We start from the raw sequence: 94269 nt of genomic DNA, 5'->3' as shown, positions 1-94269 counted from the left end.
TACAAACGAGATCGCAATGCGTCTCTAGGGTGGGACGGCCTCCCCGGAACCTTACTGATTATCGTCAACAGCGTGTTTGAGCCTACTGTTTAACGATGACCTCAACATACAAGGGTGGGTTAGCGGCGCGGACGGTGGTTGCTTGCATCACCGCGCAAGCCGGGCACCGCGTAACCCACCATGCGGTTTGCCGGTCGAGCGCCATGGTGGGTTACGGCGCGGTCGGGTTTTGCGTTGTTGGCAGGCCGTGGTTCGCGCAATCCCCATGGATGGGGTGAATGCCGCAAGCCCGCCGGCGACCCCATGGATGGGGGAGGTAGGAAAAACGCCGGGAGCGTTTTCGAGAGCGGGCGCGGCCTAACCCACCCTACGAATTACCGCGCACCAGGTATCGCCTAACCGACCCGCACGCTTCAACACATAACGGGTACATAGCCATAAAAAAGGGATGACCGTGGTCATCCCTTTTTTGTGCGGCCGATTTGCTTAGCTGCGTGGCAACCGCAGGCTGCGCCACAGCGCGCCGAGCAGCAGCAGGCTGACGGCGGCCCAGCCGATGGCTTGCCAGTTGCCGAGGGTTTCTTCATACAGCTGCGGCACTATACCGGCGCCGATCAGTGCCGCTAGCAGGGCGATCTCGCGACGTGGCCCGGCGACCGGGCGGCACAGGTAAAACAGTGTCGGCAGCAGCAGTGCCGCGCTGGGAAAGCTGCGATAGCGGGCATCAAATACCAGCGCCAACATCATCACCGCGCCGGCAAAACCAGTTGCTACCAGCCACCAGCCGGCCCGCGCCTGCAGCCAGGCGTACAGCTGAGCGCGTCGACCGGTGCGGGCCGACAGGCTCAGCGCGGCGTGGGCCAGCACCAGCAGATTCAAACCGATCAGCGCCGCTGCCCACAGCCATTCGGCCAGGTAACGACTGGTTATCAGTGCCAATTCGGCCCACAAGCCTATGCAGCCGGCGCCCAGGGCGGCCACTGCCGGCAGTAACAAGGCGGCGCGGGTCGAGGCCGGGCGGCCAGCCAGCACTAGCGTCAGGGCCAACAAAGTGCCGCTCAGCGCCAGCCACAGCGGCCAGTGCGGCAGGTTGGACACGGGGCCGGCGAGTACGCCTTTTTCTTGCCGGTCGGCGTCAAACAAACCCCAGTAACCGCCGACTGCGCCTTCGCTGCTGCGCTTCCAGGGTTGATCGAAGGCTTCGATCAGGTTGTAGCGCCAGCCGTTTTGCTCGGCCATCTGCACGAAGCCGCGTATGAATTTGGCTTCGTTGACGCGGCTTGGCAGGGCGGTTTCACGCTGGCGGCCTTCGCTCGGCCAGCCGGTTTCGCCGATCAGAATGTCTTTCGGGGCGAAGCGGTTGCCAAAGCTCTGGCGGATTTCGCCAACGTGGGCCAGGGCCTGATCAATCCCGGCAGGGTCATCTTCCCAGTAGGGCAGCAGGTGAATGGTCAAAAAGTCCACTGCCGGGGCTACTTGCGGGTGTTGCAGCCAAAACTCCCAGACATCGGCATAGGTCACCGGCTGTTTGACCTGGGCTTTAACCTGGGCGATCAGTTTAACCAGTTGGTCGCCGGTGACTTCTTTGCGCAGCAGCGCCTCGTTGCCGACTATCACGGCATCGACCACGTCGGGGTTGGCATTGGCGGCTTGGATTAACGCCTTGATTTCGATCTCGGTATCCAGCGGGCTGCTACTCACCCAGGCGCCGAGCATCAGTTTTAGGCCGTGCTTGCGGGCCAACTCTGGCATCGCCTCTAGGCCGGTCATCGAGTAGGTGCGCACACACTTAAAACGGGTGGCCAGCAGGGCTAGATCGCTGTCCATCTGTTCGCTGCGCAGCACAAAGGGCTGGTCAAACGGGGACTGGTCTTTACCGAAGGGGCTGTAGGAGACGCACTGCAATTTATGCGTAGGCGTCGCCGCATCGGCGAGAATCACGGGTTGTCCGATGGCGTACCAAAGGCCGCCGAGGGCAAACAACGCCAGCAGGCTGGCAAACAGATAGGGCAGGGCGAAACGGGAGGATACCGGCATGGTCGGGCGCGCGTCTGAGAGCAAAGGCGCGCATCTTAGCGGATTCGCCGCACCGATAGGAGGCTTGCGCCATGCAATGTGGCCCAGCCAAGAAAAACCACGCCCGGCAACTGTGAGCGCCGCTTCGCGGGCGGCGCAACCCAGACTTGGGCAACTGAGATGAGATTTTACGTCGCTGCTGTCGTTTCTGATTGTTTCAAGGGTCGCTCTCAGAGCGCTTGCCGGGCCGGCGGCAGCCGAGTATCGAGCGGTCAGCCCTGCTGACGTGCGGCCAGCGTCTACTGCGGGACGTGACGGCGGCGTATCCAAACCAACAACAGCAGTGCAGTTGCGCGGCCAGAGTCGGGCAACCCTTTCGGAGTGGTGAAAATGAAAGTAGCAAGGTTATTAGGTGTTGGCGTCGGCGTGCTGTTGACGTTGGGAGCAGGTTTGGCCGGTGCGGCGGACAAGCCCTCGGTGAAAATTGGCTATGTCGATGGTTGGGCCGACAGCGTGGCGACCACCCATGTGGCCGCCGAGGTGATCAAGCAACGGCTCGGTTATGAGGTTGAACTCTTGCCGGTGGCCACCGGCATCATGTGGCAGGGCGTGGCCAAGGGGCAGCTGGACGCCATGTTGTCGGCCTGGTTGCCGGAAACCCACGGCGCCTACTACGACAAGCTGAAAGATCAGGTGGAAAACCTCGGCGCCAACTTTAAGGATGCGAAAATTGGCTTGATCGTGCCGCAGTACGTCACGGCGAAAAGCATTGCCGATCTGCAAACCGAGAAAGACGCCTTTGCCGGAAGGATTGTCGGTATTGATGCCGGTTCTGGCGTGATGCGCAAGACCGACGAGGCGATCAAAACCTACGGCCTGGACTACAAGTTGCTCGCCAGTTCGGGCAGTGCCATGACTGCCGAGCTGGCCCGGGCCATCAAGGCCAATAAGCCGGTGGTGGTGACGGGGTGGATTCCACACTGGATGTTCGCCAAGTGGCAGTTGCGCTTTCTTGAAGACCCGAAAAACGTCTATGGCGCCGCCGAGCATGTCGACAATATCGCTAACCCAGGCTTGGCGGCCAAAGCGCCACCGGTTTATGCATTCCTGAAAAAGTTCTCTTGGACCCCAAGCGAAATCGGTGAGGTCATGTTGGCCATCGAAGAAGGCGCCAAACCGGCTGCCGCCGCGCAGAAATGGGTGCAAGCGCACCCGCAACGGGTGCAGGAATGGCTGCAATAAGCTTGGCTTAACTGCAGCTCGTGACATTTATTGAATAACCGCCCGGCCTTTGGCTTGGCGGTTTTTTTATGGACTAAAGCCCAAACGCTTTGCTGCGGGCCCCTGCGACCTTAGTCGCAGGGGCCCGGTTTCTACGACTAAGGTCGTCTGTTGCGCAGGTACCGTCGTTTTAGAGTGGACTCACCAGCAACCCGTGCTGCGGAGGACAACAAAAATGAACGACAGCGTCTACGAGCGGATTCTAGAAAATCCGCGATTCCATGAACTGGTGGCCAAGCGCTCGCGGTTTGCATGGCTTCTTTCCGCCGCCATGCTCGGCCTCTATCTGGTGTTTATCCTGCTGATTGCCTTTGCCCCGCACTTGCTTGGGATGCGCATCAGCCCTGACTCGGTGATCACCTGGGGCATTCCGCTGGGGGTTGGCTTGATCCTGTCGGCCTTCGTCCTCACCGGTATCTATGTGTATCGGGCCAACGGTGAATTCGATCGCTTGAATAAAGCCATTCTTGATGAGGTGCAGCCATGATCCTGCGTCTATTGGTGAGCTTGGCGTTGTCGGCCTTTGCCCCGCTGCTCTGGGCCGGTGAAGCGTTAACCGGCGAGGTGCAGCGCCAACCGATGAACGTCTCGGCCATCGTGATGTTTGTGGTGTTTGTCGGTGCAACCCTGTGCATTACCTACTGGGCGTCGAAAAAGAACAACTCGGCGTCTGACTACTACGCCGCCGGCGGCAAGATCACCGGTTTTCAAAACGGCCTGGCGATTGCCGGTGACTACATGTCGGCGGCCTCGTTTCTGGGGATTTCCGCACTGGTCTACACCTCCGGCTACGATGGCTTGATCTACTCGATCGGCTTTCTGGTGGGCTGGCCGGTGATTCTGTTTTTGATGGCCGAGCGCCTGCGTAACCTGGGCAAATACACCTTTGCCGACGTGGCCTCTTATCGCCTTAAACAAATGCCCATTCGCACCGTGGCGGCCAGCGGTTCGCTGGTGGTGGTGGCATTTTATTTGATCGCGCAAATGGTCGGTGCCGGTAAGTTGATCCAGCTGCTGTTTGGTCTGGATTACTACGTCGCCGTGGTGCTGGTTGGCGTACTGATGATGCTCTATGTGTTGTTCGGCGGCATGCTGGCCACTACCTGGGTGCAAATCATCAAGGCCGTGATGCTCCTGTCGGGTGCCAGCTTTATGGCCTTGATGGTGATGAAACACGTCAACTTTGACTTCGCCGCATTGTTTTCCGAAGCGATCAAAGTGCATCCAAAAGGCGAGGCCATCATGAGCCCCGGCGGCCTGGTCAAAGACCCGGTGTCGGCGATCTCGCTTGGCTTGGCATTGATGTTTGGTACTGCCGGCTTGCCGCATATTCTGATGCGCTTCTTCACCGTCAGCGATGCCAAAGAAGCGCGTAAAAGCGTGTTCTACGCCACCGGCTTTATCGGCTACTTCTACATCCTGACCTTCATTATCGGCTTCGGTGCGATAGTGCTAGTAAGCACCAATCCAGCGTTCAAAGATGCGGCGGGCGCACTGCTCGGCGGCAACAACATGGCGGCAATTCACCTGGCTAACGCCGTGGGCGGCAGCTTGTTCCTGGGCTTTATCTCGGCGGTAGCCTTTGCCACCATCCTGGCGGTGGTTGCTGGCTTGACGCTGGCCGGCGCTACGGCGGTGTCCCATGACCTGTATGCCAGCGTATACAAGAAGGGCAAGACCAACGATCGCGATGAGATCCGCGTATCGAAAATCACCACCATTGCCCTCGGCGTGTTGGCGGTTGCCTTAGGCATCCTGTTTGAGAAGCAAAACATCGCCTTTATGGTTGGCTTGGCCTTCTCGATTGCGGCCAGCTGCAACTTCCCGGTGCTGTTCCTGAGCATGTTCTGGAAGAACCTCACCACCCGCGGTGCCATGCTTGGCGGCTGGTTGGGCTTGGTGACTGCGGTGACCCTGATGATTCTCGGGCCAACCGTTTGGGTGCAGGTGTTGGGCCACGCGCAAGCCATCTTCCCTTACGAGTACCCGGCGTTATTCTCGATGGCGATTGCCTTTGCCGGTATCTGGTTCTTCTCCATCACCGACAAATCGGCTTCTGCCGCCGAGGAACGGGCGCGCTTTCTGCCGCAGTTTGTACGTTCACAAACCGGCCTTGGCTCCAGTGGTGCAGTTGCCCACTAAAACAGTTCTCTGCGTGTGACTTTGGCGGCCTTTGGGCCGCTTTTTTTATGTTTGCAGGAGTGTAATAGCGTTCTAATAGCGCTGTTTATCGGTGTGGCGCAACAAACGCTTGCTGCTGCCCACGGCTTTGGCTAGCGTTCGCCGCTTTTAACGCGATATAACCGCGCGTAATAGTTTTTTTCGGGGCTTTAAGCGGTGATTTAGCCGCGATTTAGGGCCTCTGCTGCCGAGATGGAACTTAACGAATGAATGCACTGCAATCACCAATTTCGAGCGTGCAAGATGATCCCGTGGACCATCGCATGCAGGCCCGCCGACTGAATCAGATCGCTAATGTGCTGAGCGCGGTGCTGGTGATTATTGGCGTGCAAACGCTGGTGGCGCACAGCTGGTTGAATGCGTTCTTGGTCTTGACGGCGATAACGGTGGTCTTGATCGGCGCCCGGCTGAATCGGCGTGGTGCGACGGATCGCGCGATTTTGCTGATACTGAGTTCAATGGTGGCGCTGGTGACCACCTCCATGTGGTTTAACCAGGGGCTGTATAGCGGCGCGCTGCTGTGTTATCCGGTGATTTTGATTGTGGCCGGGATGGTTTCGCGGCTGAAGCTGTTCGTCGGCCTGCTGCTGGTGATGCTCGCTGCAATCGCCGGCATTACCTACGCATCGATAACCGGCTGGCAGGTGTTTGTACCCTTGCCGCTGGGCATTGGCCGGATGGTCAATATCAGTTGTGTACTGCTGGTGTGTGCCTGTGCGGTGTGGATCTTGGCCAATGATTTGCGCGAGACCATGCAGCGCTTGCAACAGGAGATCCTGCGGGTCAAACACTCCGAGGCCAACTTTACCCACCTGGCCCAGCATGATGCCCTGACCAACTTGCCCAATCGCTTATTGGTGCGTGATCGCATGGATCAAGCCATTGGCCAGGCCCGGCGCTACAAGAAAAAGGCCGCCTTGCTGTTTCTCGATCTGGATAACTTCAAAACCATCAACGATTCCCTGGGCCATAGCGCCGGTGACGAGTTGCTCAAGGAGGTTGCCAATCGCCTGCGCGGTGCGGTGCGGGAGATGGACACCGTTAGCCGGCAGGGCGGCGATGAGTTTCTGATTGTCTTGACCGATGTGTCTGACCTGGCGGCGATTTCCGCCGTGGCCGCCCATGTGCTGGAGCAACTGGCGCAGCCCTTCGCGTTGAAAGGCATGCAGATAGTCACCTCCATTTCCATCGGCATTGCCCTGTACCCCCAGGATGGCGATGAGTTTGACCTGTTGTTGAAGCATGCCGATATCGCCATGTACCAGGCCAAGGCCGCCGGGCGTAACGCCTATCGGTTTTTCGATCAGCAAATGAACGTCGATATTATCGAGCATTTGAACCTCGAAGCAGGCCTGCGCCAAGCCTTGAGCCAGCAGCAGTTCGTGCTGCATTTTCAGCCGATTGTGGATCTTCACAGCGGCCAGTTGCTGGCCGCCGAAGCCTTGATTCGTTGGCAGCATCCCGAGCACGGCTTGATGGCGCCCGACACCTTCATCGCGGTCGCCGAGCGCTCGGGCCTGATTGTCGAGATCGGTGAGTGGGTGCTGAACGAAGCCTGCCGGCAGCTGATGGTCTGGCAGGCCGCAGGTTTGCCGCGCCTGGTGTTGTCGGTGAATATTTCTTCGGTGCAGTTTCGCCGTGGCAATCTGGAAGCCTTGGTTGCCAGCGCCTTGCAGCGCTTCGGGCTGGATGCGGCCTGCCTGGAGTTGGAACTGACTGAGTCGATGTTGCTGCACGACTCCGAGGCCTTTATGGGCATGCTGCAGCACCTGAAAACGCTGGGGGTCAAGTTGTCGATTGATGACTTCGGCACCGGCTACTCGAACCTGTCTTACCTGCAGCGTTTTCAGGTGGATAAGTTGAAAATCGATCAGTCCTTTGTGCGCAAGCTGCAGGGTAATGTGCAGGATCAGGCGATAGTCACGGCGATTATTCAAATGGCCAAGAGCCTGCAGTTAATCACCACCGCCGAAGGCATCGAGGATGAGCCGACCCGGCAATTACTGGCCAGCCTGGGTTGCGATCAAGGCCAGGGTTATTGGTTCTCGCGACCGTTACCAGCCGCCGAATTTGCCGCCTTCGCCCAGCGCCCAAGGCTGGCCGAATAAGGCGCTGCAGCGCTCAAGCCCGCCGCAGCGGCATCTGGATTGGCCGCGCATCTTGGGGGTCTGGGGCGAAGTATTCAGCCGCTTTATAACGCTCCAGGCGGCGCCAGGCCCTGGTTACACTGCTGACTACTCTCTACTCCCCCCAGCAAATAGGCCTAAAGATGCAAAAGCGCATGATGATTACCGGTGCAGGTTCAGGTCTTGGCCGCGAAATTGCCTTGCGTTGGGCCCGTGAGGGCTGGCAGCTGGCGCTCTCGGATGTCAATGATGCCGGCTTGGCCGAGACGCTGCAGTTGGTGCGCGCCGCCGGTGGCGATGGCTTTACCCAGCGCTGCGATGTGCGCGATTACAGCCAGCTCACCGCCTTGGCCCAGGCGTGCGAAGAGAAGCTCGGCGGCATCGACGTGATCGTCAATAACGCCGGGGTGGCCTCGGGTGGCTTTTTCGATGAGCTGTCACTGGAAGATTGGGACTGGCAGATTTCCATCAACCTGATGGGCGTAGTTAAAGGCTGCAAGGCCTTCTTGCCATTGCTGACCAGCAGTCACGGCAAGATCGTCAATATTGCCTCCATGGCCGCGCTGATGCAGGGCCCGGCCATGAGCAACTACAACGTCGCCAAAGCCGGTGTGGTGGCGCTCTCGGAAAGTTTGCTGATTGAACTGAAAGAGCAAGAAGTCGGCGTGCATGTGGTCTGTCCGTCGTTCTTCCAGACCAATCTGATGGACTCCTTCCGCGGCCCGACGCCGGCGATGAAGCAGCAGGTCGGCAAGTTACTGGAAAGCTCGCCGATCAGCGCGGCCGAAATTGCCGACTACATCTACCAGGCCATCGAGCGTGGCGAGTTTATGATTTTGCCCCACGAGCAGGGCCGTATGGCCTGGGCCTTGAAGCAGAAGACCCCGCAATTGTTGTACAACGAGATGGTCAGCATGGCCGGCAAGATGCGCAAAAAGGCCGCCGCGGTCTGATCCCTCTGCGCCTGTAAACTTGGATTGTTTTCTGTCTGCTCGGACAGAAAATGTCCGGCTGGGGTTGCTGGCGGGCGCGGGGCAGGGGTAGGGTGGCGCTCCTGTCCTGACGCCAAACACTGAGAGTCCCGTGAAAGTTGCTCCCCGAGCCCTGTATCTGCTGGCTCTGGTGCTGGCGGCGATTAATCTTCGCCCCGGCATCACCTCCTTTGCCCCCCTGATTGAACGTATCGCCACTGACCTGTCGCTGAGCCGTGGCTTGGTCAGCCTGGTCACTGCCTTGCCGGTGCTGTGCATGGGTTTGCTGGCGCCTTTTGCGCCGCGTGTGGCGCTGCGTTTTGGCCTGGAACGGACCATTAGCGTTTGCCTTGGGCTGATTCTGTTGGCCTTGTTGGTGCGCTTTGAAGGCCAGCGCAGCGTGGTGCTGATCAGTAGCGCCGCCCTGCTCGGCGCCGGTATCGCGATTGCCGGGCCCTTGTTGTCGGGCTTTATTCGCCAGCATTTCCATGGCCATATTGGCCGGGTGGTGGCCTGGTATTCGCTGAGCATGACCATCGGTGGCGCCTCGGGCGTGGTGCTGACGGCGCCGGCGGAAACCTGGTTGGCCCACGGCTGGACCTGGGGATTGGCGGTGTGGAGCGTGCCGGCGTTGTTGGCGCTGTTGTTGTGGGCGTGCTTGCCGAATCAGTCGGTGGCGCCAATCGGTGAGTCACAGGCAACTGGGCTGCCGTGGCGTGAGCCGCGAGCCTGGCTGATTACCGCGTTCTTTGCGATTCAGGCCGGGTTGTTCTACACCTTGGCCACTTGGCTGGTGGCGCGCTATCACCAGGCGGGCTTGAGCTTGCTGGACAGCAACAACCTGTTCAGTTTGTTGATGCTGGTGGGTTTGCCGAGTTCTTTTCTACTGCCCTGGATCGCCCAGCGCCGCGATAATCGCTACGAGCTGCTACTCGGCTGTGGCCTGATCAGCCTGCTGTGTTTGGCTATGATTACCTTCCAGCCGTTGCTGTTGCCGCAGCTTTGGGCGGTGTTGTTGGGCATGAGCCTGAGCGGCTCGTTCGCCTTGTCGATGGTGCTGCCGCTGTACGAGGTGGACTCACCCTTGGCGGTCAGTCGCTGGACCTCGATGATGCTCTGCGCCGGCTACAGCCTGGCCAGCCTGACGCCGGTATTGACCGGGTGGGGCCGTGATTTAAGCGGCAATTACCAGTGGCCCTTTGTGGCGCTGACGGTCATGGCGGGGCTGCTGTGTGTGTTTGCCTGGCGCTTGCGGGCGGGCAAACCGGGCAAGGGTCAAAATTTTGTCGGTTAGTTCCTTTCCTCCCGCTCTGCAGCGTGTTAGAAGGCTGCACGGATTTTCTGGAGCGACAGTGTGGAGTCTGAGTCAATCGTCTACGGCTGCATCCGCGACTGGCCGTCTGAGCATTTAGAGCAGCGCTGTTTGCGCCGCGAGACTAATCGCCAAGTGCTGGCCAGCTTGCCCAGCGGCGAGGCCTGGCCGTTTCTGGGCCGCGAGATGTTTTCCAATTGCGCGACTGAGGGCGAAGGCCTGTATCAAACCCAGGTCATCCACTTTGGCGCGAGCTATAGGGCGCTGGAGTACGAATGGCGGCTGTGGATCGAGCAGTTCGAGGCGCTGTTGAAGAACCTCTACTGGGCTAGCGCCGTGGTGCACCTGGAGACCGAGCTGAACGGTTGCCATACCTTTCGCTGGGACTCGGAACGCGGCTTTCATAGCCCGCAAGAAAGCGACATGCGGGTGCGTTGCGTGTGGGAGCGCGAGGGGCTGCGCGGTTAACTTGGGTTATCTCCCTGGTATGTGTTGCACACCGCATGGTGGGTTACGCGGCGCCCGGCTCGCGCGGTGATGCAAATAACCACCGCCCGCGCCGCTAACCCACCCTACGAATTACTGCGTGCCGGCTTACGCGAGCCATTCGCGCGGTACATCGTGCTTTAGCAGCAGCATGCATTGCTGGCTGTCGGGGTCGAAAGCAATTACCGCGCTGCCCTTGTTGAGGGCCAAGCGAACCCGTGTAACGCGGGTCTCGAGCGGGGTTTCATCACCATTGTCGGTGCCCTCGCGGGTGACGAAGTCTTCAATCAGACGGGTCAGGGTGTCGGCTTCAAGCAACTCTTGGGCGATTAACATGGTTGGCGCCTCCTCAGCGCCGGGCGATGTTAGCAGCTGTCGAGTGTCTGGCCAGGTTTGTCGTGACTATGGGCTCAGCTATCGAGCGCCGCCTTGTTATGCAAAAAATGCTCGATGCGCTCGAACAGCAGCTGGCTGTCCAGGGGTTTGCCGATGAAGTCGTCCATGCCGGCCGCCACGCCCAACTGCTGATATTGCTCAAACACATGGGCGGTCAAGGCGATGATCGGCACTGCAGGTAGGTGTTGTTGCTGCTCAAACAAGCGGATTTGCCGGGTGGCTTCGAAGCCATCCATCTCCGGCATTTCGCAATCCATCAAGATCAGCTCAATGCTGCTCGGTGAGCGGCGGTACTCGGCCACGGCGGCGGCGCCGTTGTTGACTACCCGTGGGTTATAGCCACGTTTTTTCAGCAAGCCTTGGGCCACCAACTGGTTGACCGGATTGTCTTCGGCGACCAAAACGCAGGGACTGGCGCGGGTTTTAGCCACCAGCGCAGCCACCACTGCGGGCGCTGCGACAGGTGTTGGCTGGTACAACTCCAGCAAACTTTGCCGCAACTCGGTGATGGTCAGCGGTTGTGGCAGGCTTTGCAGGCGCAGCTGGGGAATATTTGGCAACTGTGCGGTTTGGGCTGGCGGGCAGAGCAGCAAAATTGGCTGGTCGGGTTGCAGGTGCCCACGCAGCGGCTCCAGCCAGCTGGTGACGCTGCCGGGCCACGGCGACATCAAGACCAAGAGTGGCGGTGCGCTGTATTCAGCCAGGCAACTGAGCAGCCGCTCTGGCGTCTGGCAGCGTTCGGTGCGCATGCCCCAACGGTTGAGCAGCAGGCCGAGGGCGTCCAGGCCTTGACCGTCTAGCGAGGTGAGCAGGGCAGTGCGACCGTTGAGTAAGGTGGCCAGGGCATCCTGCTGCTGTGGGTTATGTTGCAGCGGCAGGTTAAAGGTAAACAAGGTGCCTTCGCTTGGGCTGCTGTGCACTGCGATCTGACCGCCCATCATGGTGACCAGTTCTTTGCTGATGGCCAAGCCCAAGCCGCTGCCGCCATAACGGCGGGTGGTGGTGGAGTCGCCTTGGGCGAAGGAGTCGAACAGTTGCGCTTGGCCTTCGGCGCTGATGCCGATACCGCTGTCCTGGATGCTAAACAGCAACTGCGTTTGCTCTGGGGCATTGTTGCGCCGGCAGATGTTGATCGTCACATGGCCTTCGGCGGTGAACTTCAAGGCGTTGCTGAGCAGGTTCATCAGCACCTGCTTGAGCCGGGTCGGGTCACCGACTATGTACTGCGGCACGCCATCTTCGAGGCTGACATACAGGCGCAGACGCTTCTCCAGTGCTTGGGCGGTGAACAGGCTGATGGTTTCGGACAGCAACTGTTCGAGATCAAACTCAATCTGTTCCAGGCTCAACTTGCCGGATTCGATGCGGGCATAGTCGAGAATGTCGTTAATCACCGCCAACAGCGACTTACCCGAGCTGGCGATGGTGTCGACATAAAAACGCTGGCTGCGATCCAGCGGGGTTTCTTTTAGCAGTTGCAGCATGCCTAGTACGCCGTTCATGGGCGTGCGGATTTCGTGGCTCATGGTCGCCAGGAAGCGGCCCTTGGCCTGGTTGGCCAGGGTGGCTTGCAGGGCTTCCTGGCGTGAGTTGAAACCTTCATCTTTAAGCACGTTAATTCGGTCGGCGAGGCCGATGGACAGCGTGATCAGCTCAATGGTGACGCCGATTTTGACCACCGTGGAGCCAAACAGGCCAAACAGTTCAAAGCCCAGCGAGGCCGCAGTGACTATCACGAAGGCGGTCAGCAGCACGCTCCAGGCCAGGGTGTAGTAAGAGCCGTAACGCACGCCCTTGCGCCAGGCGTAGATGCCCACCAGAAACAGCCCCAGGGAAGTGCTGAGCAGCGTCACGCTGGCCAGGATGTTCCAAGTTTGCAGGTCTAGCAGCAGGCCGGAAACCAACAAGGCGAAAATCACCAGGATCAACAGGCGCAGGCCAGTGTCCAAGCGCGGGAAAAAGTGTTTGGTATGCAAAAAATGTCGACTGAACTGTGCGGCGGCCAAACATTGCACGTACATCAGGATGTAGATGCTCACCGACTGCAAGGCCACATGTTCGGGCAGCAGTTTAAACAGCATGCCATCGAAGCAGGCCGCCAGCAGTCCGACGTTGACGCCGTAAGCCAGGTACCAGAAGTACGCCGGCTCGCGCAGGGAGGCAAACAGAAACAGGTTGTAGAAAATCATCGCGAACAGCACGCCATAGAAGGCGCCGCTCCAGCCCATCAGGTTTTCTTGGGCGGCGGCGCTGGCGGCATAGGTGCTGAAGAACACCGGCACGAACACGGTGCTGGTGGTTTCAATGCGCAGGGTTAATTGGCTGGTGCCACGGGCTAAATCCAGTGGAAACCAGAAGTTGCGTACCTGCACCGGGCGGCTGGCGAAGGCAAAGATGTCGCCGCTTGCTTGGCTTTGCAGACTGCCGTCGGGGCCTTGCAGGTACACCTTAAGGTCGTCGAGGAGCGGGTAATTAACCTCGAGAAAACCCGGCAAGGTGTGTGGGCGGTGGTTGGTAAGGTCGACCCGAAACCACCACACCGAGGCGTTTTTGCCCAGGTTGGCATGGTCGCCGTTGACCGCCTGAAAGCGCTCATTGGGCAGCGCTTGCACTTGTTGCAGGCTGAGTGTGCCGTTGGGGTCTTCCAAATAGCCCATGTTCGGGCCGAGCGACAGGCGCAGGTCATCGGAGTCCAGGTTGACGGGTGACAGCGCCCAGGCGGCATTGCTTAACAACAGCCATAACAGCAACAGACTAATGCGAGGCATTAAAGGACCTCTTTTTGTAATATGTCCGCAGCGCACTGTGCCGACATGTTGGCTGTTGTTCAAGTGGCGTTTTATGCGCCTGGCTGAGGGATTTCGCCGACATTAACCGCGCAGTCGCGGTTGATCTCGGCGCGCTTGTGTCGCGCTCGGGCAGCAGCTCTTAGAGCATAGCGTTTGTGCGCTGGCGCGTTGGCTGGCTGGGCTATTTGCCGCGGATCAAATTGCGCAGGGCAAAGCGATTGGGGTGACAGGCCTCCGCGACCGCGCGCGGCAGCGGCAATGGCTCGTTATTTAGCCAGGCGGCCAGCAGTTCGCCGGACAAGGGCGCGCTGATCAAACCCCGCGAGCCGTGACCGCTGTTGACATACAAGCCGTCCAGCCAGGGGCAGGGCAGGTCGGTGCGCCAGTTAGCATTCTTGCCCAGCTTGGCGTATTGCCGGAGAAAGGCAGAAGCATCCGCCAGTGGGCCAACAATCGGCAGGTAGTCCGGGCTGGTGCAGCGAAACGCGGCGCGCCCCTGCAGCTGGCTCGGATCGAGTTGCGCGGCCTGTAAGCGTGCACTCAAGTCGCTGGAGATTTCTTCCAGCAAGCGCAAATTACTGCGGTGCTCGGCAGCGGTGGTTGCCAGCTCTTGGCTGTGCATATCAAAGCTGGCGCCCAGGCAGTGCTCGCCGGCATGGGCCGGGGCGATATAGCCTTCGGCGCAGACCACGGTGCGCAACGCCGCACTGGCCGCAGTTTGTGGCAGGCGGGTAATTTGCCCGCGAATGCGCTTGAGCGGCAACCCAGCCGCCTGGGCAAAGTTGCGAATATCGGTGGCGCCCGCCAGCACCACCACCGGCGCGCTGGCCAATAACTGCCCCTGGCTGCAGGCCTGCCAGCCGTCGGGATGACGCTCAAGTTCGAGTACATCACTATGGGTCAGCAGGCGAATCTGCGGGTGTTTGGCCAGCAACTGGCACAGCGCCGGCGGATGCACCCAGCCGCCGTCGGGATAAAACAGCCCGCCTGCTGGCAGGGCGATGCCGGCGCGGCTTTCGGCTTGCGGCTGGCTCAGGGGCTGCAATAAATCGGCGGGGAAGGCCGCTGCCAACTGGGTCTGGTGGGCCAGTTCCTTCTCGTTCAAGGCCAGTTGCAGCACGCCGCAGGCGGCCCAGTCGTTGTTGTGCAGTTGCTCCAGCAAACGCCGGGTGTAACCGAAACCACTGAGGATCAGCCGCGACAAGGCGGTGCCGTGGGCGGACAGTTTGAGGTAGAGCACCCCCTGGGGATTGCCCGAGGCTTCTTGCGCCAGTGCGCCGTGGCGCTCCAGTAAAGTGACTTGCCAGCCGCGGGCGGCCAGGCTGGCGGCGCTGGAGCAACCGGCCAGCCCCGCACCTATCACCAAAGCCTGGCGCGCGGCCGGATTAAAGCTCGGGCGGGCGAACCAGGGTTTTACCGCGGGCGTGGTCTGGCCAATAAATTGACCTTTGAGCACTTCCCACTTACGGCCGCTGCCGGGCACCCGTTGCATCTTGAAACCGGCGGCATTCAAGGCCCGGCGCACGTCACCGGCGCTGCAAAAGGTACTCAAGGTGGTGCCCGGATGGGACAAGCGGGCCAGCTCAGCAAACAACTCTGGGCACCACATTTGTGGGTTGCGCTGGGGGGCAAAGCCGTCGAGAAACCAGGCGTCGATGGGTGCGTCCAGCTGGGGCAATTGCTCCAGGACATCGCCGATCAACAGCGTCAGGCTGACCCGCCCGCTGCTTAAGGTGAAACGCTGAAAACCCGGATGCACGGCCAGGTATTGCGCCAGCAACTGTTCGCTATAGCGGGCCAGCTCCGGCCAGAGGGCCAAAGCGCGCTGCAGATCGCTGCGGGTCAGCGGGTATTTCTCGGCGCTGACAAAGTGCAGGCGGCAATCGCCGGGAGCGGTTTGCTCGAACAGTTGCCAGGCACAGAGAAAATTCAATCCGGTGCCAAAGCCGGTTTCCCCTATCACCAACTGGCCGCCGGCGGGCAGCTCGGCAAAACGCTGGGCCAGCGCGTTCTGCTCTAAAAACACATGGCGGGTCTCGGCCAGGCCGCCGTCGGTGGCAAAGTACACATCGGCAAATAGCTGCGAGCGTGGCTGGCCCTGGGCATCCCAGTCGAGTTGCGCATAGGGGGATGAAGCGGACGTGGGGTGATCGCTCATGGGCGGAACCTTAAAAACCAGGCGGGCATTCTAGCAGGCCGTGAAAAACTACTGCGCTCGGCTATGCGGCGTTGAAATCAGCCTCAAAATGCTCATGTACTACTCGTACACTGCGCTTTTTCGGCTGATTTCGCCTTGCCTAGCCGTCGCTCGCTACATTTTTCAACGGCCTGCTAGCCGATCTGCGCCAGCCAATTTGATCTGCGGCAATGCTTGCGTGGCCGGCCAGACAACTGTGGCCATGATCCGCTAGGCTGGGCCTATTCAGCTTTGGAGATGCTTATGTTTGAATCCGCCGAAATTGGTCACGCCATTGATAAAGACGCCTATGACGCCGCCGTGCCGGCCCTGCGCGAGGCGCTGTTGGAGGCGCAGTTTGAACTCAAGCAGCAGTCGCGCTTCCCGGTGATTGTGTTGATTAATGGCGTTGAAGGCGCCGGCAAAGGCGAAACCGTCAAGCTACTGAATGAGTGGATGGACCCGCGGCTGATTCAGGTCAGCACCTTTGACCAACAAACCGACGAGGAGTTGGCCCGCCCGCCGGCGTGGCGCTATTGGCGGCAACTGCCACCGAAAGGGCAGATGGGCATTTTCTTCGGCAACTGGTACAGCCAAATGCTGCAGGGTCGCGTCGATGGCCGGATCAAGACGGCGGTGCTCGATCAGGCCATCGATGGCGCCCAGCGGCTGGAACAGATGCTCTGCGATGAAGGCGCGTTGATCTTTAAGTTCTGGTTTCATCTGTCAAAAAAACAAATGAAGGCCCGTCTCAATACCCTCAAAGATGATCCACTGCACTGCTGGCGGATCAGCCCGCTGGACTGGCAGCAGTCGAAAACCTACGACAAGTTTGTCCGCTTTGGTGAGCGCATCTTGCGCCGTAGCAGCCGCGACTATGCGCCTTGGTATGTGGTCGAAGGGGCGAATCAGTACTACCGCAGCCTGACGGTTGGGCGGATTTTGCTCGAGGGATTGCAAGTCGCCCTGCAAAATCAACAGTCGCCGCAGCGCAGCCCCCATGCCGCGCCGCTAATCGCCAGCTTGGATAACCTCGGTTTGCTTGACAGCTTGGACATGAGCCAGCGGCTGGAGAAAAGTGACTACGAAGAGCAACTGGCGGCCGAGCAGGCGCGGCTGTCGGGGTTGATGCGCGACAAACGCTTTCGCAAGCATGCGCTGGTGGCGGTGTTTGAAGGCAATGATGCAGCCGGCAAGGGCGGCGCTATTCGCCGGGTGGCCGCAGCACTGGACCCGCGCCAGTACCGCATAGTGCCGATTGCCGCACCGACCGAGGAGGAATGCGCGCAACCCTATCTGTGGCGTTTTTGGCGACATATTCCGGGACGCGGCAAGTTCACCGTGTTTGATCGCTCCTGGTATGGGCGGGTGTTGGTTGAGAGGATCGAAGGCTTTTGCAGCCCGGCCGACTGGCTGCGCGCCTACGGCGAGATCAATGACTTCGAAGAGCAGCTCACCCGCGCCGGCGTGGTGCTGGTGAAATTCTGGCTGTCGATCGACCAAAACACCCAGCTGCAACGCTTTGAGGAGCGCGAGCAGATTCCCTTCAAGCGCTTCAAGATCACCGAAGACGACTGGCGTAATCGCGATAAATGGCCGCAATACAGCGATGCCGTGGGTGATATGGTCGACCGTACCAGCAGCGAAATTGCCCCCTGGACGCTGGTGGAAGCCAATGACAAACGCTTTGCCCGGGTCAAGGTGCTGCGCACCATCAACGATGCCCTGGCGGCGGCCTATGCCCGTGATTGAGTCTGGCCTGGATGGCGCTGCATACGGGTAATGAATAATTCTCGTCGCCAGCGCCGCTGTGCTTTTATTCTACTGTTAGCGACCACCCGAACCGGAGAAACGTCATGCGTGAAGTAGTAATAGTCGACAGTGTGCGTACAGGCTTGGCCAAGTCCTTTCGTGGCAAGTTCAATCAAACCCGCCCGGATGACATGGCAGCCCATTGCGTGAATGCCTTGCTGGCGCGCAGCGGCCTGGACCCGGCGTTGGTCGACGATTGCATCGTCGGCGCCGGCTCCAACGAAGGCGCCCAGGGCATGAATATCGGCCGTAACGTCGCGGTGTTGTCCAAGTTGGGCAAGGATGTCGCCGGCATGACGCTCAACCGTTATTGCTCCTCAGGGTTGCAGGCCATTGCGATTGCCGCCAACCAGATCGCTTCGGGGTGCAGCGATGTGATCGTGGCCGGTGGGGTCGAGTCGATCACCATGACCATGAAGAACATGAACACCAACCAGCTGTTTAATCCGCTGATCCAGCAGAGTCTGCCGGGCATTTACTTCCCCATGGGGCAGACCGCCGAGATAGTCGCGCGGCGTTATGGCGTGACCCGCGAGCAGCAGGACCTGTACGCCCTGCAAAGCCAGCAGCGCACCGCGCGGGCCCAGGCCGAAGGTCTGTTCGACGACGAAATAGTGCCGATGGCAGTGAAATACCAGGTTGAAGACAAGGCCACGGGTGAGAAGAGCCTGGTCGAGGGCATCGTTGATCGCGATGACTGCAACCGTGCCGACACCACCCTGGCCAGCCTGGCGTCGCTCAAGCCGGTATTCGCCGAGGACGGTTCGGTGACCGCCGGCAATGCTTCGCAGCTGTCCGATGGCGCCTCCATGACCCTGGTCATGAGCTTGGACAAGGCCCTTGAATTGGGCCTCAAGCCGCGGGCGTTCTTTCGTGGTTTTGTCGCGGCCGGTTGTGAGCCCGATGAAATGGGCATAGGCCCGGTGTATTCGGTGCCCAAGCTGCTCAAAGCCCGTGGCCTGCAGATTGCCGACATCGACCTGTGGGAGCTGAATGAAGCCTTCGCCTCCCAGTGCCTGTATGCCCGTGATTTTCTCGGTATCGACAACGAGAAATACAACGTCAATGGCGGCGCTATCGCTATCGGCCACCCTTTTGGTATGACCGGTTCACGCCAGGTCGGTCATCTGGTGCGCGAGCTGCAACGACGTAACCTGCGTTATGGCATCGTCACCATGTGCGTAGGTGGTGGCATGGGCGCTACCGGGTTGTTCGAAGCGGTGCGTTGAGCAAAAAACGGCCAATAAAAAACCGCGCTCTGTCAGGCGCGGTTTTTTATTGGCTCTGTACGCCCTAAGGTTTAAAACGCTCGACTTTCGATGATGTCCTTGGCTTGGATCATGCGGCGGATGTAGCAATAAATCTCGCGCTCAGCATCAACACGGGTGAAGTACGGCCCTTCCAAACTGCCCTCGCGGGTGGAAAAGAAGTACTGACCGTTGACGGCACTGACCCGTTCGCAACGGTAGTGCGTGCCGGGGGTTGGATCGATTCTACGTTGACCAAACATGCTTATTACTCCACTACGAGTCGTTCCCCTTCAGTCTAACCAGCAAAATTTGCCTGATGGCCATTGGCGACTAATGGTCAGAAAAGCAGCGAAAACAGGTTTTTTTGACTGTTTTTCATTTGTTTGACGTCATTTTAGTGACTATTTCGCGGCTTTTTCTTCGTTTGGCCCGCTGCCGAGCATCAGCTCCGGGCGCACCCACTGATCAAATTGTTCGGCTGTGACAAAGCCCAAAGCCAAGGCGGCGCTGCGCAAGGTGCTGCCTTCTTGATAGGCCTGTTTGGCGATCTGTGCGGATTGGTCGTAGCCGATATGAGGGTTGAGTGCGGTCACCAGCATCAGGCTGTTTTGCAAGTGTTCGGCCATTTTCGCGGCATCCGCTTCGAGGCCGGCGATGCAGTGTTGCTGGAAGTTGTGGCAGCCAGCGCTGAGCAGTTCAATCGACTGCAGCAGGTTGTAGATGATCACCGGTTTGAAGACATTCAGCTGCAATTGCCCCTGACTGGCGGCGAAGCCGATGGTCACATCGTTGCCCAGCACCTGGCAGGCAATCATCGACAAGGCTTCGCACTGAGTCGGGTTGACCTTGCCGGGCATGATCGAACTGCCGGGTTCATTCGCCGGCAGCCGCACTTCGGCAAACCCGGTGCGTGGCCCGGAGCCGAGCAGGCGTAAATCGTTGGCCAGCTTCATCAGGCATACCGCCAGGGTTTTCAGTGCGCCACTGAGGCTGACCAAGGCTTCGTGGCCGGCCAGGGCGGCAAACTTGTTGGGCGCCGAGAGCAGTGGCAAACCGCTGAGGCTGGCCAGCTCTGCGGCTATGGCCGCGCCGAAATCGGCCGGCGCATTCAGGCCGGTGCCCACTGCCGTGCCGCCCTGGGCCAGTTGGCAAACGGCCGGCAGGCTGGCGTTGATGGCGTCTTCGGCATAGCCGAGTTGGGCGACAAAGGCCGAGAGTTCCTGGCCAAAGCTGATGGGCGTGGCATCCATCAGATGGGTGCGACCGCTTTTCAGTAAATCGCCATGCTGTTCGGCGTGCACGGCGATACCGGCCGACAGTTCGTGGAGCGCCGGCAACAGTTGCTCGCGCACTGCCAAGAGGGCGGCGATATGCATGGCGGTGGGGAAGCAGTCGTTGGAGCTTTGCGAGCAATTGACGTGATCGTTGGGGTGCACCGGCAACTTGCCGCCGCGCGGCTGGCCGGCCAGTTCATTGGCGCGCCCGGCAATCACCTCGTTGACGTTCATATTGCTCTGGGTGCCGCTGCCGGTCTGCCAGACCCGCAAGGGAAACTCGGCATCATGCTGGCCGGCCAGTACCTCGTCGGCCGCTTGTTCGATCAGTTGCTGCAACTCTGCCGGTAGGGCGCCGTTGCGCAGATTGACCCGCGCCGCGGCTTTTTTGATCAGCGCCAAGGCATGCACCACGGCCAGCGGCATCGACTCCTGGCCAATCGAGAAGTAAGTCAGTGAGCGTTGGGTCTGGGCGCCCCAGTAGGCCTCGGTGGGAACTTCAATAGGGCCAAGGCTGTCAGTTTCAATGCGACTCATGGGGCTAACTCCTAAATGGCTGTCATTAGAGTTTAGGCTCTGGAGCTGTTCCTTTCGGGCTGGGATGCGAAAGTTGTTGGGAGGATTTGCCACTTGATGTGTGCATCGACCCAACCTTTAAGCTGCTTGAGCCTTCAACGCGCTTTGGCGCAGAATGGCCGCCGCCGGATAATTTTTATCAAACAAGGACTCAAAATGACTCGTTTTCGCGCTATCTGTACCGCTGTGCTGTTTGTCTGTGCCAGCGGCCAAGTACTGGCTGATGCCAAAAGCCAAGCGGCTGATGCCGAGAAATTCCTGCTGTTAGCCCATGCGGACAAACTCGCCACTCCGGTCTTTGCGCAAGTGCAGCAAATGTTCGCCCAGCGTTTTGCCCAAGCCAATGGCGCTGACTCGAAGAAAGCCCTGCTGGAAAGCTACCAAGCCAAAGCCAATGCCGTGCTGGAAAAAGCCGTCGGTTGGAAACAGATCAAACCGGAAATGATTACGCTCTACACCAGCAACTTCACTGAAAGCGAACTGAAAGAACTGATCGAGTTCTACCAGTCGCCATTGGGTAAGAAGCTGATGGAAAAAATGCCAGCCCTCAGTGGCCAGTCGGCGCAGCTCACCCAGAAGCGTCTTGAAACCGCAGTGCCAGAAGTGAATAAATTGTTGGCCGAGATGATGAGCCAGCTAGAGCCTGCAGCAGCTAAGCCTGCGGCGAAAAAGCCTTAAGGAATAGCGGCCATGAGCATGCGTGAGCAGTTGCAAACAACCTTGCAGGCTTTGCAACCCGAGCACCTCGAGGTGCTGGATGAGAGCCATATGCACAGCCGTGGCCTAGAGACGCACTACAAGGTGGTGCTGGTTACGCCGCTGTTTGCCGGGCTGGGCGCGGTCAAGCGTCATCAGCGGGTGTATGCCTGCTTGGGCGAGTTGATGGGCCAAGTGCATGCCCTGGCGCTGCATACCTACACGCCCGATGAATGGCTTGCGCAGGGCGCGGCACCGGCTTCGCCAACCTGCAGCGGGGCAAGCAAGAGGGGTTGAGCGGATAGCGGTGCGGCTGATTTGCCGCCAAGCTATCTGTTACCATTGCGCTTGATTTTAACAACGCCGGCTTAGCCGGCGTTGTTGTTTCAATCGACCCGGTCCGTCCTTTACGCGGATGACCACCTGGAGCAATTACCGATGAACAACACCCCAACCCCGCCCATCGTCGTGGCGGCGCTGTACAAATTCGTCAGCCTGCCGGACTACGTGGCACTGCGCGAACCCTTGCAGCAAAGCCTGCTGGATAACGGCATCAAAGGCACCTTGCTGATCGCCGCCGAAGGCATTAACGGCACGGTCGCCGGCTCCCGCGCCGGCATCGACGGCCTGCTAACCTGGCTTAAGCGCGACCCGCGCTTTGTCGACATCGACCACAAAGAATCCTATTGCGATGAGCAGCCGTTCTATCGCAGCAAGGTCAAGCTGAAGACCGAAATCGTCACCCTCGGCGTGCCGGGCGTCGACCCTAATCAGCAGGTCGGCACCTATGTCGAGGCCCAGGATTGGAACGCATTGATCGCCGATCCCGAGGTGCTGGTGATCGATACGCGCAACGATTACGAAGTGTCGATCGGCACTTTCGAGCGCGCCATCGACCCGCAAACCAAGAGCTTTCGCGAATTTCCCGACTACGTGCAAGCCAATTTCGACCCGGCCAAGCACAAGAAGGTCGCGATGTTCTGCACCGGCGGCATCCGCTGCGAGAAAGCCTCCAGCTATATGCTCGGTCAGGGCTATGCCGAGGTGTTTCACCTCAAGGGCGGCATCCTTAAATACCTCGAAGAAGTGCCGCAGGAGCAAAGCCTGTGGAAGGGCGACTGCTTCGTGTTTGATAACCGCGTGACCGTGCGCCACGATTTGTCCGAGGGCGAGTACGACCAGTGCCATGCGTGCCGCACGCCGATCTCGGTCGAAGATTGCCAGTCGCAACACTATGTGGCCGGCGTCAGTTGCCCGCATTGCTGGGACAGCCTCAGCGAGAAAACCCGCGCCGGCGCCCGTGAGCGGCAAAAGCAAATCGAGCTGGCCAAGGCCCGCAACCAACCGCATCCGCTGGGCTTCAATCCACGGCTGAAAAAAGAGGCCTAAACCATGCACGCACGCCTGCTCTATGTGATGGACCCAATGTGTTCCTGGTGCTGGGGCTTTGCCCCGGTGTTGGCGGCATTGGCGGAGCAGGCAGCGGCTGCCGGGGTGCCGATGCAGTTGGTGGTGGGCGGTTTGCGCAAGGAGCAAGCGGCCCTGGAGCCCGCCGGACGGGTGCGGATTCTGGCCCACTGGCAGGCGGTAAATGCCAGCACCGGGCAAATGTTCAATTTCAATGAAGGCTTGCCGGAAGGCTTGGTGTACCACACAGAACCGGCCTGCCGCGCCCTGGTGACGGCTCGGCAGCTGGACGCGATGCGGGTCTGGCCGTTGCTGGAGCTGATCCAGCAAGCCTTCTACTGCGAAGGTCGCGATGTCACTCAGGCTGGCGTGCTGCGTGAGCTGGCTGCAGCCGCGGGCTTGCCCCGCAGTGAGTTTGCCGAAGCCTTCGATAGCCCGCAGATGCAGGCGGCCACCCAGGCCGATTTCAGCTGGGTGCAGGACTTAGGCATCGCCGGTTTTCCGACCCTGCTGGCCGAGCGTGACGGCCAGCTGGCGCTGCTCACCAATGGTTATCAACCGCTCGAACAGCTGCAGCCGCTATTGGCCCGCTGGCTGGAGCGGGCTGCCCATGCTTGAGCCGTCGCGCTTCGACCAACTGAGCTGGGCCGAGATCCGCCGGCTGGCGTTGCAGCACAAGAAGGCCTTGCTGATCGCCAATCTGGTGGCGGTGTTGACCACCCTGTGCAGCGTGCCGATTCCGCTGTTGCTGCCGCTGTTGGTCGACGAAGTGTTGCTGGGCAATGGCGACGCGGCGTTGCAAGTGATGAACCGCTTTTTGCCAGTCGGCGCCCAGCAGGCGCTGGGTTATATCGGCCTGATGCTGCTGCTGACGCTGCTGCTGCGCAGCGCCTCCTTGCTGTTTAACGTGTTGCAGGCGCGGCTGTTTGCGCGGCTGTCGAAAGATATCGTCTACCGCATTCGGATGCGGCTGATCGAGCGGCTCAAACGCATCTCCCTCAGCGAATACGAAGACTTGGGCTCGGGTACGGTAACCACTCACCTGGTCACCGATCTGGACACCCTCGACAAATTTGTCGGCGAAACCCTCAGCCGCTTGCTGGTGGCGATTCTGACCCTGACCGGCACCGCAGCGATTCTGTTGTGGATGCACTGGCAGCTGGCACTGCTGATTTTGCTGTTCAATCCGCTGGTGGTCTACGCCACGGTGCAGCTGGGCAAACGGGTTAAACACCTGAAGAAGCTGGAAAACGACAGCACCGCGCGTTTCACCCAGGCGCTGGCGGAAACCCTGGATGCCATTCAGGAAATTCGCGCCGGCAACCGCCAGGGGTTCTTCTTGGGCCGCCTCGGCCAGCGGGCGCAACAGGTGCGCGATTACGCCGTGGCCTCACAGTGGAAGACCGATGCCTCCAGCCGCGCCAGCGGTCTGTTGTTCCAGTTTGGTATCGACCTGTTTCGCGCCGCCGCGATGCTCACCGTGTTGTTCTCTGACCTGTCGATTGGCCAGATGCTCGCGGTGTTCAGCTACCTGTGGTTTATGATCGGCCCGGTCGAGCAACTGCTCAGCCTGCAATACGCCTACTACGCCGCCGGTGGCGCGCTGACGCGAATCAACGAGCTGCTGGCGCGCAATGATGAGCCGCACTACCCGAGCCAGATCGACCCGTTTCTGGGCCAGACCACCGTCGGTATCGAGGTGCGCGGCCTGCGCTTTGCCTATAACGACGAGCCGGTGCTCGATGACCTCAACCTGAGCATCGCCGCCGGGGAAAAAGTCGCCATAGTCGGCGCCAGCGGCGGCGGCAAAAGTACCTTGGTGCAACTGCTGCTCGGCCTTTACACGCCGCAAGCCGGCACCATTAGCTATGCCGGTGCCACCCAGCAGGAAATTGGCCTGGACACCGTGCGCGAGAACGTCGCGGTGGTGCTGCAACACCCGGCGCTGTTCAACGACACGGTGCGCGCCAACCTGTGCATGGGCCGTGAGCGCAGCGACGAGGCTTGCTGGCGCGCCCTGGAAATCGCCCAATTGGCACCGGCCATTCGGGTCTTGCCGCAAGGCCTGGACAGCATAGTCGGCCGCTCTGGCGTGCGCCTCTCCGGCGGCCAGCGGCAGCGCTTGGCGATTGCCCGAATGGTCCTGGCCGAGCCGAAAGTGGTGATTCTCGACGAGGCTACTTCAGCCTTGGATGCCGCCACCGAATACGCCCTGCATCAGGCCCTCGGGCGCTTCTTGAGTGGCCGCACCACCCTGATCATCGCCCATCGCCTGTCGGCGGTGAAACAGGCTGATCGGGTGCTGGTGTTCGACGGTGGGCGCATCGCCGAAGAAGGCGAACACCATCAGCTGATCGCCGACGGCGGTCTGTACGCCAAGCTCTACGGGCATCTGCAGCACTGACGAGGTTTGGCGTCAGGCTGGGCGGTTGTCCGTCATCAATAGCCGCAATTGCTCGAGTAGTGTCACTTGCAAATCATCCAGTTCGCCAAAACGGGCAAGGGCTGCGGGTGCTTGGCTGCTGTTTTGCAGTTCACACAACTCAGTTGCCAGGGCATGCAGGCGTTCGTGCAGGGCGTTGATGCCAGCAAAGCTGGCGCGGTTGCCGTGGCGGGTTAAGCCATCGTCTTTGAGCCACTGGCCGAAATGGCTGTGCTGGGCATTGAGTGGCGGTGGGCTTGGGCGCTCGCCCTTGAGATGGCTTTCCAGGGCATTGGTCCAGGCGCGTAGCTCGACACCGGCAAACAACAGCGGTAAATCCGCTTGGCTTAGTTGCGGTAATTTGTTCCAGTCAGAACGCAACCACCAGTCGGCGGCCCAGCTGGGCAGTTGGTGCGCCGGCATGGGCCGGGCGATGCCATAGCCCTGGGCCAGCTCGCAGCCCAATTGCAGCAGCATGGCAGCGTGCTCCACGGTTTCGACCCCTTCGGCGATCACCTGTAAGTGGAAGGCGCTGGCTAGGCTGATTACGCCTTTTAGAATGGATAAATCATCCGGGTCATTGAGCATGTTACAGACGAAACTCTGGTCAATTTTGAGCAGGGTAATGGGCAGGCGCTTGAGGTAGGTCAGGGAGGAATAGCCGGTACCAAAGTCATCCAGGGCAAACCTTACGCCGATTGCCTGACAGGCCAGGATAACGCGTGACACATGGGCGATGTCTTCCAGGGCACTGGTCTCCAGAACCTCCAGTTCAAGGTTGTTCGGATTGACCTGTGGATGCGTGGCCAGAATGCTCAGCAGGCGGGTGACAAAGTCTTTTTGTTGTAACTGAAGGGCGCCGATATTCACACTCACGCTGATATCCAGCCCGTCGGCATACCAGCGCTCGAGCTGCGTCAGGGCGCTGGTTAGCACCCATTCACCGATTTCGATTGCCAGCGGGTGGTTTTCGATCACCGGCAGGAACTCGCCCGGCGCTAAGAGGCCGCGGTGCGGGTGTTGCCAACGGATCAGGGCTTCGGCGCCGATGACTGCGCCCGTGCGCAGGTTGACCTTGGGCTGGTAGTGCAACACGAACTCGTGGGCCGCCAGCGCTTGGCGAATGTGCGCCAGGCTTTCGTGGTGGCTGCGCACGTTGCGGTCTTGCTCCAGGTCGAAGAAGTGCGAGCGGTTTTTGCCGGCCAATTTGGCCTGGTACATGGCTTGGTCGGCCTGGCGCAGCAGTGTGTCGGCATCCACCTCTTGCTCCTGCGGGCAGAAGGTTACGCCCATGCTGGCCGATACTTGCAGCATGAACTCGCCCACTTGTACGGGCCGGGAAGCCGCAGTAAGCAGGCGCTCGAGCATCGGCATGCTGCTGGCCACATCGGGTAAATCAACCAGTACTGCAACGAACTCGTCGCCGCCAATGCGGGCGAGGGTATCGCACTCGCGCAGGGCTTGTTTCATGCCGGCGGCCAGGGCGATTAACAGTTGATCGCCGGCTTCATGGCCGTATTTGTCGTTGATCACCTTAAAGCCGTCGAGGTCGAGAAACACCACCTCCAGCAGGTTTCCGCGGCGCAGGGTTTGCACTATGGCCTGGTGTAGGCGGTCGGCCAGTAGTACGCGGTTGGGCAGGGTGGTCAGGGCATCGTAGTGGGCGATGTGCTCCAGCTCGCGTTGGTGCTGCTTGGCTTCGGTGATGTCGGAGAACTGCGTTACATATTGTGCGAGGTTGCCGCGGGCATCGCGTACGGCGCTGATGGTTTGCATCTCGACATAGATCTCACCGTTTTTACGTTTATTCCATACCTCGCCGTACCAGTGGCCTTTTTGCTTCAGAGTGCGCCACATAGCCGTATAAAACTCTTTGGATTGACGGCCAGAGTTGAGTAAAAGTGGGGTTTGGCCGAGGGCTTCGTCACGGCTGTAGCCGGTGATGCGAGTGAAGGCGGCGTTGACGTTGATGATGATGGTGCTGTCGGCCGCAATGATCATGATGCCTTCGTGGGAGTGGGAGAACACGCTGGCGGCCAGCTCGAGTTTTTCTTCGGCTTGTTTGCGCATGCTGCAGTCGCTCAGCACGATACGCAGTGTCGGTACGCCGCTGTCGTCTTGGCTGCTGGCGGCGTGCAGTTGTGCCCAAAACAGTTGGCCGGCGGATTTCAGCATGCGCAACTCGCACGACTGCGGCTCGCCGGTGGCAAGCAGGCGTTTACGCAGGCGGTAAAAAATATCTTGGTCATCGCGCAGGATAAAGCGCGACAGTGGTTGCTTGAGCAGTTCGCTGCGAGTCAGTCCCAGCAGGGTAGCGGCGGTGAGGTTGGCTTGCAGGATCACGCTGTGCTCGTTGAGGGTGCAGTAGCCGACCGGTGCCAGGTCGTAGAGCACAAAGTAGCGTTCGCGAGCGGTTTCGAGCTGCGCCTGAGTGCGGTGCAGCTCCTCGTTTTGCATCTCCAGTTCAATTTGATGGACGCGCAACTCATGCAGCGTTTGCCCGCTGGCCTCGCCGCCCTGCAAGGGTGACGTCGACATCTGTGTCGCAATTTTTTCGGCGCGCTGGCGTAGCAGCGTTTTTGGGCTTGCCGCAGGGGATACTTGGTCGTTGTGAATAAGGCGTTTTTTCATCGTTGCGGCCCCTCATCCGCGACTGCTGGAGCGCTAGCTGCTAGCGCCCATTGCGGCGCAAGTGATACCGATGACGCTGCCCGCAGTATCGCGCAATGGTTCTACGGTTAAATCAGTAAAGCTGGGTTTGTCATTTTTGCTTGTGGGCACTTTTTGCCGGCTGCCAACGCCGCTTTCCAGTACCTCGCGCTTGATCGCCGTGAGGAGGGCGGCCTCATGCGCGGGTAACAAATCGGCATCGGTCTTGCCCAGGTACTGCTCGGCGACGAAGCCGGGCTGGGGGTTGTAGACCCAGGTGTAACGCAGCTCCTTATCTTGGTTAAACACCATCACTGGCGAGGCGCTCAGGGCCACCCGCATACGCTCTTCATTCACGCGTAGGGCATTCTCGACCTGTTTGCGTTCGGTAATGTTGAGCATAGCGCCGATCATGCGCAGTGCTAGGCCCTGCGCGTTGCGCAGCACAAAGCCGCGATCCAGCACCATGGCATAGCCACCATCGGCCTTGCGAAATTGATATTCGTCTTCCCAGTGGCTAAGGGCGGAGTTTGCCACCAGAGTATTGCGCCCATCGACCACCCGCTGGCGGTCATCGGGGTGCACGCGTTCCGCCCACCAGTTGGCCGATTGGGCTGCCGAGACGATCTCGGACCAGCCGAAGACCGAGATGCCGGCTTCGTTCCAGCGCTGCTCGCCCTTGATGATGTCCCAGTCCCAGAGCACGTCGCGGGCGGCTTTGGCGGCCAGGCGGTAGCGCTCCTCATTGAGGCGCAGGGTTTCATGCTCGTTGATGTCGACATAGGTGATCACCGCGCCCTCGATCACGTTGTCCAAGGTGCGGTAGGGCAGGATGCGCATCTTGAACCAGCGCCCCTCGGCGGTTTGCACGTCGATTTCTTTCGGGGTGAGGGTTTCCAGCACGGTCTGCAAGTCCGCCACCAGGCTGTTGTAGCCGAGCAGGTTGGAGACGATATGCCCGACCGGGCGGCCGACATCGCTGTGGATCAAGTTGATAATCCGTGAGGCGGCCGGGGTGAAGCGCAGGATGCGCAGGTTGTGGTCGACAAACACGGTGCCGATGCCGGTGCCGGCCAGCAGATTGTTCATGTCGTTGTTGGCCCGCGACAGTTCCAGCACCTTGATCTGCAGCTCGGTGTTGACGGTGGCCAGCTCTTCGTTGACCGACTGCAACTCCTCTTTTGAGGTTTCCAGCTCTTCATTGGTGGATTGCAGCTCTTCGTTAACCGACTGCATTTCCTCGTTGGAGGATTTGAGCTCTTCACTGGAGCTTTCCAGCTCTTCAATGGTGCTTTGCAGAAAGGCTTCCTTGCTCCAGAGCTCTTGTTTGAGGGCACTGACGCGCGCGTCAACGTCGGCTTCCAGGCTCAGCACGCTGCTGCTTACTTGCGCGGTCGCCTGCTGCAATTGTTCAGGGTCAAGGCTTGCGGCTTCCTCCAGAATAATCAGATAGAGGGGCGTGCCGAGCGCTGGACCGTTGCTAACCGGGCGGATGGTCAGGTTGACCAAGCTGAAGTGACCGTTGGTTCTGACCCGCAGCCCGAGGTTATGCACCACTTCGTTGCTGCTGGTGGCGTGCAGCAGGCCGCTGGTCAAGGCTGGGCGCAGGCCTTCACGGGCCATTTTAAAAATATTGTTGATGCCTGCCTCGCCCTGGGCGGGCTCCAGGTACATGCCGCTGCGGCCATGCAGGTAAAGGATGTCGCCGAGGCTGTTGACCAGTACGCCGACCGGCGTCAATTGCTGCAGCAAGGCTTGCTCGGTCAGTTCCCGCAGCGGCAGTTTGAGTGGCAGCGCAGCTTTGGCTGCGCCGCGTGGTTGGGCGCTGGTTAGCTCGGTGTTGTTCATGGGTGACAAGAGGTGGCCAAGGGATGTGCGGCGCATGCCATGAAAGTCTTCCTTGCGTTGAAATAGTTTGATTTTGCGGTCCTGCACACTAAACAGCTCGTCAAATTCGCCGATGCCTTCAGAGGTGCCAAGCAGCAGTATGCCACCCGGTTTTAGCGCGTAGTGAAACAGCGGAATGAGCTTGCGTTGCAGCTCCACACCGAAATAAATCAGCAGGTTGCGACAACTGATCAGGTCGAGCTTGGAGAAGGGCGGGTCTTTGATCAGGTTCTGCTCAGAGAAAATCAGCAGGTCGCGGATGTTTTTGTGAATGCGGTAGCTGTTGCCGTCGGGCTCAAGGGTGAAAAACCGCTGCAGTCGCTCGGCACTAATGTCCGCGGCGATGCTGGCCGGATATACCCCGCTGCGGGCCGTGGCAATGGCGCGGCTATCGATGTCGGTGGCGAACACCTGCACGGTGTAGCTGGGTTTAAACGCCTCGCGGTATTCCTGCAGCAAGATGGCCAGCGAATAGGCCTCTTCGCCGGTGGAGCAGCCCGTCGACCAGACCCGAATGCTGCTGTCGGCGGTTTTATTGGCAAACAGCTTGGGGATAACCTCGTGTTCCAGGCTCTGAAACACCTCGGGGTCGCGAAAGAAGTTGGTTACCCCGATTAACACATCGCGAAACAGCGCCTCCACCTCGCTCGGCGCCTGCTGCAAATACTTCACGTAGTTATCGATGGTGTCGACCTGGTGGACGGCCATGCGTCGCTCTATGCGGCGCAGAATGGTGCTGGGCTTGTATTGGGCAAAACTGTGGCCAGTTTGCGTACGCAATAACATGAAGATTTTTTTCAGTGCGTCTTCGATGTTGGGGGTGGCCGCATGGGCAAGGCGCATCGGCTTGCCAAAGGCATGGGCGGCATAGGTGATCAGTTGCGCAGGCATCTCGGCCGGCGGCAGTTGATAGTCAACTAAACCGGTGGCGATAGCGCTGCGTGGCATGCCGTCGAACTCGGTGGACTCGGGGTTTTGCGTCATCAGCATGCCGCCTTCGCCCTTGATCGCCCGTACGCCCAGGGTGCCATCGCTGCCGGTGCCGGACAGGACGATGCCGATGGCGCGTTCGTGCTGCTCTTGGGCCAAGGATCGAAATAAAAAATCCACCGGCAAACGCTGACCGCGCGGCTCGGCGGGCTCTAGCAATTGCAGGCAGCCATTGAGCAGGGCCATGTCGCGGTTGGGCGGGATGATGTAAATGCAGTTGATTTGTACCGGCATACCATCCTCGACCTCGAAGACTGGCATGCGGGTATAGCGCTGGATCAACTCGCTCAGCAGGCTTTTGTGGTCCGGTGCCAGGTGCTGCACCAGCACAAAGGCCATGCCCGGATCTTTGTCAGTCGGCATGCCGGAGAAGAAGGCTTCAAACGCGGCCAGTCCGCCGGCGGAAGCACCAATTCCGACCACCGGAAAGCTGTTGCTGGGGCTTGCCTGCGCCGGGGCGTCAGCACTGGGTTTGGCTTGCGGTGCTCTAGCTTGGCTTGAGGCGCGCGTCGGTTTGGCGGTTTTTTTTGTTGTCGCCATGATCGGCATCCTGAATTCAATACAAGTGAGCGTGAGCCCGCGGGCAATGCTGTTCGAGCCGTTGCAGGCTCGGTTGTTGGGCGCCGGTTTGGCAAGCCCAACGACTGATATTGCACAAGTATAAACCCAGTGCTCAGCGCCACCGCTAATCGCCAGCGGCGGATTGCGGCAGCTCTGACATAGGGCGGTTTTTACCCGTCGGGCGAGAACCGGGGCGGGCTGAGCGGCAGGTTTAAAGTTTAGCAAGCGCATAACTAAGCATAGGTAGATCTGGATTTAACCGGGGTTAACCACTGTGTGACTCTGCTGGCCATGAATAGGCCTTGGTGTTTCTCCTGCAAGCCGTGTGTCGCCCGGGTGGCCGGGCGAACTGTCGCTGGCCGTTTGCCCGAGAGACTGGCGTGATCAGCTGCTTGCCGCCGGAGCTGGCCTTCTGGGCGCTGTGGCATTGTCGCCATGCGCGACCACCCGATGCGACTCGCTTGGCGAAGGGCGCAGCGCGCCGTTTCGCCCTCTGCTGCCCGCGCTAGGCGCATCCGGGCCGCATTCTTTAAGCCACTCAGGCGAGCTGCCACTCAGGCAGACCCTCTATTAGCCGTGAGCTAAGACTAACCAGGCAACTTTGCCGCAGATCAAGCGGCTACGTGCACCATCAGGATTTCAGACTATGAGCAGCCAACGCTGTAACTCGTACTACACCGCCAGCCTCAATGAAGAAACCGCTTACCCGCGCCTCGAAGGCGAGCAGCGGGTCGATGTGGTGATTATCGGCGGCGGCTTTACCGGCGTGGCCACGGCGGTTGAACTGGCCGAGCGCGGTTTTAAAGTGGCCATCGTCGAGGCCAAGAAAATCGGCTGGGGCGCCACCGGTCGTAACGGCGGGCAGGTGACTGGCAGCCTGTCTGGCGATGCCAATATGCGCAAACAAATGGCCGGCAAGCTGGGCGATAAGGTCGATGACTTTATCTGGCACCTGCGCTGGCGCGGCCACGAAATCATCAAAAACCGGGTGGCCAAGTACGGCATCCAGTGCGACCTCAAACACGGTCACCTGCACGCCGCCTACAAACCCAGCCATATGGACGAGTTGCAGGCCGACTACGACGAAGCCGTGCGGCGTGGCATGGGCGACGATGTGCAGATGATCAGCGCCGCCGACATGCCCAACTACCTGGCCACCGACATCTACCACGGCGCCCTGCACAACAAACGCAATATGCACCTGCACTCGTTGAACCTGTGCATTGGTGAGGCCAAGGCGGCGGCCAGCCTCGGCGCGCTGATTTTCGAGAACTCGCCGGTAGTCGAAATCATCCACAGCGACACGCCCGTGGTGGTCACCGAGCACGGCCGGATTACCGCCAACTCGGTGATCCTGGCCGGCAATGCTTATCACAAACTGGAGAAGAGCAAGTTGGGCGGCATGATCTTCCCGGCCTCCGGCGGCATAGTCACCACCAAACCACTGGGCGCCGAACTGGCCGCCAGCCTCAACCCCCATGACTTGGCGGTGTACGACTGCCGCTTCGTGCTCGACTACTACCGCATGACCGCCGACAAACGTTTGCTGTTTGGTGGCGGCACCAACTACTCGGGTCGCGACTCACGCGACATCGCCGCCGAGCTGCGCCCGGCCATCGAACACACCTTCCCGCAACTCAAGGGCGTGGAAATCGAGTTCCAGTGGAGCGGCATGATGGGCATCGTCATCAACCGAATCCCGCAATTGGGCAAGCTGTCGAAGAACGTCTGGTACGCCCAGGGTTACTCGGGCCATGGCGTGGCCACCACCCATATAGTCGGCGAGATCATGGCCAATGCCGTGAGCGGCTCGATGGAGAAATTCGACACCTTCGCCGGCGTCAGTCACATCCGCCTGCCGGTCGGCGCCTGGCTGGGCAACCAGATGATGGCGGTCGGCATGTGGTACTACCAACTGCTCGAACGCCTGCGTTAACACGCGCGTAAGCCTCCTGGGCGGGTGCGGGCGATTGAACGCCAATACTTGAGCTTGAGTCGCGCACCCAGCCGTGGGGGCGGCTCAGACCGCGCGCAAACTTGAGCTGCGCGTCTGCTGGTTTTTTCGTCAGCCCGCTACGCGATGGCATGACAAAAGCGCCGATGCTGGTTAACATGCCCCGCGCTTATAACCCCGTGCAGTCTCCCTGCATACGCGTATGTCCCAGTAGCTCAATTGGATAGAGCATCCCCCTCCTAAGGGGAAGGTTGGTGGTTCGACCCCACTCTGGGACACCATATAAATCAATAGGTTAGGGTTTTCTTAAGAGTTCATACTGTTGTTTTTTGTGTGACTTTCCCCGTTCCATCCCCGTTTCCCAGTCGCCCATTTCTTTGCCTCTGACGGAGTCTCTCGTCTGCTGATTCCCGATATGTTGAAGGCCGCCAGCATCGAGCATGGTCGGGATGAACTGACCAAATCGCCTTGATCAGTCGATAGCTGCCATAACCTGTTGAGCAACGGCTAGCGAACAACTCGCAGCGCCGTGGATGAACGTCAGCGTTGCAGCTGCAGGTTACTAGGGGCGATCTGATTCAAAAGTCTTTTTGACAATAATTATCATTTGCATTTAGTATCCGTCCGATACCCACCCCTTAGACCTATGCATGACCCTTGGTGGCGTCTTAATACGGATATTTAATCTGCAATGAATGATCTCGATAACGCCTTGCTGGCGCTGTTGCTCGAGGATGAATCGTCGCTGGCTGATGGCATTCGCCCGAGATATCTGGGCGGTCCAGCGCCTCTGTCCTTTGCCCAGCAGCGATTGTGGTTGCTGCAGCGGCTTGATCCGCGTTCAACCGCCTACAACCTGACACGCGGCTTTCGCTTGCAAGGCCGGATCGACGAGTCGGCGCTTGAGCGAGCCTTCAGTGCCTTAATCGCCCGCCATGGGGTTCTGCGTACGCGCTTCGAGGACCTCCATGGCGAGCCGCAGCAGGTCGTGCTGAGCGAGCTGCCATTTGCCATGGTGCGTGAAGATCACGGCCCTCTAGCTGTCGATGCTCAGGTCGAAGTTCTGACTGATCGCCTGCATGCCGAAGCCTTGCGGCCCTTCGATCTGACCCAAGCACCGCTGTTACGGGTGACCTTGCTGCGCTTCAACGAGCATAGCCATGGCTTGCTGCTGGCCATGCATCACATCGTCTCGGATGCGTGGTCAAACCCGTTGTTAGTGCGCGATCTGGCAGCCGCTTATGCCGCGGCGCTGGCCGGGCGGGTGACGGAGTTGCCGCCGTTGCCCGTGCAATATGTCGACTACGCCATTTGGCAGCGTGAGCAGTTGCAGGGGCAGGTGCTGCATAAGGACTTGAGCTATTGGCGCGACTATCTGGGTAGCAGTGTGCCAGTGCTGGAACTGCCGACTGATCGTCCGCGGCTGGCTCAGCAGAGTCAGCGTGGCCGGCGCCTGCGCTTCACGTTGCCGGCGGCGTTGGCGGGTCAGGTTCAGGCCTTCTGTCGAGCCGAGGGTTGCTCGCCGTTCGTGGTGTTGCTGGCAGCTTGGCAGTTGTTGCTGGGGCGCTACAGCGGTCAGCAGGAGTTTGCCATCGGTGTGCCCCATGCGGCGCGCAGCCATACTGAACTGGAGCATCTGCTCGGTTTCTTCGTCAATACCTTGGTCTATCGCGTCCGCCTTGGGCCGCAGCTGACCGGTCGTGAGTTGTGCCGGCGGCTGCGCAGCGAATCCCTGGCGGCGCTGGAACATGCCCAATTACCCTTCGAACTGTTGCTGGAGCACCTCGTTATTGAGCGCGATCCAAGTCGCAGTCCATTGTTCCAAGCACTGTTCAACCTGAGCAGTGGCGCGCCGGCACGTTTGCATCTGGCGGATATCGAGATTGAGCCGCTGCTGACCGCGCAGAGCAGTGCCAAGTTCGATCTGAGCCTGGATGTCGCGGTGCGCCCGGATGGCGTGTATTGCGAGTTGGAGTACTGCCTCGAGCTGTTTTCGCCAGCCACCGTCGAACGAATGGCGCTGCACTACCAGCAGTTGCTGGCGGCATTATTGAATAGCCCCGAACTGCCAGTAGGGCGCTTGCCGCTACTGGATAGCGTCGAGCGCTCTCAGCAGCTGCTTGAATGGAACCGCAGTGAGCGTGCACTCACGGCGGGGGAGGATATGCTGGCGTTGTTCGAACGTCAGGTTCGCGTAGCGCCAGAGCGTTGCGCGCTAGTCTGCGGGAGCGAGCGGCTCAGCTACGGCGAGCTGAATGCCCAGGCCAATCGGCTGGCCCGCTGGTTACGGGGGGCGGGCGTGGTGCACGACCAGCTCGTGGGCGTGTGCTTGGAGCGCGAGGCGATGCTGCTGGTCACCTTGCTCGCCATCCACAAGGCCGGCGGTGCCTATCTGCCAATCGACCCTGCGCAACCCGCGACACGTAACGCGGACATTCTTGCGCAGGCCGCCCCACGCTTGTTGCTGACCCGTGTGGCGCTGCTCGGCGCCCTCGCCGACGGGATGCCTGTTGTCACCCTGGAGGCGCTGGAGCCGGTCTTGTCCCAGTTGAGTGCTGACGATCTGGGTCTGGCCGTGCATCCGCGACAATTGGCCTACAGCCTCTATACCTCCGGCTCCACTGGGCGGCCCAAGGGCGTGCAGATCGAGCGCGAGGCGTTGGTCAACTTTCTCCACGGCATCCAAGATCATGCTCGTCTGACGGTGGCCGACCGCCTGCTGGCGGTAACCACGCTGGGTTTTGATATCGCCGGGCTGGAGCTGTTTTTGCCGCTGGTACACGGCGCCTGCGTAGTGCTGGCCAGCCGCGAACAGGTATTGCAACCCGTAGTTTTACTGAGTTTGCTGGAGGGGCAGGGGATCAGTGTCATGCAGGCTACCCCAGCCACTTGGCAGATGTTGGTGGAGTATGAGTGCCCGGCTTGGCAAGGGCTGCGGGTGCTCTGCGGCGGCGAGGCGCTGGGCGCGGAGTTGGCCGAGCGGCTGCTGGCTCGTGGGGTGCAGTTGGTCAATGTTTATGGGCCGACCGAAACCACTGTGTGGTCGGCGGCGCAGGCGGTCGAGCGGGTGGACGCCGCGGTCATCCCCATAGGTCGGCCGCTGGCCAATAACCGCCTGTATATCCTCGATGAACACCTGCAGCCGCAGCCGCCCGGCGTGGCGGGAGAACTCTATATCGGTGGTGCCGGCCTAGCCCGCGGTTACGCCGGACGCCCCGAGTTGACCGCCGCGGCTTTCGTGCCCAATCCCTTTGCGGTGGCCGAGGCTCCCGGAGCAGGGCCTGGCAGCCGGCTCTATCGCACCGGTGACCTGGCCCGTTATCGCGCCGATGGCAGCATCGAGTTTCTCGGCCGGCGCGATTTTCAGGTGAAGCTGCGCGGCTTTCGCATTGAGCTGGGCGAAATCGAAGCGGCGTTAACGGCTCATGCAGAGGTGCAGCAGGCTGTAGTGACAGTGCGAAAGGCGCCAGGTGGGCAGGACGCGCTGGTCGCTTATCTGCGCGGCGAGTTTTGCGAACCGCAGCGGTTGAGCGCTTATCTGCGCGAGCGCTTGCCGGCCTATATGTTGCCGGCGGCCTTCGTCAGGCTGGACAGTTTCCCCCTCAACGCCAACGGCAAGGTTGATCGCCAGGCATTGCCTGCACCTACCTGGAGTGCGGCGGCTGACGTGACGATGCCTCCCGCCAGTGACAGCGAAAAGCGCCTGGCGGCGATCTGGATGGAAGTGCTGGGGGTTAGCGCAATCTCACGCGAGGACGAACTCTTCGCCCTCGGTGCGCAATCACTGCAACTGGTGCGTATCCAGGCGCGGGTCAGCCGCGAGTTCGCCTGTGAAGTGGCGCTGGCCGAGCTGTTCGCCCATCCGCGCTTGAGCGATATGGCCGCGTTGATCGAACGAGCCTGCCTGACAACTGAAGGGGATCAGTGGGCGCAGATCGACAGCCTGTTGCAAGCCTATGAATAAGCCTATGAATGACCCTACCGAGGGATACCCATGATGCTCTTTATGTCTTTGCTGCAACGCCATCGAGCGCTGCTCACGCTGGCGTTGCTCGGCAGCCTGGCAAGCGCGGCGGCAGGCATCGCGCTGCTCAACGAAATCAATCGGCTGATTGCCGGTGTCCAGACCATGAACGCTACCCAAGGTGGCTTGTACATTGGCCTGCTGCTGGTGCTGTTTGCCTGCGGTTTCGCTTCTCAAGCATTGCTCACCGCCCTGGGGCACCGGGTGGTCTACGAGCTGCGCCTGCAACTGGTCAAGCGTCTGCTGGATACGCCTATCGAGCAGTTGGAAAAGATTGGCTCGTCCAGCCTCTACGCCACCCTGAGCAAGGATGTCGAGGCCATCGGCATGGCCTTCAATCGCCTGCCATTCCTGCTCTACAACGGCATCCTGATGCTGGGTGGCTGCGCCTATCTGGCGTGGCTGTCCTGGCAATTGCTGCTGCTCTGCGGGCTGCTGCTGGGGTTGGGCGTCTGGTTGGCCTATGGCTGGTTCGCGCGCATGGGCGGGCTGATGAAAGTGGTGCGCGACACCGAGGATCAGCTCTATGGCGCCTACACCGCTGCCATCGAGGGGCGCTACGAGATGGCCCTGAACGCCTGGCGTAAGCAGCGCTTCTACGAGCTGGATCTGCAACCGGTCGCCGAGCGTGCGCGGGGCAACGAGGTGCTTGCCGACCGCTACTGGACGCTCAGTCTGAACTGGACGGTGGCGTTGATCCTCGGTTTGGCCGGCGGCCTGTTCGCCGCGGGTGCCGTCCTGGGCATAGCGGCAGCGACTGTGGCGGCTTTCGTCTTGGTGCTGATGTTTTTGCGTATGCCGCTCAACGATCTGATCGGCAGTCTGCCTACCCTGGTATCCGGCAATGTGGCGATGGCCAAGATCGAGTCCTTGGCCTTGGCCCCCCATAGGCCCGAGTTCGCCATCCTGCTAGCGGCGGCGCCGCCTGGCGACAGTGTGCTGCTTGAGCTGAAGGGGCTGGTCTACGAGTACCCGCATGCCAGCGACGACTACGGCTTTCGTCTGGGGCCGGTCGACCTCAGCGTGCGTGCGGGAGAAACGCTGTTTATCGTCGGCGGCAACGGCAGCGGCAAGTCGACCCTGGCCAAGCTGCTTACCGGGCTCTACCAGCCCAGCGCCGGGCGCTTAAGCCTGCACGGGGAAGAAATCACGGCCGACCGGCGCGACTGGTACCGCAGCCACTTTGCCACGGTGTTTTCCAGCTTCCATCTGTTTGCGCGCTTGGTCGGCCCGCAAGGCGATTTCGATGCGCAACTGGCGCAGGCCTGGCTGGCGCGGCTGCGCATGGAGCGCAAGGTCTCCATCGACCCGGCCGGCCTGCTTTCTACCATTCAGCTTTCGCAGGGCCAGCGTAAGCGCCTGGCTTTGCTGGTGGCATTGGTGGAAGAGCGGCCCATCCTGCTGCTCGATGAATGGGCGGCGGATCAGGATCCGGCGTTCCGCGCCTTCTTCTATCTGGAACTGTTGCCGGAGCTGAAAGTGCGCGGCAAGACGGTGATCGCTATCAGCCATGACGATCGCTATTTCGCCGTGGCCGACCGGGTCATCAAGTGCGAGGGTGGCCGGTTGAGCCTGCTGGATAACAGCAGCTTCAGTGCGCTGCAGGAACCCTTGGCCGCCATGGCTTGAGCTGGGGAGGGCCTTGGCCTGTTATGCGGAGTTGCCCAGCCCCCTGAGTAAATTCATGGGTTAACCCCGCGCGGGGGTTGTGGCGCTGGTTAACATTTAGATACTATTGCAAATCATTATCATTATTGATTCTATTTGAGTCATCGGGGAGGGAGTTCAATGCGGCATCGGGGTAAGCAGTCAAAGCCGGTTAGGCAGGTTTCCAAGCGTTTGTTGTTGCCATTTATGCTGACAGGCATCGCCTGCTCGGGTACGTCCTGGGCGGAGCAACAGGCTGAAGCCCTGGATCTGCCCGCGCAGACAGTCACTGGCGCACAGCACGCTGAGACGCGGGTGACTGTGGGTTCGAAGACCCCGGTCAAGCTGCGCGAAGTGCCGCAAACGGTCAATGTGGTCGGTCAGGAGCGTATCGAGGAGCAGAACCTCTACACCCTGGAACAGGCCATGAAGCAGGTGGGCGGGGTGACGGTGCAGCGCATCGACGCCAACCGCGTGACTTATTTCGCCCGCGGGTTTGAGATCAACTCGCTGCAGCTGGATGGCACGCCCACCACCATGGACAACCGCCTCTTCCTCTCGCCGGATCTGGCGATGTACGAGCGGGTGGAAGTGCTCAAGGGCCCGGCCGGCATCCTCAACGGTACCGGTGGCACCGGCGGCAGCATCAACCTGGTGCGCAAGCGCCCGCAGGCCGAGGCGGCTGTTTCCGGTGAGTTGAGCGCCGGTTCCTGGGACGACTACCGGAGCATGCTCGATGTGACCGGACCGTTGACCGAGAGCGGCAATATCCGTGGCCGTGCGGTGATGAGTCAGCGTGACCGCCATTTCTATTACGACGGCGGCGATGAAAAGAGCAATCTGTTTTATGGCGTGGTGGAAGCCGATCTGACCCCAGACACGCTGCTGACCTTGGGCGCCAGCCATCAGGAAGTGGATGCCCGCGGCGCCCAGCGCTCGCTGCCGGCCTATCTGTCCCGGGACGCGGGCGGCCAATGGCAAATGTCCCTGGCTGATCCGTCGCGTTCCAATTTCTATGGCGCCGACTGGAACCGCGACTACTTCTGGAGCGACAGCGTCTTCGCCGAGCTGGAGCAGCACCTGGCTGCTGGCTGGAAGGCCAAGCTTTCCCTGCGCCATGCCGATAATAATTTCGACCTGACCCAAGCCTATGCGCGTAATGCCGGTGGTATAAACCCGACGACTAATCGGGTGAGTATCAGCGCCATCCGCTTCGACTACCGTGAAGAGCAGAACGAGGTGGATGCCTATGTCGACGGGCCGTTCAGCCTGCTCGGTCGCGAGCATAAGCTGCTGGTTGGGGCCAACTACAGCCGTTCCGAATTCTTCAATAAAGGGGATTACGACTTCGTACCTCGCGGGTCTGTGGATCTGTTCGACCCGCAAATCGACGTTGCTCAACCTGTGTTCGATCCCCAGCAGGATATTTTCGCTGATACCCGTCAACACGGTCTCTACAGCAACCTGCGCCTGAGCCTGGCCGATCCGCTGACCCTGGTGCTGGGCGGGCGCCTAAGCTGGTGGGACTTCAGCAATAACACCACTCCCAAGGTCACAGGCTTGACGGCCGTGAATGAAGAGAAAAACATCGACGGGAAATTTATTCCCTTCGCCGGCCTGGTCTATGACCTGACGGATACTTACTCCCTCTACGCCAGCTATGCCGAGGTGTTCCAGCCGCACAATGCCAGAACGCGGGACATCAACGGCAAGATGCTCACCCCTCTGGAAGGCGAACAGTGGGAAACCGGGGTCAAGGGCGAATACCTGGATGGCGCGCTGACCGCCTCTTTCGCGCTGTTCCAGGTAGAAGAACAGAACCGCGCTACCCCGGACCTCACCGATTCTAGTGCCGCCATCGCCGGCGGTAAGGCGCGCAGCCGTGGTTACGAGACGGAGCTCAGCGGCCAACTGGCCGAGGACTGGACCCTTAACGCCAACTACAGCTACACCCACAAGATCCACCGCAGCGAGGAGAGCACCGAGCTCTATACGCCCAAGCATATCCTGCGGGTCTGGAGCCAGTATCAGCTGCCGGGCGAGTGGCAGCGCTGGAGTGTGCAAGGCGGCATGAATGCGGTCAGCGAGGCCTATACCAAGACCAATTTCGCTGCGTTCGGGATCAACGACGTCAAGCTGGAGCAGGGCGGCTACACATTGTTCGATGCCGGTGTGGGTTATCAAATTACCCCGCAGCTGTCGGCCGATGTACTGGCGACCAACCTGACCGACAAGAAGTACTACCAGCGCATCAACAACCCGCAGGACGGCAATATCTGGGGCGACCCACGTGCTGCGACCCTGACCCTGCGCGCCAAGTTCTAAACGCTGTATACGCGCCTTGTAGGAGCGGATTTATCCGCGATGGCAGTGTCCTAGCGTGGGCTTTAGCCCACCCTTGCCTAATGCGCTAAGCAATACCCATGGTCCGGCCCTTACACGAGGGTCGGGCCTTTTGTCTTTTTGGAGGAACCTGTGCCCAGCGCAGCCAAACTGCTTGGAAAACCGACGGCCCTGGCCCGTGGTGCTTATCTGCTCGCCGTGCTCATCGGCAGCTATGGCTTTATCTGGACGCTTACGGAGTGTGCGGCCGGCATCCTGTTGCAACTGGGGTTGGCGCGCAGCGAAGCGGTGATTTTCAGTAGTTTGCTGGGCTTAGTGCTCTATCCGGTGGTCGCCCTAGTGGCTTTTGCCGCGCCGCGCCCGCTGCGGCTTTGGGCCGCGCTGCTGGTGGCTGGCGTGTTGTTCAAGATGCTCGGCCGCAGTTGGGGAGCCAGCTGATGTTTACCAGCTTGCGCCAGGCCATGCTCTGGCTGCACAGCGTGCTCGGCCTGGGCTGCGCCGGGCTGCTGTTCGTGGCGTTCTTTATGGGCAGCCTGGCCCTGTACGACAGCGAACTGGACCGCTGGATGCTGCCGCAGACGCGGCTGCCAGAGGCTGCCGCCGAGCTGTCCTTGGATCGTCAGGTGCGCCCGCTGGTTGAACCCCTGATTGCGGGACGGGCGCTGGAACAATGGTATGTGGAGCTGCCCAGCAGTCGGGTGCCGTTGCTCCGCCTGCAGACCTGGGATCTGCAGGGTGAAGGGCACAGCTGGTTTATCGACCCGGGCACTGGCCAGCTACTGGCCCCGGCTGGTAGCCAGGGCGGCGATTTTTTCTACCGCTTCCACTACAGGCTGCACTTGAATGCGGGCAACCTGGGCCTGCTGCTGGTCGGTCTGGCCAGCATGGTCGGATTGCTGGTGATCAGCGCCGGGCTGCTGATTCATGTGCGCTTGTTCAAGGATTTCTTCAGTTTCCGCCCGCACCAGTCGCCACGACGGCTACTGGATCTGCACAACCTGTCCGGGGTATTCGCCCTGCCGTTTTTTCTGGTCATGCTGTTGAGCGGTCTGCTCGTCAGCTTTCCGCTCTATCTACCGGCCGGGATATTGGCGGCTTATCAGGAGCAGGCCGGCGAGTTTGAACACGAGGCGCGCGCCACCTTTAGCCGGCCGGCGGCGGGCCAGGCCGGCAGCCTGGCGTCCCTGGACGCCATGGCGGCGCAGGCGCGGCGGCATTGGCAGGGCGGTGAGCCGGCCTTTGTGCGTGTCTGGCACCCGGGCGATGCCCGCGCCTATGTGGAAATCGGCCGCTCCCTGGCGCAGCGCCTAAGCCTGGATGCCGAGGCTCTGTACTTCGATGGCCCCAGTGGACAATTGCTGCACCAGGCCGGGCTCAAGCCCGCGGCCGCCACCTTTAGCCTGTTGGCCGGGCTGCATGTGGCGCACTTTCAGCAGCCGCTGCTGCGCCTGCTGTATTTTCTAGGCGGCGTCAGCGGCTGTCTGATGCTGGCCAGCGGTTTGCTCTACTGGAACGCGAAGCGCCGCTTGCGCTTACCCCAGGGGCGCGCCGGCCTGTGCCTGATGGAGGCGCTGACGGCCAGCCTGGTCGGCGGCTTGCCACTGGCGACCCTGGCCATGCTGGTGGCCAACCGGCTGTTGCCGGAGAGCTTGGCGCAGCGCGCGGACTGGGAGGTCTGGCTGTTTTTCGGCACTTGGCTGAGCGCGACCTTGCACAGTTGCTTTGCCGTCTACCGCTCTGATGAGCACCGTGCACCTTGGCGCGCCCAGTGCGCGGCTATCGCCCTGCTGGCCCTGGCCGCCGCGCTGCTCAATTGGACCAGCAGCGGTGACCACCCGCTGCGTACTCTGACCGAGGGACAAGGGGCGGTGGCCGGGGTGGATGCCGCGCTGCTGCTCACGGCCCTGCTGGCCACCTGGGCCTGGACGCGCCAGCGGCGCGCCCAGGCAGCGGTGTTAGCGTTTGAGGTGCTGGAAGATGCTTGAGCTGACATACGGCGGCGCCTTGCTGGTCTTGCAATTGCTCGGTCTGAGCGGCCTGGCCCTGGCCCAGGACAAGCATTGGCGAACAGTAATGGGCCCCGCCCTTCGGCACCCGCAGAGCCGCCTGCGACTGCTGGGCTGGGCTGCCTTGACGCTAAGCCTCAGCTTGGCCGTGAGCGGCCAAGGTTGGGCCTTCGGCAGCTTGATCTGGCTGCTGTCCCTGCCGCCGGCAGGCTTTGCCATAGCCTTTACCCTGGCCTGGCGCTCGCAGTGGTTGCGATCACTGGGAAACGCGCTGAGCCGCTAGCCGCGCCCAGCTTATGTAGGAGCCCGCCAGCGCCGTAGGATGGGTTGTCAGCCATCCTGGGGTCTGTACAACCTGATGGTTTTACACCGCTAGCGCGCCATGCCGCCCGCATAGGGCTTGAGCACCCGCACCAGTTCCGTCAGCTGCGGATGCAGGAACACCAGTTGCGGCGGAATGGCCGTGCCCCATTGTTGCTGCAGGCGCGCGCAGAGCAGTACGGCTTTGAGCGAGGTGCCGCCCTGTTCGAAGAAGCTGGCCTGGGGGTCGAGGGCCGGTTGTTCCAACAGTTCTTCCAGCAGAGCGTAGATCTGGGTCTGCGCTTTCAGGGCGCTGCGTTGGCTGGCTTGGGGTGGCTGGCTAAGCTGGTCGCTCAGTTGCTGCAGACTCGCCTGGGGTTGCTGCAGCACATTGCGTAGCAATTGCCGATAGTCCTCGGCCAGCAGGGCGATATGGTCTGGCTCGAACAGGTCGGTGCTGTAGGTAAAAGTGGCGACCAGGCCGTGCTCGCGCTCGCCGATATCCAGCATCAGGTCGAACAATGTGCTGTGGTTGCTGCCTTCCTCCATCGGGCTGATCTGTAGATTGCCGAACTCGCTGCTAGTGAGGATACGTTCGCGGTGCAGGTCGAACATCACCTGCAGCAGCGGCACGCTTTGCTGCTGGGTATTGGGTAGCGCTTGCAGCAGCTGCTCGAACGGCAGGTCCTGGTTGTCGTGGGCCGCCAGCATATTGTCGTGCAGCTGAAGCAGCAGCGCCTCGAACGAGGGATTGCCGGCCAGGTCAGTGCGCAGGGCCAGGGTGTTGACGAAGAAGCCGATCAGCCCTTCGAGCGCTTGCTGGTTGCGGTTGGCAATCGGGATGCCGACGCGGATGTCGTGCTGCCCGCTGTGCCCGGCGAGCAGCAGTTTGAAGGCGGTGAGCAGGGTGCTGAACAGGGTCACACCTTTTTGCTGGGTCAGCTCGTGCAGCGCCTGGGTTAGCTCACTGTCGAGGCTGAAGTGGTGTTGGGCGCCGCGATGGCTGGGCAGCGCCGGGCGCGGGCGCATACCGGGCAGGTGCAGCAGCGGCCGCTCCTTACCCAGGTGGGCGAGCCAGAAGTCGAGTTGCGCCTTGAGGACGTCGGCGCCGAGCTGGCGCCGCTGCCAATGGGCGAAGTCGGCGTATTGCAGCACGGGCTCGCTCAGGGGCGCGGGTTGCCCGGTGCTGAATGCGCTGTAGAGCGCCGTCAGTTCGCGGGTCAGCACGCGCATCGACCAGCCGTCGGTGACTATATGGTGCAGGCAGAGCCAGAGCACATGGGTTTGCGCCTCCAGGCGGATCAGCCCGGCGCGGACCAGCGGCCCGCGGGCCAGGTCGAAGGGCTGCAGCGCCAGGGCATCGAGCTCGTGGCGAAGCGCCTCATCGCGTTCGGCCTGGCTCAGGCCGCTGAGGTCCAGCAGCGGCAACGGGAAGGGCCGCGGCGGAGCGATGCGTTGCTGCGGTTGGCCATCCAGTAGCACGAAGGTGGTCCGCAGGCTGGCATGCCGGCGCAGCAATTCAGCGAAGCTGCGTTCTAGCGCCGGTTGATCCAACTCGCCGCTCAGTTGCACGGCCTCGGCGACGTTATAAGTCGGTTTGCCGGGATGCAGACGGTCGAACAGCCACAGCCGTTCCTGGGAGTAGGACAGCGCCAGCGTGCCTTCACGGGCTGTTGGAACCACGCTGGGTAAGCTAGGCGCGATGGCGTTAGGCAAGGCTTGTTCGGCGAAGGCCGCGAAGCTCGGATGCTGGAACAGCGCGCGCACCGGCACCTCTAGCCCTAAGGCGCTACGCAGGCGCGAGATCAGTCGAGTGGCGGTCAACGAGTGGCCGCCCAGCTCGAAGAAATGATCATCCAAACCTATCCGCTCGACGCCCAGCACCTCGGCCCAGAGCTCGGCCAGCAGCATTTCCCGTTCATTGCGCGGGGCACGGTAGGCGCGCTCGCTGCTGCGTTGGGGGGCGGGCAGGGCGGCGCGGTCGAGCTTGCCGTTGGGCGTCAGTGGCAACGCCGGCAGCATCAGGTAGGCGCTCGGCAGCATATGCTCCGGCAACTGCTCGGCCAGGTGCTGGCGCAGCGCCTGGGCATCGGGACAGGCAGCGCGGCAGACCAGATAGGCCACCAATTCGGCGTCACCTACGCTGCTTTCGCGGGCGAGCACCGCGGCTTCGCGGATCGCCGGGTGCAGCAGCAGGCGCGCCTCGATCTCGCCCAGCTCGATGCGGAAACCGCGAATCTTCACCTGATGGTCGGTGCGGCCGAGGAACTCCAGGTCGCCCCGGGCGTTCAGCCGGCCGATATCGCCACTGCGATACAGGCGGCTGCCCGGCGCGCCAAAAGGATCAGGCAGGAAGCGTTCGGCGGTGAGGTCCGGGCGGCCCAGGTAGCCCTGGGTGATGCCGCTGCCAGCGAGGTAAATTTCCCCGGCGACGCCAGGGGCGACCACCTCGAGCTGCTGGTCCAGCACGCGCACCTGCATATTGGCGATGGCGCGGCCAATCGGCAGCACGCCCTGTTCCGCGCCGGTGCTGCGGTACAGGCTGCACCAGACGCTGCCCTCGGTGGGGCCGTATTCGTTGTAGAGCGCGGCGGCCGGACAAACCTCGTGGTGCCGCGCCGCCACCAGCGCCTGGCAGGCTTCGCCGGCAACTATGGCGCAGCGCAGGCTGGCCAACTGCGCGCCCGCCTGCTCCAGCACCTGGGCATACAGCGAGGGCAGCATCAGGCAGTGGCTGATGCGCTGCTCGGCGATCAGCCTGCCGAGGGCCAGGGCATCCTGCACCTGCTCGTTATCCGGCAGGCACAGGGTGCCGCCCTGGCTCAGGGTCCAGAACAGGCCGGCCACCGAGCTATCGAAAGCCAGGCCGGAAACCAGCAGAAAGGACTCCAGCGGCTCTTCGTAACCCAGCCAGCGGGCGCTGGTGGAATGCACCGCGTTGCGGTGCGAAACCATCACGCCCTTGGGCCGGCCGGTGGAGCCGGAGGTGAAGATCAGGTAGGCCAGCTGGTCGGGATGGCCGATGGACGCGGGGCGCTGCTCGGGCAAATCGGCATCGTCTTCGGCATCCAGCCAGATACAGCGGTAGTCGCCTGCGGGCAGGCTGTCACTCAGCGCTGTGACGCTCAGCAACAGCGGCGCCTGGGTTTGCGCGAGCATGTCGGCCAGGCGCTCGCTGGGATAGGCCGGGTCCAGCGGCAGGTAGGCGCCGCCGGCCTTGAGGATGGCCAGAATGGCGATTATGGCTTCGCTCGAGCGGCCGAGAAACAAGCCCACCGGCTGCCCGGCACACAAGCCGGCATGGCGCAAGCGATGGGCCAGACGGTTGGCTTGGCGCTCCAGTTCGGCATAGCTGAGCTGATGGCCGCCGTGGCTAAGGGCGATGGCGCTGGGATTGGCCTCGGCCTGGGCCTCGAACAGCTGGTGCAGCAGGGCCGGCGCGGCAATCGCCACGGTCGTCTGGTTGAGCGCGACCAGCCACTCGGCCTGCTGCGCGCCTATGCCGTTGGCCTCGCGCAGGGGACGGCGGCTGGCGGCGCAGGCCTGTTCGCAGAGGGCGAGGAACTGCGCGAGGATCAGCCGGGCGGCGGGCTCGTCGAAGTGCGTCTGGTCGTAATCCAGGGCGAAGGCGAACTGGCCGTTGCGCTCTTGAATATCCAGCAGCAAGGCGAAGGCTTCGCCGCCCGCCTGCAGGGTTAGCAGCGGCCAGGTGGCGGCAGGGCTTGCGCCATAACGAAAGCCGCAGCTCGGCGCCACGGCGTCCCCCGGCCAGCTTTCCTGCCAGGCCTCGGCTTCGGCCAGCACGGGCTCGAACTCACCGATCAGCGCCGCCAGGGATTTGCCTTCATCGATGGCCAGCAACAGCGGTAGAGCCTTGGCGTAGGGGCCGAAGGCCGTTTGCGTGGCGTCGTTGCGGCCGTCGTGGCACCAGCCCAAGAGCAAGCGCGGCAAGCCCAGATGGCGCTGCAACAACGCCGCCCAGCACAGGCCGAAGACCGTGGCCGGTTGCACCGCCAGACCGGCGAGCGCGCTCTGCAGGCAGTCCTGGGCGGTGGCGCTGAGGCTTTGTACGACGCGCGCCGGGCGATAGGCCGACTCACTGCGGGTCCGTTGAAAGGGATGGGCGAGGCCGAGCAATTCCGTGGCCTGTTGCCGCTGCCAGAAGACCCGGCCGGCATCGCCGTCCGTGCCTGTCGCCAGCTCATGCTGCCACTCGGCGAAGTCGGCGTACTGCACCGGTTCGTCGCCCAATGGCTGGCCCTGGTACAGAGCCGCCAGCTCCTGTAACAGGCGCTCCAGGGTCGCGGCATCGGCATTGACTCGCGGCAGGGCCAGCAGCAAGCGGCTACTTGGACCGCTGCGCAGCAGGGCGGCAGCCAGGGGCGGTTGCTCGGCGCTCTGCACGCAGCTAGCGAGTTCGGCCTGCAAGCGCGCTTGCAGCGCCTGGGCGTCCTGCTCGCCGACCTCCAGCACCTGCCAGCTGAAGTCCAGCTGATCGGCTATCACCTGCACCGGCAGTTGCATGCCGGGCACGGCGGTGAGGCGGGTGCGCAGGATTTCATGGCGGGCCAGCAGTTGGCCAAGGGCGGCGTGCAGGCGCTGCGAATCCACGGCGGCTGGCAGCTCGGCGCACAGTTGCGCGACGTCATGGGCGGCGCTGTGCAAGCGCCAGTGACGGGTTTGTTGCAGAGCGGGGCGGAAACCTTCGATGGACATATTCGTTGGCCTTTAAATCGGGGGCAGGGAGTGCCGGCAGGGTTTGTCCCGCCAGCACCTTCCCAGGAAATGGGGATTAGCAGTTGAGGGCGACATCGCGACTGTTTAGTGCTTCGGCCATAGACACCAGGATGCGTCGCGGGCCGTTGAACTCGTTGCGCGCGTGCACCGCCAGCATGTTGTCCAGCAGCAGCACGTCGCCCTGTTGCCAGGGGAATTCGATCATCTGCTGCAGGTAGATTCCGCGCAGGTGTTCGAGCACCTCGGGCTCGATCAGGCTGCCGTCGCCGTAGAAGGTGTTCTGCGGTAAGTCGTCGTCGCCGAAGTCGGCCTGCAGGGCGTCGCGCACCGAGGCCGGCAAGGTGCTGACGTGGAAGAAGGTGGCGTGGTTGAACCACAGGGTCTCGCCGCTGCGTGGGTGACGCACCAGCGCCGGACCGACCTGGCGGGTGCGCAGGCGGTTGTCCGCCTTCCACTCCACGGCGATGCCGACGCTGGCGCAGTAAGCTTCGACCTGGGCGCGGTCCTCGGTCTGGAACACCGTCTGCCAGGGCAGGCCGAAGCCGTCGCCGTAGTTGCGCACGTACATGATGCCCTTCTGCGCGAAGCGCTCGCGGATCGCCGGGTCTATGCCGCGGGTGATGGCCCGGGTATCGCCGATGGGCGTCTCGCCGCGCCACTCGGGGGCCACGTCGCACCAGAGGAAGATCTTCAGCGGGAACACCGGCGAGTAGGAGTGCTCGTTGTGCGGGAAAATCCGCTGGTCCTGCGGGTAGTCGGTGGAGGTGTAGATGTTCAGACCCGGGTCGACCTGGGTACGCGGCGAGGCGCGGAAACGGTACTCCAGGGCCCCGCCGGAGAGGGCGCTGATGCACTGGTCGAATTCGCCGGCGGTGCCCACGGCGAAGCCGCGAAACAGGATGGCGCCGTGTTCCAGCAGCTTGCTTTCCAGCAGTTCGCGCTGGCGTTCGGCCCAGGCCGGCAGGCTGACCCCGGCGGTGGCCGGTTCGCACAGCAGCGGAAATGCCTGGCCGGGAAACAGTGGAGTGAAGCGCACCAGCGCGTCTTCTTCCAGGCGGATGGCTTTACGGCGCATGCCGCCAAGGGTCGGGGAAGTGGTCATGGGACTAGCCCTCCATGGAGTCGGTGGTGAGTAGGGATTTGCGCCGGGCGCCGCCGAGGCGCGCCACGCCTTGTTGGCTACGGGCGCGCTGTTCGGTGAGGCGGCGTTCGCGGGCGCGCTGGGCGAGGTCCTGGGCCAGGGTCGCGATGTGCACCTCTGGGGTGGCAACCACCTGCGCCAACAGCGCGCTGAATTCCTCGGCGAAGGCCGCGACGCTGGTGGCATCGAACAGATCGGCGCTGTATTTGAAGGTGCAGTCGAGCCCGTGCGGCGTTTCTTCCACGGTCAGGTGCAAATCGAGCTGGGCCTGGCCGTGTTCGACCGACTCCGGCAGTACCTCCAGGCCAGGCATTTCGAGGGCGCCTTGCGGCTGGTTCTGCAACACCAGCTTGACCTGGAACAGCGGACTGTAGGCCAGGTTGCGCACCGGGTTGAGCGCTTCCACCAGCTTGTCGAACGGCAGCTCTTGATGGCTGTAGGCATCCAGCACTTGCACCCGCAGCCGCGCCAGCAGCTCGGCGAAGCTCGGGTTGCCGGTGAGGTCCGCACGCAACGCCAGTTGGTTGAGGAAGAAGCCGACCACGCCTTCGGTTTCGGCCCGGCCACGGTTGGCCACATCGGTGCCGACAATGGGATCGAGCCGCCCGCTATGGGCGTGCAGCCAGACTTGGAAGGCACCGAGCAGCCCCATAAACAGCGTGGCGCCGTGTTGCTGGCAGAGGTCGTGCAAGGCACTGGCGGTGGCGAGTTCGACGCTGAAGCGCTGGCGCCCGCCACGGCCGCTTATGGCCGCTGGCCGTGGTCGGTCGGCGGGTAGCTCCAGCGGCGCCTGGGGCTCGCCCAGGGCGCTGCGCCAGTAGGCGAGCTGGCGTTCCAGGCCGGCACCGTCGAGGCGCTGGCGCTGCCAGACGGCGTAGTCGGCGTACTGGATCGGCAGATCCGGCAAGGCGGCTTCGCGGCCTTCCAAGGCGGCGCGATAAAGCTGCGCCAGCTCGCTGACTAGCACGCCCATGGACCAGCCATCGGCGATGATGTGGTGCAGCACCACCAACAGCAGATGCTCGTCGGCCGCCAGTCGCACCAACGTCAAACGCAGCAGCGGTGCCTGGCTCAGGTCGAAGGGGCGGGTGGCTTCCTCGATCAGCAGGTGGCGGGCCGCCGCTTCGCGCTCGGCGGGCGGCAGATGGCCGAGGTCGACCACTGGCAGCGGCAGGTTGAGATCGCCGTGGATCAGTTGAGTCGGCTCGCCGTTCTGTTCCCGGAAACTGGTGCGCAGGGCCTCGTGGCGCCGCACCAAGGCTTGGAACGCCGCGTGCAGGGCGGCGCAATCGAGATGGCCGCGCAACCGCGCTGCGCTGGGGATATGGTAGGCGGCGCTGTTCGGTTCCAGCTGCTGGATAAACCACATGCCCTGCTGGGCGTGGGACAGCGGCAGCGCCGCGAGACCCGAGGCCGGGCGCGATGCGACGGGAATCGGTTGCTCCAGCGGCGCATCGCTCGCGGGCAAGCGTTCGGCCATCTGCGCGATGGTCGGTGCTTCGAACACCGCCCGCAGCGGCAGCTCTACACCCAGTTGCCGGCGCAGCCGCGCCACCAATTGAGTGGCCAGCAACGAATGCCCCCCGAGGGCGAAGAAGTTATCGTGGATGCCCAGCGACTCCAGTCCCAAAACCGCTTGCCAAACCTGCGCCAGCGCACGCTCCTGGGCAGTGCGCGGCAGCGTCAGGGCAGCGCCGTCGCTGCCGTATTCCGGCAGCGGCAGGGCCTTGCGGTCGAGCTTGCCGTTGGGGCTCAGCGGCAACGTCGGCAGGCTGACGAAGGCGGCGGGCAGCATATAGTCCGGCAGGGTTTCGGCCAGATACTCGCGCAATGCGTCGATGGCAGGCGCCTCGGCATGCGCCACCAGATAGGCGACCAGGCGACGGTCGCCGGGGCGGTCCTCGCGCACCAGCACCAGGGCCTGACGCACGGCCGGATGGCTCTGCAGGCGCGCCTCGATCTCGCCCAGTTCGATGCGAAAACCGCGCAGTTTCACCTGCTGATCGATGCGCCCCAGATATTCGATGGCGCCGTCCGCCAGGCGCCGCGCCAGATCGCCGGTGCGGTACAGACGGCTGCCCGGCGGGCCGAAGGGGTCGGGGGCGAAGCGTTCGGCGCTCAATGCCGAGCGGCCATGGTAACCACGGGCCAGCAGCTCGCCGCCGATACACAGCTCGCCCGGTACGCCGGGCGGCGCCAGGTTGCCGTCGCGGTCCAGCAGGTAGAAGGCGCGGCCGGGTAGGGCTTGGCCGATTGGCATCTGCAGCGGCAGCGGTTGCGCGCCGCTGGCCCAGGCTTGGCAGTCCTGCACGCTGGCGGTCACCGTGGCTTCGGTGGGGCCATAGGTGTTGAGCAGGCGTATGGGCGCCAGGCCGGCTTGGCGCCAGGCGCTCAGCCCTTCGGGCGGCATCGCCTCGCCGGTGGCGCTGACCAGACGCAGCGCGCCATGGTCGGCGGGCGGTTCGGCGGCGAAGTCCTGAGCCAACTGGTACCAATAGGCGGTGGCCAGGTCGGCCACACTGATGCCGTGGCGCAATACGCGACGCTTGAATTCCTGGCTGTCCCACAGCTCTGGGCCACGCAACACCACACAGGCGCCGCAGCAGAGAGCGGGGAAAAGCTGGTCGACGAAGCCGTCGAAATTGAAGGTGGAGAATTGCAGCACCCGGTCGGCCGCGCTCAGCTCGAAGAAGCCCAGCGCCACCTCGCTGTGCCCGGCCAGCGCTTGGTGATCGATGGCCACGCCCTTGGGTTTGCCGGTGGAGCCGGAGGTGTACATCAGGTAGGCCAGTTGCGCAGGGTGCACGGCCACCGCCGGGTCGAACACTGGGCCCGAGGCGATGGCGGTTACGTCGAGGCGTTCCAGTTGGGCATGGACGTGCGTGGCGGCGAGGGTCTCGGGCGCCACCAACAACAGGCGAATACCGGCGTCCTCGATCATATGGGCCAGGCGTTCGGCGGGGAAATCCGGGTCCAGCGGCACGAAGGCCAGCCCGGCCTTGAGGCAGCCGAACAGCGCCGCGACCATCTCCAGCCCGCGCGGCAGGCACAGGCCGATGCGCGCCTCCGCCGGCAGACCCAGGGCCAGCAGGCGGTGGGCGATGTGGTTGGCGCGCTGGTTGAGTTCGGCGTAGGTCCAAGTGCAATCGTCCAACACCAGAGCGGACGCTGTGGGCGTGGCGACGGCCTGGGCGGCCAGGCGCAGGTGCACCAACTCCGCGCTGGGTAGAACCATCCGCGCCTGACATTCGCTCAGCAGCGCGGCGTGTTCGGCTTCACTGAGCAGCGGCAGTTGGCCGATGCGGCAACTCGGGTTGGCCAGAATGCCGTGCAGCAAGCGCCCGAAGCCGCCTGCATAGCGGGCAATGCTGGCGTCGTCGAACAGGTCGCGGTTGAAGCTGAAGCAGGCCTCTAACTGGCCGTCGCGTTCGGCCATGTCCAGGCTCAGGTCGAACTGCGCGGCGCTCTGCTCGCGCTGGATTTCCTCGATGGTCAGGCCCGGCAGTTCCAGGCGGCGCGATTGCTGGCCTTCGAATAGGTTGAACAGCACCTGAAACAGCGGCGGATGGCTGAGATCGCGCTCGGGTTGCAGGGCTTCCACCAGGCGCTCGAAAGGCAGCTCCTGATGGGCCTGGGCGGCAAGGCTGGTGGCCTTGAGCTGATCCAGCAAAGCGACGAAGGGCTGCTGGCCATTCAACTCGGCGCGCAGCACCAGGGTGTTGACGAAGCAGCCGATCAGCCCCTCGGTTTCCACCCGGGTGCGGTTGGCCACCGGCACGCCGACACGCAGGTCGGTCTGCCCGCTGAGGCGGTAGAGCAGCACGTCGAAGGCCGCCAGCAGCACGCTGAACAGCGTGGTGCCGCGCTCGCGGGCGAGGCGGTTGAGGCCGGCGCTCAGCTCGGCGTCCAGCCGTAGGCTGTGGCGCCCACCACGGCCGCTGGCAAGCTTGGGCCGTGGCCGGTCGCTGGGCAGCTCCAGCATCGGCTGTTCGCCGCCGAGTTGGGTGGTCCAGTAAGCCAGCTCGGGTTCCAGCGCCGCGCCGGCCAGGCAATTGCGCTGCCACAGCGCGTAGTCGGCGTACTGGATCGGCAGCGCCGGCAGTTGTGGGTTTTGTCCTTGGCGCAGTGCCGCGTAGCAGCTGGACAACTCGCGAGTTAGGATGCCCAGCGACCAGGCGTCGGCGACTATATGGTGGGCGGTCAGCAGCAGCACATGCTCGTCCAGCGCCAGGCGTATCAGCTGCAGACGCAGCGGGCCTTGGCTGAGGTCGAAAGGGCCGTTGGCCTCGGCGTCGATCATCTGCCGCAGGCGCTCTTCGCGCTCGACCGCGGGCAAGCCGGCCAGATCGGTCTCGCCTATTGCCAGGGGCAGTGCGGCATGGACTCTCTGCTCGGCTTCGCCTTCGCCCTGATAAAAACGGGTGCGCAGCGCTTCGTGGCGCTGCAGCAGGTGGTCGAAGCTGCGCTGCAGCGCGGTCAGGTCCAGCTCGCCGCGCAGGCGCAGGGCGGCCGGCATGTTATAGGCGGCGCTGTGCGGCTCCAGCTGCTGCAGAAACCACAGCCGTTGCTGCGCATAGGACAGCGGCACGGCGCTGCTACGGGGCGCAGGGACTATGGGCAGGCGGCTCAGGCGGATGCCTTTGTCGGCCAGGGCACGGATAAAGCCTTGGCGTTTTTCCGGAGCGAGTTTGGCGATACGTTCGGCCAGGGTTTTAGCGTCGAATTCCATGAGAGATCTCTTCAAGCCCGCAGAGGGGGCACGCGGTGTTGGTGCGTATCTGCAAGAGCACGCAGGAAACCTGTAGGAGCGAATTTATTCGCGATGCTTTTGTGTTGCCGGAGAGGCCCAATCGCGGATAAATCCGCTCCCACAAAAGCGCGGCCAAGCCACGAGCCTGTGTAGGGTGGAAAACCGCGCAGCGTTTTCCACCGTGGGCCGGTGGATGCAAGAGGCGGCATCCACCCTACGGCTGTAGGAGCGAATTTATTCGCGATGCTTTTGTGTTGCCGGAAAGGCCCAATCGCGGATAAATCCGCTCCCACAAAAGCGCGTCGGAACCACGAGCCTGTGGGCGCGGCGCTTGGCCGCGACTTCAACTTGGTTCTCCCATTGCGGCCCGGGCTTGCAAGGCCACGCGTTCATCTGGGCTCATGGCGGCGAGCTTTAGGCGCAGCTCGGCGACTTGCTCCAGCCGCCCCGGCACGCTTTCCAACCCGCGCAGGGCTTGGGCCAGGTCCGCGACGCTGGGGTGATCGAACACCAGGCCCGGCGCCACTTCGATTTGCAGCAGCTTGCGCAGCCGCGCACAGAGCTTGATCACCATCAGCGAATGACCGCCGAGGTCGAACAGGCTGTGCTCTATGTTCACCGCGTCGCGTTCCAGCAGCTCGGCGTAGAGCCCGGCGAGCAGGGTTTCCAGGGTATCGCGGGGTGCCTGCGGGGCGCTGTCGTCGGCGAGGCTGGCCGGGTCGGGCAGCGCCTGGCGGTCGATCTTGCCGTTGGCCATGCGCGGCAGTGCAGCGAGCTTGAGCAGGCGGGTCGGTTGCAGGTAATCCGGCAGTTGCCCGCGCAATTCGCCGAGCAGTTCCTCTGTGGGGCGTGCGCTGACGACATAGGCGTGCAGTTGCTCGCCGGCGACCTTAACCGCCGCCTGGCTCACGCCGCTCAGGGCCAACAGCGCAGCCTCCAACTCCCCTGGTTCGACGCGGAAACCGCGAATCTTCAATTGCTGGTCGACCCGGCCGAGCAACTGCAGGCGGCCGTCCGGCAGCAGGCGAGCGCGGTCGCCGCTGCGGTACAGACGCTGGCCGGGGCGCAGCGGGTCGTCGAGGAAGGCGTCGGAAGAACGGTGCAGATAACCACGGCTCAACTGCGCGCCGCCCAGGTACAGCTCGCCGGCGGCGCCCAGCGGCGCGGGGCGCAGGCCCTCGGCGGAGCTTTCCAGCACATAGGCGTAGTTATTGGCCAGGGCGCGGTCCAGCGGCAGGCTGTCGCTGTCGCAAGGGTTTTGCCCGGGGCTGTGCAGCAGCACACCGACCGTGGTTTCGGTGGGACCGTAGTGGTTGTGGATGCGGCAGGTTGGAGCCAAGCGGCGGATACGTTCCAGCAGCGCGCGCGGGGTGACTTCGCCGCCGAGAATCAGGGTTGCCGGCAGGCTCGCGGTATCGTCTTCGAGCAGCGCGGCCAGGTGCGAGGGCACCATCTTCAGGCAGTCGATGCGTTGATCAAAGACGAAGCGGGCGAAGGCGGCGGCATCGGTGCTCTCCGCGTCGCTGGCCACCACCAGGCAGGCGCCATTCCACAGGGCGCCGAACAGGCTGGTATTGCCCAGGTCGGCGGCTACCGAGGAGGTCAGGGCGAAGCGCCGGCAGCTGTTCAGCTGCAGCGCTTCGCTGACGGCGGCGCTGTAGTTGAGCAGTTGGCCGTGCTCGATCACCACGCCCTTGGGCTCGCCGCTGGTGCCGGAGGTGTAGAGCAGGTAGGCAGCATGATCTAGGTGAATGCTGTCGAGCGGCGCCAGCTCAGCTTGGCCGTCGCTTAGAAGATCGGCGAGGCGCAAGCTTTGCTCATGCAGATCGTCTCTCGGCAATTCGCTCAACAACAGTTGTGGCTGGGCATCGGCGAGGATTTTCTGCAGGCGCGCGGCCGGCCAGCTCGGGTCCAGCGGCACATAGGCGGCCCCGGCGCGCAGCACCGCCAACAGCGCCAGCACCAGCTCGCCGCAGCGCGGCAGCAGCAGCGCCACGCGACACTCGGCACCGATGCCACGGGCTTGCAGCGCGGCGGCCAGGCGTTCGACACGCTGGTTCAATTCGGCGTAGTTCAGCTGCAGCTCGCCGGCTTGCAAGGCCTCGGCTTCGGGCGTGGTCGCCGCCCAGTGGGCAAGACGCGCCGGCAGGCTGAGTTGACCAAAGTTTCGCGTCGGCCCGCACAGCGCCAACTGGCGCGGGCGATGGGCGGCCGGGCTGAGATGCAGTTCGGCCAAGGGCGCGTCGAGGCGTGCCGGCAGTTGTTCCAGCAGGCAGAGGTATTGCTCCAGCAGGCAGCGCGCAGCGTCCTGGCCATAGCGGGCGTTGTCGTGATGCAGGGCCAGGGTCACGCCGCTGTCCGCCAGCCGGACTTGCAGGGCCAGTTCGAAGCGCGGGTCGGCGCCCGGCAGTGCCAAGGCGCACCAGTTCAACCCGCCGGCTTGTCGCTCGCCGGGCTGACCCGCGAGGGCGAAGCCGACGCTGAAATGCGCCTGCTGCGGCTCGGCCAGGGACCAGTATTCTTGCGCGCCGACATGCTCTTCCAGCACAACCGCCAGGCGTTGCAGCCAGTGCGAGAAAGATTCGGTCGGGTCGAGGCGCAGCGGTAGCGGCAGCACCTTGTCGAAAACGCCGATCCCGCCGGCCAGGGCCTCGTAGTCGCGCCGGCAGTCGTGCTGCCAGCCGCCGGCAAAGGCCGGTTGCCCACCGATGCGCGCCAGCAGCGCCCACCAGGCGGCTTGCAGCAGGGTCGGCAAGGATTGCTGGCGGGCTTCGGCGAGGCGTTCCAGTTCGGCCGCTAGCGTCGCGGGCAGGGCTTGGATCAAGCAGCCCTGGGAGTCGTCGGCCTGGGCCTGACGGCGGTAGCCCAGATGCAATTCCGGCAGTTGCGCCAGGCCCAGCTCGGCCCAGTAGGCGCGGCCGGTTTCGGCTTCGGGGTCGGCTGCCAGCTCGGTACGCCACTCGATAAATTGCGAGTACTGGAAGGCCTCTTCCAGCTCGGCGTACTGCTGGTCGTAAAGCTGTGGCAGCTCGGCGAACAGGGTTTCCAGGCTCAGGCGGTCAGCGGCGCTGGGCGCCAGGCTCAGCGCCAGGTGCCAATCGCGTTCGTCCAGGCGGACCAATACGGCCCGCAGCAGGCGGCCGCTGTCCAGGGCCAACGGCTGGGCGCAAAGCTCGCTCACGCGCGTTTCCAGGCTGTCCGCCGTGGTGCGCAGGTCCAGCGTATGCCAGTCCAGATCGGCCTCCACCGGTTGCTGGCGCAGGCCGCGATAGAGCGGTGACGGGCGCAGGGCCATGCGCAGACTGTCGTGGCGCGCCACCAGGCTGAGCAGCGCTTGGCGCAGGCGTGTTTCGTCCAGCGCGCCGTTCAAGCTGATACGCAGTTGCGCTGCCGGGTGGCCGGCGTCGAGTGCGGCCTGTTGTTCCGGGCTAAGGGGGTATCCCGAATCGATCTCGTGCATGTCGTTCAATCCTGTAATTCCATTGCGCTGGGGCTAGCCAGCAGCTGAGCCGGTTCGTGCAGGTCGCCCATGGCCACCACTATCTTGCGGGGGCCCTCGTAGGGGTCGCGGGCGTGGGCAGCCAGAAGGTTGTCGAGCATCACCACGTCGCCACGCTGCCAGTCGAAGCGCACCGCGCAGGCCTCGTAGAGCTGGCCGAGCAAACTCATCACCTCAGCGCTGATCGGGCTGCCGTCACCGAAGTAGACCTGGCGCGGCATGCGCTCCAGGCCAACCATGGCCAGCAGGTCTTCGCGCACTTCCGGCTCCAGGCAATGCACGTGGTGCAACTGCACCTGGTTGAAGAAGCTGCGCTCGCCGCTCAACGGATGGCGGATCACCGCCGGGCAGCGGGTGCGGGTCTGCAATTCGTCATTGGCCAGCCAGACGAACTCGGTGTTCGTGGCGCGGCACTGCGCTTCCACCTCGGCGCGGTCATCGGTCTTAAAGAACTCCTGCCAGCTCACATCCAGGCGTTTGGTAAAGGTGCGCACATAGAGCAGACCCTTGCGCTCGAAGGTTTCCGCCAAGGCTGGCGGCAGGCGCCGGTACAGCTCACGGCAGTCGACGATGGGGGTGGCGCCGCCCACTGGCGAGGGTTGCTCGCAGAAGAACCACTGCTTGCGCGGCGCGCGCGGAAGGTGCGAGCTCTCGTTGTGAAAGAGGATCATTTCCCGCTCGGGGTAGGGTGTGGAGCGGTAGATATTGCGTCCGCCTTCCTTCTTCGGCAGGTCGCCGTAGCCGCCGAACAGGCCAGGGTGGATGGCCTCGGCGAAGGCTTCGAAATCCTGCGCGCTGTGCAAGGCGAAGCCACGAAATAGCAGCCCGGCGTGTTGGCACAGCAGGGTGTCGATCAGGTCGCGTGAGCTGCGCGCCCAGCCCAGCGGGTCGAGGTCGGCCACAGCCGGTTCGATCAGCAGCGGGAAGTCGCGACCGGCCGTCAGCGGGGTGGTCTTGATCAACGGGCGCGGCGGGCTGCTGGCGCGCGGCGCGAGTTTTTTCAGCTTGTCGAGCTTGGCGTTCAGGCCAGGCGTTTTGCCCATGGCGGCAGGTTCCTTGCGCAGGGTTGGCAGTTCCAGCAGGGTTTCGGGCGCGCTGGCGGCTTGTTCGAGAATCGCCAGCCAATCGGCGGCCAACGCGGCGATGCGTTCGGCCTTGAACAGGGCGCTGGCGTAGACCCAGTTGCCGCGCAAGCCCTGTTCACAGGCTTCGAGGAACAGGGCCATGTCGAACTTGCTGCTGCGCTCGGCGGGGGGCAGCAGTTCGACCTCCAGCCCGGCAATGGCGAAGCGGCCTTGCGGGGTGTTTTGCAGCACGAACAACGCCTGCACCAGCGGGTTGCGGCTGCGCTCGCGGGGCACGTCCAGCGCCTCGACGATGCGGTCGAAGGGCAGCGCTTGGTGCTCGAAGGCGGCCAGGCTGGTCTGCTTGGTCTGCTCCAGCAGATCGACGAAGCGCACGCCATCGCGCCACTGCGAGCGCAGCGGCAGCACGTTGACGAAGAAGCCGATCAGCCCCTCCAGCTCGGCCGCCTCGCGCCCGGCCACATCGGTGCCCAGCAGCAGGTCGCGGCTGCCGGTCAGGCGGTGCAGCAGCAGTTGGAAGGCGGCCAACAGCACCATATACAGGCTGGCGTTTTGCGCATGGGCCAGGGCATCCAGGCGCTTCACCAACGCTGCCGGCACCTGGAAATCATGGGTCGCGCCGCTGCTGTCGGCCTGGGCCGGGCGCGGGTGGTCGGTGGGCAGCGGCAATACCTGCGGCGCGCCGGCCAGCGCGGTGCGCCAGAAGCCCAGCTCGGCCTCCAGGCGTGCGCCGCTGAGCAACTGGCGTTGCCATACGGCGTAGTCGGCGTATTGCACCGGCAGGGCCGGCAGGTCGGTCGGCTGACCAGCGCGCAGGCGACTGTAGAGCTGGCTGAACTCGTTGGTCAGCACGCCCACCGACCAGCCATCGGCGACCATATGGTGCAGCGCCAGGTGCAGCAGGTGCTGGTCGTCCGCCAGCTTGAGCAGGCCCGCCCGCAGCAACGGCGCGTGGTTCAGATCGAAGGGCTGGCGCAGGTGTGCCAGGCTGTCGCGGGTTGCTTCGGCGTCGCGTTCGGCGGGCGGCAGGGCGCTGAGATCGCGGTAGGGCAGGGTGAAATTCGCCTGGTCGTCGATCACCGCCCAGGGCTCGCCGTCAATCTCCGGGTAGGCGGTGCGCAGCACCTCGTGGCGCTCCAGCAGCGCGGTGAAGGTCGCTTGCAGCGCCGGCACATCCAGCTCGCCGCGCAGGGTCAGGGTAGCGGCCATGCTGTAAGCCGCGGACGGGCGTTGCAGGCGGTTCACCAGCCACAAACGTTGCTGGCTGAGGGACAGCGGCATGCGCGCGTGGCGCGGCGTCGATTGCAGGGCTGGTTGCCGGGCTGGCGCCGCGCTCAGGCTGTTGGACGCCCGCCAGGCGTCGATGCGCTCGGCCATCCGCCACAGTTGCGGCGCTTCCAGTAAGACGCGCAGCGGCAGCTCCACGGCCAGCGTTTGACGCAGGCGCGCGAGCAGCCGGGTGGCCAGCAGCGAGTGGCCGCCGGCCTCGAAGAAATGGCTCTGCCGACCCAGGGGCTGCGGCGGCAGCAGGGCTTCCCAGAGCGCCGCGAGTTGCCGTTCGGTGTCGCTGTGCAGCGGCTCCAGCGCCGCCCGCTCGGCCAGTTGCGGGGCGGGCAGGGCCTGGCGGTCCACCTTGCCGTTGGCGTTCAGCGGCCATTGCGCCAGGCGTACCCAGGCGGACGGCAGCATATAGGCCGGCAGCTCGGCGCGCAGGTGCTCGGCCAGGGCCGCGTCGCTCACGTCATCGCGGCCCTGCCAGTAGGCCACCAGCAGCTCGGTTGCGCCCAGGCGTTGCAGGCTGACCAGCGCCTGCTGCACGGCTGGGTGACGCTCCAGGCAGGCTTCGATTTCACCGAGTTCGATACGAAAGCCGCGCAGCTTCACCTGGAAGTCGCGGCGGCCGAGGAATTCCACGCTGCCATCGGCGCGGTAGCGGGCCAGGTCGCCAGTGCGGTACAGCCGGCTGCCGGCTTCCGCCCCCGGTGCACCGGCCTCGGCGAATGGGTTGGGCACGAAGGCCGCGGCGGTCAGCTCGGGGCGGTCGGCATAGCCACGGGCCAGGCCGGCGCCGCCGATGTAAAGCTCGCCCGCCACGCCCACTGGCTGCGGCTCCAGGCGTTCATCGAGGATATACAGACGGTTGTTGGCCAGCGGCCGGCCGATCGGCACCACCGCGCCTTCGACGCGCTGCACCGGCTGGGCGGCGGACCATACGGTGGTTTCGGTCGGACCGTAAACGTTGGTCAATTGCACACCGAGGTCGAGCAGCCGCTGCGCCAGCTCGGCGCCCAGGGCCTCGCCGCCACAGAGCACGCGCAGGCCCTGCCACGCCGGGCTGGGGTGTTCCACCAGCATTTGCCAGCTGGCCGGGGTGGCTTGCATCAGGGTGATCGCTTCCTGCTCCAGCAGCCGCAGCAGTTCAGTCGGCTGTAGCACTTGCTCACGGCTCGCCAGTACCACGCAGGCGCCGTGAACCAGCGGCAGGAACAGTTCCAGCCCGGCGATATCGAAGCCGAGGGTGGTCACCGCCAGCAGTCGGTCGGTGGCGCCTAGGCGAGCGTATTCCTGAATACCGTGGAGGAAGTTGACGAAGGCTTGTCGCTCGATCTGCACGCCCTTGGGCCGCCCGGTGGAGCCGGAGGTGTACAGGCTGTAGGCGAGCTGGCGCGGCTGCACGGGCAGGCGCAAGTTGTCGGTCGCGAGCGTGCTCAGCTCGGGCTCCAGGGCTTCCAGTGTGACCAGCCGTAGCTGCGGCGCGAAGCCGCCGCGCAGGGCCTCGCGGGTCAGCAGAAGGCTGGGTTGGGCCTGCTCGAGAATGTCGGCATTGCGCGCCGGCGGTTGGGCGGGGTCGATGGGCAGATAGGCGCCGCCGGCCTTATGGATCGCCAGCAGAGTGACCAGCGTGGCGGCTTCGCGCTCCAGGCAGACCGCCACCAACTGGTCGCAGCCGACCCCGGCTTGGCGCAGCCAGCGGGCCAGGCGGTTGGCTTGGGCATTCAGCTCGGCGTAGCTGAGCCGCTGCGCACCACAGACCAACGCTTGGCGCTGCGGCGCCGCCTGAACTTGGCGCTCGAACAGGCTGAGCATGTCTGCATGCGGGTCCAGCGGACGCACGCTCTGGTTCCATTGCCGCAGCAGGGCGTCACGTTCCGCCGCCGCCAACAGCGGCAGTTCGCCGAGGCAGCGGCTGCCGTCTTCGGCGAGGGCCAGCAGCAGCTCGCGGAAATGCCCGCTCAGCGCTTGCAACGCCGGCGCCGACAGGCGCTGGGCAGCGGCGCTGAACAGCAGCTCCAGCTCGCGGCCCGGCTGGGCTTTGACGGTCAGGCCGTAGGTGGTCTGTTCCAGGTTATCCAGGGCTTGCAGGCTCAAACCGCCGGCATGCAGACGGCGTTCGCCGATCTCCGGCAGGTTCTGGAACACCAGCAAGGTATCGAAGAGCGCGGCGCCGCGCGGGCTGGCCTGGAGGATCTCAGCCAGCGGCGTTTGTTCGTGCTCGCGCAGGGCCACGCTGGCGCTCTGCACCGCTTGCACGTAAGCCTGCACGCTGAGCTGCGGCAAGGCCTGGACGCGCAGCGGCAAGGTGTTGATAAACACCCCGAGCATCCGTTCGGCGCCGGGCAACTCGCTCGGCCGGCCGCTGCTGATGGCGCCGAAAACCACGTCTGGCTGGTCGTTGTAGCGCGCCAGCAACAGGCCCCAGGCGGCCTGGATCAAGCTGTTGAGGGTGACGTTGAGGTGCCGGGCGGCGGCGTTCAGGCGGCTGCTGGCGTCGCTGTCGAAACGTAGCGATTGGGTCAGTTGGTCCAGTGCTTGGCCTGGACGTGGCGCGGCCAGCATGGGCAGCGAGCCGGCGCCTTCGAAGCCGCTCAATTGCTGCGCCCAGAACGGCGCGGAGCCCTGCGTCGGGCGCGCGGCCAGCCAGCCGATGTATTCCCGATAGGCGGGGCGCGGCGGCGGCGTTTCGCCGGCGTAGCGGGCGAGGACTTCCTGCAACAGCGCCAGGGAACTCCAGCCGTCGGCGATCAGGTTATGCCGGCTCCACATCAGCCACCAACGCTGCGCGTCGAGCTGCATCAGCGCCAGGCGCTGCAACGGCGGGCGATCCGGGACGAAGCCCTGGTGGCGGTCGGCGCGGCAAAACAGATCCAACGCTTCGCGGCGCGCGTCCGCGTCCAGCTCGCGCCAATCCAATTGGCGCAGCGGCAGTTCCAGCCTGCGGTGCACGCATTGCAGCGGCTCGTCCAGGCCTTGCCAAAGCACGCCGGTGCGCAACAACGGGTGGGCGGCGACTGCGGCGCGCCAGGCGGCGATAAAGCGCTGCGGGTCGAACGGGCCGTTCAATTCGGCCTGCAATTGATTGACGTAGGCTCCGCTGTCGCCCTCCAGCAAGCTGTGGAATAACAGGCCCTTTTGCAGCGGCGAAAGCGGGTAGGCGTCTTCCAGTTCGGCGCCGGCCAGTTCGCCCAGGCGTTCGGCCGGCAGCGACGAGAGGGCGAAAGGCGCCAGCGCCTTGACTGCTGGCTCGGCGGCCGGCGCGGCGCTACGCGTGAGCAGCAGGGCGGCCAGGGCTGCCACGCGGGGGTGCTGGAACAACTCTTTCGGGCTGAACTTGAGCCCGGCCTGGCGGGCCTTGGCGATTAATTGCAGGGCGAGGATGGAGTCGCCGCCCTGGGCGAAAAAGTCGTCCTGGCGGCCCAATTCTGGCTGGCCCAGCACCTCGCGCCAGAGCGGCAGCAGGCGTGCTTCCAACTCGCGGGCCGGAGAGGCCAGCGTCGCGGCCAGGGCGGCGATGCTCGGTTGGGCGAAGAGCTGCTTGGGGCTGAACTTGAGGCCGGCCTTACGCGCCTTGGCGATCAGTTGCAGGGCCAGGATGGAGTCGCCGCCGAGGGCGAAGAAGTCGTCGTGGATGGACACCGACTCGCGTGCAAGCACAGCGCTCCACAGCTCGACCAGGGTCGCTTCCACGGCATCCCGTGGCGCGCCGCCGGCGGCCTGTTCGCGCTGCACTGCGGCGGGCTGCGGCAGGTTTTGCCGGTCCACCTTGCCGTTGGCCAGGCGTGGCAATTCGGCCAGCTCAATAAAGACGGCGGGCAGCATATAGTCCGGTAATTGCGCAGCCAGCTGCTGACGCAGGGCGTCCGCTTGGATCGGCTTGGCCGGCACCAGATAGGCGACCAGCCGTTGGCCTTCACCGTTGGCGGCCGGCTGGGCCAGCACCACGGCGTCGCGCAGCTCGACGCAGGCTTTGAGGCTGGCTTCGATTTCCCCCAGCTCGACGCGGAAACCGCGAATCTTCACCTGGTTGTCGATGCGCCCGAGGAATTCGACCCGCCCGCCCGGCAGCAGGCGCGCGCGGTCGCCGGTGCGGTACAGGCGGCTGCCGTCGGCGGCGAAGGGGTTCGGGATAAAGCGTTCGGCGCTCAGCCGCGGTTGGCCCAGATAGCCGCTGGCCACGCCGGCGCCGCCCACGTACAGCTCGCCGGCGGCGCCCAGGGGCAGGGGGTCGAGATAGCGATCCAGCACCTGCACCGACACGTTGGCCAGGGGCGCGCCCACAGGCACTAAGCCGGACAGGCTCGGTTCGAGGTGCTCCAACTCATGGCTGAGGCAGCCGACCGTGGTCTCAGTCGGGCCGTAGTGGTTGACGATGCGGCAGCCCGGCGCGAGTTTTTTAAGGCTTTGTACCAATGCCAGATCCAGCCCTTCACCGCCCAGCACCAGGCAGTGGCGCGGCAGCAGGCGCGCCGGTTCCGCGACCGCGAGTAGCGCCTTGAGGTGTGAGGGCACGATTTTCAGGCAGTCCACCGGTTGCGCCGCGAGGCTCGCAGCCAGGGCTTCCGGGTCGCTGGCCAGGGTTTCATCGAGCAGGCGCAGGCTGCGGCCGCTAAGCAGCGCGCCGAACCAGGCGGTGTAGCCCAAATCCGCCGCCACCGTGGCCAGCGCAGTAAGGCTGGCGTCGGCCGGCAATTGCAGGGCGCGCAGCACGCCGTCGACGTAATGGATCAGGTTGCCCTGGGTCACCACCACGCCCTTGGGCGCGCCGGTGGAGCCAGAGGTGTAGATCAGATAGGCCGGTTGCGCGGGATGAACCGCCCGGATCGCCCGGCGCGGTGCGTCGGGCAGGGTGTCCGGGGCGTCGAGATCCAGCCAATGAACTGCGCCCAGCTCGGTCGGTGCCGCGCCCTGGCCCACCACCAACGCCGCGCCGCTGTCGCCGAGCATATGCAGGCGGCGCGCGGCGGGCAGGGCCGGGTCGAGGCAGAGGTAGGCGGCGCCGGCTTTCCAACTGGCGAGCATGGCGGTAAGCAGGGCCATGCCGCGCGGCAAGGCGAGTGCGACCACGCCGCCGGCACCCAGGCCGGCGGCCTGAAAACGCTCGGCCAGACGGCTGGCGGCTTGGTCCAGCTCGGCGTAGCTCAGGCTGGCGTCGCCCTCGATCAGTGCCAGCCGTTGCGGGTGGGCCGCGACCTGCTGGGCAAAGGCGGCCACGGCGGTGGCGGCGCTCGGCGCGAGCGCTGGGCCGTTCAATCGTGACTGATCCTGGGGCGCGCAGACTGGCAACTCGCTTAGCCGTGCCGTGGGTCGGGCCGCGGCGGCGCGGGCGAATTCAACGAACTGCGCCGCCATACGGGCGATGCGCTCACCGTGGAACAGCTCGCTGCTATAGCGCCATTGGGCTTGCAGCCGTTGGCCGTCATCCTGCCAGCGCAGGTTCAACTCGTTGGCCGCGCCGCGCTGGGTGGCGAGGTGCTCGCGCAGGCTGAAGCGCGCCAGCGCGGCCTCGCGGCGGTTGGGCATATAGGTGAGCATATGGCGGAACAGCGTCGGGCTGGCGGCCGCTTCCTGGATGCGCGCGAGCGGCAGGCGGCGATGGCGCAATCCTTCGCGCAGCTGCTTGGCGCCGCTCTGCAGGCAGTCGTCCAGGCGTGGATTGCCTTTGAGGCGGGCGCGCAGCGGGATGGCGTTGAGGGTGTAGCCGATCAGCTGTTTGTACTTGGCCTTATGCCGATCCATGGTCGGGGTACCGATGAGGAAATCGTCCTGATCGCTCTGGCGGTGCATAAACACCTGGAACAGTCCCGCGAGCAGGGCGAACAGGCTGATATTCAGTTGTTCGGCCAACGCGCGCAGGGCCTGGCTCTCTTCGTGACTCAGCCATTGCTCGAATTCTTCGCCGGTGTAGCTCAGGCTGCGTGGACGCGGCAGGTCCGGGGTCAATTCCAGCGGCGCCGGCGCGTCGGCCAGGCGCTCTTTCCAGAAGCTGGCCAGCGCGTCGTTGCTCTCGCCGCCCTGCATCTCGCGTTGTTCGGCCAGCCAGTCGAAATAGCGGCCGGGTTCCGGCAGTGGCAGGGGTTGGTCGTTTTCCAACGCTTCATAGACGGCGAACATCAGCTCTAGCGCCCACTCCACGCTGAAGAAGTCGCCGCTGATGTGGTGGAACACCGCGCACATATGCAGCTGCGGACCGCTGGCGGTCTGGTTGTGCAACAGGCGCAGGCGGCAGACCTGACCCCGCTCCAGCTCGAAGGGCAGATCGGCTTGGTGTTCCAGCCAGGCACGCACATCAGCCTGGTTCAGATTCTCGACCTGTTGGGTCGCAACATCCGCTTCGATACGCGCCGGCTGGACCATCCACAACTGGCCGTCTTCCTCCTCATAGCCGCAGTGCAGGGCCTCGCAATGGGCCAGCACCAGGGCGAAGGCGGCGCACAGGTGCTCCGGGTCCAGCTCGGCGCGCAGCTCGCGGGCCAGCACCATGTTGTAGGCCGGGCTCGTTGGATTGAGCCGGTGGAAGGTCCACAGGGCCTGTTGGCCTGGGCTGGCGAGGTGGCGTTGGAGAGTGGTCATAGCACCTGCTCCTGCGCCGGCTCGGCCATGGCGACTATGACCTTGCGCGCGCCCTTGAAGCTGGCGCGGCCGTGGGCCACCAGCATGTTGTCGAGCATCAGCACGTCGCCCTGCTGCCAGGGGAAGCGCAGGGTGCAGTCGTCCAGCACGCCGCGGATTTCCGCCAGGGCGCTGTCCTCCAGCGGCGAGCCGTCGCCGTAATAGACGTTGCGCGGCAGGTCGAGCGGGTCCTCGACCACCGCCAGCAGGCCCTCGCGCACGGCGGGGGCGAGGTTGGAGACGTGGAACAGGTGCGCCTGGTTAAACCAGACGTTCTCAGCGGTGTGAGGATGGCGGGCCACCGCTTGGCAGACCTGGCGGGTGCGCAGCTCGCCATCGTCCTTCCATTCGAAGTCGATGCGCTTGGCGCGGCAGAAAGCCTCCACCACGTGGCGGTCTTCGCTGTTAAAGGCTTGCTCCCACGGCAGGTCGAGGCCGTTGCCGTAGTTGCGCACGTACATCAGGCGCTTGTCGGTGAAGCGCTGGCGCAGGGCGGGGTCGATACGATCGTGGATCAAGCGGCTGTCGGCTATCGGCGTTTCGCCGCCTTCGCTGCTGGGCTGAACGCAGTGGAACCAGATTTTCAGCGGCCACTGCAGGGTGTAGGACTGCTCGTTGTGCAGCGGTATGACTTGGTGCGCCGGGTATTCGGTGGAGGTGTAGACGCCTTGCTCGACCGCCTTGCGCGGGGTTGAGCCGAATTCGTAACTCAACAGTTCATGGCCGAAACTGCGCACCAGCTGCTGGAACGCTTGCTCGCCCAGCACATCGAAGCCACGCAGCAATAGCCCGCCGACCTTATGCAGTCGGGTTCTGGCGAGTTCAGGCAAAGCGGCAAGGCTGGCCGCGTGATTCGCTCCCGGCTGTACCAGCAGCGGCAATGACGAATCCGCCAGTAGTGGTTGCACGCTGAGATCGTATTCGCGCGCAGCTGTCATCCCCATGAGTCGCCCCTTCCTTAGTGATATTCGTTGCGTGCGAAGCAGGAGAGCCGTGAAAGCCCTGCTAAACGCCTCGGTCGTTGCGGCGGGAGTCTAACGGAATTATTCGCTAAATGTAATGATAGCAATTATCACTTGTATTGGGTTGTGTTTAGATACGACCCAACACAAGGCGTGAAGCCTTGGTCAACTATCTATGCCTGCCAAATTAAGGAAGCAAAAATGAGCTGGGACAGTCCTGACACCCGTTTTCTGGTGGTGATTAATCACGAAGAGCAGTACTCCATCTGGCCGGACTACAAGGAGCTGCCGGAGGGCTGGCGCGCGCTCGACAAGCAGGGCAATAAAGAAGAGTGCCTGGCCTATATCGAGTCGACATGGACCGACATGCGCCCCTTGAGTTTGCGCCAGGCCCTGCAGGCGCAAGGGCAGGGTTGATGTCAGCTTCCCCGAGCTCCTGGTTTTCGCTGCTGCCAGGCAAGGCGCCGGCCGTGCTGCGCCTGTACTGCTTCCCCTATGCGGGGGCCGGGCATACGGTGTTTCAGCATTGGCGGGCTTGGCTGGCCGAAGACATCGAACTGGCTCTGATCAAGTTGCCGGGGCGTGGCGCGCGGTTCTGCGAACCTCAGGCCGCTTCGCTCGACGAGTTGGCCTGCGCGCTGGCGCAAGCGATCGAAAACGCGGACGAGGCGCCCGAGCACTTCGCCTTCTTCGGCCATAGCATGGGCGCCCTGTTGGCGTTCGAGACGGCGCGAGCCTTGCAGAAACGCGGCTGGTCGCCGAGCGCCTTGCTGGTTTCTGCCCGCACCGCACCCTCAGCCCACGGCTGGCGCGAGCGTCTGTCCGATCTGCCGGACGCGGCCTTTCTCGAACACATTCGCAGCATGAACGGCCTGCCCCAGGAGGTGCTCGACAACCCGGAATGGCTGGCGTTGTTCCTGCCGATCATTCGCGCCGATTTCGCCCTCTGCGAGAACTATCGCTATCGACCAGGGCTGCCGCTGACCTGCCCGATTGAGGTGCTGGCCGGTCGGGACGATGCCAGTGTGCCCCTGCCACTGCTCGAGGGTTGGGCCGGCGAGACCCGCGCAGGTTGCACTACGCGGATTTTCCCAGGCGGCCACTTCTATTTATTTGAGCGTGAAAAACAGTTGCTAGCGCTGATTCAGCGGCAGCTGCATGTGCAGCACAAGGTTTGCCATGCAGCTGTCTGAGCGCGAGGTACAGCTCTGGCTGGTGCCGTTGGACGAGGGCGCATTGCGGCTGGCCGAACTGACTGCCGATGAGCAGGCGCGTGCCGAGCGTTTTCGCTGTCCGCAGGCTCGCGCTGCCTTTATCCAGACGCGGGCGGCCCTGCGGCGCTTGCTCGGACGCTACCTCGACTTACCGCCCTTAGCCATAGTGCTGAGTTACGGCGCTCAGGGTAAACCTCGACTCGACGCCGGGATGGGCGCGCTGCAGTTCAATGTCAGCCATAGCCACCGGCTGGCCTTGATCGCCATCTCGCAGGCACCGGTCGGCGTAGACCTGGAGTGGCTGCAAGCCGACCTCGACTGGCGTGAACTGGCGCCGGTCTGCTGTCACTCCACCGAGCTGGCCGACTTGCACGCGGCGACCGACAGCGAAGGGCGGGCTCACCTACTGCGCCTGTGGACCGCCAAGGAAGCCTATCTGAAGGCCCGTGGCGAAGGCCTTAGCCTGCCGCTTACGGCCATCCGCCTGAATGTCACCGCAGAAGGCTGGCAGCCTAGCATTGAGGCACCTTGGGACGATGGCCAAGGCTGGTGGCTGCAGCCTTTGCAATTGCCCTCCGGCTACGTTAGCTGCATAGCCACACCCTTTATTGATCCGCTGATTGGTCTCCGATCCTTGACCGAGTCGGCGCTTACTCGTTGGGCCATTGGTCCAACTACCCCCACGTTTTCTGTCACACCTTAGGGAGAACTCAGCATGGAATGTATCCAGAACCTGCACCCGTCCAGCGCCACCTTTACCCTCGAGCATTTTCGCCAACAAGGCCCGCGCGAGCTGAACAGCAACGCCTATTTACAGCGTCAGGCTGCCCGTGAATCCAACGCGCGCTCCTATCCGCGGCGCATTCCCCTGGCGCTGCAGGAGGCCCATGGCCTCTATGTGCGCGACACCCAAGGGCAGCTATTTATGGATTGCCTGGCCGGTGCCGGCACCCTGGCGCTGGGGCACAATCACCCGGTGGCCATTGCCGCCATGCGCCAGACCCTCGACTCTGGCTTGCCCTTGCACACACTGGACCTGACCACGCCGGTCAAGGATAGGTTCGTCGAAGAGCTGTTCGCCGCCTTGCCCGAACGCTTCGCCCGCCATGCGCGCATCCAGTTCTGCGGCCCGTCGGGGGCCGATGGCATCGAGGCGGCGCTCAAACTGGCCAGAACTGCCACCGGGCGCAAACCGATACTGTCGTTCTCCGGCGGCTATCACGGCATGACTCACGGGGCTCTAAGCCTGATGGGGAATCTGGGGCCTAAGCTGGCGCTGGGCGCAGCGATGGCGGAGGTGCAGTTCTTGCCTTATCCCTACGATTATCGCTGTCCCTTCGGCCTGGGCGGCGAGGCGGGGATAGACGCCGGCCTGCACTATATCGAACAGTTGCTGAGCGACCCGGAATCCGGTGTGTTGCCGCCGGCAGCCGTGGTGGTGGAAGTGGTGCAGGGCGAGGGTGGGGTGATTCCTGCGCCCGTGCGTTGGTTGCAGGGCCTGCGCCAAGTGACCCGCAAGCATGGCGTGGCACTGATTATTGACGAGGTGCAAACTGGCCTGGGCCGCACCGGTCGGCTGTTTGCCTTTGAACATGCCGATATCGAGCCGGACATTCTGGTGCTCTCCAAAGCCATTGGCGGTGGTTTGCCATTGTCGGTAATGCTCTACCGGGAAGAGCTGGATACCTGGAAACCGGGTGCCCATGCCGGCACCTTTCGTGGCAATCAACTGGCCATGGCTGCCGGTGCCGCGACTCTGCGATATATCCTCAGCGAAGATCTGCCGACTCACGCCGACGCCATGGGTGAACGCCTGATGGGGCAACTACGTCAGCTGCAAGCCGACTACCCATGCATCGGCCAGGTGCGGGGTCGCGGTTTGATGGTCGGGGTGGAAATCGTCGGCGAGCTGGCGGCCGGCAGCCGCGTTCCGCCGGTCAACGCGGCGTTGGCGCAGGCCATACAACGTCAGTGTTTACGTCTCGGCGTTATCCTGGAGTTGGGCGGCCGCCACGGTGGCGTGGTGCGCTTCCTGCCGCCGCTGATGATCCAGCCTGAAGAGATTGATCTATTGGTCGAGCGCTTCCATCTTGCCCTCGATAGCGCTTTGGCGGAGTTGACGAATAGGGCGCTGCACATCGCATAAATCAAAATCAGGGCTGTGCGCTTCATCCACGGCAGTTCGTGAGGGCTGCCGATTCAGACCCTCGAGCGGTTGAGGCACGGTGGAGGGTTAATCCTGTTGCCGGGCATCGCGCTGGAGTTGAAATACAAAGCGTTCGATCTGGCGTTGAGCCAAACCCTCCACGCGGAAAAACCGCAATCCGGCAAAGGTGATGTCGAGCTTGTCTTGGTAGCTTGTGTAGCGCAGCTCTACCGCAGTGGTAATCGAACCGAAGGGTAACTGCAGGGTGAGCTGTTCGTAGACCTGTCCTGGTTGCAGGCGGTTATTCAAGTCGCCTTGAAAACGCAGTTTGCAGCCCGTGGCGGACATGTCCAGTAACTGGCCTTTAATGCCTTTGCTTAGCTTGTTGCCGGCCAGTTCGATGCCAATCGATGGGCCTTGCTTAAGCTTGGCCCGAAAGGCATTACGGCGCTGGTGATAAATCACTTCGGCGGGCAATGCGCTCCAGTAGCAGCGAGAACCTTCCAGCTCGCCGATTTGAACTTTTTGTTCGCATTTCCACGCAATACGCACGCCTTCATGGAAGCCTTCAACATAGAAGCTTTCGCCGTTCTGGATAAAGCGCTCGCCATCATTTGGCACTAGCTCATCGAGTGCCAGCAGCCCGCGCTCGCGATTAACTTCGACAAGGTAGCTTTGGAAGTGTTGGCTGCGCTCGGGGAAGCTAATCACTAACGGATCATGGCTCTGCTGCAGTTGGCGCAGGTTGGCGAAAACCTCTGCTGCGGTCTTTAGCGTCTTGGGCGGCTGCTCGCCGGTGCTTTCGGTGAAGGGGGTTGACACGGTCCGGAACACTCCAGGCACAAAAATAATCGGCTCTAGCATACTGGCATTAAGCCGGCATGTCCTCGCGCCTGTTGTTTTTAGGCCTGACTGAGCGGGCGCTGGTGGGCGATTCTAGCGGTACTGCCGCGGCTGTCATAGAGGCTTGGGGTTTCGTTGCCGCGTAGAATCCCCAGGACACTGCCAACTGTTGACTGGTTGGCGCGAATGAGTCGGCCATTGCGCAAGTTGGCTGACTGGCATTGTTCGAGCAATGTACCGAGTTCATCGCTACGGGTGAGCAATTCAGCGCCTAGCGCGGACTGTGCTGCCAGCTGTTGCAGGCCCGCGAGGTCGGCCGTTAATTGCAAGCTGAGGAGCCGCTGGCTGCGCTGGCGACCATGCTGATCGAGCTGGCTAAGCAGTGGCAGTTTGGCGCTGAGAATTTGATCGAGATGGGCTAAGTCACGCTCACCAAGAGCGGCAAACTCAGCCTGAATAAGTTCAAGCAGTTGTTGAGCTATACCGATGTCGTCATGCAACTGTTGTAGGAATTCGGTGTCGTGCATGTTGGGCTCTGGGGAGTTGGGCGTCCAATGGCCCCAGCGCAGCCCTTAGACTAGCGCTGGGATTCGAAGTCGAGCAATTTGCTGGCAACGCGCTGGTTATCTACCTGGTAGCTGCCATCACTAATTGCTTGCTTTAAACGTGCGACCTGCTCTTTGTTGACTGATGGCAGGTCGCGCAGTTTGTCCGTGACCTTTTGCAGGTGTTGCGCTTCGCTGCTCAATTGCACCGATTCGCCACTTTTTGCCGCGCTCGGCTGAGCCGCTGCGGTGCTCGCCTGGGTGGCTTTGCCGGCGCTCGACTCATCACTGACGGTACTCGACTGAGCGGTGCCAGCGCGACCGCTGCCGCTAGGGCCGCTGACGTTGTTGGGGCGGTTGAAGTCGATAACCATGATGCAAAACCTCGAACAGTGTTTGGACGCTTGTCTAGCTTTTCGGCGGTGGTGAAGAAAACTTTAGGGAAAAATTTTCAATCACTCATCTAGTGTAGGAAATCACTGGCTGATTGCGCTACAAGATTCATGCCTACATGGGGGCTTCCACCTGGCCGGGGCCCGTTACTCGGACTCTAATTGAGCGCCCTGAGCCTTGGTTACGTACCCGGATTTGCTCACCTAGAGCGCCATCGGTAAGCGCCTCACCCGTCATGCGTACGCTGATACCGGCGCTGCGAGCGGTTATGACTACGTGGTCGCCTTTACGAATTACTTCGGCTTGCTGCAGGTGCGCGGGGGCGAGCACCTGGTCAGTCAGCAATTGTCGCGTCAGTTTTTTGTCGACTGCCTGCTCAATGCTGGTCAGGTAACCCTGGTTAAGTAGGCCTACGTCGCGCTCAACCAGTTTTAAGTCGGTCTCGCTGAGTACGGTTGCGCGCTTGAGTGGCCTGCTGGCGATTAATACGCTGCGGTAAATATGTACCTGTCCTGGGACAAAAATGGTCCAGGGGTTCGTGCCTTCGCAACGCACCTTGATGGTGACTCGCCCTACCGGTTGCGCTGGACTTTCCAGCGCTGTGCTTAGGGCTTTGTCACAGACGGGTAGGCGCAAGCGCGGGTCCAGTTGATGAATTTCAATCTCATGTCGCGCTTGAATTTCGCTACGCTGCAAATAGTCGCTAACGGCTTGTTCAAGAAATTGCTGGCCGCTGCCGATAAGTTGTTCAGGCAGCGTTGCCTCTGCCGTCGTGCTGCCCGGCTGATACGCCGCGCCGAGTAACGCAGGCAAAACAAGGGATAACTGGCAAGCTGCCAGTAAACGTCGGAAAAATGTCGGTTTGATTTTCATCACTATTGAAAAGCAAGGCCCGTGCCGCCTGCTACTCTGGGTGGTACGTCCGCAGACTTAAATGTAAGGAGTCAGGGCATGGCCGGTGTAATGGATTCGGTTAACCAGCGAACACAGCTGGTGGGGCAAAACCGTCTTGAGTTGCTGTTGTTTCGCCTCGCAGGCAATCAGCTGTATGGGATAAATGTGTTCAAGGTGAAGGAGGTGCTGCAGTGCCCCAAACTCACCATCATGCCTAAATCCAGTCGCGTGGTCCGCGGGGTGGCGAGTTTGCGCGGTGGCACTATCCCTATCCTTGATTTGGCTATAGCCACGGGTGGGACGGGGCTGGAAGATCTTAAAAGCAGCTTCGTGATCATTACTGAATACAACACCAAGGTTCAGGGGTTTCTGGTGCGCTCGGTTGAGCGGATCGTCAACATGAACTGGGAAGAGATCCATCCGCCACCCAAGGGCACTGGGCGCGATCACTACTTAACGGCAGTGACGCGGGTTGATAATCAGCTGGTGGAAATCATCGATGTGGAGAAAATCCTCGCGGAGGTGGCACCGACTTCTGAGGTGATCTCTGAGGGCGTGGTAGACGTCGCGACCCAGGCTAAGGCGGTGACCAAGCGTGTGCTGATTTGCGATGACTCATCGGTGGCGCGTAAGCAGGTTATTCGTTGCCTTGAAACCATTGGGGTTGAGGTGGTGGCGCTCAATGATGGACGGGCGGCTTATGATTACCTGCGCAGCATGGTCGCGGAAGGCAAGCAGCCCGAGCGTGAGCTGCTGATGCTGATTTCCGATATTGAGATGCCGGAAATGGACGGTTACACCCTGACCGCTGAAATTCGTGCTGACCCGCGCATGCAGAAATTGCATATCATCCTGCATACTTCGCTTTCTGGGGTGTTTAACCAGGCAATGGTGAAAAAGGTGGGTGCCGATGACTTTCTGGCTAAGTTTCGCCCTGACGAATTGGCGGCGCGAGTGGTTGCGCGGATCAATGCGGCAGATGGGGACTGAGGGCTTGGCTCTCAGTAATACATATGAGCGGTGAGGCGTCCTTAGTGACTTCAGGTAATCTGGATTTCGAGCAGTTCCGTGTCTTCCTGGAAAAAGCCTGTGGTATTTTGCTGGGCAGCAACAAGCTTTATCTGGTGTCTAGTCGGCTCAATAAGCTGATGGAGCAGCAAGGCATCAAGACCTTGGGTGAGCTGGTGCAGCAGATGCAGGGACAGCCGCGCAGCGGTTTGCGAGAACAGGTGGTCGATGCCATGACTACCAACGAAACCCTGTGGTTTCGTGATACCTATCCCTTCGAAGTGCTAAAAAATCGTGTGATGCCTGAGTTGCTTAAAGCCAACTCCGGGCAGCGCTTGCGTATCTGGTCGGCGGCGTGTTCTTCGGGGCAAGAACCTTATTCGCTGTCGATGACGGCCGAAGAATTTGAGCGCAGCAATCTGGGCCAGCTTAAGGCTGGCATGCAAATTGTTGCCACTGACCTGTCCGGTTCAATGCTGACCGCCTGTAAATCGGGTGAGTACGACAGCTTGGCAATGGGCCGCGGCTTGTCGCCGGAGCGCTTGCAGAAATACTTCGATCCCAAAGGTCTGGGTCGTTGGGCGATTAAGCCGGCGATTAAGGCGAGGGTTGAGTTTCGTGCGCTTAACTTGCTCGACAGCTACGCAAGCCTTGGCAAGTTCGACGTGGTGTTTTGCCGCAACGTGTTGATTTACTTCTCGGCGGAAGTGAAGAAGGACATCTTGTTACGCATTCATGGCACGTTAAAACCTGGCGGTTATCTGTTCCTGGGCGCCTCAGAGGCGCTCAATGGCTTACCGGACCATTATCAAATGGTCCAGTGCAGCCCTGGGATTATTTATAAAGCCAAGTAAGGCGATTGCGTTGCACAAAAATGAAGGCTTCGGCCTTCATTTTTTTGCCCCAGTAAAAGCCCTGAAGCTTTGCCGCTTAGGCTGAACGAAGCGGAAAGGCTTTGCCGCTTGGCTGGGCTGAAGATGCCATTAATTTTTTAAGTTATTGAAATATAACGAATAAATTTTATGGCATAAGCTTTGCTTTGTGTTGATCAGGCACATTCAGGCAAGGTCTTCAGACCATGAACATTAGCTTCGCTTCCGCACTCGGTATTCACGATAAGGCCCTTAGCTTTCGCGCTCAGCGGGCTGAGGTGTTGGCTAACAATATGGCCAATGCCGATACGCCGGGTTTCAAGGCGCGCGATCTGGATTTTGCCTCGGTACTTGCAGAGCAGAGTGGCAAAGCCCAGGGCGGACAGTTTCAACTCAATCGCAATAATAGCCGGCACATCGAAGTCGATGGTTTTCCGGTAGGCGATTCAAGCCTGCTGTATCGCACCCCGGCGGCGCCATCGCTGGACCAGAACACCGTCGATTTGCAGCTGGAGCAGGCGAGCTATGCGGAAAACTCGGTGCAGTTTCAGGCCAGTTTTACCCTGCTCAATAGCAAGTTTAAAGGTCTCATCGGCGCGATACGCGGCGAATAACGGAGAGTCCAGTCATGTCACTAGCCAGTGTATTTAATATCGCCGGGACCGGCATGAGTGCCCAGAGCACTCGGCTTAATACCATCTCCAGCAATATCGCCAACGCCGAGACTGTGTCTTCAAGTGTGGATAAGACTTACCGCGCGCGGCATCCGGTATTTGCCACGATGTTTCAAGGCGCGCAGCAGGGCAGTGACTCGCTGTTTGCCGATCAGGATCAGGCAGGCGCCGGCGTGCAGGTGTTGGGTGTGATTGAAGATCAAAGCAGTCTGACGCCGCGCTATGAGCCTAATCATCCGGCCGCCGATGCCAGTGGTTATGTCTATTACCCCAACGTCAACGTGGTTGAGGAGATGGCCGACATGATTTCCGCCAGCCGGGCCTTTCAGACCAACGTTGAAATGATGAATACCGCCAAGCAGATGATGCAGCGTGTACTGACCCTGGGCCAGTAAACCGCGAATGAGGGATGACCATGAGCATCGATAGCACTAATGCCACAGGCACGGTTCTTGACCAGTATCAACTCAAGAGCGCGGCTCCGGCGAATAAGGAGCTGGGCAAAAATGAGTTTCTTAATCTGCTGGTTGCCCAGTTGAATAATCAGGACCCGCTGTCGCCGCAAGACAACGGCGCCTTTATCGCTCAGTTGGCGCAGTTCAGCCAAGTGGAGGGGATTGGCAAGCTGAACACCAGCATGGAGTCGCTGGTCTCCGGCTATCAGTCTTCGCAGGCGTTACAGGCATCCTCTTTGGTGGGGCGCAAGGTGATAGTGCCGACCGATAAGGCGGTGGTGGATACCAAGGAAACCTTCAAGGCGAGCCTGGCGCTGCCGGTCAGCAGTAGCAATGTCTATGTCAACGTCTACGACAATGCCGGCGCCTCGGTGAGTCGGGTCAATCTGGGCGCCCAGGCGGCCGGTAATGTCAGCTTTATGTGGGACGGCAAAGACGCCAGCGGCAAGTTATTGCCGCCCGGCACTTACAAGTTTCAAGCGCAAGCCAGTTACGGTTCGGAGACCAAAGGCCTTAGCACCATGTTGCCGGCTAACGTCGATAGCGTCACCCTGGGGCAGAACGGCGGTGAGTTGATGCTCAATCTCGCCGGCCTTGGCAGTATTGGATTGTCCAAAGTTCAGGTCATCGGTCAGTAAGCTAGCCGTTATCAGTGCCGGCGCTACCGGCCAAGGAGTCATCTCATGTCATTTAACGTCGGTCTTAGTGGTCTGCGGGCGGCAACCAGTGACTTGAACGTCACCGGCAATAACATCGCCAACGCCGGTACCGTTGGCTTCAAGCAATCGCGTGCCGAGTTTGCGGACGTGTATGCGGCGCAAACCGTGGGGGGAGGGGCAAATCCTGTCGGCAGCGGGGTGCTGCTGGCGGGGGTTTCGCAATTGTTCAAACAAGGCAACACCAACAACACCCAGAACGGTTTGGATCTGGCGATTAACGGCAATGGTTTTTTTCAAACCAGCAACAACGGTGATGTTAGCTACACCCGTGCCGGCTATTTCGGCACCGATAAAGAAGGTTTTGTGGTGAATAACTTCGGTTATAACTTGCAAGGCTATGCGGTGGACGTGAATGGCAATTTGCAAAACGGTGTGGTCAGTGATTTGCGGGTTCAGACCGCCAGTCAGGCCCCGAAGGCCACCACTCAAATGGATCAAAGTTTTAACTTGAACTCGACCAATCAGATTCCGACCAACCTGACCTTCGACCCTAACGACCCCACCAGTTACAACTCGGCGACCTCGACCAATATTTATGACTCACAGGGTAACTCCCATGTATTGACTCAGTATTTTCTGAAAACCGGGCCCAATGTCTGGCAGATGAATACTTTGATTGATGGGCGTAATCCGCTTGATCCGACTCTGACCACGCCCTTTACTGCGGGCTTGACCTTCAGTACTGCGGGGTTATTAACCGCGCAAACCTCGACCGATTTCACTGTTAATGCGGTGGATGGCACCCTGGATATGACTAACTGGGTGCCGGCCGCCCCGAATACGGCGATTCCGCCGGTTTGGAGTAGTAATGGCGCATCCGCCAGTGCGACTGGGGTGAATATTGATTTACGCACCGCGACCCAGTTTTCCAGTACTTTCGCCGTCAGCAGTGTGACCCAAGATGGCTATACCACCGGCCAGTTATCCGGGCTCGAGGTGGATGACACCGGGATCATGTTCGCCCGCTACACCAATGGTCAGTCGAAAATTCAAGGCCAGGTGGTATTGGCCAACTTTGCCAATCAGCAGGGTTTGACTCCGGTGGGCAAAACCGCCTGGATTCAGTCGTTTGAATCCGGCGAGCCGGTGGTGGGGACGCCCCGCAGCGGCACCTTGGGGGCGCTGCAGTCGGGTGCGCTGGAGGACTCCAACGTCGAGCTGTCGGACCAGCTGGTGAACCTGATCGTTGCGCAGCGTAACTACCAGGCCAACGCCAAGACCATCGAGACTGAGAGCGCTATTACTCAGACCATTATCAATCTGCGTTAAGAGTCTGCTCAAGGCCTGCTGGCTTGGCCATGCAGCGTTGAAAGCAGGCTCGGGCGCTCATTTACTACTTGTAAACTCCGCTTCCTCGCCTGTTTTACTCGCTGCACTCGCCCTGCGGGCCAGCCTTTGGCTGTTACTCCGCTTCGCTGCGTAGCGCCTTGCCTGACCTGCGCTCGCGACGGCCTAGAGCCGATTCTAAGCTTCTGCAACACCTCTCACGCCTGCGGCAAGCACTTTGCCGCAGGCGGCAGTCACTGGCCGTCGGCTCACCTCAATAAGCCCCGAAAGGGGTTTTGTTGTTTTGTTAAATTTATATTTTTCAATTGCTTACGAAATATTTTTGCTATGGCATAGGGATTGCTTTGTTAGTGCTAACAGAGCAGCGGGCGATCAGCGCCCACCCGAGGAGGCAAGCCATGGACAAAATGTTGTACGTCGCCATGACCGGCGCCAGCCAGAACACATTGGCCCAGCGCGCCCACGCCAATAACTTGGCGAACGTCTCGACCAGTGGCTTTCAGCGCGATTTCGAACAGGCCCGTTCAATGCCCTTGTTCGGTGAGGCGCTGCCCACTCGGGTGTATGCCATGACCGAGCGGCCAGGCACCGACTTCACCGCCGGCGCCCTGCAGGAAACCGGTAGTGATCTGGATGTTTCCGTTCAGGCGGATGGCTGGTTGGCCGTGCAGGCCCCGGACGGCAGCGAAGCCTATGTGCGCAGCGCCAGCCTAAAGGTCGACGCTCTGGGCATGCTGCGCACCGGCAGTGGTTTGCCGGTGATGGGCAATGGTGGGCCGATAGCGGTGCCGCCTGAGCAGAAAATCGAAATCGGCCAAGACGGCACCATCAGCATTCGCGCCCTCGGCGAGGGGCCGAGTGTGATTGCCGAAGTTGACCGTCTCAAGCTGGTCAAGCCTGACCTCAAACAGATGGAGAAGGGCGCCGACGGCATGATCCATTTCAAGGGTGTCGGCCAGCTGCAGGCCGACGCTACCGTGCGGCTGGACTCCGGCTTCTTGCAGGCCAGCAACGTTAATGCGGTCGAGGAGATGACGGCGATCCTGTCGCTGTCCCGTCAATTTGAACTGCATATCAAGATGATGCGCACCGCCGAAGACAATGACACGGCGATGGCGCGGGTTTTGCAGATTAGTTAATAAATCGGGCTAATTACCAGCGCGAGGCGCCGTGAAACTGGCGCTCGAGGAGAATCACTATGATGCCTGCACTGTGGGTCAGTAAAACCGGATTGGCCGCTCAGGACATGAACCTGACGACTATTTCCAACAACTTGGCCAACGTCTCGACCACCGGCTTTAAGCGTGATCGTGCCGAGTTCCAGGACTTGCTCTATCAGATTCGTCGCCAGCCTGGCGCGCAGTCGAGCCAAGACACTCAGCTGCCGACCGGGTTGCAGTTGGGTACCGGGGTGCGGATTGTTGGCACCTCTAAGTTGTTCACTCAGGGTGGCCTGCAAACCACCGAGCAGCCTTTGGATATGGCGGTCAATGGCCGCGGGTTTTTCCAGATTTTGCAGCCTGACGGCACTGTGTCTTATACCCGCGACGGCAGTTTTCACCTCGATTCCAACGGTCAGATGGTGACCTCTCAGGGCTTTTCCCTTGAGCCTGCGATTGTCTTGCCGGCCGAGGTGCAGACCTTGACCGTGGGTGAGGATGGCACTGTATCGGTGACCGTTAGCGGCAATCCGACGCCGCAGGTGGTGGGCAATATTCAGACCGCCGACTTCGTTAACCCGGCGGGCTTGCAGGCAATCGGCAATAACCTGTTTTTGGAAACCGGTGCCAGCGGCGCGCCACAAGTCGGTACTCCCGGCCTGACCGGTTTGGGCCCGGTGCTGCAGAACACCCTGGAGAACTCCAACGTCAGCGTGGTTGAGGAGCTGGTCAATATGATCACCACCCAGCGCGCCTACGAGATGAATTCCAAGGTCATTTCCACCTCTGACCAGATGCTCGGTTTCCTTAGTCAGAATCTTTAATCGTAGGGTGGGTTAGCCAGTCGCGGCGTAACCCACCATTGGCATCGCAAGGTGTCGCCATGCAACTGAGGTAGTAGCGATGAACCGGCTAATGACTGTACTGATCACCCTTGGCGCTGTGGCTTTGAGTGGCTGTGTGGCGCCGGTGGCAAAGCCCAATGATCCTTATTTTTCGCCGGTCATGCCGCGCACGCCCCTGCCGGCGGCGCAGAACAACGGCGCTATTTTTCAGCCAGGCTTTGCCAGCAACCTGTATGACGATCGCAAGGCGTATCGGGTTGGCGACATCATCACCATCACCCTGAATGAAAAAACCCAGGCGAGCAAAGGCGCTAACTCCAAAATTGCCAAGGACAGCACGGCGAAAATGGGCCTGACGTCGTTGTTTGGTAGCGGCGTTTCGGTGGATAACCCAGATTCCGACCTTAATCCGTTGAGTGCCGCCAACCTCAATCTGGATGTGGGATACAGCGGTTCGCGCGACACCGAAGGCAAGAGCGTGGCGGCGCAAAGCAACAGCCTGAGCGGCTCGATCACCGTGACCGTGGCGGAAGTGCTGCCCAATGGCGTGCTCTCGGTGCGTGGCGAGAAATGGCTGACGCTCAATACCGGCGATGAACTGATGCGCATTGCCGGGCTGATTCGCCCCGACGATATCGCCACCGACAACACCGTGTCTTCGACCCGGGTGGCGGATTCACGCATCACCTATTCTGGCACCGGCGCCTTCGCCGATGCCAGTCAGCCGGGATGGCTCGACCGCATGCTCATCAGCCCGTTGTGGCCGTTCTAAGGTGCTGACCATGAAAACTTTATTGGTTGGGCTTGGCCTGCTGTTGCTGGCCACCGGTGCGCAGGCCGAGCGCCTGAAAGACCTGGCCAGTATCCAAGGCGTTCGGGCTAACCAATTGCTCGGCTACGGTTTGGTGGTTGGCCTCAATGGCACTGGCGATCAGACCACACAAACGCCTTTCACCCTGCAGACCTTCAATAACATGATGGCGCAGTTTGGTATCAAGGTGCCGGTCGGTGGCAACGCCCAGTTGAAAAACGTCGCTGCGGTGGCCCTGTATGCCGACCTGCCTGCGTTCGCCAGGCCCGGGCAAAGCATTGATGTCACGGTTAACTCGATCGGTAACGCCAAGAGCCTACGCGGCGGCAGCCTGTTGATGGCGCCACTGAAAGGCGTGGACGGCAACATCTACGCCATCGCCCAGGGCAGCTTGGTGGTTGGCGGCTTTGACGCCGAAGGCGCGGACGGCTCGAAGATCACCGTCAACGTGCCGTCTTCCGGACGCATTCCCAATGGCGCCAGCGTCGAGCGGCCAGTGCCGAGTGGTTTCGATCAGGGCAACACGTTAACGCTTAATCTCAATCGCGCCGACTTCACCACCGCCAAGCGCATCGTCGACAAGGTCAACGAACTGCTCGGGCCGGGTGTGGCGCAGGCGCTGGATGCCGGCTCGGTGCGGGTCAGTGCGCCGCTCGATCCGGGTCAACGGGTCGATTACCTGTCGATTCTGGAAAACCTCGAAATCGAGGCCGGGCAGGCGGTGGCCAAGATCATCATCAACGCCCGGACCGGCACCATCGTTATCGGTCAGAACGTGCGGGTGCAGCCGGCGGCCGTCACCCATGGCAGCCTGACGGTGACCATTACCGAGGAGCCGATCGTCAGCCAGCCGAATGCCTTGGCCGGTGGCGATACTGTGGTGGTGCCCAAGTCGAAGGTCAGTGCCGAGCAAGAACTCAAGCCGATGTTCAAGTTTGGCCCGGGCACCACACTGGATGAAATCGTCCGTGCGGTTAACCAGGTGGGCGCATCGCCAAGCGATTTGATGGCGATCTTGGAAGCCCTTAAACAAGCCGGCGCGCTGCAAGCCGACCTGATAGTAATTTGAGGTGCTGTTATGAACTCACGACTCAATGCTGGCGTTGGCGCCGCTCACGACTCCGGTGCTTTTACCGACCTTAACCGCCTCAATCAGCTCAAGGTTGGTAAAGACCGTGACAGCGAAGCCAATATCCACAAAGTGGCGCAGGAGTTTGAGTCGCTGTTTATGAATGAAATGCTCAAGGCCATGCGTAAGGCCGGCGATGTGGTGGGCGACGGCAATTTCATGAACAGTAATGAGAGCAAAGCCTACCGGGATATGTACGACCAGCAGTTGGCTGTGACCATGTCCAAGCAAAACGGTATCGGTTTGGCTGATGTGCTCGAGCGTCAGCTGGGCAAAACCCTGCGCCCAGGTGCTGCCCGGACTAATCCCTTTGCTCAGGTCGCCTCCGGCGTGCAACCGAACCGCTTGACCGGCGACGCGGCAGCATCTGCTGGTGCTGTGCACGATGATTCAAAACTGCTCAATCAACGCCGGCTGGCCTTGCCGGCACGTTTGGCTGATCGCTTGCTGGCCGGCATTGTGCCGCCGACTGCCGCCGCAGCTGGCCAGCCATTGGCGCAGAACGACTGGCTGGCAGCCAAGAGCTTTGCCGCACCAGCCGACAAAGCCCTGAGCATTAATGGCAGCGATGCCATTAGTGGCCGGCGCTTGGCCCAGCCACCGCTGGCGCCGGGCAAGGCAGCCTTTAGCTCGCCGCAAGAATTTGTCGCCACCATGTTGCCCATGGCCCAGGCCGCCGCCGAGAAAATTGGCGTCGATGCGAACTATCTGGTTGCCCAGGCGGCGCTGGAAACGGGCTGGGGCAAATCGATTATTCGCCAGCAGGACGGCAGCAGCAGTCATAACCTGTTCGGGATCAAGGCCCATAACAGTTGGCAGGGCGAGTCGGCGCGGGTGCTGACCACCGAATATGTTGACGGCAAGCCGACTAAAGAGTCCGCCTCGTTTCGTGCCTATGGCTCGTTCGAGCAAAGCTTCAATGACTACGTCAGCTTTTTGCAGAACAACGAGCGCTATGACAACGCGCTAGACTCTGCCGCCAACCCGAAAACCTTCGTCCGTGAACTGCAGCGCGCCGGCTATGCCACCGACCCTCAATACGCCAACAAAGTGGCGCAGATCGCCAAACAAATGCAAACCTATCAAGCAGTCGCGTCGGTAGACGTCGCGACGAGCAAGGGCTGAGGTTGAGCATGACTAACTTCCCACCTAATGCAGAGCTGCCATGCTCGCAGTCGCCAAGCTCGGAGGTGAGTCATGGCTGACTTGCTCAATATTGGCCTGTCCGGCCTGTCGGTCAACAAGACCGCGCTGGCGATTACCGGGCACAACATCAGCAACGTCAAGACCCCCGGATTTTCCCGGCAGGAAGCTGTGCAGGCGACCAATGTGCCGCAGTTCAGTGGCGGTGGTTATATAGGCTCCGGCAGCACCCTGGTGGACGTGCGGCGCATCTATAGCGATTTCTTGACCACCCAGGTGCGCAGCAGTACGGCGCTCAATAAAGATGCCGAAAGTTACCTGAGTCAGATCAATCAGCTCGACGCCTTGTTGGCGGGCACCACCACCGGGATTACGCCGGGTTTGCAGCGGCTGTTTTCGGCGCTACAAACCGCGGCCGAAGATCCGGCCAATATTCCGGCACGGCAGTTGGTGCTGTCCGAGGCCGAGGGCGTGGCCAAGCGTTTTAACACCGTGTACGACCGCCTGTATGAGCAAAATGGCTTTATCAACAAGCAATTGTCGGCGGTCAGCGAGCAGGTCAATCAGTTGGCCACCTCGATTGCCGGTTATAACGATGCCATTGCCATCGCCGCCTCCAATGGTTTGCAACCCAACGATCTGCTGGATGCCCGCGAAGAGGCGGTGCGCAAACTGTCGGAGTCGATTGGCATTACCGTGGTGCCGCAAGATGACAACACCCTGAATATCTTTGTCGGCTCCGGCCAGCCATTGGTGGTGGGTAACTCTGCCGCGCGCCTGGAGGTGGTGACCGGCTCTGCCGATCCGCTGCGCAGCGAAGTGCAGTTTGTCAGCGGCAACTCGCGCCAAGGCATCACCCCACTGATCACGGGTGGCGAGCTGGGTGGTTTGATTCGCTATCGCGAAGATGTGCTGGATGTGACGCTCAACTCGGTGGGGCGCTTGGCCTTGTCGGTGTCCGATCAAATCAATAGCCAGTTGGGTCAGGGATTGGATTTAAAGGGCAATTTTGGCGAGAAATTGTTCCGCGATATCAATGACCCGATCAGCACCGGTCAGCGCAGCATTGCGCGCATTGGCAACAGTGACCCGACCGCCAACCTCAATGTGCTGATTGAAGACACCACCCAGCTTAGCAACAGCGATTATGAGGTCACCTTCACCAGCGCGACTAACTACACGGTTCGACGCATCTCTGACGGGACCAATTTTGGCCCCATCGACATCACGGTTCAGCCGCCACCTGCGGCCTCGGTGGTGGATGGCTTCGCGCTTAACAGCGCCAGCGGTATCTATGCGGCCGGCGACCGTTTTTTGCTGACGCCAACCCGCGGTGGTGCCTCTGATATTCGCGCCGATCTGAAAAAAGCCGATGCTCTGGCCTTCGCCGCGCCTCTGAAGGTGGCTAAAAGCCCCGCCAACATTGGCTCGGGGATTGTTACCCAGCCGAGCCTGGTGACCACGATTGATATTTATGATCCGCTTGCTAAAGCGAACATGGAAACCAGCCTGCGCAACGCACCGCCACTGCGCATCGTCATGGGCGCGACCGGCGGTGCTACCCAGACCTATAACGTGCTGGACATCAATGGTGCGACCGTGACCAGTGGCAGCATAGTGCCTGGGCAAAACAACAAGTTGACGCTGACGGTGCCGATTAACCTGCCGAGTGTACCGAGCAGCTTTGCCTTCGAGCTAACCCTCAGCGGTCGGCCGGAGCAGGGCGATAATTTCACCGTGGGCTTTAACACCAGCGGAGTCTCGGACAACCGCAATGCTTTGAAACTGACCAGCCTGCAGACCAAAAGCACGGTGGGGGTCGATCCGCTCAATCCAACCACCACCGGGGCCAGTTTTACCGACGCCTATGGCGATCTGGTTGAGCGGGTCGGGACCTTGACCAGCCAGGCGCGTGTCGATGGCGAGGCTACCGGGGCGATACTTAAGCAGGCCACCGATAACCGTGACTCGGTGTCGGCGGTTAACCTGGACGAAGAAGCGGCCAATTTGATTCAGTTTCAGCAGTACTACCAAGCCTCGGCGCAAATCATTCAAACTGCCCGTAGCTTGTTCGATACGCTGATTAATACGTTTAGATGATCAGCGCCGCCTTGGGCGGCCGGGTGGGGGTTCAGGCTCACCGATTAAGAGGTAATTGCTATGGTCATGCGCATCTCATCCATCCAGACGTTTAACAACGGAGTTGGCGGCATTCAGCGCAACTATGCCAACGTTACCCAGACCCAGGAGCAGATCAGCAGCGGCAAACGCATCCTCACCCCGGCCGATGATCCGGTGGCGTCGGTGCGCTTGCTGCAGTTAGAGCAACAGCAGGCCACCTTCGGTCAGTACAAGGCGAATTTAACCGCCGCGAAAAACAGTCTGACCCAGGAAGAGACCACCTTAAGTTCGACTATTAACGTGCTGCAACGGATTCGGGAGCTGACAGTGCAGGCCGGTGGCGGTGCCCTCTCAAGCCAGGATCGTAAAGCCATTGCCAAAGAGTTGGGTGAGCGTGAGAACGAGTTGCTCAGCCAAATGAACAGCACTAACGCCCGGGGTGAATACCTGTTCTCGGGTTTTTTGGGCAAGACCCAGCCCTTTGTGCGCAACCCGGATAACACTTATTCCTATAACGGTGATGAGGGCCAGCGCAGCTTGCAGGTGGCCAGCTCGACCACGGTGGCGATCAACGATAACGGTCGCCGGCTGTTTGAGGATGTGACTAATGCCAATCGGATCATCAACGCTTCCGGGGTCAATAACCCGGCCTTGCCGACGCCGCCGCTGCCAGCCACCACTATTGCACCTGTGCCAGCAGCCAATCAGCGGGTGTTTATCTCCCCTGGCTTGGTGGATGACAGCGACAGTTTCAACACTGCTTTTCGCAGCGGCGAACCCTACTCCTTGGCCTTGGTGAGCGGCACCTCGTTTCGTTTGTACGACAGCGCCGGGGTCGATGTGACGGCGCAAACCAGCAATGGCGGCACCATTGATCCATTGTCCAATAGCGGTAACGTAATCAACTTTCGCGGCATGCGTTTTCAGTTGGATGTGGTGTTGCAACCGGGCGACAACGATTTGAATCTGGACAGCTTGCTGGCCGATACCGCAACGCCCGGCAGCCCTGGAATTAACACCCACAGTTTTACCCTGCAGTCGGCGCCGACCAGCTTTGCCGTCACGCGAGGCTCGGCCAATGCGTCGGTTGCCACGGTCGGCTCTGGCGTCATCAGCAATCAGGCGGTGTTCGATGCGCAGTTTCCGACTTCCGGGGTTTTGCTGCGGTTCACCAGTGCCAGCAATTACGACGTGTATGTGCAGCCGGTCGGTGTGGCCAGTACGCCGGTGGCCAGTGGCGTAGCGGCGGGGCCCTATCCCGACACCATCAGTGTGTACGGCGCCGATTTCAGCATTTCGGCCGCCGCTGCGACGGGTGATGAATTTACCGTGCAGCCGCAGTTTCAAGAGCAGCGGGGTATTCTCAATACCATCGCGCGTCTGCGTCAGGCGCTGGAGTCGAGCCCCAGTTCGCCAGTGGGTAACTTGGCGATTCGTGACGAGGTCAATATCGCCTTGAAGAACCTCGACAACGGCATAGGTCAGGTGCTGGAGGTGCAAACGGAAATTGGCGCACGGATGAACCTGGTCGACTCCACCGAAAACGACAACGAAGATGTCACCCTGGTGAATAAAGCCGTGCAGTCGGAACTGCGCGATCTGGACTACGCCGAGGCCTTATCGCGACTGTCGTTTCAAACCATAGTGCTGGAAGCGGCCCAGCAGAGTTATGTGAAAATTGCCGGGCTGAATTTGTTTGATCAGCTACGTTAAGTTGCTCGGCGTGGCTGGCGTGTAAATTGCTAATCTCTTCAGTAGCGGAAAAAGTGCTGGAAAACTGACGGGATACTGCATGCAAATCGACACCGAATGGCTAGTGGAGTTTTTTCGGCGGCAACTGCGCCTCGGCTTCGAGGAGGGCGATTACACCCGCACCCGCAACTGTTGTAATGGCTTGCTGCGCCATCAACCTGAGGATCGCGAAGCTTGGGCCATGCTCGGTGAGGCGGCGCTGGCCAGTCATGACAGCGCCACCGCCAAACGCGCCTTTGACAAACTGCTTGAGCTTGAGCCGGCGCAGGTCGAATACGCCATGCAATTGGCCAAGGCATATCTGCAGCTACAAGACTGGCCGGCCGCCCGCGCCGCCTTGCAGCAGGTACTTGAGTTTGAACCTGAGCATGCAGAGGCGCGCGACACCCTCGAGTTGATCGCCCAGTTGCACCAGCGCTTGCAATTGATCAGTCAGTTTGCCGAGGTGGAGCCTGGGCGCAACGATCCCTGCCCCTGTGGCAGCGGCCTTAAATACAAAAAATGCTGTTTGGCCAAAGGCTCGCAGCAGGTGTTGAAGCAGCGCCTGCTGGAGGCCTTTGCCGCCGCCGACTGGAACAATGTGCTGTCGCTGGCCAGCGATATTGAAAGCCTGGATCCTGCCTTGCTGCGGGCTGCAAGTTTGGCGCGCTATTACCTGGGGCAGCGTAAGCCGGCGTATCCGTTGCTCAAACAAGCTTGCCGGGCCTTTGCCGATGACATGGAGCTGCTGGCCGCACGGGCTGACTTGGAACTCGACAATGACATCACCTTGGCACAACGTCTGGCCCAGCAAGTGTTGGCGCAGGATGCCAGCCAGTGGCGGGCCGCATTGGTGTTGGCCGCCTGCCATGCGCGCCGGCAAGAGGGCGCCGAGGTGGAATCGACTCTGCGCCAGCTGACGCAAAGCCATCCCGAATGCGACATGGCTTGGCAGCGGCTTTGGAGTTTCTATAGCGGTGCGCAGCGAGTTGAGGATGTTTTGGCGGTGGCCCGAGCCTGGCCGCAAGCCTGTCCGAAAAATGCGGATGCCTGGGTACAACTGGGTATGGCTTTGTTGTTGATTGATATCGCCACCGATGAGGCAAAGCAGTCACTTGAACATGCGCTTAGCATCAATGTGAATCATCACGAAGCACTTTGCTGGCTGGGTATGTGGTACCAGAAACAGCAAGATCCGCAGACTGCGCTGGGCTTTCTGTTGCGCGGTCTGGAGCTGAAACCGGACTATCAGCCGGGTTGGAACATGCTCGGTGGTGTGTATCAGTCCGTGGGTCGTCAGCATGAAGCCGAGGGCTGTTTTATGCGGGCGCTGGCCATTGCTCCTGACCAGGCTAAAGCCTGGAACAACTTAGCTAACACCTATTTGGATGCTCAATTGCTCGATGAGGCTGAGAAGGTCATGCAGGTTGGCCTGGCATTGGATCCGAGTGAGCCCAACTTGTGGAATAATTTAGGCAATATTTTAGGTGCGGGACGTCGCTTGAAGGAGGCTCGTGTCGCTTATCAGAAGGCGCTGGAGCTAGATCCTAACTTTAATCCGGTGTTAATAAACCTGGCTGGCGTTGAGGCTAACTTAGGCAATTTGGATGGTGCTATCGAACTGCTTCGTGGCGTGCTCGATGGTCCGCTGGCCCGTACCAATACCTTGTTTTTCGCCAACTACCATGCAGATTGGAGCGGCGAGCAAGTCTTCGCGATTTATCAGGATGTGGTGCAGCGTTACTTTCCGCCGCGGCACTATTTTGATTACCCCAATAAGCTTGATTCTAAGCGCCGTTTGCGGATTGGTTATGTCTCACCAGACTTTCGTCATCATGTCTGTGCGTTATTTATTGAGCCGTTGCTGAGTCAACATGATCACGCCCTGGTTGAGGTGTTCGCCTACTCACTGGTGCGCCGTGAAGATCAAGTTACTGAGCGTTTCGTGGGTTATGCCGATCATTGGCGGCACTGTGTAGGGTTGAGTGATCTGGCGATAGCCGAGCAAATTCGAGCCGATGGAATTGATATCTTGATTGATTTGGCCGGTCATACTGCAGGCAATGGCCTCAGCATTTTCGCGCTAAAACCGGCTCCGGTGCAGGTTAGTTGGTGGATGGGTTTTGCCTTCGGCACTGGGCTTAAGGCTGTTGATTATTTCCTCGCCGATGCAGAAATGCTCCCGCAGGGCTGTGAGTCGTCTTTCGCCGAGCAGCTTTGGCGTATGCCAGGGCCGGCCATTGCGTATCAGCCCAACCCGCTGATGCCTGAGGTTACGCCGCTGCCGGCAGTGCAGAACGGTTACATTACGTTCGGTAGCCTGACTCGGCCTGTGCGTCTTAATCACCGAGTGATCCGTGTATGGTCAGAGTTACTCAGGCGTGTGCCTGGCTCACATTTGACCCTCGATAGCGGCTCTTTCGATGACCAGAGTTTACGTGAGCACTATTTGACGCTGTTTGCTGAGCAGGGTATCGAGCCTGAGCGGTTGCATTTTGGTTTTACCTCGCCGGTGTGGGATGTGCTCTCGACGATGGACATCGCTTTAGATTGTTTCCCGCATAATTCCGGCACCACGCTCTATGAAAGTCTATGGATGGGATTGCCCTACGTCACGCTGCGTGATCGACCGTCAATGGGCCGGGTCGGTTCGTTGATTCTCGGCGGTTTGGGTCGTCAGGAGTGGGCTGCCGAGACCGAAGAGCAATACCTCGATAAATTGGTACTGCTGGCTTCTGATATCGAGAAGCTGGCGCTTATTCGTCAAGGGTTACGTGAGGAAATGCGCGCTTCGAAGTTATGTAATGCAGCAGATTTTACCCAGCGCATGGAACAAACCTACCAGCAGATGTGGCAGCGCTTCTGTGAACAAGGAGAACAATAATGAAAGCAGTCATTCTGGCCGGTGGCCTGGGCACGCGCATTAGCGAAGAATCGCACTTAAAGCCTAAACCGATGATCGAGATCGGCGGCAAGCCGATTCTCTGGCACATAATGAAGCAGTACTCGGCCCACGGCATTCAGGACTTTGTCATTTGCCTGGGCTACAAGGGCTATGCGATCAAAGATTTTTTCGCCAACTATTTTTTGCACACCTCCGATGTCACCTTTGATATGCGCAGCAATCAGATGGAAGTGCATCAAAACTACAGCGAGCCGTGGCGGGTGACCCTGGTCGACACGGGTGAGGAAACCATGACTGGCGGGCGTTTACGCCGCGCGGGTGCCTATCTGGAAAACGAAGAAGCCTTCTGCTTTACCTATGGCGATGGCGTTTCTGACCTGAATATCGCCGCGCTGGTAGCCTTTCATCAAGCGCACGGCAAACTGGCCACGGTTACCGCCGTGCAGCCGCCGGGTCGTTATGGCGCATTGGAACGTGATGGTAATGCGGTGCGTGGTTTCACCGAAAAACCGCGTGGCGATGGTGGCTGGATCAATGGTGGCTTCTTTGTGCTGTCGCCCAAGGTGCTGCCCCTGATTGCCGACGATGACACCTCTTGGGAAGCCGAACCCTTGATTCAGTTGGCTGCGCAAGATCAACTGCAGGCCTTTCAACACGAAGGCTTCTGGCACCCGATGGACACCCTGCGGGACAAGAACTACCTGGAACAGCTCTGGCAAAGTGGAGAGGCCCCGTGGAAGCAGTGGTCTTAGATCGGCAGTTCTGGGCAGGAAAACGGGTATTACTCACCGGCCATACGGGCTTTAAAGGCGGCTGGCTGGCGCTGTGGTTGCGCAGTTGGGGCGCGCAGGTAACGGGCTTCGCCTTGGCGCCCAATACCATTCCAAGTTTGTTCGAGTTGGCGCGGGTCGGCGAGGGCATCGACAGCCGGATCGGCGATTTGCGTGACCTGGCTGCACTGCAGGCGTTGGTGAATGAGGTGCAGCCGGAAATCGTCCTGCACCTGGCCGCGCAACCGCTGGTGCGCGAAGGTTATCGCGACCCGGTCGGTACCTATGCCAGTAATGTGATGGGCACCCTGCATCTATTGGAGGCAATTCGCCACGTGACCTGCGTGCGCGCCTGCGTGCTGGTGACCACCGACAAGGTCTACGCCAACCAGGAGTGGGCCTGGTCTTATCGTGAGAATGAAGCCCTTGGCGGGCATGACCCCTACAGCAGCAGCAAGGCCTGTTGTGAGTTGTTGGCGCAGTCTTTTGCCTGCTCCTATTTTCCAGCCGGCCGCTACGCCGAACATGGCTTGGCCATCGCCACGGCGCGGGCCGGCAATGTGCTGGGCGGTGGCGACTTTGCCGCCGACCGACTGATCCCCGACGTGTTTGCGTCTTGGTCGCGGGGCGAGCCGGTGACCTTGCGCTACCCGCACGCAGTGCGCCCGTGGCAGCACGCGCTGGAGCCGCTGGCCGGTTACCTGCAGCTGGCCCAAGGACTGTATCAGCAAGGTTCGGCAGTGGCCGGGGCGTGGAACTTCGGCCCGGTCGAGGCGGATATGTGCAGTGTCGGTGCGGTGGTCGAGCGCCTCGCGGCGCGCTGGCCGGCAGCGCCGGGGTTGCAGATTGAAGCGAGTGACTTGCATGAGGCCGGTTTACTGCGCCTGGACAGCAGCCGCGCCCGCCAGCTACTCGGCTGGCACCCCCGCTGGTCGCTGGACACCTGTTTGCAACGGACCCTCGACTGGCACCTGGCGTGGCAACGTGGCGACGATTTGTCGGCGCTGACGCTGCAGCAATTGGCGGACTATTGGAGTGCGGAATGAGTGAGATGAAGCTCATTGAGTTGCCGCTGGCTGGCTTGTTCTGCCTGCAGCACCAGGTCCATGAGGACCCGCGCGGGCGCTTCGCCCGGCTTTTTTGCGAGGGCAGTCTGGCCGCCTTCGGTCAGCCTTTTCATGTTCGGCAGATCAATCATTCACGCACCGACGAGCAAGGCACTGTGCGCGGCTTGCATTTTCAGCGCGCCCCCCAGGCTGAGGCCAAATTGATCAGCTGCTTGCGTGGTGAGGTTTGGGATGTGGCGGTGGATATTCGCCAGGATTCGCCGACTTATCTGCACTGGCATGCCGAGCATCTGGTCGCCGGCGATGGTCGCAGTTTGTTATTGCCGCCGGGTTTTGCCCATGGTTTTCAGGCGCTCAGCGCGGATGCCGAATTGCTCTATTTGCACAGTGCCGACTACGCCCCCGAGCATGAGGGTGGTTTGCGGGTGAGCGATCCGCGTCTGGCGATTAGCTGGCCATTGCCAGTGACTAATCTGTCGGCTCGCGATGCGCTGCACCCGCTAGTGGCTGAGGGTTTTCAAGGAGTGCGTCAATGAATTGTCGTGGTTGTGCCACACCGCTGTCCCTGTCTTTGATTGATCTGGGTACTGCGCCGCCGTCAAATGCCTACTTGGCCGCCGAGCAACTGAATCAGGCCGAGCAATGGGTGCCACTGCGAGTCATGGTCTGCCAGCATTGCTGGTTGGTGCAGACCGAGGATTTTCGTGCTGCGGACAGCCTGTTTGATGCCGACTATGCCTATTTCAGCTCCTACTCCAGTTCTTGGCTGGCCCATGCCGAGCGCTACGTCGCGCAGATGGTCGAACGTTTTGCCTTGGGCGCCCAGAGTGTGGTGGTGGAAATCGCCGCCAACGACGGTTATCTGTTGCAATACGTGGCTCAGCGCGGAATTCCGTGCTTCGGGGTTGAGCCCACCGCCAGCACCGCGCGGGCGGCGCGGGAGAAGGGCATCGAGATTCAGGAGCTGTTCTTCGGCGTGCAGACTGCTGAAACCCTGGTAGGGCAGGGCCGCTCGGCGGACTTGATGGTGGCCAACAACGTGCTGGCCCATGTGCCGGATATCAACGATTTTCTGCAAGGATTTGCCTGCCTGTTAAAGCCTGCCGGCGTGGCTACTTTTGAGTTTCCCCATTTGCTGCGACTAATGGCAGATAACCAGTTCGACACCCTTTATCACGAGCACTACAGCTATCTGTCGCTAACGGCGGTGCAGACCCTGTGTGCCCGTAATGGCCTGGCGATTTTCGATGTCGAGGAGTTACCGACCCATGGCGGCTCACTGCGGGTGTATGTGCAGCGAGTCGGCGGTCCGCAGGGGGCTAACGCCAGTGTCGCCGCATTGCTGGCGCGGGAAGAGCGTGCCGGCATGCGCACCGCGGCTTACTACGCGAGCCTCGCGCCGGCTGCCGAGCAGATCAAACATCAGCTGTTGCGTTTTTTGCTGCAGGCCAAGGCTGACGGTAAGCGGGTAGTGGGCTATGGCGCGGCGGCCAAGGGCAATACCTTGCTCAACTACGCCGGGGTGCGCGCCGATCTCTTGGCCTGGGTCGCCGATGCTAACCCGCATAAACAGGGTAAATACTTGCCCGGTAGCCGCATTGCCGTGGTGGCGCCGCAACGTATCGCCGATGAAAAACCCGACTACGTGCTGGTGCTGCCGTGGAACCTGCTCGATGAGGTCACCCAGCAGTTGGCCGAAGTGCGCTCTTGGGGCGGCCAGTTCGTCGTCGCAGTCCCTCAGCTGCGCAAGTGTTGAGATGAGCAGCGTACTGGTTACCGGCGCCGGCGGTTTTGTCGGCAGATATGTGCTGCAGGAGCTGCTGGCTAAAGGTCTGCAGGTGCATGCTGTGCATGGCCTTAATTCGGCGGCTGGTGATCCGCGCGTGCAATGGTATCGAGTTGATTTGCTCGATGGTGTGGCGGTTAGTGCGCTGCTGGCCAAGC

Annotated in this window: 62 protein-coding genes and 1 tRNA gene (1 of these 63 only partly in view); 45 read left to right on the top strand and 18 right to left on the bottom strand. The window is 61.6% G+C overall.

The features are described 5' to 3' along the window. Positions 1 to 486: 486 nt before the first annotated feature. Positions 487 to 2037 carry a beta (1-6) glucans synthase gene (locus tag Q8R10_RS06605; protein ID WP_305652167.1) on the bottom strand — a complete coding sequence of 517 codons (1551 nt, stop codon included), beginning with the start codon at positions 2035 to 2037 and terminating at the stop codon, positions 487 to 489. A 369-nt stretch (positions 2038 to 2406) separates the two neighbouring features. Between Q8R10_RS06605 and Q8R10_RS06600 the strand changes: the two genes are divergently transcribed. From Q8R10_RS06600 to Q8R10_RS06570, 7 genes are all read left to right on the top strand, one after another. Beyond that, positions 2407 to 3258, top strand: coding sequence for a glycine betaine ABC transporter substrate-binding protein (locus Q8R10_RS06600; protein ID WP_305652165.1), 852 nt, complete (start codon positions 2407 to 2409; stop codon positions 3256 to 3258). A gap of 214 nt (positions 3259 to 3472) precedes the next feature. Then, positions 3473 to 3784 carry a DUF485 domain-containing protein gene (locus Q8R10_RS06595; RefSeq protein ID WP_305652163.1) on the top strand — a complete coding sequence of 104 codons (312 nt, stop codon included), beginning with the start codon at positions 3473 to 3475 and terminating at the stop codon, positions 3782 to 3784. Beyond that, entirely contained in the window at positions 3781 to 5439 is a 1659-nt protein-coding gene (locus tag Q8R10_RS06590; RefSeq protein WP_305652161.1) for a cation acetate symporter, read from the top strand. The genes Q8R10_RS06595 and Q8R10_RS06590 overlap by 4 nt, the downstream gene beginning before the upstream one ends. A gap of 245 nt (positions 5440 to 5684) precedes the next feature. Further along, the gene (locus Q8R10_RS06585) at positions 5685 to 7586 is read left to right on the top strand and encodes a bifunctional diguanylate cyclase/phosphodiesterase (RefSeq protein ID WP_305652159.1); all 1902 of its coding nucleotides are present in this window, start codon (positions 5685 to 5687) and stop codon (positions 7584 to 7586) included. A 161-nt stretch (positions 7587 to 7747) separates the two neighbouring features. Next, entirely contained in the window at positions 7748 to 8557 is an 810-nt protein-coding gene (locus tag Q8R10_RS06580; protein WP_305652157.1) for an SDR family oxidoreductase, read from the top strand. A gap of 130 nt (positions 8558 to 8687) precedes the next feature. Then, the gene (locus Q8R10_RS06575) at positions 8688 to 9869 is read left to right on the top strand and encodes a CynX/NimT family MFS transporter (protein WP_305652155.1); all 1182 of its coding nucleotides are present in this window, start codon (positions 8688 to 8690) and stop codon (positions 9867 to 9869) included. Between the two features lie 60 nt (positions 9870 to 9929). Then, positions 9930 to 10355 carry a hypothetical protein gene (locus Q8R10_RS06570; protein ID WP_305652153.1) on the top strand — a complete coding sequence of 142 codons (426 nt, stop codon included), beginning with the start codon at positions 9930 to 9932 and terminating at the stop codon, positions 10353 to 10355. Between the two features lie 126 nt (positions 10356 to 10481). On the opposite strand, the gene Q8R10_RS06565 is transcribed toward Q8R10_RS06570, so the two are convergent. From Q8R10_RS06565 to mnmC, 3 genes are all read right to left on the bottom strand, one after another. Further along, complete coding sequence (locus tag Q8R10_RS06565) at positions 10482 to 10709, bottom strand: YheU family protein (RefSeq protein WP_305652151.1); 228 nt, start codon at positions 10707 to 10709, stop codon at positions 10482 to 10484. A gap of 74 nt (positions 10710 to 10783) precedes the next feature. Next, positions 10784 to 13537 (bottom strand): hybrid sensor histidine kinase/response regulator, encoded by a 2754-nt coding sequence (locus Q8R10_RS06560; protein WP_305652149.1) that lies wholly within the window; start codon positions 13535 to 13537, stop codon positions 10784 to 10786. Positions 13538 to 13739: 202 nt separating this feature from the next. Further along, positions 13740 to 15716, bottom strand: coding sequence for a bifunctional tRNA (5-methylaminomethyl-2-thiouridine)(34)-methyltransferase MnmD/FAD-dependent 5-carboxymethylaminomethyl-2-thiouridine(34) oxidoreductase MnmC (gene mnmC / locus Q8R10_RS06555; protein WP_305652147.1), 1977 nt, complete (start codon positions 15714 to 15716; stop codon positions 13740 to 13742). A gap of 282 nt (positions 15717 to 15998) precedes the next feature. Between mnmC and pap the strand changes: the two genes are divergently transcribed. Then, the gene (gene pap, locus Q8R10_RS06550) at positions 15999 to 17486 is read left to right on the top strand and encodes a polyphosphate:AMP phosphotransferase (RefSeq protein ID WP_305652145.1); all 1488 of its coding nucleotides are present in this window, start codon (positions 15999 to 16001) and stop codon (positions 17484 to 17486) included. Between the two features lie 104 nt (positions 17487 to 17590). Next, positions 17591 to 18775: a thiolase family protein gene (locus tag Q8R10_RS06545; protein ID WP_305652143.1), complete on the top strand. Its 1185-nt coding sequence runs from the start codon at positions 17591 to 17593 to the stop codon at positions 18773 to 18775. Positions 18776 to 18846: 71 nt separating this feature from the next. Here the strand turns inward: Q8R10_RS06545 and Q8R10_RS06540 are convergent, their stop codons facing one another. Continuing rightward, entirely contained in the window at positions 18847 to 19056 is a 210-nt protein-coding gene (locus tag Q8R10_RS06540; protein ID WP_305652141.1) for a DUF6316 family protein, read from the bottom strand. A 141-nt stretch (positions 19057 to 19197) separates the two neighbouring features. Continuing rightward, positions 19198 to 20607 carry a class II fumarate hydratase gene (locus Q8R10_RS06535; RefSeq protein WP_305652140.1) on the bottom strand — a complete coding sequence of 470 codons (1410 nt, stop codon included), beginning with the start codon at positions 20605 to 20607 and terminating at the stop codon, positions 19198 to 19200. 195 nt (positions 20608 to 20802) lie between these two features. Between Q8R10_RS06535 and Q8R10_RS06530 the strand changes: the two genes are divergently transcribed. The 5 genes from Q8R10_RS06530 (at position 20803) to Q8R10_RS06510 (ending at position 25153) form a co-directional block, all read left to right on the top strand. Continuing rightward, positions 20803 to 21324 (top strand): DUF2059 domain-containing protein, encoded by a 522-nt coding sequence (locus tag Q8R10_RS06530; RefSeq protein WP_305652138.1) that lies wholly within the window; start codon positions 20803 to 20805, stop codon positions 21322 to 21324. 12 nt (positions 21325 to 21336) lie between these two features. After that, on the top strand, positions 21337 to 21639 hold the full coding sequence (locus Q8R10_RS06525; RefSeq protein WP_305652136.1) for a BolA family transcriptional regulator: 303 nt from the start codon (positions 21337 to 21339) through the stop codon (positions 21637 to 21639). A 141-nt stretch (positions 21640 to 21780) separates the two neighbouring features. Next, a complete protein-coding gene (locus Q8R10_RS06520) occupies positions 21781 to 22731 on the top strand; it encodes a rhodanese-related sulfurtransferase (RefSeq protein ID WP_305652135.1) in 951 nt (316 codons plus the stop codon). 3 nt (positions 22732 to 22734) lie between these two features. Then, complete coding sequence (locus tag Q8R10_RS06515; RefSeq protein WP_305652133.1) at positions 22735 to 23367, top strand: DsbA family protein; 633 nt, start codon at positions 22735 to 22737, stop codon at positions 23365 to 23367. Further along, on the top strand, positions 23360 to 25153 hold the full coding sequence (locus tag Q8R10_RS06510; protein ID WP_305652131.1) for an ABC transporter ATP-binding protein: 1794 nt from the start codon (positions 23360 to 23362) through the stop codon (positions 25151 to 25153). The genes Q8R10_RS06515 and Q8R10_RS06510 overlap by 8 nt, the downstream gene beginning before the upstream one ends. A 12-nt stretch (positions 25154 to 25165) precedes the next feature. Here the strand turns inward: Q8R10_RS06510 and Q8R10_RS06505 are convergent, their stop codons facing one another. Beyond that, the gene (locus Q8R10_RS06505) at positions 25166 to 27709 is read right to left on the bottom strand and encodes an EAL domain-containing protein (RefSeq protein WP_305652129.1); all 2544 of its coding nucleotides are present in this window, start codon (positions 27707 to 27709) and stop codon (positions 25166 to 25168) included. Between the two features lie 126 nt (positions 27710 to 27835). Beyond that, positions 27836 to 31237 carry a chemotaxis protein CheB gene (locus tag Q8R10_RS06500; protein ID WP_305652127.1) on the bottom strand — a complete coding sequence of 1134 codons (3402 nt, stop codon included), beginning with the start codon at positions 31235 to 31237 and terminating at the stop codon, positions 27836 to 27838. A 667-nt stretch (positions 31238 to 31904) separates the two neighbouring features. On the opposite strand from Q8R10_RS06500, the gene Q8R10_RS06495 reads away from it, so the two are divergent. The 8 genes from Q8R10_RS06495 to Q8R10_RS06460 all read left to right on the top strand — a co-directional run bounded on the left by Q8R10_RS06495 (position 31905) and on the right by Q8R10_RS06460 (position 43515). After that, positions 31905 to 33194 carry an FAD-binding oxidoreductase gene (locus tag Q8R10_RS06495; RefSeq protein ID WP_305652125.1) on the top strand — a complete coding sequence of 430 codons (1290 nt, stop codon included), beginning with the start codon at positions 31905 to 31907 and terminating at the stop codon, positions 33192 to 33194. Between the two features lie 222 nt (positions 33195 to 33416). After that, positions 33417 to 33493 (top strand) — tRNA-Arg (locus tag Q8R10_RS06490). 410 nt (positions 33494 to 33903) lie between these two features. Then, positions 33904 to 37176: an amino acid adenylation domain-containing protein gene (locus tag Q8R10_RS06485; RefSeq protein ID WP_305652123.1), complete on the top strand. Its 3273-nt coding sequence runs from the start codon at positions 33904 to 33906 to the stop codon at positions 37174 to 37176. Positions 37177 to 37218: 42 nt separating this feature from the next. Beyond that, on the top strand, positions 37219 to 38865 hold the full coding sequence (locus Q8R10_RS06480) for a cyclic peptide export ABC transporter (protein WP_305652121.1): 1647 nt from the start codon (positions 37219 to 37221) through the stop codon (positions 38863 to 38865). Between the two features lie 225 nt (positions 38866 to 39090). Further along, complete coding sequence (locus Q8R10_RS06475; RefSeq protein WP_305652119.1) at positions 39091 to 41208, top strand: TonB-dependent siderophore receptor; 2118 nt, start codon at positions 39091 to 39093, stop codon at positions 41206 to 41208. A 150-nt stretch (positions 41209 to 41358) separates the two neighbouring features. Further along, positions 41359 to 41664 carry a hypothetical protein gene (locus Q8R10_RS06470; protein ID WP_305652117.1) on the top strand — a complete coding sequence of 102 codons (306 nt, stop codon included), beginning with the start codon at positions 41359 to 41361 and terminating at the stop codon, positions 41662 to 41664. Beyond that, the gene (locus Q8R10_RS06465; protein WP_305652115.1) at positions 41664 to 43211 is read left to right on the top strand and encodes a PepSY domain-containing protein; all 1548 of its coding nucleotides are present in this window, start codon (positions 41664 to 41666) and stop codon (positions 43209 to 43211) included. The genes Q8R10_RS06470 and Q8R10_RS06465 overlap by 1 nt, the downstream gene beginning before the upstream one ends. Then, positions 43204 to 43515, top strand: coding sequence for a DUF3325 domain-containing protein (locus Q8R10_RS06460; protein ID WP_305652113.1), 312 nt, complete (start codon positions 43204 to 43206; stop codon positions 43513 to 43515). The genes Q8R10_RS06465 and Q8R10_RS06460 overlap by 8 nt, the downstream gene beginning before the upstream one ends. Positions 43516 to 43604: 89 nt before the next feature. Here the strand turns inward: Q8R10_RS06460 and Q8R10_RS06455 are convergent, their stop codons facing one another. The 6 genes from Q8R10_RS06455 to Q8R10_RS06430 all read right to left on the bottom strand — a co-directional run bounded on the left by Q8R10_RS06455 (position 43605) and on the right by Q8R10_RS06430 (position 67569). Further along, the gene (locus Q8R10_RS06455) at positions 43605 to 48248 is read right to left on the bottom strand and encodes a non-ribosomal peptide synthetase (protein ID WP_305652111.1); all 4644 of its coding nucleotides are present in this window, start codon (positions 48246 to 48248) and stop codon (positions 43605 to 43607) included. Between the two features lie 76 nt (positions 48249 to 48324). After that, entirely contained in the window at positions 48325 to 49371 is a 1047-nt protein-coding gene (locus tag Q8R10_RS06450) for a TauD/TfdA family dioxygenase (RefSeq protein WP_305652109.1), read from the bottom strand. A 4-nt stretch (positions 49372 to 49375) separates the two neighbouring features. Continuing rightward, positions 49376 to 54139 (bottom strand): non-ribosomal peptide synthetase, encoded by a 4764-nt coding sequence (locus tag Q8R10_RS06445; protein ID WP_305652107.1) that lies wholly within the window; start codon positions 54137 to 54139, stop codon positions 49376 to 49378. A 364-nt stretch (positions 54140 to 54503) separates the two neighbouring features. After that, positions 54504 to 57620, bottom strand: a complete 3117-nt coding sequence (locus Q8R10_RS06440; protein WP_305652106.1) for an amino acid adenylation domain-containing protein — start codon at positions 57618 to 57620, stop codon at positions 54504 to 54506. A 5-nt stretch (positions 57621 to 57625) separates the two neighbouring features. Next, positions 57626 to 66592 carry a non-ribosomal peptide synthetase gene (locus Q8R10_RS06435; RefSeq protein ID WP_305652104.1) on the bottom strand — a complete coding sequence of 2989 codons (8967 nt, stop codon included), beginning with the start codon at positions 66590 to 66592 and terminating at the stop codon, positions 57626 to 57628. Continuing rightward, on the bottom strand, positions 66589 to 67569 hold the full coding sequence (locus Q8R10_RS06430; protein ID WP_305652174.1) for a TauD/TfdA family dioxygenase: 981 nt from the start codon (positions 67567 to 67569) through the stop codon (positions 66589 to 66591). Before Q8R10_RS06430 ends, Q8R10_RS06435 begins: the two co-directional genes overlap by 4 nt. Before the next feature lie 225 nt (positions 67570 to 67794). Between Q8R10_RS06430 and Q8R10_RS06425 the strand changes: the two genes are divergently transcribed. From Q8R10_RS06425 to Q8R10_RS06410, 4 genes are read left to right on the top strand one after another with little or no spacing between them, the layout of a single operon-like run. Beyond that, complete coding sequence (locus Q8R10_RS06425) at positions 67795 to 68010, top strand: MbtH family NRPS accessory protein (protein WP_305652102.1); 216 nt, start codon at positions 67795 to 67797, stop codon at positions 68008 to 68010. Then, positions 68010 to 68786: a thioesterase II family protein gene (locus Q8R10_RS06420; protein WP_305652100.1), complete on the top strand. Its 777-nt coding sequence runs from the start codon at positions 68010 to 68012 to the stop codon at positions 68784 to 68786. Before Q8R10_RS06425 ends, Q8R10_RS06420 begins: the two co-directional genes overlap by 1 nt. Further along, positions 68773 to 69510: a 4'-phosphopantetheinyl transferase superfamily protein gene (locus tag Q8R10_RS06415; RefSeq protein WP_305652098.1), complete on the top strand. Its 738-nt coding sequence runs from the start codon at positions 68773 to 68775 to the stop codon at positions 69508 to 69510. Before Q8R10_RS06420 ends, Q8R10_RS06415 begins: the two co-directional genes overlap by 14 nt. Before the next feature lie 12 nt (positions 69511 to 69522). Further along, a complete protein-coding gene (locus Q8R10_RS06410; protein WP_305652096.1) occupies positions 69523 to 70953 on the top strand; it encodes a diaminobutyrate--2-oxoglutarate transaminase in 1431 nt (476 codons plus the stop codon). 87 nt (positions 70954 to 71040) lie between these two features. Here the strand turns inward: Q8R10_RS06410 and Q8R10_RS06405 are convergent, their stop codons facing one another. From Q8R10_RS06405 to flgA, 4 genes are all read right to left on the bottom strand, one after another. After that, positions 71041 to 71775 carry a flagellar brake protein gene (locus Q8R10_RS06405; protein ID WP_371133296.1) on the bottom strand — a complete coding sequence of 245 codons (735 nt, stop codon included), beginning with the start codon at positions 71773 to 71775 and terminating at the stop codon, positions 71041 to 71043. A gap of 80 nt (positions 71776 to 71855) precedes the next feature. Further along, positions 71856 to 72323: a flagella synthesis protein FlgN gene (locus Q8R10_RS06400; RefSeq protein ID WP_305652092.1), complete on the bottom strand. Its 468-nt coding sequence runs from the start codon at positions 72321 to 72323 to the stop codon at positions 71856 to 71858. 50 nt (positions 72324 to 72373) lie between these two features. Then, positions 72374 to 72715 carry a flagellar biosynthesis anti-sigma factor FlgM gene (gene flgM, locus Q8R10_RS06395; protein ID WP_305652091.1) on the bottom strand — a complete coding sequence of 114 codons (342 nt, stop codon included), beginning with the start codon at positions 72713 to 72715 and terminating at the stop codon, positions 72374 to 72376. A gap of 133 nt (positions 72716 to 72848) precedes the next feature. Next, positions 72849 to 73607 carry a flagellar basal body P-ring formation chaperone FlgA gene (flgA, locus tag Q8R10_RS06390; protein ID WP_305652089.1) on the bottom strand — a complete coding sequence of 253 codons (759 nt, stop codon included), beginning with the start codon at positions 73605 to 73607 and terminating at the stop codon, positions 72849 to 72851. 78 nt (positions 73608 to 73685) lie between these two features. Here flgA and Q8R10_RS06385 point away from each other — a divergent pair, with 78 nt between their 5' ends. From Q8R10_RS06385 to Q8R10_RS06295, 19 genes are all read left to right on the top strand, one after another. After that, positions 73686 to 74618 carry a chemotaxis protein CheV gene (locus tag Q8R10_RS06385; protein ID WP_305652087.1) on the top strand — a complete coding sequence of 311 codons (933 nt, stop codon included), beginning with the start codon at positions 73686 to 73688 and terminating at the stop codon, positions 74616 to 74618. A gap of 23 nt (positions 74619 to 74641) precedes the next feature. Then, the gene (gene cheR / locus Q8R10_RS06380; protein WP_371133295.1) at positions 74642 to 75490 is read left to right on the top strand and encodes a protein-glutamate O-methyltransferase CheR; all 849 of its coding nucleotides are present in this window, start codon (positions 74642 to 74644) and stop codon (positions 75488 to 75490) included. Positions 75491 to 75714: 224 nt separating this feature from the next. Continuing rightward, positions 75715 to 76122, top strand: coding sequence for a flagellar basal body rod protein FlgB (gene flgB / locus Q8R10_RS06375; RefSeq protein WP_305652084.1), 408 nt, complete (start codon positions 75715 to 75717; stop codon positions 76120 to 76122). A 14-nt stretch (positions 76123 to 76136) separates the two neighbouring features. Beyond that, positions 76137 to 76577: a flagellar basal body rod protein FlgC gene (gene flgC, locus Q8R10_RS06370; RefSeq protein WP_305652083.1), complete on the top strand. Its 441-nt coding sequence runs from the start codon at positions 76137 to 76139 to the stop codon at positions 76575 to 76577. A 20-nt stretch (positions 76578 to 76597) separates the two neighbouring features. Then, positions 76598 to 77275 carry a flagellar hook assembly protein FlgD gene (gene flgD / locus Q8R10_RS06365; RefSeq protein ID WP_305652081.1) on the top strand — a complete coding sequence of 226 codons (678 nt, stop codon included), beginning with the start codon at positions 76598 to 76600 and terminating at the stop codon, positions 77273 to 77275. Between the two features lie 45 nt (positions 77276 to 77320). Then, complete coding sequence (gene flgE / locus Q8R10_RS06360; protein ID WP_305652079.1) at positions 77321 to 78625, top strand: flagellar hook protein FlgE; 1305 nt, start codon at positions 77321 to 77323, stop codon at positions 78623 to 78625. A 416-nt stretch (positions 78626 to 79041) separates the two neighbouring features. Further along, positions 79042 to 79782 (top strand): flagellar basal body rod protein FlgF, encoded by a 741-nt coding sequence (locus Q8R10_RS06355; protein ID WP_305652077.1) that lies wholly within the window; start codon positions 79042 to 79044, stop codon positions 79780 to 79782. Positions 79783 to 79841: 59 nt separating this feature from the next. Then, complete coding sequence (gene flgG, locus Q8R10_RS06350; protein ID WP_305652075.1) at positions 79842 to 80627, top strand: flagellar basal-body rod protein FlgG; 786 nt, start codon at positions 79842 to 79844, stop codon at positions 80625 to 80627. 79 nt (positions 80628 to 80706) lie between these two features. Next, the gene (gene flgH, locus Q8R10_RS06345; protein WP_305652074.1) at positions 80707 to 81420 is read left to right on the top strand and encodes a flagellar basal body L-ring protein FlgH; all 714 of its coding nucleotides are present in this window, start codon (positions 80707 to 80709) and stop codon (positions 81418 to 81420) included. Between the two features lie 10 nt (positions 81421 to 81430). Beyond that, entirely contained in the window at positions 81431 to 82528 is a 1098-nt protein-coding gene (locus tag Q8R10_RS06340) for a flagellar basal body P-ring protein FlgI (protein WP_305652072.1), read from the top strand. A 9-nt stretch (positions 82529 to 82537) separates the two neighbouring features. Beyond that, a complete protein-coding gene (gene flgJ / locus Q8R10_RS06335; protein ID WP_305652070.1) occupies positions 82538 to 83713 on the top strand; it encodes a flagellar assembly peptidoglycan hydrolase FlgJ in 1176 nt (391 codons plus the stop codon). Positions 83714 to 83785: 72 nt separating this feature from the next. Beyond that, on the top strand, positions 83786 to 85831 hold the full coding sequence (gene flgK, locus Q8R10_RS06330) for a flagellar hook-associated protein FlgK (RefSeq protein WP_305652068.1): 2046 nt from the start codon (positions 83786 to 83788) through the stop codon (positions 85829 to 85831). 66 nt (positions 85832 to 85897) lie between these two features. After that, positions 85898 to 87565, top strand: coding sequence for a flagellar hook-associated protein 3 (locus Q8R10_RS06325; protein ID WP_305652067.1), 1668 nt, complete (start codon positions 85898 to 85900; stop codon positions 87563 to 87565). A gap of 79 nt (positions 87566 to 87644) precedes the next feature. Beyond that, positions 87645 to 90467 carry a tetratricopeptide repeat protein gene (locus Q8R10_RS06320; protein ID WP_305652065.1) on the top strand — a complete coding sequence of 941 codons (2823 nt, stop codon included), beginning with the start codon at positions 87645 to 87647 and terminating at the stop codon, positions 90465 to 90467. Further along, entirely contained in the window at positions 90467 to 91240 is a 774-nt protein-coding gene (gene rfbF, locus Q8R10_RS06315; RefSeq protein WP_305652062.1) for a glucose-1-phosphate cytidylyltransferase, read from the top strand. Before Q8R10_RS06320 ends, rfbF begins: the two co-directional genes overlap by 1 nt. Then, complete coding sequence (rfbG, locus tag Q8R10_RS06310; RefSeq protein ID WP_305652060.1) at positions 91222 to 92304, top strand: CDP-glucose 4,6-dehydratase; 1083 nt, start codon at positions 91222 to 91224, stop codon at positions 92302 to 92304. Before rfbF ends, rfbG begins: the two co-directional genes overlap by 19 nt. Next, positions 92301 to 92861 carry a dTDP-4-dehydrorhamnose 3,5-epimerase family protein gene (locus Q8R10_RS06305; RefSeq protein WP_305652059.1) on the top strand — a complete coding sequence of 187 codons (561 nt, stop codon included), beginning with the start codon at positions 92301 to 92303 and terminating at the stop codon, positions 92859 to 92861. The genes rfbG and Q8R10_RS06305 overlap by 4 nt, the downstream gene beginning before the upstream one ends. Next, positions 92858 to 94081, top strand: coding sequence for a class I SAM-dependent methyltransferase (locus Q8R10_RS06300; RefSeq protein WP_305652058.1), 1224 nt, complete (start codon positions 92858 to 92860; stop codon positions 94079 to 94081). Before Q8R10_RS06305 ends, Q8R10_RS06300 begins: the two co-directional genes overlap by 4 nt. A gap of 1 nt (position 94082) precedes the next feature. Then, positions 94083 to 94269: the 5' portion of an NAD(P)-dependent oxidoreductase gene (locus Q8R10_RS06295; RefSeq protein WP_305652056.1), read on the top strand. It continues 722 nt past the right edge of the window; 187 of the gene's 909 nt are visible here — the first part of the coding sequence; it begins with the start codon at positions 94083 to 94085; its stop codon lies off the right edge, out of view.

This window comes from Pseudomonas sp., assembly GCF_030698175.1.
Lineage (GTDB): Bacteria > Pseudomonadota > Gammaproteobacteria > Pseudomonadales > Pseudomonadaceae > Aquipseudomonas.
This window is presented reverse-complemented; position numbering and strand designations above follow the sequence as displayed.

What these genes read in the sequence shown, in the direction of transcription:
- Q8R10_RS06605 (WP_305652167.1), bottom strand. Translation starts at nt 2,037, where the DNA reads ATGCCGGTATCCTCCCGTTTCGCCCTGCCCTATCTGTTTGCCAGCCTG.
- Q8R10_RS06600 (WP_305652165.1), top strand. Translation starts at nt 2,407, where the DNA reads ATGAAAGTAGCAAGGTTATTAGGTGTTGGCGTCGGCGTGCTGTTGACG.
- Q8R10_RS06595 (WP_305652163.1), top strand. Translation starts at nt 3,473, where the DNA reads ATGAACGACAGCGTCTACGAGCGGATTCTAGAAAATCCGCGATTCCAT.
- Q8R10_RS06590 (WP_305652161.1), top strand. Translation starts at nt 3,781, where the DNA reads ATGATCCTGCGTCTATTGGTGAGCTTGGCGTTGTCGGCCTTTGCCCCG.
- Q8R10_RS06585 (WP_305652159.1), top strand. Translation starts at nt 5,685, where the DNA reads ATGAATGCACTGCAATCACCAATTTCGAGCGTGCAAGATGATCCCGTG.
- Q8R10_RS06580 (WP_305652157.1), top strand. Translation starts at nt 7,748, where the DNA reads ATGCAAAAGCGCATGATGATTACCGGTGCAGGTTCAGGTCTTGGCCGC.
- Q8R10_RS06565 (WP_305652151.1), bottom strand. Translation starts at nt 10,709, where the DNA reads ATGTTAATCGCCCAAGAGTTGCTTGAAGCCGACACCCTGACCCGTCTG.
- Q8R10_RS06560 (WP_305652149.1), bottom strand. Translation starts at nt 13,537, where the DNA reads ATGCCTCGCATTAGTCTGTTGCTGTTATGGCTGTTGTTAAGCAATGCC.
- mnmC (WP_305652147.1), bottom strand. Translation starts at nt 15,716, where the DNA reads ATGAGCGATCACCCCACGTCCGCTTCATCCCCCTATGCGCAACTCGAC.
- pap (WP_305652145.1), top strand. Translation starts at nt 15,999, where the DNA reads ATGTTTGAATCCGCCGAAATTGGTCACGCCATTGATAAAGACGCCTAT.
- Q8R10_RS06545 (WP_305652143.1), top strand. Translation starts at nt 17,591, where the DNA reads ATGCGTGAAGTAGTAATAGTCGACAGTGTGCGTACAGGCTTGGCCAAG.
- Q8R10_RS06540 (WP_305652141.1), bottom strand. Translation starts at nt 19,056, where the DNA reads ATGTTTGGTCAACGTAGAATCGATCCAACCCCCGGCACGCACTACCGT.
- Q8R10_RS06535 (WP_305652140.1), bottom strand. Translation starts at nt 20,607, where the DNA reads ATGAGTCGCATTGAAACTGACAGCCTTGGCCCTATTGAAGTTCCCACC.
- Q8R10_RS06530 (WP_305652138.1), top strand. Translation starts at nt 20,803, where the DNA reads ATGACTCGTTTTCGCGCTATCTGTACCGCTGTGCTGTTTGTCTGTGCC.
- Q8R10_RS06525 (WP_305652136.1), top strand. Translation starts at nt 21,337, where the DNA reads ATGAGCATGCGTGAGCAGTTGCAAACAACCTTGCAGGCTTTGCAACCC.
- Q8R10_RS06520 (WP_305652135.1), top strand. Translation starts at nt 21,781, where the DNA reads ATGAACAACACCCCAACCCCGCCCATCGTCGTGGCGGCGCTGTACAAA.
- Q8R10_RS06515 (WP_305652133.1), top strand. Translation starts at nt 22,735, where the DNA reads ATGCACGCACGCCTGCTCTATGTGATGGACCCAATGTGTTCCTGGTGC.
- Q8R10_RS06510 (WP_305652131.1), top strand. Translation starts at nt 23,360, where the DNA reads ATGCTTGAGCCGTCGCGCTTCGACCAACTGAGCTGGGCCGAGATCCGC.
- Q8R10_RS06505 (WP_305652129.1), bottom strand. Translation starts at nt 27,709, where the DNA reads ATGTCGACGTCACCCTTGCAGGGCGGCGAGGCCAGCGGGCAAACGCTG.
- Q8R10_RS06500 (WP_305652127.1), bottom strand. Translation starts at nt 31,237, where the DNA reads ATGGCGACAACAAAAAAAACCGCCAAACCGACGCGCGCCTCAAGCCAA.
- Q8R10_RS06495 (WP_305652125.1), top strand. Translation starts at nt 31,905, where the DNA reads ATGAGCAGCCAACGCTGTAACTCGTACTACACCGCCAGCCTCAATGAA.
- Q8R10_RS06485 (WP_305652123.1), top strand. Translation starts at nt 33,904, where the DNA reads ATGAATGATCTCGATAACGCCTTGCTGGCGCTGTTGCTCGAGGATGAA.
- Q8R10_RS06480 (WP_305652121.1), top strand. Translation starts at nt 37,219, where the DNA reads ATGTCTTTGCTGCAACGCCATCGAGCGCTGCTCACGCTGGCGTTGCTC.
- Q8R10_RS06475 (WP_305652119.1), top strand. Translation starts at nt 39,091, where the DNA reads ATGCTGACAGGCATCGCCTGCTCGGGTACGTCCTGGGCGGAGCAACAG.
- Q8R10_RS06465 (WP_305652115.1), top strand. Translation starts at nt 41,664, where the DNA reads ATGTTTACCAGCTTGCGCCAGGCCATGCTCTGGCTGCACAGCGTGCTC.
- Q8R10_RS06460 (WP_305652113.1), top strand. Translation starts at nt 43,204, where the DNA reads ATGCTTGAGCTGACATACGGCGGCGCCTTGCTGGTCTTGCAATTGCTC.
- Q8R10_RS06455 (WP_305652111.1), bottom strand. Translation starts at nt 48,248, where the DNA reads ATGTCCATCGAAGGTTTCCGCCCCGCTCTGCAACAAACCCGTCACTGG.
- Q8R10_RS06450 (WP_305652109.1), bottom strand. Translation starts at nt 49,371, where the DNA reads ATGACCACTTCCCCGACCCTTGGCGGCATGCGCCGTAAAGCCATCCGC.
- Q8R10_RS06445 (WP_305652107.1), bottom strand. Translation starts at nt 54,139, where the DNA reads ATGGAATTCGACGCTAAAACCCTGGCCGAACGTATCGCCAAACTCGCT.
- Q8R10_RS06440 (WP_305652106.1), bottom strand. Translation starts at nt 57,620, where the DNA reads ATGCACGAGATCGATTCGGGATACCCCCTTAGCCCGGAACAACAGGCC.
- Q8R10_RS06435 (WP_305652104.1), bottom strand. Translation starts at nt 66,592, where the DNA reads ATGACCACTCTCCAACGCCACCTCGCCAGCCCAGGCCAACAGGCCCTG.
- Q8R10_RS06430 (WP_305652174.1), bottom strand. Translation starts at nt 67,569, where the DNA reads ATGACAGCTGCGCGCGAATACGATCTCAGCGTGCAACCACTACTGGCG.
- Q8R10_RS06425 (WP_305652102.1), top strand. Translation starts at nt 67,795, where the DNA reads ATGAGCTGGGACAGTCCTGACACCCGTTTTCTGGTGGTGATTAATCAC.
- Q8R10_RS06420 (WP_305652100.1), top strand. Translation starts at nt 68,010, where the DNA reads ATGTCAGCTTCCCCGAGCTCCTGGTTTTCGCTGCTGCCAGGCAAGGCG.
- Q8R10_RS06415 (WP_305652098.1), top strand. Translation starts at nt 68,773, where the DNA reads ATGCAGCTGTCTGAGCGCGAGGTACAGCTCTGGCTGGTGCCGTTGGAC.
- Q8R10_RS06410 (WP_305652096.1), top strand. Translation starts at nt 69,523, where the DNA reads ATGGAATGTATCCAGAACCTGCACCCGTCCAGCGCCACCTTTACCCTC.
- Q8R10_RS06400 (WP_305652092.1), bottom strand. Translation starts at nt 72,323, where the DNA reads ATGCACGACACCGAATTCCTACAACAGTTGCATGACGACATCGGTATA.
- flgM (WP_305652091.1), bottom strand. Translation starts at nt 72,715, where the DNA reads ATGGTTATCGACTTCAACCGCCCCAACAACGTCAGCGGCCCTAGCGGC.
- flgA (WP_305652089.1), bottom strand. Translation starts at nt 73,607, where the DNA reads ATGAAAATCAAACCGACATTTTTCCGACGTTTACTGGCAGCTTGCCAG.
- Q8R10_RS06385 (WP_305652087.1), top strand. Translation starts at nt 73,686, where the DNA reads ATGGCCGGTGTAATGGATTCGGTTAACCAGCGAACACAGCTGGTGGGG.
- cheR (WP_371133295.1), top strand. Translation starts at nt 74,642, where the DNA reads ATGAGCGGTGAGGCGTCCTTAGTGACTTCAGGTAATCTGGATTTCGAG.
- flgB (WP_305652084.1), top strand. Translation starts at nt 75,715, where the DNA reads ATGAACATTAGCTTCGCTTCCGCACTCGGTATTCACGATAAGGCCCTT.
- flgC (WP_305652083.1), top strand. Translation starts at nt 76,137, where the DNA reads ATGTCACTAGCCAGTGTATTTAATATCGCCGGGACCGGCATGAGTGCC.
- flgD (WP_305652081.1), top strand. Translation starts at nt 76,598, where the DNA reads ATGAGCATCGATAGCACTAATGCCACAGGCACGGTTCTTGACCAGTAT.
- flgE (WP_305652079.1), top strand. Translation starts at nt 77,321, where the DNA reads ATGTCATTTAACGTCGGTCTTAGTGGTCTGCGGGCGGCAACCAGTGAC.
- Q8R10_RS06355 (WP_305652077.1), top strand. Translation starts at nt 79,042, where the DNA reads ATGGACAAAATGTTGTACGTCGCCATGACCGGCGCCAGCCAGAACACA.
- flgG (WP_305652075.1), top strand. Translation starts at nt 79,842, where the DNA reads ATGATGCCTGCACTGTGGGTCAGTAAAACCGGATTGGCCGCTCAGGAC.
- flgH (WP_305652074.1), top strand. Translation starts at nt 80,707, where the DNA reads ATGAACCGGCTAATGACTGTACTGATCACCCTTGGCGCTGTGGCTTTG.
- Q8R10_RS06340 (WP_305652072.1), top strand. Translation starts at nt 81,431, where the DNA reads ATGAAAACTTTATTGGTTGGGCTTGGCCTGCTGTTGCTGGCCACCGGT.
- flgJ (WP_305652070.1), top strand. Translation starts at nt 82,538, where the DNA reads ATGAACTCACGACTCAATGCTGGCGTTGGCGCCGCTCACGACTCCGGT.
- flgK (WP_305652068.1), top strand. Translation starts at nt 83,786, where the DNA reads ATGGCTGACTTGCTCAATATTGGCCTGTCCGGCCTGTCGGTCAACAAG.
- Q8R10_RS06325 (WP_305652067.1), top strand. Translation starts at nt 85,898, where the DNA reads ATGCGCATCTCATCCATCCAGACGTTTAACAACGGAGTTGGCGGCATT.
- Q8R10_RS06320 (WP_305652065.1), top strand. Translation starts at nt 87,645, where the DNA reads ATGCAAATCGACACCGAATGGCTAGTGGAGTTTTTTCGGCGGCAACTG.
- rfbF (WP_305652062.1), top strand. Translation starts at nt 90,467, where the DNA reads ATGAAAGCAGTCATTCTGGCCGGTGGCCTGGGCACGCGCATTAGCGAA.
- Q8R10_RS06305 (WP_305652059.1), top strand. Translation starts at nt 92,301, where the DNA reads ATGAGTGAGATGAAGCTCATTGAGTTGCCGCTGGCTGGCTTGTTCTGC.
- Q8R10_RS06300 (WP_305652058.1), top strand. Translation starts at nt 92,858, where the DNA reads ATGAATTGTCGTGGTTGTGCCACACCGCTGTCCCTGTCTTTGATTGAT.